This is a genomic window from Paraburkholderia ferrariae NBRC 106233 (assembly GCF_000685035.1).
Taxonomy (GTDB): domain Bacteria; phylum Pseudomonadota; class Gammaproteobacteria; order Burkholderiales; family Burkholderiaceae; genus Paraburkholderia; species Paraburkholderia ferrariae.
Genome location: NZ_BAYB01000002.1, coordinates 399,283 through 511,247, shown reverse-complemented (window position 1 = coordinate 511,247; position 111,965 = coordinate 399,283). Strand labels below are relative to the sequence as shown.

Here is a 111,965-nt window from a genome sequence, read left to right as displayed (position 1 = left end):
GACGTATCGAACAGGCTGATCGCGATCAGCAGCAGCGCGCCGCCCGCGATGAACGACGCCATGCCGAACCTGAGGCCGAGCGTGGGCGTGACGAGCGCGATCGCATACGGCGCGACCACGCTGACCGACGTCATCGCGTAGCTGATGCCGATGCCCGTTGCGCGCCCTTCCACGGGGAAACGGCGCGACTGGTAGAGCGGCATGATGCCGAACAGGCCGTTCGCGAACATGCCCATGCAGAACGCGCCCACGCCCAGCAGGAAGTGGCTTTGCACGAGCGTGTAGAGCACGGTAGACGGAATCACCACGCCGAGGAACATGCAGATCGTGCGGCGCTCGCCGAAGCACGCGGCCGAGTAGCCCGAAAGCGGCTTGCCGATCACCGAGCCCACCGAATACGCGATCACGAACGGGAAGATCTGGCTCGAATCCAGATGCTGCGTGGTCAGCAGGAAGGTCGGATACAGCACCTGCACGGCCCACAGCATGAAGTTGATCGCCGCCGAGAAAAGCCACGCCTGAAACACAGCCGGATTGAAGATAAAGGCCCCGCGCACGCTGCGGCGCTCGTGGCTCTGCTGCTCGCGCTCCCAGTCGGGCGACTCGCCCACGCTGCGGCGCAGGAACAGCGTGAGCAGCGCGGGCAGCACGCCGAGGAAGAACATCCAGCGCCAGCCCATCACCGGGAACAGGAAGTGGAACGCAAGCGCCGCGAGCAGATAGCCGAACTCGTAACCGGCCACCATGATGCCCGAGGCGAGCGGACGGATCTTTGCCGGCACGGTTTCCATCAGCAGCGCGACGGAAGCCGTCCACTCGCCGCCAAAGCCGATGCCGAACAGCACGCGCATCGCCATGAACGACGCATAGCTCCACGCGAGACCGCTCAAACCGGCCGCGCACGAGAACCACAGCACGGCGGCCATGAACACGACCTTGCGGCCAAAGCGGTCGGCCGCGAAACCCCAGCCGATGGTGCCCGCGACCTTCGCGAAGCCGGTGGCGGTCACGACGAAGGCCATCGCGGGCAGACCCACGCCGAATACCTTGCCCAGATGCGGGATCAGGAACAGCAGAACGGTGAAGTCGAAAGCGTCGAGCGCCCATCCCGCCGTGGCGGCGAAGACGATGCGCCAGTTCTCGCGCAACGCCTGTACGTGCGTGACAGCCAGCGCGGGCCGGCTCACTGCGAAATCGTTCATGCCGTGTCTCCTCGTTTCGTTATATGCGGTCGATGCGCGGGGCTCAGTCCGCCGTGCGCACGTCCCCGAAGTCGCGGGCGAGCTTGCGCGCCGCGTTCGCGAACATCAGGATGTCCACGCCCGTCGCCACGAATGTGCAGCCGAGTTCGAGGTAATGACGCGCGAGTGCCGGGTCGGACGTAAGCGTGCCCGCCGCCTTGCCCGACGCCACGATCGTGCGAATCGCACTGTCGATCGCCTGCTGGACTTCCGGGTGCGTGGCCTTGCCGCGATACCCCATCGAAGCGGCGAGGTCGGCCGGGCCGATGAACACGCCGTCCACGCCGTCCACCGCGCAGATCGCTTCGAGTTTGCTCAGCGCCGTGGTCGTTTCCGCCTGCACCATCAGACATATTTCGTCATCCGAAACATTGAGATAATCGGTGCGCAGACTCCAGCGCGACGCACGGCCCACGGCGCTGCCCACGCCGCGAATGCCGTGCGGCGGATAACGCACGGCGGCGACCAGCGCGCGCGCTTCGTCGGCGGTATCGACCATCGGCACGAGCAGATTGCGCGCGCCGATATCGAGCAGACGCTTGAGCAACGCGGGGTCGCCGTTGACCGGGCGCACCACCGGCTCGCCCGGGTATGGCGCCACCGCCTGCAACTGCGCGAGGATCGTGCGCAGGTCGTTGGGCGCGTGCTCGCTGTCGATCAGCAGCCAGTCGAATCCGGCGGTCGCGCTCACTTCGGCGAGATAGGGGTCGGCCATCGAGAGCCAGAAGCCCACTTGCTTCTTGTTCGCGGCCAGCGCGGCCTTGAAGGGATTAAGCGCCGAGGTCTGCTTGTCCATGAATGCGTGTCTCCGGTGAAGGGTCGCCGAATTGAATGGGTTCCACCTTCCCGAGGAGGAACAGATAGTTGACGATCGCAATCGCGATCAGCGCCGCCGAGAACAGCAGCGCGGGCACGAACGAGCCGGTCATGCCGACGATCGCGCCCGTGATGACCGGGCCCACCACGCCGCCGAGATTCGACACCGTGTTTTGCAGGCCCGCGACCATGGAAACGGCATTGGGCGGCGCGACGTCGCCGGGCAGCGCCCATACCTGCGAAGCGGCCACCGTGGTGCCCGACTTGGCGATGCACAGCAGCAGCACGGCCACCCACGCCGACTGCGCGAATGCCGCGAAGCCGATGCTCGACGCCATCACCAGACCGACCACGAGAAAGAGCTTGCGCGTGGCGGTGAGCGAGAGCTTGCCGCTCGCGAACACGCGGTCCGAGGCCCAGCCCGCGAAAATTTCCACGACGATGGAAGCCAGCAGCGGCAGCGAGGCCACCCAGCCCATTTGCAGCACGCTCATGCCGCGCGCCTTCATCAGATACGTGGGCAGCCACGTGATGAAGAAGTACGAGTTGTAGTTAATCATGAAGAAGCCGATGCACATCGCCCAGACGTTGCGATGCGCAAGCAGCTTGCGCCATGGCGGGCGCGCCGGACGCTGTGCGCGTTGCGCGCCCTTGTCGCTTTCGATGTATGCGAGTTCGGCGGCGCTCACGCGCGGATGCTGCGCGGGCGAGTCGGTGAAACTCACGAGCCAGACCGCGAACCACACCACGCCCAGCAGACCCGTGAGCACGAAGGTCATCTTCCAGTCGAACGCGGCCAGCATCCACGCGATCAGCGGCAACGCAATCGCGCCGCCGAGCTTCGAGCCGCTATCGAAAATGCCCGCCACGGTCGCGCGTTCCTTGCGCGGAAACCAGCGCGTGGCAATGCCCGCGTTGCTCGGATACGCACCCGCCTCGCCCACGCCCAACGCCACGCGCAAGGTCACGAGCGAGCGAAAGCCGCTGGCGAGGCCCGTCATCGCGGTCGCGATCGACCACCAGAGCACCGCGAAGCCGAGCACCTTTTTCTGGCCAAAGCGGTCGGCGAGCAAGCCCGCGGGCAATTGCAGCAGCGCATACGACCAGAAGAACGCCGACATGACGATGCCCATCCGGATCGCGTCGAGATGAAACTCCGACTGGATTTTCGGCGCGGCCGCCGAGAGCACCGTGCGATCGATGTAGTTGATCGCGATCGCGGCCCACATGAGCCCCGCAACCCACCAGCGCATGTTCGAGCGGCCCGGCCGCTGCGCAGATTGCAGCATCTGCTGTCTCCCTACCTGTTCTATTGATCTCAATGCAACGCGCGAGTGCTTCGCGCGTTCAGCTCACGATGCCCATGTGCCAGGGCACGAATTCGTTGTCGCCGAGTCCGAGCAGTTCGCTCTTGGTGCGCTCGCCCGACGCCGCGCGAATAATCAGATCGAAGATGTCCTGCCCCATCTCCTCGATGCTGCGCTCGCCGTCGATCACCCGACCGCAGTTGATGTCCATGTCCTCTTCGAGGCGCGTGAACATCGGCGTGTTGCTCGCGAGCTTGAGCGTCGGCGCCGGCTTCGAGCCGAACATCGAACCGCGTCCCGTCGTGAAGCAGATGAGGTTCGCGCCGCTCGCGATCTGGCCCGTCACCGCGACCGGATCGTAGCCCGGCGAATCCATGAACACGAAGCCCGCGCGGTCGATCGGCTCCGCGTATTCGTACACGGCTTGAAGCGGCGTGGTGCCGCCTTTCATCGCCGAACCGAGCGACTTTTCGAAGATGTTGGCAAGACCGCCCTGCTGGTTGCCCGGCCCGACCACGCCGTTGAACTGGCCGTTCTGGCCGCGCGTGTAACGCTCCCACCATGCGAGGCGGTCGAGCAGTTTCTGGCCGACTTCCGGCGAAACGGCGCGGCGCGTGAGCATGTATTCGACGCCGTGAATCTCGGGCGTTTCGGAGAGAATCGCGGTGCCGCCGTGCCGCACGAGCAGGTCCATCGCGGCGCCCAGCGCGGGGTTCGCGGTAATGCCCGAGAAGCCGTCCGAGCCGCCGCACTCGAGACCGATCTTCAGATGGCTGACCGGCACCGGCGTGCGCACGACGTCGTTCGCGGCGGGCAGCATCTCCTGCACGGCCCGGATGCCCGCTTCGATGGTGGCGCGCGTGCCGCCCGTTTCCTGCATGACGAGCGCGTGCACGGCCTTGCCCGTCCTGAGCCCTTGCGACTCCAGCAGATCGCCCACCTGGTTGCGCTCGCAACCAAGCCCGACGATCAGCACGCCGCCGAGGTTAGGATGGCGCGCATAGCCGGCGATGGTACGGCGGAGCACGTCGAAGTGTTCGCTCGGCGAGGACATGCCGCAGCCGCTCGTTTGCGCGAAGGCGACCACGCCGTCAACGTTGGGATAGCTGCGCAGGCGCTCGGGTGTGAAATAATCGGCGATGTGACGAATCACCGTGGCCGAGCAGTTCACCGAAGCCATGATGCCGATGAAGTTGCGCGTGGCCACGCGGCCGTCGGGGCGCACGATGCCCTGGAAGGTCGCGCGCTGCCCGGGCGCGACGTAATCCACGGGCTTCACGTCCAGGCCGAAGCCGGGATCGCGGTCGAAATCGACGAGCGTGATGTTGTGCGTGTGAACGTGGTCGCCGGGTTCGATGTCGCGCGCGGCCACGCCGATCACGGTGTCGTACTTGCGGATGGGCTCGCCCGCCGCAATACGGCGCGCCGCGACCTTGTGGCCCGCGGCGACCTGGGCGCGCAGGCGGACCGATTCGCCGTCGAGCGCGACTTGATGGCCGATCGTCAGCAGCTCGCGTGCGATCAGAACGTTGTCGTTCGGGTTGAGCCGGATGAGCGGCCCGTTGTAGTGCTGGCTGGACTGGAGCATTCGCCTGTCTCCGTGCGCAGAAGGGACAAGGCCGCTCCGATCACACTCATAATCTTGACGCCGCGCCCGGGAATACGCGGCTTTTTCGTTCCGGAATTAAGTTACCGGTTAATGTAACCGGTAACTTAATTCCAATGTAGTACAGTTTTGGGATAATTGCCAACACCTTTTTGCAGCAGGAAAACCCGCGCCCGTGACCAAAACCCCGACAGAAACCGCCCCGCCCGCCAGCCCCGCCGCGCGGCGCGCCCGCAAGAACACCGGCCGCGTCACGCTCAGCGATCTGGCCCGGCTGACCGGCGTCACCAAGGTCACGGTGTCGCGCGCGCTCAACAATCCCGAGCTGGTGTCGGTCGAAACGCTCGAACGCGTGCGCGAGGCGGTGCGGCAAACGGGTTACACGCCCGACCTGATCGCGGGATCGCTCGCGTCCAACCGCAGTCGTCTCGTCGTGGCCCTGATTCCGGCCATGGCGGGCAGCGTATTCCAGGAGACCGTGGCCGCACTCACGGCGGAACTCGCCGCCGGCGGTTATCAACTGCTGCTCGGTCAGAGCGGCTACGACGAATCGCGCGAAGAGGCGCTGCTCGACGCGATCATCGGGCGGCGGCCGGCCGGCATCGTGCTCACCGGCGTGATCCACTCGGAAGCCTCGCGGCAGAAGCTGCGCGCGGCCGGCATTCCCGTGGTGGAGACATGGGACATCACGCGCTCGCCGCTCGACATGCTGATCGGTTTCTCGCACGCGCGCGTGGGCGAAACGGCGGCCAACTATCTGCGCGAGCGCGGCGCGCGCCATCCGGCCATCGTCACGCCGGGCGACCGCCGCGCGAGGCTGCGCGCCGACGCCTTCATCGAAACCTTTGGCGGCAACGTGCCCGTGGCCGCCACGCCCTCGCCCGCGCATCTCGGCGACGGCCGCCGCGCGCTCGCCAAGCTGCTCGACGAGCATCCGCAGATCGACGCCATTTTCTGCGGCGCGGACATCATGGCGCTCGGCGTGCTAATGGAAGCGCACGCGCGCAAGCTCGACGTGCCGGGCCGCCTCAAGGTGATTGGCTACGGCGACCAGAATTTCGCGTGCGATACCGACCCGGCGCTCACGACCATTCGCATCGACGGCACCAGAATCGGCAAGCTCGCCGCTTCCATGCTGATCGAGAAGATCGAAACGGGCGCGTGCAAGCGCGCGAAAATCGACGTCGGTTTTACGCTGATCGAGCGCGGCTCGGCTTGATGGTTTGGAATCCGAAGAATATTCACGTTTCGCCCTCTTCGATTTTTTCGATTTCTTCCTGGGAAATTCCCTTTGTCTTCACACCGAGCCAGGCGTGCGCTGCAATTGGGCCAGCACCCTGTCTTTGGCGGCCGGCGGCAAAGCCGCATTTGCGACGATTACGGCGCGCTCACCCGATCTGAAAATAGTTCCGTCACAGTCCCTCCCTGGCTTCGAGGTCGGCCAGATAGGCCGCCATGACCTTGGGCAATTCGTCCATGTAGAGCATCATCCGCTCAGGTTCGACGATAAAGGCCACACGCATGACCCCGACCGCGACCGCGTGCAGCATCGCCGCGTGTCGCCCCCGGTCCACCGGCTCCGCCATCGGCAGACGGGCATCGACCATGCGCCTGAGCACCTGCGTGAACGTCGCCTCGTTTTCCAGCGAGCGCTTGTCCAGCAAGCGCCTGTCGTGCATGAGCGGGAAGAAGTCCGGATGCTTTTGTATGTAGTCGGCATAGGGCGCCACCAGATGATGGACGGCCTCCGACGCCGAAAACCGCTGCCAGGTCTCGCGCGGCAGGACCAGCACCTCGCTGTTGATTGCCGCAAGCGCCGCTTCGTGTCGCCGCACCAGCTCCAGCAGCAGGCTGTCCCGGTCCGGAAAGAAGTGATACAGCGAGCCGATCGACGTTTTCGCGCGCCGGGCCACACCGTGCATCGTGACACCGGCCAATCCCTCTTCCGCGACGATCGCGGCCGTCGTATCCAGGATCACCTCGACCCGGGCACGGCCTCTCGGCTGGCTGGGCTGACGGCCGTCCGTCTTCGCCTTCTGCATGTCAGGCGGCCCGCCTGCGTGCGACACCCCATGCACATCGTGGCTGGCCGCCTGCCCGTTGCCCGTCTTCGAGCCTGCATTGACCATCAAGGATTCCTTCCAGAACTAGACACATCGTTCTAATTTAATCAAAATAGACGCCTCCGTCTAGTAGCATCACCCATCGGTATGCAGACCTTTCCCGACCTCGTCGCCTGCGAGCACTGCGATAGCGTCTACCGGCGCCGTTCGCTGGCGCCCCATGAAACCGCCCACTGCGCGCGCTGCGGCGCGGTCCTGTACCGGGCCAGCCGGCTCGACATCGACCGCTGGCTCGCCCTGACGGCCGCCGCTGCGGTGGTGTTCGTGATCGCCAATGCCTGCCCGGTCATCCGCATCAGCTTTGGGGGGCAGCACAACGAAGCGACGCTCCTGCAATCCGTCTGCGCGCTTGCCCAGGGTCCCGCTGCACCGATCGCCGTGCCTGCCGCGCTGTCGATCGTGATCGTCCCGCTCCTGCAGATTGCACTGCTCGGCTGGGCGCTGGCCTTTGCGCGAGCGGGACGCAGGGCACCCGGCTTCGCTCCCGTCATGCAGCTGCTCCGCCTGCTGCGGCCCTGGAGCATGATCGAAGTCGGCATGCTCGGCATCCTGGTCGCCGTCATCAAGCTCTCGAGCCTCGTGCAGGTTGCGCCGGGCGCGGGGATCTGGGCAACCGCCGTCCTCATGGTGCTCATCACGCTGATCGCGAGCCGCGACATCCATCGGCTGTGGGACTGGACCGACCCGGATCGTCCGGCCGGGTACGCGGCATGACCGGCCCGGCCCGTGCACACCAGCTCGGCGTGATCGCCTGTCACGCCTGCGGTCTGGTCTCGAAACACCCGCCTGCGGCAGCGCAGGGAGGCTGCCGCCCCGCGTGCCCGCGTTGCGGCTCGGCGCTGCACACCCGCCGGCCCGACAGCCTCGCACGCGCCTGGGCCCTTCTGATCGCGAGCCTGATCTTCTACCTGCCCGCCAACCTGTTGCCCGTGATGTACACCAGCATCATCGGCAACGGCAGCGAGAACACGATCCTCAGCGGCGTCGTGGAGTTCTGGAAATCCGGCTCCTATGGCATCGCGCTCGTGATCTTCGTCGCGAGCGTCGCCGTGCCCTGCACGAAATTCCTTGCCCTCGGCACGCTGCTGGTGACCACCCAGCGACGCTGCCGCCAGGGTATGCGGCAGCGTGCGCGCCTGTACCGGCTGGTCGAACTGATCGGCTACTGGTCGATGCTCGACGTGCTGGTCGTGGCTTTTGTGGCGGCGCTCGTGAAGTTCGGCGCACTCGCCGACATCGAACCCCGCGCCGGCATCCTCTTCTTCGGCATGGTCGTGATCCTCACCATGCTGTCCGCCATGAACTTCGATCCCCGCCTGATCTGGGACGCCGACGAATCATGAATCCCGAATCCCGTCCTCCCGCCCCGCAACCGCACGAGCCGCCCGTAACCCGACGGCGCTGGACCGTATCGCTCGTCTGGCTCGTACCCATCGTCGCCGCGTTGATCGGGCTGTCGATGATCGTGCACACCTTGCTATCGGCGGGGCCGGAGATCACGATCACCTTCCGGACCGCCGAAGGTCTCGAAGCCGGCAAGACTTCGGTCAAGTACAAGGACGTCATCATCGGCACCGTGACGGCGGTTTCCCTCAGCGAGGACGGATCGCACGTGGTTGCCTCAGTTTCTCTGGTCAGGAGCGCACGCAACCTGCTTCACACCGATACGCGCTTCTGGGTGGTGCGCCCGCGCATCGGCATGGGCGGTATCTCCGGTATCGACACGCTGCTGTCCGGTGCATACATCGGCATGGATGCAGGCCAGTCGAAGAGGGGCCGCTCGGCATTCACCGGATTGGAAACGCCGCCGACCGTCATTAACGGCATGCCCGGTACGAGCTTCGTGATCCACGCCCGGGACCTGGGTTCGCTCAATATCGGTTCGCCCATCTACTACCGGCGCATCCAGGTCGGGGGCGTCGCCTCCTATGCACTCGATTCGGATGGCCGCAGCGTCAGCGTGCAGGTTTTCATCGACGCACCCTATGACCATTTCGTCACGACCGACACCCGCTTCTGGAACGCGAGCGGCGTCGACCTCTCGCTCGGTGCGGACGGATTGAAGGTCAAGACGCAGTCGGTCGCCACCATCGTCGCGGGCGGCATCGCGTTTGCAGCCCCCGACGACAGCCACGCGGCAGCGGCTCCGGCAGGAACCGCGTTCACGCTGGCGAAGGACGAGCAGACCGCCATGGCCCCGCCCGATGGGCCGTCAGAGCTCCTCCGGCTGCGGTTCCCCCAGGCACAGCGTGGCCTGCTGGTCGGTGCCCCCGTGGAGTTCTCCGGCATCGACCTGGGCCGGGTCATCTCGATCACACTCGACTACGATCCGGCCACCCGCCAGTTCCCGTCGATCGTTGACATCGAGATATATCCGCAGCGGCTCGGCCCCGTGCTGCAGAAGCTCCCGAAAATCGATGCGGCCGACGAACACAGCGAAGCGGCATTTCTGGCTGCCCTCGTCGCGCGCGGCCTGCGTGCGCAGGCCCGTTCCAGCAACCTGCTGACAGGACAGCTCTACATCTCGCTCGATTTCGTGCCGAACGCGCCGAAGGTCGCCTTCGACCCGAACGCGCAACCGCTCATGCTGCCCACGGCTCCTGGCAGCTTCGACAAAATGCAGGAGCAGGTCGCCACCATCCTGGACAAGATCAGCCGCATGCCGCTCGATTCGATCGGACAGCATCTCGACACGAGCCTTTCCGATCTGGACGGCACGCTCAAGCAGATCAACGCGCAGGTGCTGCCGGCCACGACCCAGACGCTGCAGCAGGCCCGGCAGACCTTCGGTGCCGCACAAGGCATGCTGGCCGACGACAGCCCGCTGCAGGAAAACCTCGGGCAGACGCTGCAGGAACTGCAGCGCACCGCGCGCTCGCTGCGCACGCTGACCGACCTGCTCGGCCGCCACCCCGAAGCGCTCCTGCGCGGCCAGAGCGCCGACCATCCGGCACCGGCTGCCCAGCGTACGCCCTCCGCTTCACAGGATCATTGATCATGCGTCTTCCTGCCCACATCACGACCGGACTGACGGCCGCCTCCCTGTGCCTGCTCGGTGCCTGCGCCTCGTCGCCCGTGCACTACTACACCCTGGTTCCGCCGGCTACGCACGAGGAAACGGTCCGCACACCTGCTCCGTTCGTGATCGATGTCCTGCCTGTTGGCATTCCCGCCGGGCTCGACCAGCAGCAGATGGTCGTACGCACCGACACCAGCAGCCTGCAGGTCCTGGACGATGAACGCTGGAATGCACCGCTCGGCGATGAACTACGCAGTGCGCTGTCCGCCGCGCTTTCCCGGCGGCTTGGCACCCAGGACGTTGCCGGTCTGCCCCGGCCGGCGAACCGGAAAGTGCTGGGTATTCGCGTGCAGATCCGGCAGTTTGATGCCAGACCGGCACGGGACGCACAACTGGTGGCCGATTGGAGCCTCGGCGCGACGCCTTCCGGCGGCAGCACCCGGGTGACCTGTCACACGCAACTGCAGGTCGCGGCACCGGGAAGCTATCCGGAACTGGTGCAGGCACAACAGCGCCTGGTCGGCGAGCTTGCGGACGAGATCGCCCGCGCGGCAAACGACGCCGGCATGCGCAGCCAGTATGGATGTCCGGATTGAAGGCCCGGGATTGAAGACCCGGATTGAAGGCCCGATATCGGCTGGCAGTCCGCTTCCCGCTTTTCGCGTAGAGAGCGCCAAGCGGCATGGCGCGTGGCCGGGCTGGTAGCCGGAGGGGCTTCTGAGGAGGAGAGCAGCCGGGAAGCCCCATCAGACAAGGCTTCCCAGCCGCGATGCGCTTAACGCGACATCATGTTCATGCTGACGTTGTGCATGACCCACAGCGTACCGACGATCACGATCAGCACCGTCATCACGGTGAAGCCGAACGCGGTCACGTTCCAGCGCTGGCCCGACGACGTGTTCATGTGCAGGAAGAACACGAGGTGGACCACGATCTGCACCGCGGCCAGCACGGCGAGGCCGAGCAGCGCGGTCTCACGCGGGAAGCCGCCATGCATGACGAGCCAGAACGAAGCGGCCGTGAGCACCACCGCCAGGATGAAACCGGCCAGGTAGCCGCCGAAGCTGCCATGGCTTTCTTCTTCGTGGATGGAATGAGCACTCATTTAGATCACGCTCGCAAGATAAACAAAGGAGAACACGCAGATCCAGACGATGTCCAGAAAGTGCCAGAAAAGGCTCAGGCACGTCAGGCGGCGGATTTCGCGCTCGCCCAGTTCCGGCGCCTTCGCCGTCTGAACCATCAGGACGATCATCCAGATCATGCCGAACGTCACGTGGATACCGTGGGTGGCCACCAGCGTGAAGAACGACGAGAGGAACGCGCTGCGCTGCGGGCCCGCGCCTTCTTCGATCAGGTGTGCGAATTCATGCAGTTCGAAGTAGAGGAACGACGCGCCCAGCAGGAACGTGACGGCCAGCCAGAACAGCACCTGACCGGTGCGCTTCTTGTGCGCGCCGATCATCGCGAAACCGTACGTGATGGACGACAGCAGCAGCACTGCCGTTTCCATGGCCACGCCGGGGATGTCGAACAGATCCTTGCCCGTCGGGCCGCCTGCAAACTGGTTCTGCATCACGGCGAACACTGCGAACAGCGAGCCGAACAGAATACAGTCGGTCATCAGGTACAGCCAGAAACCGAACACCGAGTGTGACGGCGGGTGATCGTGGTGATCGTGCTCCGCCAGTGCGGCCGCACTTGTCTTCGTCAACATCAGTTGGCCTCCAGTGCTTCTTGATCCATCTGGCCACGGCGCTTGCCTTCGAACGCCTTGACCAGTGCGCGGTTGCGCGCTTCTTCATCGGCCCGGACCTTGGCGGCCGGGATGTAATAGCCTTCGTTCTTCTGGAAGCTGTAGATAATCACGGTAGCGAGAATACCGATGAAGCCGCCGATCATCATCCACCAGATGTGCCAGATGCCTGCGAAGCCCGTCACCAGCGCGAAGAAGCCAACGAAGACCCCTGCGCTCGTGTTGGACGGCATGTGGATATCGGTGTACTTCGTGTTGACGACGTCCGGCGTTTCGCGGCCCGTCTCCTTCAGGTGCTGGAACTCGTCGAGCTCGCTCACGTGCGGGATCACGGCGAAGTTATACGACGGCGGCGGCGACGAAATCGCCCATTCCAGCGTACGGCCGCTGCCCCAGGCATCGCCCGTCAGGTCGCGGTTTTCCGGCAGGTTGCGGTCGCGGATCGAAACGTACAGTTGAGCGAACTGGTGCACGATGCCGATCAGCACGAGCACGGCGCCGAACCAGGCGATGATCATCCACGGATGCCATGCCGGGTTGTCGTAGTGGTTCAGACGGCGGGTAGCGCCCATGAAGCCGAGCACGTACAGCGGCGTGAAGGCGACGTAGAAGCCCGTAAGCCAGAACCAGAATGCGCGCTTGCCGAGCTTTTCGTTCAGCTTGAAGCCGAATGCCTTCGGGAACCAGAAGTTGAAGCCCGCCAGGTAGCCGAACAGCACGCCGCCGATGATCACGTTGTGGAAGTGCGCGATCAGGAACAGCGAGTTGTGCAGCACGAAGTCCGCACCCGGGATCGCCATCATCACGCCGGTCATGCCGCCGATGGTGAAGGTGACCATGAAGCCGATCGTCCAGAGCACCGGCGAGGTGAACTCGAGGCGGCCGCGGTAGATCGTGAACAGCCAGTTGAAGATCTTCACGCCCGTCGGGATCGCGATGATCATCGTCATGACGCCGAAGAACGCGTTGACGTCGGCGCCCGAACCCATCGTGAAGAAGTGGTGCAGCCACACGAGGAACGAGAGGACCGTGATCGCCAACGTTGCGTACACCATGGTCTTGTAGCCGAACAGCGGCTTCTTCGCGAAGGCTGCGACGACTTCCGAGAACACGCCGAACGCCGGCAGGATCAGGATGTACACCTCGGGGTGACCCCAGGCCCAGATCAGGTTCAGGTACAGCATGGCGTTGCCGCCGCCGTCGTTGGTGAAGAAGTGCGTGCCGACGTAGCGGTCGAGGCCGAGCAGCGCGAGCGTGACGGTCAGGATCGGGAACGCGGCCATGATCAGCACGTTCGTGCACAGCGCCGTCCACGTGAACACCGGCATCTTCATCAGCGTCATGCCGGGGGCACGCATCTTGATGATCGTGACGAAGAAGTTCACGCCGGTCAGCAGCGTACCCACGCCCGAGATCTGCAGTGCCCACAGGTAGTAGTCGACACCGACGCCCGGACTATAGGCAAGCTCCGAAAGCGGCGGATACGCGAGCCAGCCAGTCTGCGCGAACTCGCCGACGACGAGCGAGATCATCAGCAGAACCGCGCCGACCGTGGTCATCCAGAACGACAGCGAGTTGAGCATCGGGAACGCCACGTCGCGTGCGCCGATCTGCAGCGGCACGACGATGTTCATCAGGCCGACCATGAAGGCCATCGCCATGAAGAAGATCATGATCACGCCGTGCGCCGTGAAGATCTGGTCGTAGTGGTGCGGCGGCAGATAGCCCGGCGCGTTGTACGCCAGCGCGAGCTGGGTACGCATCATGATGGCGTCGGCGAAGCCGCGCACGAGCATGATGAGGGCGAGGACGATATACATCACGCCCAGACGCTTGTGGTCGACGCTCGTCAGCCACTCCGTCCAGAGATATTTCCACTTACCGAGGTAAGTAACGCCACCGAGCACGAACGCGCCGATGAGCGCCATGCCGATCATCGTGCCGAGAATAATCGGCTCGTGATACGGAACGGCATCGAGTGTAAGTTTTCCGAACATGCTTGGCTTACCCCTTGGTCACGCACGACGGGTCACTGAAATTCGTGACGTGGCCGTTGTTGTACTTCGCAATGATGTTGTTGAAGAGCTTCGGATCGACCGTCGAGAAGTACTGAACCGGTGCCTTCTCGGTCGGCTGTGCAACCGTTGCGTACTCATCCATCGAAAGCTGCGTCGAAGACGCCTTCACCTTCTGGACCCATGCGTCGAAATCCTGCTGGCTCGTGGCGATCGTGCGGAACTTCATGTCCGAGAAGCCCTTGCCGCTGAAGTTCGCCGAGAGGCCGGCGTAGTCGCCCGCCTGGTCCGCGATCAGGTGCACGCGCGTCTGCATGCCTGCCATCGCGTAGACCTGGGTGCCGAGCTGCGGGATGAAGAACGAGTTCATCACCGAATCCGACGTGATGCTGAAGTTCACGGGCGTCCCCACCGGCACGGCCAGCTGGTTCACCGAAGCAATGCCCAGATCCGGGTAGATGAAGAGCCACTTCCAGTCCAGCGCGACCACTTCGACGTTGATCGGCTTGACGCTCGATTCAAGCGGTTTGTAAGGGTCGAGCTCGTGCGTGGTTTTCCACGTGAGCACGCCGAGGAACAGAATGATCAGCGTGGGGATGGTCCAGACCACCACTTCGATGGCGGTCGAGTGCGACCACTTCGGTGCATAGGTGGCGCTGCGGTTCGACGCGCGATAGCGGTACGCGAACCAGAGCGTCAGCACGATCACGGGAATCACCACGATCAGCATCGCCCACGTCGAAGTCGCAATCAGCTCCTTCTCGGCCAGCCCGACGCTTCCCTTCGGGTCGAGGACTTCCAGATTGCTGCAACCGGAAAGACACGCGGCCAATCCGGCTCCAACGGGAAGCAATAACCTTTTCAAGGTTGTTCTTTTCATCACGTTTGCCTGAATTTCATTCATTGAGTGGTTCCGGGCACATTCCCTGACGTCCAGCAAAGGAAGCGCGCCCGCATCATACAGCCGCTTTGATCTTTGACAAGCAATGAATGTGGAAAATGATCTTTGCCGAAACGAAACTGAGACACTTTGTCGCACACGTTCGCCGCGTGCTGCCGCACTCGTGGCGAGCGTCTGCGCATCTGGCCCTGCTCCGTTTCGCCGCCAATCCCGCCGCGGCTTTTTTCGAAACGCCCTGCTATTCGAAACCTTTCTACACGGACGCGCGCGCCGCGCCGCATCTTGCGATACGGGACGGCGCGCGCGCCTGCGGTCAAACTTCAGTGATCATGTCGGCGAACGCTGCGCGTGGACATCCGCGCCGGTGCGCACCGCGTCTCCCGATGCGGCCTCGTCCGTCGGCTGCTTCGAGCGGCTGGCCTGCGCGACGAGATTCGCCGCCGACAATTCGATCGCGTCGGTGAAGGGCTTCGGATACAGGCCCATTCCCAGCACCAGCGCCGAGAGCGAAACGAAGACCAGCATCTCGCGCGCACCGATGTCGGCCAGCTTCGCCACGCTCTTGTTTGCCACTGCGCCGAAGATCACGCGCTTGTACATCCACAGGGTGTACGCAGCGCTCAGAATGACGGTCGTCGCGGCCAGCGCGCCGATCCAGAAGTTCACGCGGATGGCGCCCATGATGACCATGAACTCGCCCACGAAGCCCGAGGTGCCAGGCAGGCCCACGTTGGCCATGACGAACAGCATGAAGAAGGCGGCGTAGCGCGGCATGGTGTTGACCACGCCGCCGTAGGCGTCGATCGAACGCGTCTTCGTGCGGTCGAACAGCATGCCCGCGGCGAGCAGCATGCCGCCCGACACGAAGCCGTACGAGATCATCTGCACGATCGCGCCTTCGGTGCCGATCTGGTTGAAGAGGAAGAGGCCGAGCGTGACGAGGCCCATGTGAGCGACCGTCGAGTACGCGAGCATCTTGGTCATCTCGATCTGCGCCAGCGCGAGCAGGCTGCCCCACACCACGGCGACGAGCGAGAGCGCGATGATGACCGGCGCGAAGAAGTGCGCGGCGTCGGGCGTGACCGGCAGCGTGAAACGCAGGAAACCGTAGCCGCCCAGCTTGAGCATGGCGAGCATGACGGTGGCGCCCGTCGGCGCTTCGAGGTTCACGTCCGGCAGCCAGGTGTGCAGCGGCCACATCGGCACCTTCACCCCGAAGGCCGCGAAGAAGCCGATGAAGACGAGAATCTGCGGAACGAGGCCAAGCTGCAGGTTGTGCCAGGCGGCCATGTCGAAGGTGTGCGACTGGCTGTAGAGATACAGCATCGACACCAGCATCAGCAGCGAGCCGCCGAACGAGAAGAAGAAGAACTTCACGGCCGCGTGGATGCGGTGCGTATGGCCCCACACGCCGATCAGCAGGTACAGCGGGATCAGCGTGGCTTCGAAGAACACGAAGAACAGCATGCCGTCCGTCGCCGCGAAGGTCCCGACCATCAGCCCCGAGAGGATCAGGAACGCGCCGAAGAACTGGGCGACGCGCACGGTGATCGAATTCCACGAGGCAATCACGATCACGAGCGTGGTGAAGGCCGTCAGCACGACCAGCCACAGCGAAATGCCATCGATCCCGAGGCGCCATGCCACGCCGAAGTCGGGCAGCCAGTTGCGGAACACCACGAACTGCATGCCGGCGACGGTGTTGTCGAAACCGGCGATCAACGGCAGGGTCAGCAGCAGGCCCACGACGGCGCCGACGAGCGCGACCCAGCGCGCGCGCTGCGCACGGCCGGACCCCACGCGCAGTACGACCACGCCGAACAGGATCGGAATCCAGATCGCCAGACTCAAGAACGGGACGGATTGCATTTCACAAGACCTTAAAAACGCCTGGCGCACAGCGCCACATACGCGCCTCAAGGCGCGAAAGAATATTGAAAGATTGTCGCGGGATGAAATTCGAGCCGGGTCGCATGTAATCTATTTGTCAGCTTTTCGGCGAAGAACGACACACGCTCAAGGGTTAACAAGGGTAAACGGGATATAGGGGTTTTGCAGCGCAACAATACAGGACAGATTGAGACTTCTTTCAAGCCATTGTTTTTGTTTCATTTTTTTGATTCACCTCAAACGGCAAACAACCGCTTTCACAACCTTTTTGACCAAAAAACCGGGGCTCCGGGGGCGTTTCGGGCACCCTGGCGACTCGGGTGGCCATTTGCCGCGGCCCGAATAATACCTTACTTGTTTCTTTCGTTTAAATAACTTACCCGGTCGGATACGAGACCCGGATGGGTTTCGCGGCACCGGAATCCAACGAAAAAAGGCCCCGGCCGTGCGGGCCGGGGCCAAAACTCTCACTATGTGCCAGGGACTCCTGCTCTACGCACGCTGGCAATGTAGCCTCTTGCGTCCCCGGAATTAAGCACCGCGCACGCAAGAGTCCCTTCCGGACTTCGTCATATCCCCTCTCCCCAGTCGCCCGCCTCGATCCCAATAGAATTCTCAAATGAGAATCATTTGCATTTAAGAACGGAATGCCCCATCATGGAGCCCACGCCGGCGACTCCGGCACCCGACGACGCACCCACTCCGGCCGCGAGGAGGTCTCATGCATTACATCGCCCCGTTCAACCGCAACGACACACTGCTCGACGACTCGTTCGCCCAGCATCCGGACAGCGCCGAGCAGACGGTTCTGCGCGCGGTCCGCACCTGGCTGCGCCCGCACTGCGACGCCTACGGCAAGGAGGAAAGCTGGCGCGGCGTGCTGGCCGACGCCGGCCTCGCCATGGGCGGCATCGGCCATTTCGACCTGCTGATGGGCACGCTGTGCCGCGCCTCGTCGCGCCCGCTCGACACCCGCTGCCGCTGCGCCTCGGAGCTCGCCACCGACGAAGCCTCGCTCCTGCGCACGCTCGCGCTGCTGCAATCGACGCGCAGCGAAGCCGCCGTGCAACTGCTCAACGACTGGCTGCCCATGCCGAGCGTCTCGGGCATGCTCAAGTCGGCGCGCTGGTTCGCCATCGCGCTGCTCGACGCGGGGCTGCGTCTCAGTGAGCGGCCGCGCCGCGTGACTTATATGCACTGACGTGCGCTGAATGACGTGTATCGACCGGCTCGCCCCGTCGCGCCGGGGGTATGAGCAAATTACGAAAAACGATTTGGGCACGGCCTGTGCCGCCGTTAGCATGCGGGGTTTAGCCGCCCCCTGGCGCTCCCCCCTTCTGCCCGCCTCTGCCCGCTTCCGCATGTCTGCCTCCGCCTCGTCCCCTTCCGGCCCTCGCGCGCTGATCCGCTCGGCCGCCGATGTCTCGCAACTCGTCAACGCGGGCGCCGCGCGCGGCAGCAACGCGCGCATCGTCGTCGCAATTGCACTGGGCGGCGTGTTCCTCGACGCCTACGACCTGGGCGCGCTCGCCTTCGGCCTCAAGGACGTCGCCCGCGAATTCTCGCTGACCCCGGCCGGCACCGGCTTCGTGGCTTCGGCCATCACTTTCGGCGCAATCGTCGGCGCGTTCCTCGGCGGGTTTCTCACCGACCGCATCGGGCGCTATCGCGTGTTCATGGCCGACATGTTCTTCTTCGTCGTCGCCGCAATCGCTTGCGCGCTCGCGCCCAACGCGTGGGTGCTGGGCGGCGCGCGCTTCGTGATGGGACTCGGCGTGGGCATCGACCTGCCCGTGGCGATGGCGTTTCTCGCCGAGTTTTCGCGCCTTGCGGGCCGCGGCAACAAGGCCGCGCGCGTCGCCATGTGGTGTCCCGTGTGGTACGCGGCGATCAGCGTCTCGTACCTGCTCGTGCTCGCGCTCTTCGCCACGCTGCCCGCCTCGCACTCGCACCTGCTGTGGCGGCTCACGCTCGGCTTCGGCGCCGTTCCGGCGCTCGCCATCATCGCCGTGCGCAGCCGCTATATCAGCGAGTCGCCGATCTGGGCGGCGAACCAGGGCGACCTGGCCGGAGCGGCCCGCATCCTCAAGCGCTCGTACGGCATCGACGCCGAAGTTGCGCCCGGTGTGCCCGGCGTGCCCGGCGTGCCCGGCCAGGCGGCAGGGTCAGGCCGGCGCGCCGCCTCGCTCAGGAACTACGGCGCGCTGCTGCGCGGCGTCTACACGCGGCGCACGGTGCTCGCCACCGTGATCGGCGTGGCGTCGGCATTCGCCTATAACGCGGTGGCGTTCGGGCTACCCGTGATCCTCTCCAGCTTCCTCGCGCAGTCGATGCTCACCACCATCCTCGCCTCGCTCGTGCTGAACCTCGGCTTCGCCTTCGTCGGCGGATTGATCGCCGTGCGCACCGTGCCGCGCCTGGGGGCCTGGAAGCTGACCGTGTGGGGTTACGCGGTTCAGTTCGCGGCGCTCGTCGGGCTCGCGATCGTCGGCAAGCCTTCGGCGGCGGTGGAAGTCGTGATTGCCGTTGCCCTGCTCGCCGCCTTCCTGTTCGGCCAGGGCATCGGCCCCGGCTCGCACAGCATGAGCTTCGCTTCGCTCTCCTATCCGACCTCGCTGCGCGGCGTGGGCGTGGGCCTGAACCAGACGCTCATGCGCGCGAGCTCCACCGTCTCGCTGTTCCTGTTTCCCGTGCTCGCCGCCGCGCTGGGCACGCGGGTTTTCTGGATCATCGCCATCGCGCCGCTGTGCGGGCTCGCGGCGCTCCTCGCGGTGCGCTGGGAACCCTCGGGCTACGACGTCGATGCGGAGGATTTCGGCACGGTTGCGGCAACGGCCGCCAATGCCGTCGCGGCGCGGGACGTTGCCGCTGTTCAGTAGGGCTGCCACAGGATTATCTGCATTCCTGATCGATTGACGCGCTGCGTCGGCGGAGCTGCCCGTCTCCTCCGGCCTCAGCGCTTCCCTACCCGCTCCCTGACGAAGCGGCGCACCGCCCGCGCGATCACCGGGTATTGCTCGCCGGGTACGGCAAAGAGCACCAGCGCGCAGACCGCCAGCACGCCGCAGAACAGAAACGTGCCGCGATAGCCGAAAGCCTGCACCAGCAGGCCGGAAAGCACACCCGAAAGAATCGACCCCAGCCGCGCCGCATTGAAGAAAAGCGCCGTGGCACGGCCCGGCGACTCGGGCATGAGGTCCTGCACGTAGGTCATGCCGAGACACGACGTGACGGCCACCACGAACGCGTTGAGCATCTGCATGGGGATCAGCGCGTTCACGCCGGGCGCCGCCGACATCGCCACGAAATACACGGCGTGCACGATCGCGCAGGCGGCCAGCCAGCGCGGCTTGTTGAGCACGGAAGCGCGCGCGCCAAGCGCGAGCATCATGGGAATCTCCATGAGCGCGCCGAGGCCCAGCATGATCGATACGTCGAGCCGCGTGCCGTGCAGCCCGTGCACGATATAGAGCGGCAGCACGATCATCGTCGCATTCGCCGCGAGGCCGATCAGCGTGAGCGCCACGACGGCGCGCATGATGTCCTTCGACGACACCTCGGGCATCGGCACCCGCAGCTTCGACGCCGGGCGCGCACTGGCACGCCCGGGCATATGGCCCGGTTCGACCTCGGCCTGCGTGAGCGGCTGGCCCTCGTACTGTGCGTCCTCGTCCCGATCCGCCTCCCCCGCCATCGGGCGCGGCGCCAGATGCTGCGTGGCGTGCTCGTCGAGACGCGGCTCGCGCATGCGCCAGACAATCGTGGCGCACGCCGCAAAGCTCGCGGCCGCAAACAGGAAGAGGCCATAGAACCCGGCCGCCGCGAGCACGAGCGCGCCGACCGCCGGCCCGAACACCCACGCCGCAGAAAGAATCGTGCGCAAGGTTGCGCTCGCAAAGGTCCGCTCGGCGTGGTCGGCGGCGGGCAGCGCCGCGCGGCTGAACGAGAACACGAGCGAAAGCGCGCAGCCGCCCGCTCCGATGAACGCAATGCCGACCACGAGCAGCAGCCGGTAGTCGCGCACGATGCACAGGCACAGATAGCCGAGCGTGGCTGCGCACAGCGAGACGAGCAGCAGCAGCCGGTGCTTGCCGGTGGCATCGCTGAAGCGCCCGGCGGCCGTACTCGCAATCACGCCGCTCGTGGCGATGGCGGTCATGAAGATACCGAGCCTGAGGGGCGACATGCCGGCGCGTTCGACGCCGAAGAGCGAGAGATACGGGGCGGTGAAAGACATCGCCACGCCGAGCATGAGCGTGGCGCCGGCGAGCGGCAGAAAACCCGGGATACGCAGAAGACCGGCAAAGCGCGAGTAGTTGAGCACGGCGCGACTTGTAGTGACGGGGGTGGGCCGGCAACGCGCGCAGTGCCGCGTGAGGGCCGTATCGGAAGCGATTATCGGGTGGAACCGCGCGCTTGCGCAAGAAAGCCGGTCGGGCAGTCAGCATCCGGGCGGCGCGGATACTCGCGGGCACGCGCATCGATCATCATGCGTTGCGCATGGGAAACGAGGCGGCAGGTTTTCCACAGATTTTGTTGAGAGCCCTGTGGGTAACGCCTGGACAGCAGACTCAAGTTGTTGATGGAGAAGATTTTGTTCGGCGCTGTCATGTGCGGGGCAGCACGAGCCGGAAGGAGGTTAGTTGACGTTGCCTTGGCCCTGCGGCGCCACCGGAATTCCCTGGTAGAACCAATCAATTCCAGACTGTGGGATAAAAGAATTGTCCGATGAAGCAAACGCAGCGAGAACCCTTTATCCACAGTTTCAGTGGAGAGCCCTGTGGGCAAGTTCGGGACAGCGCCGCCAACCTCATGATCTGAAAAGAAATTCGCACCCGGCGCCGGATAACGCGCAGCGCGCCGGCACCGCGAAGCTTGTCCACAGATTTCTGGGATAAGCCTGTTGATAACCTGGCGGGAACGCCGCCAACTCCTTGAGCGGACGACAACTTTGCTGGCTGACCCGGCGCTGCCCGCGGCTGCTCGCCGCGGGTTTCCCATCGGCAACCCGCGGCCTCCACACCGTGCTCAGGCCAGATCGAGCGCGCCGGTGAGATCGCCCGGCGGCGTCTGTCCGCGCGCGATGAACGCGCGATCGCGAGCCGCCACCGCATCGAGCGGCGTCAACCCGTGAACGCGCGTGATGAAGCGCAGGATCGACGTGGTGTCGTACAGGGTGTGATCGACATAGCCCTTCTTCGCGAACGGCGCGATTACGAGCGCAGGCACGCGCGAGCCCGGGCCCCAGCGGTCGCCGATGGGCGGCGCGACCGGATCCCACCAGCCGCCGTTCTCGTCGTGCGTCATCACGATCACGGTGTTCGCCCATGCCGGACTGCGCTGCAGATGCTCGATCACCGCGGCCACGTGGCGGTCGCCCGATTCGACGTCCGCGTAGCCGGCGTGCATGTTGAGGTTGCCCTGCGGCTTGTAGAACGTCACGGCCGGGAGCCGGCCCGCATCGATGTCCGCGAGCAGGCGGTTGGTCGCCGGATCGTCGCCGAGCCCCGCGTCGCGCAGGTGGCGGGCGCGGGCCTCCGTGCCGGGCGCGAAGCTCGCAAAGTAATTGAACGGCTGATGGTGATACTGGAAATCGGGCACGGCGCCGGTGTCGCGATGGTCGAGCGCATATTGCCAGGCGCCGCTATACCAGGCCCAGTCGACGCCCTTCGCCGAAAGCCGGTCGCCGATCGTGGCGAAGGTCTGCGGCGGCAGCACGCGCGGATTGGCAGGGTCGGCGAGCGCCGGATTGCCGTCCTCGGAAGGGCGCACGCTGCTCGGCTGATACGGCGGCGCCATCGTGTTCACCGCGTAGCCGTCGGGCGTGAAGAGGCCGTCGCGCACGAACTTCGGCGGCCCGTCGAGCGCCGAGGCCGGGCTGTTCGGTGCCAGCTTCAGGCGCGTGCCGAGCGGATCGTCGCCCTCCACTACCGAAACGAGGTGCTTCGCGGGACCGTTCTGGATATCGGCGACATAAGGCGCCGCGCCCGAGATCAGGAAGATGTGGTTCAGCCAGGACCCGCCGAAGGCCGCCATGAAGAAGTTGTCGCACAGCGTGTACTGCTGGGCGAGTCCCCAGAGGCGCAGTGTCTGCGCGGAGTTTTCGTAGTAGCCCATCACGAGGCCGCCCGAATCGCCCCAGGCCGCGAACTGGTCGTTGCGGCCCGCGTTGATCTGCATCTGGTTCTGGTAGAAGCGGTGTACCAGATCGCGCGTGATGATTCCGTTCGGCAACGGCTGGCCCTGCGTGTCCACGATACGAAACGGCTGGTTCGGCAGCCCGGTGATCGCCTTTTCGCCGATCATGTAGCGCTTGCCGTCGCGTTCCTGCGCCTGCGGCACGAGCCCGCCCCAGATCTTCGGCAACTGCGCGAGCGGCGTCTTGCCGTCGCGGTCGAACTGCGTGTAGCGCTCGGCGCTCACGCTCGCAAGCGGCGTCTGCACGCCGGGGAAGCCGCCGTACAGATTGACGAAGCTGCGGTTCTCCGCATAGATCACGACGATATGGCGCACCTGGTCGCGCAGCGCCGCATCGGCGCGCGGGTCGGCACCGCCGCGCGGGGCGCCTGCTGCGTTCAGTTCGGAGGTCTGGCAGCCGCCGAGCGCGAGCCCCACACCCACCGCGGCAATGCCGGTGAGTACGCGGCGGCGCGCCGGGTCATCCGGGCCCGTGGACCCCGCCAGGTCGGACTGCGCATCGAGGGCGGCACCCTCGTTCGGGTTCTCGGGCTGCGTGTCGTTCTGCTTCATCGGGCCTCTCTCCTTCTTGTCTCGGGACGGATCGCTCGCGGCGCGCTACGGTTCACGAGAGAGGAGCATACCGTTTCCCCCCGCGCCAAGACAGGCCAGGCGCGAGGTGCCGGTATGAAATTTTCGGGGCGGATGGCTGGCGAACGCGTCAGCCAGTGGGCGTCGCGCGCCGCCGTCGCTCAGGGTTCGCGCGCCGCGGGCGGCACGGTGCCCGGCGCGCCGGACTGCGGCTGGGCCTGCGCGAGCGTCTGGGCCGGCCGCGCTTCCGGCACCGGCCCGTCGAGCGGCGGCCGCGGTACGGCCGGCAGACTCGCGCGTTCGCCGCGCGGCACCCCGGCTTCGTCGGTCCATTGCGGATCGGGAATCTCGCCGAAGACCTGGCGCAAACGCAAGCCCCACGTGTTATGGATCATCTCGAAGTAGTCGTTCGACTGGTCGAGCGAGGCGTAGCGCGTGACGCGCAGCGAATCGCGCTCGTACACGAGCAGGTCGAGCGGCAGCCCCACCGAAAGATTCGAGCGCAGCGTGGAATCCATCGAAATCAGCGCGCACTTCGCCGCCTCGTCGAGCGGCGTATGCGGGGTCAGCACGCGGTCGATGATCGGCTTGCCGTATTTGGACTCGCCAATCTGGAAGTACGGATTGACGCTGGACGTTTCGATGAAGTTGCCGGCCGCGTAGATCTGGAACAGCCGCATCGGCTGGCCACGCAACTGGCCGCCCAGGATAAAGCTGCAGTTGAATTCGATATTGAAATTCTTGAGCGCATCGGCATCGCGCCGATGCACTTCGCGCACCGCCTCGCCGACGATGCGCGCGGCTTCCACCATCGTCGGCGCATTCCAGAGCGTGGGCCGCGCCCCGTCCTGCGGCTCGGTCAGCACGTGCAGCGTGGCCTGCGTGATCGCGAGATTGCCGGCCACGAGCAGCACCAGCACGCGCTCGCCGGGATCCTCGAACACCGTCATCTTGCGCGACGTGCTGATGTGATCGACTCCCGCGTTCGTGCGCGTATCCGAGAGGAACACGAGCCCCTCCTGCACCGCCATCCCTACGCAATACGTCATGCGACTCCTCCGCCCCGCCTTGGCGCGCTTTCGTTTCCCATGCGAAACCTCACGCCATTATCGTCGTTCCGATGTTTTCCAATGTTAATTCGGGAAAACTATTGTTGCGACGCCTGCACGTTCACTTCCACGCTCACGTCCATGGTCTCGCCCATGCCGCCCACGCGGCGCCCGCGCACCGGCGCCGCCGCCTCGTAGTCGCGCCCCACCGCGATACGGCAGTATTTTTCGCTTGCGAAACAGGCGTGCGTGACATCCACGGTCACCCAGCCGTTGTCGATCCAGACGTCCACCCACGCATGGCTCGCCATCTCCGGCACGTCGCCCGGATCGATATAGCCGCTCACGTAGCGCGCCGGCACCCCGCGCGCCCGGCACAGCGCGAGCATCACATGCGCGTGGTCCTGACACACGCCGCGGCCCAGAGCAAACGCATCGGCGGCCGAGTGGGTCACGTCCGTCACGCCCGCTTCGTAGCGGATGCGCTCCGTCACGCGCGCCGCCGTGTCGAGCAGGCCGGCCGCGTCGTCGAGCGAGCGCAGGCTCTGCGCGAAGTCGGCCAGTGCCGCGTCGGCTTCGGTCAGCCGGGTCGGCGAGGTGAAATGTTGCATCGGTATCGGCCCTTCGCCCTCGGGCAGGCGGCCGTCCGGCAGCGGCACGGTTTCCACCTCGCCGCGCACGCGCAGGCGGATTTCCTTGTGCGGCCGCGTCAGCACGAGCGTCATCAGTGCATTGCCGTAGGCGTCGCGGCCTGCGTCGAGCTTGCCCGGCGCATCCACGAGCCACTGCGTGACGATCTGCGCGGGCGTGGTGAGCGGCGAAAGCCGCAGTTGCTGGATCGAGTAGTGCACCGGCGCTTCGTAGCGATAGACGGTGTCGTGGCGAATCGCGAGTTGCATGACGAAGAGTCCTCTGGATGCTGCGTGGATGGAACGGCCCGGCCCTGCGCATGCGCGCATAAACGCGCGCAAGGGCCGCTATCCGACCGGCATCATCAGGTAGGTGCGCGCGACCTGGTTGCCCAGTTCGTACACGCGCGCGAGGAACTGCGTGAGAAACGTGTGCACGCCAACCGAAAAGATCTGCCGCAGGTCCGCATAGAGCAGTTCGGCGCGCAGCTTGCCCGCGGTGCGCTCCACTTCGCGCGAGCTGTCCGTGCGCAGCATGGCGAGGTTCGCGCACACGCCGTCGATGGAAGCGAGCAGCGAGCGCGGCATCTGCTGGTTCAGGATCAGCAGTTCGACCACGCGCGCGGGCGTCACCACGTCGCGATACACCTTGCGATAGATTTCGAGCGCGGAGACGGAGCTCAGAATCGAAGTCCAGTAGTAAAAGTCTTCGAGTTGCCGCGCCGCCGAGCGCGAATCGGCCTGGTCCACTTCCACGAAGCGCACGTCGAGAATCCGCGCCGTGTTGTCCGCCCGTTCGAGGAAGGTGCCCAGTTGCGTGAAGAACAGCGCGTCGTCCTGCAGCGCCGTGCCGAGCGTCACGCCGCGCGAGAGATGCGAGCGGAACTTCACCCACTCGAACAGCGTTTCGGGGTGCGTAGCAAGTTCGTTGCCGCGCAGGCGCTCGGCGAACTGCAGCCACGACTCGTTGATGGTCTCCCACCATTCGGTCGTGAGCGTGCCGCGTACCGCACGCGCATTCTCGCGGGCCGCCTGCAGGCACGAATAGATGCTCGAAGGGTTGGTCGGATCGGCGACGAGAAAATGCAGCACGTTCGAGCTCGTTATCTCTTCGTGGCGCGCGTCGAAGGCGGGCTCGAGCTCGGAAATCCGCAGCACGGCGCGATGCGTGCGCGCCTCGCTGTCCGTGCTGCCCGGCAGAAGCAGCGCCCGCATATTGATGTCGAGCATGCGCGCGGTATTTTCGGCCCGCTCCATATAGCGGGCCATCCAGAACAGGTGATCGGCGGTGCGGCTCAGCATGGTCGCTCCTGTGCTTGTCGGGGTTGCGCGTGTGAAATCATTCGAGCACCCAGGTATCTTTGGTGCCGCCACCCTGCGATGAATTGACGACGAGCGAGCCCTCCTTCAGCGCGACGCGCGTGAGCCCTCCGGCCGCCATCTGGATCGTCTTGCCCGAGAGCACGAACGGGCGCAGATCGATATGGCGCGGCGCAATGCCCGCTTCGACGAAGGTGGGGCACGCGGAGAGCGACAGCGTGGGTTGCGAAATGTAGTTGGCGGGGCGCGCGACGAGCTGCTCGCGAAACGCCTCGATTTCCTCGCGCGTGGAGGCCGGCCCCACGAGCATGCCGTAGCCGCCCGCGCCATGCACCTCCTTCACCACGAGCTCCGGCAGATGCGCGAGCGTATAGGCGAGATCTTCCGGGCGCCGGCATTGCCATGTCGGCACGTTGTTGAGGATCGGCTTCTCGCCCAGGTAGAACGCGATCATGTCGGGCACGTAGGGGTAGATCGACTTGTCGTCGGCCACGCCCGTGCCCATTGCGTTCGCCAGCACCACGCGGCCCGCGCGGTACGCCGTGAGCAGACCCGGCACGCCGAGCGCGGAATCGCCGCGAAACGCGAGCGGGTCGAGGAAATCGTCGTCCACGCGCCGGTAGATCACGTCCACGCGGCGCGGCCCCTGGGTCGTGCGCATGAACACGTAGTTGTCGTCCACGAAGAGGTCCTTGCCCTCCACGAGTTCGACACCCATCTGCTGCGCGAGAAAGGTGTGCTCGAAATACGCCGAGTTGTACATGCCCGGCGTGAGCAGCACGACCACGGGATCGTCCACGCCATCGGGCGCCACCGAACGCAAGGTGTCGAGCAGCAGGTCCGGATAGTGCGCGACGGGCGCAACCTTGTGCTGGACGAAAAGCTCGGGAAAGAGCCGCATCATCATCTTGCGGTTTTCGAGCATGTACGAGACACCGGAGGGCACGCGCAGATTGTCTTCGAGCACGTAGAACGCACCGTCGCGTCCGTCGCGCACGATGTCGATCCCGGCGATGTGCGCATAGATCCCGAGCGGCAGATCGATGCCCTGCATCTCGGGCCGGTATTGCGCATTCGTATAGACCTGCTCCGGCGGAATCACGCCGGCCCGCACGATGTTGCGATCGTGATAGACGTCGTGGAGGAACAGGTTGAGCGCACGCACCCGCTGTCGCAAACCGGCTTCCAGCAGGCTCCACTCGTCGGCGGGAATGACGCGGGGTATCAGGTCGAACGGAATGAGCCGTTCGGTGCCCGACAGGTCGCCATTGACCGCGAACGTGATGCCGACCCGCCTGAACAGCAGGTCCGCCTCCGTGCGCTTGCGCGCCATCGTCTCGCCAGTCTGGCGGTCCAGCCAGCGCTGGAACCGCTCGTAATGAGGGCGCGCCGCGCCCTCCTCGCGCATTTCGTCATAGACTTGCATCGGCTTGTTCTCGCGCGTATAGGCAGCCGCGACTCACGTTTCGTCACATGAATTGCGACGTCGTGTTGCGGTCATGCCAGAAAAGCAAGTGATATGCCATCTCCGGCTACGAATTCTGCGCATGAATGGTGCAATGCCGATGACGATTATGCGCCCCGCCTGAGCGCTTCGGAACATTCGCGCGACGCCCGCCTCAATCTGGTGCAAACCGCACGCGGACGCTGCAATGCGCGGGCACGATGCATGCGCTCGCTTGCGATGGTGTGCCGGGGCCGCACCGCGAACAAGGTCTTGTCATGCACGAACGTAGCGCGACCGCTGCGACGCTGCGCAGCCGCTATGCACGGCGCGTAATCTGGTTCGCGCTGCTGTCGCTGGCGCTGGGTGCGTGCGCGGCTGCCGATCCGCCGATGCCTGCCGCCATCGATACGGGAAACGCTCGCGCCGCGCAGACCGCTATCGCCGTCGTGCAGCGGGACTGGCACACGGACGTGTGCCTGCGCACCCGCGATGCCGATGCCTGGACACTCGCACTCGCGCGCGGCTTCGACGGCGCGACTACGCTGTGCTTCGGCTTCGGCGAACGCCAGTACGTGGTCGAGCGCAAGCACGATCCGCTCACCATGCTCGGTGCGTTGCTGCCGAGCCGCGCGGCCATTCTGATGACCGTGCTGCGCGCAGCACCCGAAGTAGCGTTCGGTAAGGAAAACGTCATAGAAGCGCCGGTTTCGGATGCGGGCCTGAGTGGCCTGCAGCGTTTCCTGCGCGATTCGATCGAGACGGACAACGCGAACGGTCCGCTCCGACTCGCCGATGGTCCCTATCCCGGCAGTCTCTATTTCGCGGCAACCGGAACCTACGATGCGCTGCACACCTGCAATACGTGGACGGCGCGCGCGCTGCGCTCGGCGGGTCTCGCAAGCGTGGCGGACACCGTATTCGCGGGCCATTTGATGGGCGAAGCGCGCGCGGCCGCGGCACACGCACCCGATGCCCCTTAGCCGCCTGTATCTCGCTGCTTCATGGGACGAAGCGGGATCAGGCGGGACGAAGCAAATCGAATCTCGATGCGGGCGCACCCATCGGCGCGCAGCGCATCAACGAGTCGCCCCGGCGATCAACACGGCGTCGTGCAGGTCGTGCCCGGCGGCACGGTGGAGGACTGGGGCACCACCACCGTTTCTCGCTGAGGCGGGCTCGGATCGCTGCTGCTGAACGACAGGCAACCCGCCAGCGCGAGCGGCAAAACGAGGGTTATGAGTCTCAAGCATTGCATGACTTCTCTCCCGGATCGGCTGAAGCGGCCGCCACGCAAATTGCGTGACGGCATTACTTCGGGGGAGCAAGCCAGATGCCGCTCAGGTCAGACGAATCGCGCGCTACCGCGGCGCGCCATGCATTAACGTGACGGCGCGGCACGCTCGCCGTTGCCCGGCGAAGTCAGGCCCGTGCGCTCCTGCGCGCCCCACTTGCGGCGGCCCAGCAGGAAATGCAGCCAGCCCATCGCCGCGCCCGTATGGCGCATGAGCTGAAACGAGAACGGCTCGAAGACCGCAGCGAGAAACGCCATGCCGAAGCTCGAACTCGCGCTGTCGCCGCTCCACTTCCGGTATAGATGAACCGAATACAGATGGAATGCGAGGTCGATGACGATCTTGCCGACGATCACGCCCAGCACCGGCAGCACGATCGTGAAGCGCCCGTCGAACAGAAACCCGAGCAGCAATGCGAAGGCCGTGAGCCCGTAGATGGGCTGAACCGTATCGAACGCCTTGACCGGCAGCATCATGAGGCCCAGCTTGCCGTAGCGCCGGTTGCCGGTCATGTCGCGATACCAGTACTGCGTCTGCAGGAAGCCCGCGAACCAGCGGCGGCGCTGGCGCAGGAAGCTCGTGAGCGTGCCCGGCGCGTCGGTACGCGCGCGGGCCGCGCCGATCACGCGCACGTCCCAGCCGAGGCCCTCGCGCGCCGAGTAGCGGCGCAGGCGATGAATCAACTCATAGTCTTCCACGAGGCAGCGCGGATCGAAGCCGCCCACGGCCATCACCGCGTCGCGCCGGAAACACGCGAAGGCGCCCGAGACGAGCAGCAGGCTGTCTGCGCGCATCCACGCAAAGCGCGAGATGAAGTTGCGGATGTATTCGTAGGTCTGGAACCACTGGAAAAAGCGGCCGGAAAGCGACGTGTTGCACACGGGCGCGAGCAAGCCCGCCGCCGCCACGAGTGCGCGCTCGCCGCCGAATGCGCGAGCCATGGCCGCGCAGGCGTCCGCTTCGAGCAGCGTGTCGGCATCGACGGTCATCAGCGTGTCGGTATCGATGGCGAGGAGCGCCGCATTCAGCGCGCGCGCCTTGCCGCCGTGCGGCAGCTTCAGCCAGCGCAGCGTCGGGTATTGAGCGGAAGGTGCGCTCAGTTGCCCTTCGCCGGGGTCGGCCAGGCCGTAGCGTTCGACGAGCAGTGCCGCCGTGCCGTCGCTGGAGCCGTCGTCGGCAATCACGATCTGTTGCGGCGGCAGGCTTTGCGCGAACAGCGCATCGAGCGTGATGGGCAGCACGGCCGCCTCGTTGTGCGCGGCCACGATCACGCCGAGCGTAGGCAGCGGGGCATCGCCGGCCGCGGTGGCACTCACGGCGGCGACGGGCGGCCGGAGCAGCACGGCCGCCTTCCACGCCACGAAGAGCAGCAGCAGCGTGTCGTACACGACATAGGCAATGCCCGTTGACCACGCAACCACGCCCTGCAAAAAGAAGGCGCGTGCAAATAGCACAAACCAGAGCACCATGACACCAAGGTGGATCACGATGCTCGCGAGCGGCGTGGGCGGCGGCACGATGCGCGGCGAAGTGCGCGCAAGCGCCTGTTCAAGCGTGTTGTTCAAGGCGTTCTCTTCCCGTGCTTGCTGTGCTTCCTGTACTTCCCGCACTTACGGCATCATCCGGCGCAGCACCGAATGACGGTCGATCCATTGATGCTTGAGCGCGCCCGCCACATGCAGCACGAGCACGCCATAAAGCGCGTAACTGCAGGCGGTATGCAGCGCGCCGAACTGCGAGTGCAACTGTTCCTTGGTGGCCGGGTCGAGGTTCATGATGAAGCCGATGCGCGGCCACGGCACGAGCCCGAACAGATACATGGGATGCGAGGCGGCGGCAACCCAGGCCGAGTCGTGCAGCCAGCCGCTGAGCGGCATCGCGAAGATCAGCACATAGAGCGCGATATGGGCGGCATGGGCCGCGGCGCGCTCCCAGCCCGGGAACTCCGCGGGCAGCGGCGGCGGACGATGCGTGAGGCGCCACAGCACGCGCAGGATCGCAAGGCCAAGCACGGTAATGCCGATCGACTTGTGCGTGTCGATCACGAAGCGGATGCCGGTGTCGGAGAACGTGCCGTCGGGCAACAGCGCCGCGCTCAGACCCAGCGCGATATTCGCGAGGATCAGGAGCGCGATCAGCCAGTGCAGCAGCACGGCCACACGCGTGTACTTCTGCGTGGCGCCGGCTGCGCTGTCGAAACCGGATTCAGCGGACAGGGAGGTTTTCACGTGGGCTTGCCGAAACGGTTAAATGGACGGTTCAGAGAGTGATAACGGGCGGCACGGCATGTTTATTCCACGCCGCGCGTCAACAAGAACATCGACGAGCGCATTATGCGCCCTCGCAGTAGCGGCTGCAGAAGAACGCGGGGCCGCATCCGGCGCGCCCGCCTGCGCAAAAGGCGCGCCGGGCGGTCCTGCCCGCGCAGCGGAAATTAAATTACCCAATTCCCGCGACAGAGATATTTGCCATAAAGCGCAATAAAACCTGCCGGCCACCGAGCCTGCGATGCGCCACAATGCACGCGAGAAGATTATCAAAGGAGACACGGCTGTGATCCTTTATTCGATCGTGATGCCGGACGGCCTTGGCCGCGGCGGCTCGACGAAACCGGGCGACGGCCTGCATGCACGCTTTCCGCACTACGGCTACGGCGACGTGGTCGAGGCGCACCACCGGATGCTCGTGGAAGGACTCGGCATCGATCACCCGAGGCTCGTGCCCGGCACCTCGATGGGCGACGTGCAAACGTGGATGTGGGGCTTCGCGAACCTGCTCACGGCGCTGGCCGGCGCCCTCGTGATCGGCGTGTATCTCGCGCTGCACTTCGGCAAGGTTCGCAGCACGCGCACGGTTTAAACAAAGCGGCTGGAACTGCGCCACCCTGATGTCGCGCGGCATATCTTCAGTGATCCTGAATTTTCCGGAGGCACCGGCGTCCGGGGTCGAGGGACCGGGAAGCTGGCTGCGCGTGCCCCATTCACCTACCCTGTGGAATTGCCGCGCCAACCTCTCCCGCCCCCAAAGACAGCCCCGCCGCCACGCGTGACCGGTTTCCGATAGTGGCATGCCCCATTTTCGAGCCACCGCCACCGGTAGCCAATGCGCGGTGCATTTTCCATACGAATCAATCGATTGCAGAGATGTTGCGATGCACAAATTTCTCTTGACACGCCATTTTGGTGCGTTATGATTGAGTCAGATTGCTGCAACGCACAAACCCGCGAGACGGTGATCGATACGAAAGTTTTCTCATTTTCCAAACGGAACCGGACGAACCGGTTCCCCATCAGGAACGAAGACATGACTCTGCCGACTCCCGAACAATTCGCCGCCACCCAGAAAGCCGGTTTCGACGCCCTTTTCGGCCTCACGAACAAGGCATTCGAAGGCGCCATCAAGCTTGCAGAACTGAACCTGAAGACGGCCCGCGAAGCCTTCGCACAAGGCCAGGAACACGCCGAAGCCGCGCTCGGCGCCAAGGACCCGCAAGGCTTCTTCGCCCTGCAAGCCGGTTTCGCGCAGCCCGCCGCCGAAAAGGCGCTCGCCTACGGCCGCAGCGTGTACGACATCGTGTCGGCTGCTCAATCGGAATTCACGCGCGCCGCCGAAGCCCACGTGGCGCAGCAGCAAGAGGCCGTGCAAACGTTCGTCGAGAACGCTGCGAAGAACGCACCGGCCGGCTCGGAAAGCGCCGTCGCCGCGCTCAAGTCGGCCATCAACGCCGCGAACACGGCTTATGAAACGGTGAACAAGGCGGCCAAGCAGGCTGTCGATATCACCGAAAGCAACATCCAGGCAGCCACCAAGGCCGCTACGAAGGCAACGGCACAAGCCACGCGCGCTGCCAGGCAGGCTGTGTAAGCCACCAGGCTGTATGTAGCTGTAGCCAGCCGGCCGGCAATGCTTGCCGCCGGCTGTCGCCGGAATCGGGCCGGTCTCGCGCAAGCGGGACCGGCCCGTGTCGCTTTCTCCCCCGCTCTCGCCGCTTTCCCCGCCCGCATGCGCGCCGAATCTCAGTTCGCGCAGCTTCCCACGTCGAACATCGTCGCCAATGCACACGTTGATGTGAGCATGCGCGCGCCGTCATGGCCCACGCCAGGCACGACGTACATGGCCTGATTCAGGCCTTCGGGATGCCTGCCCTGCAGGTAGCGGAAAAATCCCTGCGCGCGCGCCATGCGCTGCGGTCCCTGCGCCTCGGCCTCGCAACTTTTGTCGAGCGCCGACTGTTGCGGGTCGGTATCGTTGCCGCCGATCAGATAAACGATGTGCCGCTTCACGTAGTCCGATTCGATCTGCTCGGGCGTGCGGTCCTGCATGAACGCGGGCCGCGCCTGCATACCGTACTTCCAGTCGTTGAAGCGGGGGCACTGCGAGGCGTCGAACGGCGCCGGCGCGCCGCTCGCGTCGGGACGCAGCGCATCGAAATAAGCGTAGGAGGAAGGATTGGCCACGAGATAGCGCACGTCGATGCCCGCGGCGCGCAAGGCGTCGCCCGCCCGCGACGCCTCGGCGTAACGCTGCACGAACTGGCCGCCGCCCGAGTGGCCCGCAAACACCACCGACTTCAGCGCCGGAAAAAGATGCCGGTCCGAAAGCCGTTCGACGATCGTGTCGAGCACGGCATAGGAGCTCACCGGCACCGCGCCCTCCGCGGGTTCGCCGCCCATCCACGCGTCGCCGCGCCAGCGCAGCAGGTCGGGCGGCGAGCCGAACGCGCCCGTATCGACGGTGGCGAGAAATTGCGGCGCGATCAGCAGCGTGGTTGCCGGATCGACACCCGCCGCGGCACGCGCGCGTTCGAGCGAGGCGTAATAGACGTCGGCGTTGCGCAGGCGCCCGTGCATCACGATGACGGCGCGCTTCACGCGCGGCTGCGGCACGGTCCAGTCCGCGCTGACGTAGAGCGGAAAGTCGGCGTGGCCCTGCGGCGTATCAACGGCCAAGCACGCGCCGGCAATCGTCTTGACGGCGTGCAGCGGCGGCGTGCCGGCGGACCACGCGAGCGCCGGCTGCGCGGCCAGTGCCGCGGCAAGCGCCAGGCAGCGCAAAAGCTTGAAACGCATCGGTGCCGCTCCTCGTGAAAGGACAACCTGAACGCTTAGGTCAACGCTTAGGTGAGCGTTTAGGTGAACGCTTTGATGCTGGCACGCCGCGCAAACCGCGCGGCGCGAAAGAGACCAACGGCGACGGCGGTCAGGATCCGAACATGCGGCTGACGGCGTGTTCGAGATGCTCGCGCATCGCCCGCGACGCCCGTTCGGGATCGCGCGAACGCACGGCTTCGAGCACTTCGAGGTGTTCCTGCTGAACGATGCGCTGCCGCTCGATCGACTTCACGAGCGAGAGGTTGCGCGAAAGATTCATGCTGAACACCATCTGCTCCTGGATGCCCGAGAGCGCGGTGATGAAGAACGGGTTCTTCGAAGCGCGGGCCACGGCGAGGTGAAAGGCGAAATCGTCTTTCGCGCCGATACCCGAAGTCTCGATGATGGTCTGCAGGTTGTCCCACTCGCGCTGGATGGCTTCGATGTCGGCGTCGTCGGCCTTTTGCGCCGCGAGCGCCGCCGCCCCCGCCTCCACCACCACGCGGTATTCGTAGCAGCGGCGGATGTCCGACAAGCTTTCGAGCGGCGCGAAGCGGCGCACGTCCGGGTCGGGGCGCCGCATCACCGTGGTGCCCGAGCCGTGGCGCGTGGCGATGATGCCGTCCGCGCGCAACTGGGCAAGCGCCTCGCGCACCGTCGGCCGCGAGGTGGCGAAGCGCTCCGCGAGCATGTGCTCGGTGGGCAGACGCTCCCCTTCCTTGTATTCGCCTTCGATGATGCGGTTGAGGATGTCGCTGTAAATCCGCGCCGGCATGTTCGGCGCTTTCTGCTCAGCCATGTTCGGACGTGCGTTCAGAGTTGTCAGGGGTGTCGCCAATTGTAAGTCATATGGCGTGCGGCTCGCCGGTTCGTGGCCGCGGCAACGAAAGCGCCAGCGCAAACGCAAACGCCGGCGCAAACGAACGGGAGCCGCGCGCGGCACTCAAAGCGCGCCGTCGAACTCCGGCTCGGGCAGTCCGCGCACGCCGGTCTCGAGCACGAACACGAGCCCGTCCCCCTCGCCCACCTCGGATGGGCAGATCGTCGTCACGAACAGCATGTCGAGCGCCGGGCCGCCGAATGCGCACATCGATGGCTTCGAAACCGGCACCGCCACCCGGCGGTCGAGCTTGCCTGCGGGCGTGAAGCGCAGCAGCAGCCCCGCGTCGTTCGCGCAGATCCAGTAGCAACCGTCGGCATCGACCGCTGCGCCATCCGGGCGCCCCGCATAGTCGTGCAGGTCGGCGAACACGCGGCGGTTCGTCGGCAGGCCTTCGTCGGTGTCGTAGTCGAATGCCCAGATCAGACGGCTCGAAGCGTGCGAGTCCGAGAGATACATCGTGCGGCCGTTTGGCGACCACGCGAGGCCATTCTGGGTGCACAGGCCCTCCACCGCCGGCGCCGACAAACCGCTGGCCGCCGTGTAGCGATAGAGCTTGCCCGCCGGATGCGGGGCGCTCGCGTCCTGCACCATCGTGCCGGCCCAGAAGCGGCCCTGACGATCGCAGCGGCCATCGTTGAAGCGCATGCGCGCCGCCTCGTGCGTCACGGTTGCGAGGCGGCGCGCGTCGAGCGTGCCTTGCGCAACGCTCGCAGCACCGTCCGCCGGCTCGTGCAGCGTAAGCGCGAAGAGACCCGTCTCCAGTGCGGCCAGCACCTTGCCGTCACGCGCAAAGGTGTAGCAGCCGATGCGCTCCGGCAGGCGCCACTCCGTGCGCCGCCCGGTGGCAAGCGCGTAGCGCACCAGCGTTTGCGCCGGAATGTCCTCCCAGTACAGCGCGTTTTCCTGCGCACGCCAGACCGGGCACTCGCCCACCGACGAACGCCGCCCCTCATGGGCCCGATGCGCCGCATGCGTCTCCAGCGGCCGCACCGGCACGCGCTCCGTTTCGATCGTCATCGTGTCGTCCCTGCCGCGCTCAACCGCGTTGCGTCTTCTGCCATTCGGCGAAGGCGGCCAGCGTCGCCTCGTTGGGCGGATAGGTGCCGGCCAGCGGCGCGCCGGCTTCGATGCGCGACGTGATGAAGCGCTCGAGTTCCTCCTGCTCCCACGCGGCCTGCGCCACCTCCTCGGCCAGATGCCGCGGCACGACCACCACGCCGTCGGCGTCGCCCACGATGATGTCGCCCGGGTAGACGGCCACGCCGCCGCAGCCGATCGGCACGTTCAGATCGACGGTGTGATGCTTCGTGAGATTGAGCGGCGCCGACGCACCCGCGCAGAAGATGGGCAGCCCGAGCGCCGCGATGGTCGCGCTGTCGCGCACCGGGCCGTCCGAGACCATGCCCGCCACGCCGCGCACCTTCAGCCGCGTGGCGAGGATCGAGCCGACCGAGGCCGCCGCCGGCTCGCCGCGGCAGTCCTGCACGAGCACGGCGCCGGGCGGCACCGTTTCGACGCCCTTGCGCTGCGGATGATCGGGGTTCTGGAAGGCGCTCAACTGGTCGAGGTCTTCGCGCGCCGGGATATTGCGCATCGTGAAGGCGGGGCCGACGAGATTCGGCGCGCCGGGCGCCGGCGCGACCAGCGGCTTCACGCCCTGGAGAAACACATTGCGCAAGCCGCGCTTGAAGAGCTGCGTGGTGAGCGTCGCGTTGGAGACGTGGCGCAGTTGTTCGAGCGCGGTTTCGCTGACGGAGGGGGTGGGTGAATTCATCGTGTCTCGTCCAGTATCGGGGGGGCGCGGATCGCGCGGTCGGGCGGCCTGCCGGGGTTTCATCGGACTGCATCGAGGCGGCGCGGCGTGTCCGCATTGTTGTAATACAACCGATGGAATGTCAACCAGCGGACGCATCTACGGACACCCCGGATACGCCCGATCCCTTGCCCGGCAACCCTTCGCGGCAGCGCGCCGCCTGTTGCCGAAGCCGCCTGGAAGCCCCAGAGCCCGCCGGCCGGCCCCGCGACCCAGGGCAAATCCCGACCGCAACAGATTTGCTTTACAACTTTCGCGCAAATAGAATGATGTCTTACATGACGGGGCTGACACGGCCGTTCACCCCATCGAGGTTTTACAAGCGACGCCAGGCACACAAACCATCCCGGCCCCCCGCCGTGGCAACCGCCGCTGCCCGGGGCCGACACAGGAGACACGCAGTGCAACGCAAGACTATCAAGGGGCTCCGGTGGTGGATCATCGGCCTCATCATGATCGGCACCATCTTCAACTACCTGGCGCGCAGCTCGCTCGCCGTGGCGGCCCCCACGCTCACGCAAACGCTCCACATGAGCACGCAGCAGTACTCCTACGTGGTGACGGCCTTCCAGGCCTGCTACGCGATTGCGCAGCCCATCGCCGGCTTCGTGCTCGACTCGGTGGGCGTGAAGATCGGTTTCGCCATCTTCGCGTTCGGCTGGGCCATCTCCAACATGCTGCACGGCCTCGCCACGAGCTGGCCGACCCTCGCGGTCTTTCGCGGCATGCTCGGCCTGAGCGAAGCCGCGATTTTCCCGGCGGGCATGAAGGCCATCAGCCAGTGGTTTCCCGCCAAAGAGCGCTCGGTCGCCACGGGCTGGCTCAACACCGGCACCTCGGTGGGCGCGATGCTCGCCCCGCCGCTCGTCGTGTGGTGCATTCTCAAGTACAACTGGCAGTTCGCGTTCGTGCTCACGGGCGGTGTGGCGCTGATCTGGGTGGGCCTGTGGCTCGTGTTCTTCAAGACGCCGGCCGAGCATCCGAAGCTCTCCGCCGAAGAGGCCGCCTACATCCGCGCGGGCCAGTCGGCCGCCCAACATTCGCCGGCCGGCAAGCCTTCGTGGAAGGAAGTGCTCAAGCAGCGCCGCTTCTGGGGCATCGGCATTCCGCGCATGCTCGCCGAACCGGCATGGCAGACTTTCGGCGCGTGGATTCCGCTCTACATGGTGACCGTGCGCCACATGAACCTGAAGGAGATCGCGCTCTTCGCGTGGATACCGTTCCTCGCCGCCGATCTCGGCTGCCTGGTCGGCGGCTACCTGGCGCCGCTCTTCATACGCTGGTTCGGCTGCTCGCTCATCACCTCGCGCAAGCTCGTCATCACGACCGGCGCGTGCCTGATGATCGGACCGGCCTGCGTGGGCCTCGTCGCGAGCCCGTATGCCGCCATCGCGCTCTTCTGCGTCGGCACCTTCGCTCACCAGACCATCTCGGGCGCGCTCTTCACGCTGGCCTCGGACATTTTCGGGCAACATGAGGTGGGCACGGCAACGGGCCTCTCGGGCATGTTCGGCTACCTGGGCGCCACGATCTTCTCGCTGATCGTCGGGGCGCTGGCCGGCACCATCGGCTACAACCCGCTGTTCGTCTGCCTGATGCTGTTCGACGTGGTCGGCGCCATCGTTGCATGGCGGCTGGTTTCCGATCAGCAAAAAGCGGATGCGGCCAGCGCCGCGCTGCAAAACGCGCAAAGCGTGAAGGCCTGAGTTTTCGGCCGGCGCCCTCCGGGGCGCCGGCTTTCGGCGTTTTATTGTGAGGTAATCCCACCGTGAAGAAAGTTGCATTGACCGGCGCGGCCGGCCAGCTCGGCACCGTGCTGCGGCGCGAACTCCTCGCGCGCGGCGTGAATCTGCGCTCCGCCGCCGGTTCGAAGCCGCTCGAACCGCTCGTGGAAGGCGAAGACGTCATGCACGGCGACCTGCGCGAGCGCGCAGTGGTCGACCGCCTGCTGGAAGGCGTGGACGTGCTGATCCACCTGGCCGGCACGAGCGTCGAGCGCCCGCTGCCCGAGATCATCGAGAACAACCTGCGCGGGCTGGTGGAGGTTTACGAGGGCGCGCGCCGCCATGGCGTGAAGCGCATCCTGTTCGCAAGCTCGAATCACGCGATCGGCATGTACCCGGTGGAAGAAAAGCTCACGCTCGACTGCGCGCTGCGCCCGGACGGCTTCTATGGACTCTCGAAAGCCTGGGGCGAGTCGCTCGCGCGGCTCTACTGGGACAAGCACGGCATCGAAACGGTGTGCGTACGTATCGGCAGTTGCCTCGACAAGCCCACCGAGTTCCGCCATCTGAGCACGTGGCTCGGCCACGACGACTTCTTCCAGCTCGTGGACCGCGTGATCGACGTGCCCGAGATCGGCTTCGCAGTGGTGTGGGGCGTGTCGAACAACACGCGCAGCTACTGGATCCAGAGCGGCGCCGAGAACGACGCCGAACGGCTCGGCTACCACCCGCAGCAGAATGCCGAGGACTATGCCGAAGCCATCCTCAAGCAGCCCAATCCGCTCGATGCCGTGGGGCAGCGCTACCAGGGCGGCGGGTTTGCCAGTATCGACTTCACGCCGCCCGAAGCGCGCGGCAAGCGCAGTGCTTGACCACCTGACCGCCTGACCGCCGCGGCGTCGGCTCACAAGCCGTCGCTTCGGTCTGCCAATGAACTGCCGCCCAACCCCGCGCTCCCCGGAGCGCGGGGTTGGGCTTTTTGCGCCGCGCGTGACTCAACGCACAGGCACTGCCCACTCGGGCCGCCGGCTCAGGCGCTCGAACAGTTCGAGCATCACCCCCTTCACCTTCTGCACCGGGTTGCTGACGAGCGCCGTATCGCGCCAGCAGAGCGAAAGGTCGCGCTTGAAAAGCCGGTGATCGACGTGCGCGAGCTTGAGCTTGTGTTCGTCGAGTTCCACGTGCGCGGCGGTCCACGGCAGGATCGTCACGCCCAGCCGCGCGAGCACCGCGGCAAAGAGCAGCGCCGTCGAACTGGCCTCGAACAGGATCTCGCACGATAGCCCGGCTTCGCGCAGCGCCCATTCGACGCGGCTGCGTATGGTGTTCGGCGCGCTCGGCAGAATCATCGGCATGCGCGCGAGCGCCGCGAGACTCACGGGCTCCTCGGGCAGTTCGAACTCCGGCCACGCGATCAGGTACAGCACCTCGGCAAGCAGCGGCTCGGCACGCACGCCGCGCGCCGGAACGGCGTCCGCCACCACCGCGAGATCCACCCGGCCGCTGCCGACCAGTTCGGCGAGATCGGCCGTGGGCGCCTCGATCAACTCCAGCACGATGCCCGGATAGCGGTCGCGTATCGTGCGCGCGAGCGGGATGGCGAGCACGCGCGACGTGCTCGACGGCAAGCCCACCGAGACCTTGCCCTGGGGCATCTCCGCGTCCTGCAGCAGCAGGTCGCGCGTGCGGTCGGCCTGACGCAGGAGATCCAGCGCATGACGATGCAGCGTCTGGCCGGCGGCCGTGGGCGCCACGCCCTGGGTGCTGCGTTCGAGCAGTTGCATGCCCAGCTCGCTTTCCAGATTGCGGATCTGCTGGCTCACCGCCGGCTGCGCGACGTGCAGCGCCTCGCTCGCGCGCGTCACGTTGCCGAATTCGACCACCTTCACGAAGTACCGCAGTTGCCGCAGATCCATCTCGCTCCCTGCTCCCGTCGCCATAAGAAAAAACGCTCACCCTAGAGGAATATCATATTTTTCGGCGATTGCGTCGCTCCCTATACTCGGCTGACAAAACAGATGTCCTGCTGCTTCCCTTCTCGCCCGGGCCATCACAACGAAAGGAGACAACGATGCAAAAAGCCATCGCCGCGGCGTCCGCCGGCGGCATCAAGGCGCGCCGCACGCCGCTCACGCGCGAGCAGATCGGCGGTTTCTGGGCCGTCTACCTCGGCTGGGTGCTGGACGGCGTGGATTCCGTGATCTACGCACTCGTGCTGGTGCCCGCGCTCACCGAACTCCTGCCCAATTCGGGCATTGCCGCCACGCCCGGCAACCTCGGCATGTACGGCTCGATCCTGTTCGCGCTCTTCCTGATCGGCTGGGGACTCTCGTTTATCTGGGGGCCGCTCGCCGACCGCTTCGGTCGCGTGCGCACGCTCGCCGCCAGCATCCTCATCTACTCCGTGTTCACGGGGGCCGCAGCGTTCGCGCACAACGTCTGGGAGCTCGCGGCATTCCGGCTCATCGCGGGCATCGGCGTGGGCGGCGAGTGGGCGCTTGCCGGCACCTATGTCGCGGAAAGCTGGCCCGAGGACCGCCGCAAGATGGGCGCGGGCTATCTGCAGACGGGCTACTACCTCGGCTTTTTCCTCGCCGCGTGGCTCAACTACACCATAGGCGCGACCTACGGCTGGCGCGCCATGTTTCTCTGCGGCCTCGCTCCTGCACTGCTCGCCATCTTCACCGTGCTCAAGGTGAAGGAGCCCGGACAATGGCGCAAGGCGGCCAACCGCACGACGAATGCAGCGGCTGACGCAAGAGCGGACGCAACAGCGGACGAAGCACCGGCAACAACTGCGTCCTCGCCGTTGCGCGTCATTTTCACGGGCGCGCTCCTGCGCCGCACCGTTACGAGCGCCGCGCTCGTGGGCGTTGCCATCGTCGGCCTGTGGGCTGGTTCGGTGTACGAAGCAAGTGCCGTCGTCACACTCGCCACGCGTGCCGGCATCGATCACATGGGCACAGTGCGGCTCGCCTCGATCGGCGCGGCCATCCTTTCGCTCGCGACCGTCGCGGGCTGTCTCGTCGCCCCCTGGCTCGCGGAGCGCATCGGCCGGCGCGCGGCGCTGGGCGTGTATTTCGCGGGCATGGCCGCTTCCATCGTCATCGCGTTCGGCTGGGCCTTCTATCTGCCGAACGGACTCGGCCTCTTCATGGCCTCGCTTGCCCTGCTGGGCTTCTTCGGCGGCAACTTCGCGATCTTCTCGCTCTGGCTGCCCGAGCAGTACCCCACCCGCGTGCGCGCCACCGCCTTCGCCTTCAACGCCTCCGTGGGCCGCTTTATCGGCGCGGGCGTCAACTTCCTGCTCGCGGCCGCGATCCACTGGCAAGGCTCGCTGGGCGTGCCCGTGGCGTGGACGGCCGCCGCGTTCGCCATCGGCATGCTGATCCTGCCGTTCGCCGTCGAAACCCGGCACGACACGCTGCCCGAATAGCGCCCACACTCACCACACTCACTATCCGCCTGGAGACACCGGATGCAATCGTTACAAGGAATCAAGGTCGTCGATCTGACGCGCGCGCTCTCGGGGCCGTTCTGCTCGATGGTGCTCGCCGATCTCGGCGCCGATGTCGTGAAGGTCGAAGCCGGCCCGCACGGCGACATGAGCCGCGCATGGGGGCCGTTCGACCGCGGCATCAGCACGTACTACCTCTCGTGCAACCGGAACAAGCGCGGCCTGTGCGTCGATCTGCGCGACCCGCGCGGACTCGACGCGGTGCGCACGCTGATCGACGGTGCCGATGTCGTGATCGAGAACTTCAAGCCGGGCACGATCGAGAACATGGGGCTCGGCTACGAAGCGCTCGCCGCGCGCAACCCGCGCCTCGTGATGGGCAGCATCAACGCCTTCGGCGATACCGGGCCGCTGGCCGACTGGCCGGGCTTCGACCAGATCGCACAAGGCTACTCGGGCATGATGAGCCTGACCGGCTTCGCCGATGGCGAGCCCACGCGCACCGGCACGGCCATCGGCGACCTGAGCGCCGGCATGTGGCTCGCCATGGCGATCCTTTCGGCACTCTACGAGCGCGAGCGCACGGGGCGCGGCCAGCACGTGAGCACCTCGCTGCTCGCGAGCCTCGTGGGCCTCCTGAGCGTGCACGGCCAGCGCTACCTGAGCCTCGGCGACGTGCCGCGGCGCACCGGCAACGCGCACTCGGTCATCGCGCCGTACGGCGTGTTCGAAACGGCAGACGGCCCGCTCAACATCGCGCCGATTACCGGCGACATGTGGCTGCGTCTGTGCCACGTGCTGGATCTGCCGCATTTGCCCGGCGACCCGCGTTTCTCGACGAACGAAACGCGCGTGGCGAATCGCGAAGCGCTGAAGGCCCTGCTCGAAACACGCCTGAAAACGCGCGGCAAACGCGAATGGACCGAACTATTCGTGAACGCGGGCCTGCCGGCCGGCCCCATTCATACGCTCGACGAAGTGTTCGCGGACGCGCAGGTAGCGCACTGCAAGCTCGTGGAGACCGTGGACCACGCGACGCTGGGTGCGCTGCGCCAGATCCCGACGCCGGTGTTCGGCGTAGCATCGCAAGGCGAACCGGCTGCACGCGAGGCAAGCCGCCACGCACCGCCGGCCTTGGGCGAGCATAGCCGCGACGTGCTGCGCGAAGCCGGTGTTGACGATACGAAACTCGACGCGCTGGTCGCTGCCGGCGTGGTCTATCAGGCGCCGGGCATGCCGGCGCATACCCTCGAAGCAGGAGTCGCGTGATGAAGGCGGTCGAACCGGTCAGCGTGAACGTCGAGTTGATCGACGAACGCATCGCAAGCGTGGTGTTTCGCAATCCCTCGCGGCGGCACGCGCTCAGCGCCGGGTTGCTCCATGCGCTGGATGCGCGTCTTGCCGCGCTCGCCGAACAGCGCGTGCCGGTGGTGATGCTGGGCAGCGGCGTTGGCGAAGACGTCTGGAGCGCGGGGCACGACCTGGGCGAACTGGCCGAAGACCGCGACCCGCTTGCGTGGGGCAAACCGCTCGAGCAAGCGTTGCGACGGGTGCGCAGCTATCCGGGCGTGGTGATTGCGATGGTGTCGGGCACGGTATGGGGCGGCGCGGTCGATCTGGCGATGAGCTGCGACCTGATCGTTGCCGATGCGAGCGCGCGCTTCACGATGACGCCCGCGAACATCGGCCTGCCGTACACGACGAGTGGCCTGCTGCGCCTCTTCAACAACCTGCCGATTCACGTACTGAAGGACATGTTCTTCTGCGCGCGTCCCCTGGATGCCGCGCAGGCCGAGCGCTTCGGCGTGATCAACCGGCTGGTGGAGCGCGAAGCGCTGCAGGCGAGCGCGCTGGAAATGGCACGCGGGATCGCCGCCAAGGCACCGCTCGCGATCCAGGCAGTGAAGGAGCAATTGCGCATTCTTGAAGATCTGCAACCGCTGCCCGTGGACGCCATGGAGCGCATTGCGGAACTGCGCCGCATAGCGTGCGAAAGCGCCGATATGCAGGAGGGGCTCGACGCCTTTGCGCAGCGCAGGGCGCCGCGCTTCGAGGGACGCTGATGCACTGCGCCACGCCCGTTCGCCACCGGCGATAAAATAGAAGGCCCGCCTACCCCGCGAGCCTTCGCCATGTCCGTCACCGGCTTCAGCCATTACAACCTCCGCGCGGACCGCGCTACCCTCGACACGCTACGCGACTTCTATGTGAACGTCGTGGGCCTGCGGGTCGGCAACCGGCCGCCGTTCAGAAGTTTCGGTTACTGGCTCTACGCCGGCGAAAAGGACATCCTGCATCTCTCGGAAGCCGCCCCTGAAGAAGAACGCAACGCGGCCGCGCGAAACACGTTCGACCACGTTGCTTTCTCGTGCACGGACTGGCCGGCGACGATCGAGCGCCTGCAAAACTTCGACATCCGGTTCGCCTGCGACGATGTGCCGATGACCGGCCAGCGGCAAATCTTCTTCTCCGATCCGGCCGGCAACGGCGTGGAACTCAACTTCGCGCGCGAATAAGCGAACAAGAAACGCGCAGGCCAGAATCACGGCTCGTGCCGCAGATACCCTTCCCGGCTCGGGTCGCGCATGCGATACGACACGATCAGCGAGACCGCGCACAGCGCCGTCACGTACCAATAGAACGTTTCCTCGCTGCCGATGGACTTGAACCACAGCGCGACGTACTCGGCTGACCCGCCGAAAATCGCATTCGCAACGGCATACGAGAGGCCCACGCCCATCGCGCGCACTTCCGGGGGAAACATCTCGGCCTTGATGAGCCCGCTAATCGAGGTATAGAAGCTGACGATGGCGAGCGCGATCGTGATCAGCACGCCGGCGGCGACGGGACTGGTCACGTCCTTCAACGCATGCATCAACGGCACCGTGCCGACGACCGCAAACGAGCCGAACAGAATCATCGACATGCGGCGGCCGATCTTGTCGGAGAGCGCGCCAAAGAGCGGTTGCATCAGCATGTACAGGAGCAGCGCCACGGTCATCACGTTGCTGGCGGTCTTCGCATGCATCCCGACGGTGTTGACCAGATACTTCTGCATGTAAGTCGTGAACGTGTAGAAGATCAACGAGCCGCCCGCCGTGAAGCCCATCACGGTCAGGAAGGCGCCCTTGTGCTGCCACACGCCGCGGATCGTTCCCGCGTTCTTCTTGTGGCGCGACTCGCTCGTCGAAGTCTCGTCGAGCGACTTGCGCAGATACAGCGAGACGAGCGCCGCCGCGGCGCCCACCACGAACGGAATGCGCCAGCCCCAGGCCTTGAGCTCTTCGGTCGAGAGCGCCTGTTGCAGGATGACCAGCACGAGCAGCGCGCAAAGCTGGCCGCCAATCAACGTCACGTACTGGAACGACGCGAAGAAGCCGCGCCGCCCCTTGAGGGCGACCTCGCTCATGTAGGTCGCGCTCGTGCCGTACTCGCCGCCCACCGACAAGCCCTGGAACAGACGCGCGATCAAGAGGACCAGCGGCGCCAGCGCGCCGATCTGCGCGTAAGTGGGAAGCACGGCGATCACGAGCGAGCCGGCGCACATCATCAGCACGGACACCATCATCGCGGTGCGCCGGCCGTGCCGGTCGGCGATGCGGCCAAACAGCCAGCCGCCGATCGGCCGCATCAGGAAACCCGCCGCGAACACGCCGGCCGTGTTCAGCAACTGGGTGGTCGTGTTTCCGTTCGGAAAAAACGCGGGGGCGAAATACAGCGCGCAGAACGAATAGACGTAGAAGTCGAACCACTCGACGAGGTTGCCCGACGAGGCGCCGACAATGGCAAGCACACGCCGCCGCGTGTCGTGCGCGGAGGATACGACCGGATCGGCCTGGGTTTCCATGAAGAAAAATTCCTTTGCAATGCTCTTGAGACAGGGCGGTAGCCGCAGGGTCGCCCGCAGCGACGCGGGAGAGCGGCTGCGGGCCGCGGCTCATTTTAATGACATTGTAAGGATTGAGGATACTGATTTGTAAGAATATGAAAGCTTCGACGTCCGCCCCTGTCGATACGCCCGTGCAGCTCCGTCATGGAAGCAAGCGCGTCGCGCTCAGTGGGACGACACATAAACCGCATCGGCAAACGCCTCCGGCATGGCGAAGCCCTCGCGCACGCGCTTCGCTTCCGCCGCGGGCGTCAAGCCGAACAGGCGCTTGAACTCCCTGCTGAACTGCGAAGGGCTCGTATAGCCCACGGCGTAGCTTGCCGCCTCCGCGGTCAGATCCTGCCGCACCATCAGCAAACGAGCCTGATGCAGACGCGTCGACTTGACGTACTGCATGGGCGAGACCTGCGTGATCGCCTTGAAGTGGCTGTGAAAGCTCGGCACGCTCATGCCCGCTGCCTCGGCCAGTTGCGGCACGTCCAGCGGCTGCGTGTAGCCCGCGTGGATCAGGCGCAGCGACCGCCCGATCTTGCCGAACTGCCCCCGCATTGCCAGCGCCTCCCGCATCGATTCCCCCTGGGCGCCGGTGAAGACGCGGAAGTACAGTTCGCGCAGCAGGCCAGGTCCCAACACGGCGGCTTCGAGCGGACGATGCAGCGCTTCGAGAAAGCGCAGCACCGACCCCTGCATCGCGTCGTCCATCGGCGTGGACATCATGCTCTGCGGCGCCTCCGCACCCGGCGCTGCCCCTTCGCCGTCGATCTGTGCCGCCAGTTCGGCGGCGAGCGCAAAATCGAGGTGCAGATACAGGGCGAGTAGCGGGCGCTCCGGTGTGGCATCGGTTTCCATACTGAACGGAACCGGCACGGACACAGCCAGATAGTGATCCTCGTCGTATAGATAGCGCTGGTCGCCGAAGTAGCCTCGCTTGCGGCCCTGACAAACGATCACGATGCCGGGGTCGTACAGCACCGGGGTGCGCGACAACGCCCGGTTCGAGCGCAGGATGCGCACGCTCGGCAGCGACGTCAGGTTATAGCCCTCCTCGGGCGCCAGCGCGCGCAGCAGGGCCACCATGCGTTTCCTGCTGCGAGAGGACAGATTCGAACGGCGAGAGGCGACGCGTTTCGTGCTCATAGTTTTAGGCAATAAATACAGCGAAATTCGGCTGATGGCACCTCATTCACGAGACTAGTATGCATGCTTCAATCGACATTCGGGAGAAGTTTCCATGGCATCCAGCAAGATTCTGCTTATTACGGGCGTGAGCAGCGGCTTTGGCCGCGCGCTCGCGCAAGAGGCGCTGGCGGACGGTCACACGGTGGTCGGGACCGTGAGGAGTACGCAGGCAAAGCGCGATTTCGAGTCCCTGTCTGCCACGGCGGCCTTTGCACGTGTGCTGGACGTGACCGACTTCGAAGCCATCGAGGGCGCTGTGGCGGAGATCGAGGCCAGCGTGGGGCCTGTCGACGTCCTGGTCAACAACGCCGGTTATGGTCACGAAGGCATCATGGAAGAATCGCCTCTGGCGCAGATGCGTCAGCAGTTCGACGTGAATGTCTTTGGCGCGGTCGCCATGATGAAGGCCGTGCTGCCCTTCATGCGCGAGCGCCGGCGCGGCCACATTCTGAACATCACGTCGATGGGCGGCTACATCACGATGCCTGGCATTGCCTACTACTGCGGGAGCAAGTTCGCGCTGGAAGGCATTTCCGAGGCGCTCGGAAAAGAGGTCGCACCATTCGGTATTGCCGTGACCGCCGTGGCGCCGGGCTCGTTCCGCACCGACTGGGCAGGCCGCTCGATGACGCGCACGCCCCGTTCAATTTCGGACTACGACGCGATATTCAACCCCATTCGCCAGGCGCGCGAGGAAAAGAGCGGCAAGCAATTGGGAGACCCCAGGAAAGCCGCGCGGGCAATGCTCGCTGCAATCGCTGCGGAGCGCCCGCCGGTCCATCTCCTGCTCGGCAGCGATGCACTGGGTCTGGTGCGCGACAAGTTGTCGGCGTTGCAGGAAGAGATTCGCACGTGGGAGCCGGTTACGATTTCGACCGACCACTGAGCCGGGATGGCCGTGGCGCCTCGCCAGCCGAAAAAATCAAAAAAAACGGCGGCACCTCAAGGCGCCGCCGTCAAACTTTCCACTGGAGTGGACACCAGGCCATCAGAAGCGGTGAATGATGCCCACCGCGCCCGCCACCTGGCTGCGTGACGACGAAGGCGCGCTGTTCTGGCCGTCGCCGATATCGGCCGTCGCATTGATGATGTCGCCCGCGCCGTTCGTGCCCAGCGTCTGGCCGCCCGCGCGCTGATACGCCTCGACGAAGTAGATGCCGGTGCGCTTGGACAACGTCACGTACTGCGAAAGATTGTACTGCTGATACGAAGCCGCACTCGTGACGCCATTGGCCTTCGCCGCACGCGTATAGCTGTAGCCCGCCGCGAGGTCCAGCGTAGTGAGCGGTTTGTAGTGCAGCACGACGCCGCCCGTATTCCAGATCGCCGTGTCGAGGAACTTCGAACCCGCCCCCGCCACGTACTGCACGTTCGAATACGAAGCCGAGATATCCCACTGGGAATTGAACGTATAGCCGCCCGTCACCGCGAAGCGCTGCTGTGCCGCCGCGGTCTGATAGCCGTTCGTGATGCCCGAGACGCCGGGCTCGCCGTTGCTCGACGCGGTGGAATTCGCGCCCCACGCACCGCCGCCGTTCGTCGAGTTGTTCAGGCGCTCGAAGCCCACGGCAAGCCCCACGGGACCGTGGATGTAGTTCGCTGCGAGGCTCCACGACTGGCCCGCGCCCGTGCTGCCCGCCACACCGCCCAGCGCATACATGCCGCTGAAGGTGAAGCCCGCGAGGTTCGGCGAGGTATAGATGAGCGCGTTGTTGATGCGATAGATCGTGTCCATCGAATCGAGGTCGCCCGGGTGCGCGCCATAGGCGCCGGTAAGCCAGGTGGTGGGGCTGTACGGCGCGAGCAGCGAGTAGTACGGGGCGTACTGGCGGCCCGCGGTGAGCGAGCCGTAGTTCTGGTTCGCAAGACCCACATAGGCCCCGCGGCTGAACATCAGACCCGAGGTCGATTCGGCGCCGGTGGACGAGTTATAGCCCTCCTCCAGCTGGAAGATTGCGCGCGTGCCGCCGCCCAGATCTTCGCTGCCCTTGAAGCCGAAGCGCGAGCCGGCCCACACGCCCTGCACCATCTTCACCGACGACGCGCCGCCCGAAGTCTTGCCGAGCGACGTGCCGCTGCTCTGATAGCCAATGCCCGTATCGACGATGCCATACAGCGTGACACTGCTCTGGGCTTGCGCGCCCAGTGCGACGAGACCCAGCGTTGATGCCAATAGTGTTTTCTTCATCTGTACTCCTGAATTTAGTCTTTATGGTTTAACTACGCTTTTTTCTACTACGCTCGAACCTGGCTCCTCCAACCTGTGTGAAGCGCAGTTCCCCCGCGCCTCACACCTTCATACCGGATACGCCTGCCTAGTGAATCTCGGGCTCGCCGCCGGTGCTCGCGCATGCGCCGCCGGCACCGTCGCGCTGGAGGAAATCGAAATCGCAGCCCTTGTCGGCCTGCATCACGTGCATCTGATGCATCGCACCGTAGCCGCGCGTAAAGCGCGGCTCGGGCGCGACCCATGCGGCCTTGCGGCGCGCCAGTTCTTCGTCGGAGATCAGCACGTTCAGGCGGCGCTCCGGCACGTTGAGCTCGATCATGTCGCCGTCCTGAACGAGCGCGAGCGGGCCGCCGATGAACGACTCCGGCGCAACGTGCAGCACGCATGCGCCATAGCTCGTGCCGCTCATGCGCGCGTCCGAGATGCGGAGCATGTCGCGCACGCCCTTCTTGAGAATCTTCTGCGGAATCGGCAATTGCCCCCACTCGGGCATGCCGGGCGCGCCGATGGGGCCCGCGTGCTGCAGCACGATCACGCAGTTTTCATCGACGTCGAGTTCTTCGCTGTCGATGCGCGCGGCCATGTCGTTGTAGTCCTTGAACACCACGGCCCGGCCCGTATGCACGTGCAGATGCGCTTCGGCGGCGCCGGGCTTGATGACCGCGCCGTCCGGCGCGAGGTTGCCGCGCAGCACGGCAAGCCCCGTGTCCGGCATCACCGGGTTGCGGCGGCGGCGGATCACGTCGTCGTTGAAGATCTGCGCCTCGGCGATGTTCTCGCCCAGCGTCTTGCCGTTCACGGTGCGCTGCGTGCCGTCGATCCGCTCGCCCAGCTCCTTGAGCATCGCCATCAGGCCGCCGGCATAGTAGAAGTCCTCCATGAGGTACTTGCCGGTCGGGCGAACGTTCGCGAGCACCGGCGTGTGGCGCGCGATCTCGTCGTATTGCGCGAGCGTGAGATCGACGCCGGCGCGGCGCGCGAGCGCAATCATGTGGACGATCGCATTGGTCGAGCCCGAGAGCGCGAGGCAGGTCGTCACCGCGTTATCGACCGACTTGCGCGTGAGGATGTCCGAGGGCTTCAGGTCTTCCCACACCATATCGACGATGCGCATGCCCGTCTTCGCCGCATACTGCGCGTGGCGCGAATCCGGTGCGGGAATCGAGGCGAAGCCCGGCAGCGTGAAGCCCAGCGCTTCGGCCGCGCTCGTCATGGTCGATGCCGTGCCCATGGTCATGCAGTGGCCCGGCGAGCGGGCAATGCCGCCTTCCACGCCCTTCCAGTCCTGTTCCGTGATCTTGCCCGCGCGCAGGTCGGCCCAGTACTTCCACGTGTCCGAGCCGGAGCCGAGCGTCACGCCGTTCCAGTTGCCGTTGAGCATCGGGCCCGCGGGCAGGAAGATCGCCGGCAGGTCCACGGAGATCGCGCCCATCAGCAGCGCCGGCGTGGTCTTGTCGCAGCCGCCCATCAGCACCACGCCATCCGCGGGATACGAGCGCAGCGTCTCCTCCACTTCCATCGCGAGGAAGTTGCGGTAGAGCATGGTGGTGGGCTTCTGGAACGGCTCGGAGAGCGTCTGCACCGGCAGCTCGATGGGAAAGCCGCCGGCCTGCCAGATGCCGCGCTTGACCTCTTCCACGCGCTGCTTGAAGTGCGTATGGCAGGGGTTGATCTCGCTCCACGTATTGAGGATCGCGATCACCGGCTTGCCCGCGTACTCCTCGCGGCTATAGCCCATCTGCGCGGTCCGCGAACGGTGGCCGAACGAACGCAGGTCGTTCACGCCATACCAGCGGTGGCTGCGCAGTTCTTCAGGGGTCTTACGCTTGTTGCTCATGTTGCCTTGCTCCAGGGTCTGCCAGCTATGTCCTGTTGGGGGTGGCCGCCGTTGCCGGTCAGCGCTGCTCCTTCACGCGCGACACGAGCTGTGTCGGGCTCACGAACTGCAGCGCCACCAGCACCCACGCAAGCGTGATCGCCATATAGATCATCGCCATGGCGTCGATCGACTGCGGCGCGCGAACGCCGGTCGAAAACACCGCGTAGTACAGCGCGACGACGAGCGTCTGCGTGTCGGGTCCGGCGGTAAAGAAAGTGAGTTCGAACATGCCGATCGTGCGCACCAGCACGAGCAGCCCCGCCGCCAGCATGCCCGGCACGAGGAGGGGCAGCAGGACGTAGCGGAAATAGCGCAGCGTGTTGGCGCCGAAAATGCGCGCGGCGGATTCGAGGTTGGGGTCGATCTGCTCGATGAACGGCGTCATCACGAGAATCACGAACGGCAGCGCGGGCACGAGGTTCGCGAGAATCACGCCGGGGAGCGTGCCCGCCAGGCCGAAGCGGTACATCGCGGTCGCCATCGGAATGCCGTAGGTGACGGGCGGCACCATCAGCGGCAGCAGAAACACGAGCATGGCCATGCGCTTGCCCGGAAACTGCGCGCGGGCGAGCGCATAGGCTGCGGGCACGCCGAGCGCGATGGAGAGCAGCACGACGGCGCCCACCACTTCGAAAGTCACCCACAGCACGCTGGAAAGCTGGAAGTCGCGCCATGCCTGCGCATACCAGTGCAGCGTGAAGCCCTGCGGCAGCGGCGTGCCGAACCAGCGCGTGGCGATGGAGTTCACGCCCACCGTCGCGATCAGCAGCAGCACGTTGACGAGAAAAAACACCATGCCGCCCCAGACAACGCCCTTCCACAGCAAGCCTGGCAGGCGCGCGGGCGGCCTGGCCGCGACCGCGGCCGCGGCAGGAGCGGCCTTCTCCGGATGCTCGTCCGAAGCCGGTGCGCCGGCGTGAAGTCCGGCCGCGTTGCGTTGATGCGCGGTCATCAGCCTTTCCCTCCGCTCACCGGGCCCGCATAGAAAGAGCGCTTGAGGCCCAGCATGGCCGCCACCACCACGAGTTGCACGAAGCCCATGACGATCGCAATGGTCGAGGCCAGCGAGTAGTCGTAGCTCTCGAACGCAGCCTCCGCGGCCGCGATCGAAATGACGCGCGTGGGGCCTGCGGGCGCGCCCAGCAGCACCGCCGATGGAAACACGGAATACGCCTGCACGAACGAGAGGCACGCGGCCATCGTGAGGCCGGGCGCGAGAAGCGGCAGGTAGATCTGCCGGAACTGCTGCCACGGTCCCGCGCCGAGCGTGGCAGCGGCGCGCGCGAGCGTCGGGTCGATGCCGGTCACATACGAAAGCGTGAGCAGGAACGCGAACGGAAAACCCGAAACGATCAGCGAGATCAGCACGCCCCAGTAGTTATGCGTGAGGCGCACCTCTTCGTTCGTGTAGAGATGCAGCGCGTGGAGCGCCTGCGGGAACCAGCCGTTCGGGCCGAAATAGCTCAGCATGCCGTCCGCGATCAGCACCGTGCCGAGCGTGACGGGAATCACGAGCAGCGTCGTCACGAGCTTCTGGTACGGCGAGTTGCGGCGCAGCGCGAACGCCACCGGCAGCGAGAGCCCCACGTTGATGACGGTCGCGGGCACGGCCAGCTTCAGCGTGACGAACACCGTGGGCCACAGCGAGAGGTCCGTGAAGAACTGCACGTAGTTGGCCAGCATGCCGCCGCCGTTCATCGGCTTGAACGAGAGCACGAGGCCGTAGGCGAACGGATAGAGGAACAGCGCGACGATGCACCCGAGCGCGGGGGCAACGAGCCAGCCGCGCGTGTCGTGCGGCATTTTCTTCGCGGGCGTGGAAGCGAGCGTGCTCATGCTGCGCGCTCCGCATAGGCCAGTACGCGCGACGGCGCGACGCGCAGCGTGGCGCGCTCGCCCGCCTCGAATTCGCCGGCCACGCGCGCCCACAGCTTGCCGAACGGCGCGTTGGCGAGCAGCAGCGAATCGCGGCCGCCGTATTCGACCAGTTCCACTTCCACGTCAAAGGCATTCGCGTCCCCGGGCGTGGCGCGCTCGAAGTCCTCGGGCCGCATCGCCACGGACATCCCGCTGGCATCCACGTCGCCCATCGCCACACCGGTCAGCGTGACGCCGGCCGAGGTCAGAGCAATATGATCGCCGCGCTCGCCCGCCGTCGAAAACGGCAGCACGTTGCGATAGCCCATGAAGCGCGCCACGTGCAGATTCGCGGGCCGCCCGTAGATCTCCTTCGGCGTGGCCACCTGCTGCACCACGCCCTCTTTCATCACGACGATGCGGTCCGCCATCGAAAGCGCTTCGTCCTGGTCGTGCGTCACGTAGATCGTCGCGCGTTCGAGCTGGCCATGGATGCGGCGGATTTCGGCACGCATCTCGATGCGCAGCTTCGTGTCGAGGTTGGAAAGCGGTTCGTCCATCAGCACGAGCGGCGGCTCGATCACGATGGCGCGCGCAATCGCCACGCGCTGCTGCTGGCCGCCCGAGAGCTGGCCCGGCAGCTTGTTTTCGTGACCGGCGAGCTGCACGAGCTGCAAGGCCTCGCGCACGCGGCGCATCGCCTCGTCGCGCGGCATGCCGCGCATCTTGAGCCCGAAGCCCACGTTCTCCAGCACGCTCATGTGCGGAAAGAGCGCGTAGTTCTGGAACACCATGCCGAAGCCGCGCTTCTCCGGCGGCAGCACGTCGATGCGCGTTTCGTCGAGCCAGATGCTGCCGCTCGTGAGCGGCTGCAGACCCGCGATGCAGTTGAGTGCCGTCGATTTGCCGCAGCCCGACGGCCCGAGCAGGGCGATGAATTCGCCGCGGCGTATGTCGAGATCGAGGCCCGAAAGCGCGGCGAGCTGCGCCCCGCCAGCGTTCGCGAAACTTCGGCACACCGAATCCAGACGCAAACGATCGAAAGAATGCTTCATGGCATGTTCCTGACCTGCATGGGCACACGTAGGGGCGAGGCGAGGCGTGGTGGGCGGCGCCCTCCGCGCCTCGCGGCGTCGTTACATTACTGGGACTTGGCCGCACCCACTTCGCGGTCCCACTTCTGGAAGGCGGCCACCATCGCCTGCGCGGAAAGCGGCACGACGTGCGGGTACGCCGCCAGCCACTTCGCGTACTCGGGGCGGCCGTACTTCGCGATCACGTCCTGGCTTTCCTTCGGCGCCATGTTCAGCGTGACGCCGGCCACGGCCGGACCCGGATAGAAGTAACCGTCGTCATAGGTCATGGCCTGCTGCTGCGGCTCGAGCATGAAGTTCATGAGCTTGAGCAGCACGGCGAGTTTCTCTTTGGAAACTCCCTTGGGAATGACCATGTACTGGGCGTCGTTCACCCACGTCATGTTGTCGAAGGCCTGCACCTTGAAGTCGGCGGGCACGATGCCGAGCGCACGCGGATTGATGTCCCAGCCCGTCACGGTCACGGTCATGTCGCGCGAGCCTTCGCCCAGTTCCTTCATCACCGCCGAGGTGCCGCCCGGGTAATACGGCACGCAGGCGTTGAGTTCCTTGAGGAATGCCCAGGTCTTGTCCCAGCCGTTGACCGGGTCCTGCGGATTCTTGTCGCCGAGCAGATAGGGCAGCCCCATCAGGAAGGTGCGGCCCGGGCCCGAATTGGCGGGGCGCGCATAGATCAGCTTGCCCGGATTCGCCTTGCACCAGGCGAGCAGTTGCTCGGGCGTATGCGGCGGGTTCGGCACCCTGGCCGGGTTGTATTCGATGAGCGGGCCGGCCGGCATGTAAGCCACTTCGAGGCCATAGCCCTGTGCGAGCTCCTGCATCTTGCGCGGGCCCGGCGCGTAGTGATCGAGCACGCCCGGCAGCGCCGCCGAGTTGTCAGGCAGCAGCTTGACCCACAGGTTCTGTTCGATGCCGGCCGCCAGCGCGTCGGTGCCGGTCAGCACGAGGTCGATGTCGGCGCGGCCGGCGGCCTGCATCGCCTTGATCTTGCCCGGCAGTTGCGGCGCGGGCGCATTGGTGTAGGTGATGTTGGAGACGAGGTTCGGATATTTGGCCTTGAACGCCTCGAAGGCCTTCTGGGTCAGTTGCAGATTGCCGGCCACGTCCACTATGTTCAGGGATACCGGATCGGCGTGCGCCGCGCTCATGCCGAGCGTCGCCGCGGCCGCCACACACAGGGCCAGAAGCCTGGCCGACAAGCGTCCTTCGAACATCGCATCTCCTCACGTCTTGTTTATGGAATGTGCTCTTGGCGGCCCACCCGTTTTGGCTCTTTCAGGCCTGCGGCACAGGATGCCGAACCACATGGCAAGTTGTCAAGCAACGTAAAGCCTAATCCCGGATGCCTGCCGGCGCTTCGTTGGCGCCGGTCCGGCAAGCGGGCTGACGGCCCTGGCCGCCAGCCCGTCACGGCAACTAGCCGCGCATCAGTTCCCCGTCGCGCAAGCGCCACAGCCCGAGTGGATTGCCGTCCTGCACGGCCGGCGGCAGCAGTTCCGCCGGCAGATCCTGATAGCAGACCGGGCGCAGGAAGCGCTCGATCGCCATCGCGCCCACCGAAGTCGTGCGCGCATCCGACGTGGCCGGGAACGGCCCGCCATGGACCATCGCGTACGAGACCTCGACGCCCGTGGGGAACCCGTTCGCGAGAATGCGGCCCGCCTTGCGCTCCAGCACCGGCAAGAGGCGCCGGGCGAGCGCGTAGTCGCCGCTGTCGATCTGCAGCGTTGCCGTCAACTGCCCTTCCAGATGCCCGGCCACGCGCAGCAGTTCCGCTTCGTCGCGGCACGCCACCACGAGCGACACCGGTCCGAAGATCTCCTCGGCCAGCGCGTGCTGGGCAAGAAACTGCGCAGCCGTGGTCTTGAACAACATCGGCTGGGCGGCGCAGTGCGGGTCTGACTGCGGGCCAGGCTGTGTACCCTCCGCTACGCGCTCCACGCCCGGCTGCTGCACGCGTGCGTCCACCGCCTTGCGGTAGCTCGCCGCGATGCCTGCCGTCAGCATGGTCTGCGCGGTCTTCTGCGCGAGCGCCGTAGCGGCATCGCTCACGAAGCGGTCGAGGTCCGGGCCGTCGAAGCCGAGCACGAGACCCGGGTTCGTGCAGAACTGCCCCACGCCCAGCGTGAGCGACTCGACGAAACCCTTCGCGAGTGCCTCGCCGCGCGCGGCCAGCGCCGCGGGCAGCACGAACATCGGATTAATGCTGCTCATCTCAGCATAGACGGGAATCGGCTCCGGACGCTGCGAGGCGATCCGCACGAGCGCGAGACCGCCGCCGCGCGAGCCCGTGAAGCCCACCGCCTTGATGGCCGGATGCGCGACGAGCGCTTCACCGATCGCGTTGCCGCCGCCGAAGACGAGCGAGAACACGCCGCCGGGCAGGCCCACGTCCGCCACGGCCTGCTGGATCGCGCGGCCCACCAGTTCGGACGTGCCGAGGTGCGCCGGGTGCGCCTTCACGACCACCGGGCAACCGGCGGCAAGCGCCGAAGCGGTGTCGCCGCCCGCCACCGAAAACGCCAGCGGAAAATTGCTCGCGCCGAACACGGCCACGGGGCCGAGCCCGATGCGCTGCGCGCGCAGATCGGAGCGCGGCAAAGGCTTGCGCTCGGGCAGCGCCGAATCGAGCACGGCGCCGCACCAGCGGCCGTCGCGCACCAGCGAGGCGAACAGGCGCAACTGGCCGACCGTGCGGCCACGCTCGCCTTCGAGGCGCGCCTTGGGCAGCGCGGATTCGAGATGCGCGCGCTCGATCAGCGCGTCGCCGATGGCGAGAATGCGCTCGGCAATCGCTTCCAGCAAACGCGCGCGCGTTTCGAGCGGCGCGGTGCGGAAGGGGTCGAACGCGTCTGCGGCCAGCGTGCAGGCGCGCTCGACGTCGGCCGTGCCGCCCAAGCCAAAGGCCGGTTCGATCTCCTGGCCGAGCGCGGGCGCGAAGGCCCGCATTTCGCCCTGGCTGCCGCGCACGGCGTCCGCGCCCAGCAGCATGGTTCCGGATATCTGCATGTTCGCTCCGTGTGTTCCTTTACCGGCAACCTGCGCTCACGCGCAGGCCCTCTGCGCGAGCGAGTTCTCGAACGCGAGGAGTGCCTTCGCGGCCTGCTCGATGGCCGGCAGTTCCGCTTCCGGCGAGCCGCTCAGGAGCGGCAGGATCGGGCCCATGTTGCCGATGCCCGACAGCGTGACGGCGTCGTGCAGCACGCGGATCAGCGAAATGTCGTCGCGCAGCGTTTCGAGCGGCAAGAAGCGGTCGTAGAGGCGCTGCGCCTCTTCCGCGCGGCCCGCCTTCGCCGCGGCGAGGAGCGCCGTCACGGCGTGCGGCGCGATGCAGCCCGAGCCCGTGGTCCACGAGGCGAGGCCGAAGTCGCACACATGCACGAGCGCCGGGCGCTCGCCCATGCCCGAGACGACCTTCGAAGCCGGCACGCGCTCCAGCAGGCGGCGCAGGTAGGGATCGTCGGCCGGGTCTTCGCGCACGATGGCGTACTTCACCGCAATCAGCGTGCCGCTGTCGACGAGGCGCGCGAGCGTGTCCGCGTCCACGTAGTCTTCGCTCTTGATATAGAGCGTGAGCGGAATGCCGGCGGTGTCCGAAATGCGCTTGAGGCCGGCTTCCACGCCGGCCGGCGTGGTGAAGCCCGCCAGCGGCAGGACCATCGCCGTCTGGTACGAGGTCTGCGCGAGAATGCGCGCCTGGTCGAGCATCTTGCCGAAGTCCGGGCCGATGGCCGGGATCACGCGGGTCTGCTCGCCCGTGAGGCCGGCGAGCATGTCAAGCAACTCGCGATATTCGCTGACCGCGACGTGATAGAGATTGGCATTGCCGCCGTAAAGCAGCGTGCGGATGCCGCCCGCCTCCATGTGACGGATCAGCCGGCGGTTTTCTTCGACGTCGAGCGTCAGGTCGGGGCGGCGTGCCAGCGGGGGTACGGCCATCACCGTCGAGGCGAATTCGCTCTCGACAATCGGGGACACGTTCATGAGGCCTCGTGCGGGATAGAGGGTTGTCAATAGTCCGCACAGTAGCACCCACCCCCATTGTTGTCAAACAACTTTGATATTTGTTAGGGTTTGTCTGGTACTGTCCCCTCTCCCGCCCCGCGCGCTTACCCCACGCGATAGACACGCCCCGTCTGCACGCCTTCCACGCTGCGCCGGTACGCGAGCGCCACGCGGGCGGCCGGCACGCTCTCGAAGCCGGGGAAGTAGCTCGCGAACACGTCCCACGACTCGGTCAGCACGGTTGGACTGACAACATTGATGCGGCGCCCCGGCAGTTCCGTGGCGGCGGCACGCACGAACCCTTCGAGCGCGGCATTGACGGTGGTGGCGTTCACGCCCTGGGCGATGGGCTCCTCGCCCACGATGCCGCTCGTGAGCGTGATCGAGCCGCCTTCGTTCAGATAGTGCTGGCCGATCAGGGCGAGCCGCACCTGCCCCAGCAGCTTGTCCTGCAGGCCGATATCGAACTGCTCGGCGCTCATCTGCGAAAGCGGCCCGAAGAACAGATGGCCCGTGGCGGAGACGATCGCATCGACCCGCCCGACCTGCTCGAACAGCGCGCGCACGCTGGCGTCGCTCGTGATGTCCACCCGGTGCTCGCCCGAGGAGCGGCCCACGCTCAGCACGGTATGCCCGGCGGCGCTCAGGTTTTCGACAATGGCTCGGCCCACGGTGCCGGCGCCGCCTACGACGAGGATCTTCATGAACTGCACTCCATTCAAAGGAAATCGGAACCCTCACTATCGGGCCAACATCAAAAGGAATAAATAGCCGATAATTTTTCTCACTTCTAACCAGGAGTTAGTAATCGTGGATCGACTGCGCAGTATCGAGGTCTTCGTGGCGGCCGTGGATAGCGGCAGCTTCAGCGCCGCGGCCCGGCAGCTCGACCTGAGCCCCGTGATGGTCGGCAAATACGTCGGCCAACTCGAACGGCACCTGGGCGCCCAGCTTCTTCAGCGCAACACGCGCACGCAGAGCCTGACCGACGCGGGACGGCGCTTCTACGACGAAAGCCGCAAGGTGCTGGAGCAACTGGCGCAGGCCGAGGCCTCCGTCGAGCGGCTGCGCGAAGCGCCGCGCGGGCGCCTGCGCATCACGGCGGCCACCACCCTGGGCGCGTGCGTGGTCGCGCCGCTCGCGGCGGAGTTTCAGTTGCTGTGGCCGAACGTGCGCATCAAACTGGATCTCAGCAACAGCGTGGTCGATCTGATCGACGAGGGATTCGACGTGGCCGTGCGGGTCGGCGAACTGGCGCCGGATCTCGATCTGGTCGCACGGCCAGCGGGGCTTTACCGCATGGCGATCTGCGCGGCGCCCGCCTACCTCGCGCAACACGGCGTACCGCGCTCGCTCGACGATCTCGCGGCCCACCGCTGTCTCGGGCATAGGGTCTGGAACCGGCGCAACGGCTGGCGCCTGGCGGGAGAGAGCCGGTGGCCCGACGAAACGAGCTTCGTGTGCAACGACGGACTCGCGCTCAAGCAGGCCGCGATACGCGGTGCGGGGCTGCTCCTGCAGCCGTACATTCTGGTGGCAGACGCACTCGCGGCGGGATCGCTGGTGAGCGTGCTGGACGAAGTGGCGCCGGCGGCACGGCCGGTGCATGTGCTGTACCGGCAGGATTGGCAGCCGCTGCCGAAGATCCGGCATTTCGTGGAGTTCCTGGCCGAACGGGCGCCGGGGTGGCTGACGTGACGCGGTTGGAGACCGGCGCCGCGCGTTACTGGTCGCCGCCCATGGCGTCCCCGGTCTTCAGGCGCCCCGCTTCCACCCACCCTTCGAAATCCGCTCCCGTTTTGCCGTTGATATACATCACCTGATACCAGTTCTTATACGGCTTGTAGACCGTCACCGAATCGCCGGGCACGATGAAGACACGCTTCGTGATGCACTGCGAATCGGGCGCGGAGTGAAAATAGGCGCGGCCCTGGCCAATCACGGTAGCGGAAAGCGGCGGCCTGAAGTTATCGTCGGGGCCGCCGGTTGCCTCGCCGAGCTTGCGGCAATCCACCGGGCCTTCCGCGTGGGCATGCGCGGCGACAACGCCCGCACCCACAACAAGACCGAGAACGACGAGCCGCTTCGCGCTATTTTTTCGTGCTTTCATGATTCCGCTTTTTTCGCCTGATTTCACACACCTGATTTCACATACCCGATCGCCCATACCCGATTGCACACACCTCTTGCCGGACGAGAATCATGTCATCCCTGTCGCTTTAGCCGTTCATTGAATGCGCCGCCAGCAACCGCCGATGCCGCGCTTCCGTTTCCTCGTCGGCGGGAAACATGCACTCCAGACGCAGCTCCTGCGCTGCCACGTTCTGCGGCGTCCCCACGGTCGTAACCATCGAGAAGTAGCGCAGCACGACGCCGTCACGGACGAAGCCCATCGGTATCATCGGCATACCGGGCGCAGCACCCGGCCCGCGATGGGTCTTCCAGTCGCGCGGCACGCCGGGATACGCGAGCAGTTGGTCGAGCAGATGCTGCGTGCCGCCGTCCACCACCTGCCCCACCGCTTCGCGATGCACCCGTTGCAGCAGGCTGCGCGCAACGCTCTCCCAGTCGTCCACGAACGGGCGCATCCCCTGCGGATCGAACATCAGATGCAGCACGTTGCGCGGTCCCGTGCGCGCCGCCATGTCGATAAAGCAGTTGAAAAAACGCGGGGCCGAGTCGTTGGCCATGAGGACGTTCCAGTGCCGGTCCATCGCCATCGCCGGAAACGGCTCATGCTGGCGCAGCACCCGCTCCACCGCGCGCACCACGCTGCTCATCTCCTGCGCGTTCCATGCCGCTTCCGAATACACCGGCGCGTAGCCTGCGGCGAGCAACAGCGCGTTGCGTTCGCGCAGCGGCACGTCGAGCGTTTGCGCGAGGATCAGCAGCGTTTCGCGGCCGGGCACGCTGCGCCCGCTTTCGATAAAACTGATCTGCCGCTGCGAAATGCCGGCCTCGAACGACAGACCGAGCTGACTCACGCCACGCACGTCCCGCCAATAGCGCAGCAGGTTGCCCAGTTCGCCCTGCGCCTTGGGATCGGGACGGGTGGCATTCATCGGATTGCCCTCTCAAAGGTTGAACGGAGCGGACTCAGGCGGCTTGCGCGCGCCAGACGTGCGCCTCGAAAACGGCTTCGAGCGGCGGCTGGGTCACGCTGGCCGTGTAATTCGTGATGGTCGATGCCGCCACGACCCCGACGACCTCGAGGATCTGCTCCGCGCTAAAGCCCGCTTCCAGAAAGCGCTGCTGGTCCGGGCCGGCAAGACGGCCGCGCTTTTCGATCAGCGTGCGCGCGAGCCGCGAGAGCGCGGCGAGTCCCGCATCGGCCGGCAGCGCGCCGTGGCGGATCGCATCGATATCGGCAGGGTCCACCCCCTCCTTGAGCGCGAGCGCGGTGTGAAAGGCAACGGGCCATTCGCTCGCGTTCGTGACGGCGTTGGTGAGCAGCAAGGTCTGGATCTGGCGCTCGTTCAGGCTGCCCGAATGCACGCGCTGGAAGAGGCCGATGAACCCGCCGATCAGCACGGGCGAGGCGGCCATCGCACCCGCGATGTTCGGGATCAGGCCAAAGACCTGCTGCAGTTGCTCGAGCACGGGCTTCGACTGGGCCGGCGCGGTTTCGATCGTATAGACGGGAAAGTTGGACATGATAGCTCCCTGGCAGTGAGCGCCACCCGGATGGCGACGCGACAGGCCAAGAGTAGGGGCCGGCCGGAATCAGGCCAATTACATGGCATGTAATCGCCGCGCGGCCAATGCGCGGGCGCGGCGCCCCCCCCGCGCTGTGAGAGGGTTGTAAGCTAATGGCTAGTTTCACCTGGTAAATTCGTGTCAAGACGTTCGAGCCAGGACGTCATTCCCCATCGAACGCTTCGGCGCGCGGCCGCGCGAAGCGATGCAACCAGGAGAACTCTTTCATGACCGAAGCGAGCGCGCCCCGTCCGTTTGCCTATGTGCTGGCCGTGCCGGACATCGATCGCAGCGCCGCCTATTTCCACGACGCGCTGGGCTTTGCCGTCGAATGGAGCGACGGCGACGACTGGCGTCTCGTCACGCGCGGCAGCGTGCGCGTGATGCTCGGGAACTGCCCCGACGCGATGCCGGCCGAGCAGACCGGCGACCACAACTATTTCGGCTACATGGAGGTGGACGATATCGACAGCCTCTACCGCGAGTTCGCGCAGCATGGCGCCATCGTGCTCGAAGCGCCCAGGGACCTGCCGTACGGCATGCGCGAAATGACGCTCGCGACGCCCGACGGCCACCGCTTCGTCATGGGACAGCGCGCGCAGACCCACGCCACATAATCTTTTGCCCCACGCCAATCGCAGCGCCGGTAGCCGTTGGTATCGATTACACTCGCAGGCGTCACGGAGGGTCACGGATGGCATCACTAAGTATTTCCTCCTCCGCCTTATTTTCATCTTGTTTACAGGGTCTTTCGGTCAACGAACGAGCGGCCCTGCGGGGTTCCCCGACCTATCCGATCTGATAGCTATGCAGACCAGATCAGACAGCTAGAGTGCTGACAAGGCTGCAAAGAACATAAGACTTGACTTGCACCGCGGGGGGCACGCATGAAACTCATCGACCAGGAAATCGCGCATATTTCGCGCATCATGATTCCGTCGCTGCAAACCGCCAGCGGCGTTCCGATCCTGACCGCCGACTACTGGCACCGGCGCCTCTCGGCGCTGATGGACGGCGCCCAGCTTTCGCACATCCAATTCCGCACGATCGATGCCTTGATGGATCAGATCGAGCGCATTCAGGCCGACACCGCTTTCAACGAGGAGCGCTCGGCCGCCTGAATGCCTCCGGCGCGCGCTGACTCGCGCACCGGACCTGCCGGTTCCGCCGGCCCCGCCGGTCCCATTTCCCGCCATGTCACCCGAGCATGGATCGGCCCGCCTGCAGCTTGCACGCGGGCCTTCTTTTTTGCTGATTGCCTCCAGGTTCCCCCTTCCGTCCGGCGACCGGCAACGATCGCTTCAGGCCCCGTAGAGAATTGCTGTAGAATTCACGAAAGAAATGGAACCGGTTCCATCAGCCAGAGCAGTGCCTGGGCGATGTCGCCGGCTCCGTTCTGCCACGGGCCGGAACCGGCAGGACTCACCGTTCGCGGCCACGCCAGAATCAGGCGGCGCCGAATTGATCCAGAATCCAGAACATGTCCGAATCTCCACTGACCTCCCGGCGGGGCTTTCTGCGTACGGCCGTCGCGCTCGTGCCTGCGGGCGCGCTCGCGGGCTGCCATAACGGCGCCCCGGGCGCGGCGGCGCCTGCCCAGCCGGCTTCGGCTTCGGCGCCGCGCGCCGAATACAAGCCCCGCTTCTTCGACGCCCGCGAATGGGCCTTCGTGCAAGCGGCGGTAGACCGCCTGATTCCGGCCGACGCCGAAGGCCCCGGCGCGCGGGAAGCGGGTGTGCCGGAATTCATCGACCGGCAGATGGACACGCCCTGGGCGCACGGCGCGCTGTGGTACATGCAGGGGCCGTTCATGCAGGGCGTGCCCGAACTCGGCTACCAGTTGAAGCTCGTGCCGCGCGATCTGTACCGGCTCGGCATTGCCTCGGTCAACGCGCATTGCGAGAAAGCGCACGGCCGTGCGTTCGACGCGCTCGACGCCACCACGCGCGACAGCGTGCTCGCCGACCTCGAAAAAGGTGCGATCGAACTCGCCGACGTGCCCGCCAACGTCTTCTTCGCCCAGTTGCTTCAGAACACGCGCGAAGGCTACTTCTGCGACCCGATCCACGGCGGCAACCGCGACATGGCGGCCTGGACGATGATCGGCTTCCCGGGCGCGCGTGCGGACTTCATGGACTTCGTCAACCAGAACGGCCAGCCCTACCCGTACGGCCCCGTCTCCATCAACGGGGAGCGCACCGGATGAGCGTGAAGAAACCGCACGTCGATGCCGTGATCGTCGGCTTCGGCTGGACCGGCGCCATCCTCGCGAAAGAGCTGACCGAAGCGGGCCTCAAGGTGGTGGCGCTCGAGCGCGGCGAGTACCGCGACACCTATCCCGACGGTGCCTACCCGAACACGATCGACGAACTCACGTACAGCATTCGCAAGAAGCTCTTTCTCGATCTCTCGAAGACCACCGTCTCGATCCGCCACGGCGCGAACGACACGGCGCTGCCCTACCGCCAGCTCGCCGCCTTCCTGCCTGGCGAGGGCGTGGGCGGCGCGGGCCTGCACTGGTCGGGCGTGCACTTTCGCATCACGCCGGAAGAACTGCGCCTGCGCAGCCACTACGAAGAGCGCTACGGCAAGAAGTTCATTCCCGAAGGCATGACCATTCAGGACTACGGCGTAAGTTACGACGAGCTCGAACCGCACTTCGACTTCGCGGAAAAGGTGTTCGGCACCTCGGGCCAGGCCTACAAGGTGGACGGCCATGTAGTGGGCGACGGCAACGTATTCGAAGCGCCGCGCAGCGACAATTTCCCGTTGCCCGCGCAACTGAATACGTATTCGGCGCAACGCTTCTACGACGCGGCGCAGTCCGTCGGCCTGCATCCGTACCGGCTGCCTTCGGCGAATACGTCGGGGCCGTACACGAACCCGTATGGCGTGCAGATGGGGCCGTGCAACTTCTGCGGCTACTGCAGCGGCTACGCGTGCTACATGTACTCGAAGGCCTCGCCGAACCTGAACATCCTGCCCGCGCTCAGGCAGGAACCGCATTTCGAGCTGCGCGCGAAGTGCCACGTGCTGCGCGTCGAACTCGACGACACGAAAAAGCGCGCCACGGGCGTGACCTACGTCGATCCCGCAGGCCAGGAGGTATTCCAGCCCGCGGACCTCGTGATCGTTTCGGCGTTCCAGTATCACAACGTCCATCTGCTGCTGCTTTCGGGCATCGGCAAGCCCTACGACCCGGTTTCGGGCGAAGGCGTGGTGGGCCGCAACTTCGCCTATCAGAACCTTTCGACCATCACGGCGTTCTTCGACAAGGACACGTGGACGAACCCGTTCATCGGCGCAGGCGGCAACGGCGTGGCCGTGGACGACTTCAACGCGGACAACTTCGATCACGGGCCGCTCGGCTTCGTGGGCGGTTCTCCGCTGTGGGTGAACCAGGCAGGCGTGAAGCCCATCAGCGGCATTGCCGTGCCGCCGGGCACGCCCAACTGGGGCAGCGCGTGGAAGAAGGCCGTGAAGGACCACTACGCGCACACGATTTCGATGGATGCGCACGGCAGCAATATGTCGTACCGCGACGTGTTCCTCGACCTCGACCCCACCTACCGCGACTCGTACGGGCAACCGCTGCTGCGCATGACCTTCGACTGGAAGGACAACGACATCAAGATGGCGCAGTACGTGACGGGCCAGATGAAAAAGATCGCCGAAGCCATGGGGCCGCAGGCCATCAACGTCTATACGCGCGAGTTCGGCGCGCATTTCGACTCGCGCCGCTATCAGACCACGCACCTCGTGGGCGGTGCGATCATGGGCACCGACCCGGGAACGAGTGTGCTCAACCGCTATCTGCAAAGCTGGGACGTGCACAACGTATTCGTGATCGGCGCTTCGGCGTTTCCGCAGGGCATCGGCTACAACCCGACCGGCCTCGTGGCCGCGCTGGCCTACTGGTCCGCGAAAGCAATTCGCGGCCAGTATCTGAAGAACCCCGGCCCGTTGGTGAGCGTGTGAAGCGCCGCATGAAGCCGCCCCATTCCCTCTCGCGCCCCCAGCTCGCCACGCCTGTGCGCCGCGCTTCGTTCGCCCGCCGCGTGACGGCGTTCGCCGTGGCCGCTTTCGCGGCACTGGGGCTCTGCCAAACAGCCCAGGCCGCCGATGCCACGCTCGTCGCGCACGGCGACTATCTCGCGCGCGCCGGCGACTGCATCGCCTGCCACACGGCCAAAGGCGGCAAACCGTTCGCCGGCGGCCTGAAGTTCGATACGCCCATCGGCGCGATCTACTCGACCAACATCACGCCCGAGCGCGACACCGGCATCGGCGCCTGGACCTACGACGACTTCGCGCGCGCGGTGCGCGAGGGCGTGCGCCCGAACGGCGACACGCTCTACCCCGCAATGCCCTACCCTTCGTACGCACGCCTGAGCGACGACGACATGCGCGCGCTCTACGCGTACTTCATGCACGGTGTGGCGCCGGTGCGCCAGGACAATCGCGCGGAGGACATCGTGTGGCCGCTCTCCATGCGCTGGCCGCTCGGCATCTGGCGGCATCTGTTCGCGCCCGGGGTAACGCCGTTCGACGGCACGCGCTACAACGACGCCATCATCGCGCGCGGCGCGTATCTGGTGCAGGGGCTCGGCCACTGCGGCGCGTGCCACACGCCGCGTGCGCGCACGATGCAGGAACTCGCGCTCACCGACCTCGACGGCGACGACTTCCTCGCAGGCGGCGCGCCGATCGACGGCTGGGTGCCGTCGAGCCTGCGCGGCAATCTGCGCACCGGCATCGGCATGTGGAGCGAAGACGATCTCGTACAGTTCCTCAAGACGGGGCGCACGCTGCAAAGCGCCGCGTTCGGCGGCATGACCGACGTGGTCCAGCACAGCATGCAGCACATGACCGACGCCGACCTCATGGCCATCGCGCGCTATCTGAAGACGCTGCCGTCCAACGATCCGCACGAAACGCCCTACGCCTACGACGATACCGCCGCCCGCGCCCTGCGCAGCGGCAACGCAAGCGCGCGCGGCGCGGCCGTCTATCGGGACAACTGCATGGCCTGCCACCGCAGCGACGGCCACGGCTACACGCGCGTGTTCCCGGCGCTGGGCGGCAACCCGGTCGTGCAGGGCAAGGACCCGACCTCGCTGATCCACGTGCTGCTCACGGGCGACACGCTGCAAGGCACGGCCGCCGCGCCCTCGGCATTCACGATGCCGCCGTTCGGCTGGCGCCTCTCCGACGAAGAAGTCGCCGATGTCGCGACCTTCGTGCGCACGAGCTGGGGCAACGCCGGCGCGCCAGTGAGCGCCGCCGACGTCGCGAAGATCCGCACGGCCGTCACCGTGACGGCGCCCCCGCTGCCGCCAGGCGCATCGCTCGCGCGCTAAGCCCGCTTTTCTCTCATCTTCGTGCTGCTTAGCGACAGCCTCGCTCCTCGCGAGGCGGCCGGCGAGAACACGCATCGCTCAAAGCGCGCGGCATCGGGCCTGAAGTTCCGACCCCGCACTCAAACCCAAAGGCCGCAAAAAAGCCGGGAATAGATCGCAGAGTGCGGATGTATACGCGTATGTAGCCCAACGACATGACGCACAAACCCGCAGCGCCTTGTCCATTCAACCTCACTGGAGCTTGCCATGCGTACCCGCCGATCGATTTCCGCCGCCCTTCTCGCTCTTGCCTGCGTGGGCTTCGCCTCCGCCGCCTCGGCGCAGGGCCTGACGCGCGCCGAAGTTCGCCAGCAACTGATCGAAGCCGAAGCCAACGGCTCGCAGTTCGTTACCGACGCGTCCTATCCCGACGTCAGCCCCGTCTATCAGCAGCAAGTCGCGCAGATGAAGCAGCAAAACGAGAGCTATGGGGCCACTGCCTCGGGATCGTCGGCTTCGGGCGGCCCCGCGGCCCTGCCTGTACACCCCGCAGCGCCGCAAGCCTGCGTCGGTCCGGCTGACTTCTGCATGCCTTACTTCGGCAGTTGAATGCCCCGCTATTTTGAAGGACAAAATCGCTGGATTATATTCAGTAATGCGAATCAAAAGACGGCGTATGGCTATGCCGGCAACGCCGGATGTGTTCCAGTAAAGCCAAAGCCATCCGGCTCATCGCCGTGCATGCCAGCCACCGTAAACACGGCTACCGACTCGCGCAGTCCGCTCGCCCCGCCCGCGAGCGTCTGCGCGGCGGCGGCCACCTGCTCGACGAGCGACGCATTGCGCTGGGTCGCTTCATCCATATTGGCCACTGCGCGATTGACCTGCTCGATGTCGCTCTTCTGAGCCGCTGTAGCAAGCGCGATCTTGCCCATGATGCCGGTCAGTTCGTGCACCGACTGCACAAGCTGTGCAATGCTGGCACCGGCATCGGCCACGAGCCGAGAGCCCGCCTCCACGTGCCCCGCCGAATCGCCCACCAGAGTCTTGACTTCCTTCGCGGCGTCCGCGGTGCGCTGGGCCAGCGTGCGCACCTCGCTCGCCACCACCGCGAAGCCGCGGCCCTGCGTTCCGGCACGGGCCGCCTCCACCGCGGCGTTGAGCGCCAGGATATTGGTCTGGAACGCGATGCCCTCGATCACGCCGATGATCTCGGCCACGCGCGTCGAGCTGCCCGCGATGTCCTCCATCGTGGAGACCACGCGCCCCACCACCTGGCCGCCTTGCGCAGCGGCATCGGACGCGGCACGGGCCACGCTGCTCGCGTGCGTCGCATCGTCGGAGTTCTGCGCGACGGCGCCTGTCAATTCGGCCATGCTCGCGGCCGCCTGTTGCAGCGAAGCGGCCTGCTCTTCGGTACGCTGCGAAAGATCCATATTGCCGGCGGCAATCTCGCCCGCGCGCACGGCGATCGATTCCGCCGAGGTCTTGATCTGCGCAACCATCGACATCAGTTGCCGGCGCATCGATTCGAGCGAAGCCATCAAACTGCTGTCGTCGCCCGGGCGCAGTCTGACGGCCAGCGCCAGATTGCCGCCCGCGATCTCGCCGGCCAGGCGCTGCGCCTCGCCGGGGTCGGCGCCGAGCTGGCGCAGGATGCTGCGCGTGATGACAACGGCCGCCGCAATCCCCACGCACAGCGCGGCAATCACGGCAGCCACGGTCAACGCGGCAAGGCGCGACCAGGTGCGCGCCGCCGCATCCGCCGCGTCTCGCGCACGCCCCTGTTCGAGCGCCACCAGTTGGTCGAGCGTGGAAAGCCATGCCACCTGCTTGGGCCGCACTTCGTTCACCAGGATCTTGACGGCGGCATCCTGATCGTTGGCGAGCGCCCAGTTCATCGCTTCCTTCTCCACGAGCGGCAAGGTCTCGGCCTCCTCCTGGCGCAACGCGGCGTAGAGGCGCCGCTCCTCGTCGGTGGTGAGCAGCGAGGCATCGAAGAGACGCCCGAGCTCGCGGTAGTTCTCCGCATAGACGGCTTCCTGCGCCTTGATGGTCGCCTGTTCGGCGCTCACCTCGCTGTCGTTGGTCATCAGCGCCATGTTGCGGATCGCGATGGAAATGCCGCTCACGGCGTCCCGCAGATTGGTCGCGCGCATCGTTTCGGCGTCGTGAACCAGCACGATTTCGTCGAGCCTGGCGCGGATGGCCGTCATGCCGGCCATGCCGACCACGGAAAGAGCAACGAGCATGGCCAGCACTATGCCGAAGCCTGATGCGAGCCGGGTGGTAACGCGAGTTTGAGCCATGATGATCACGAGAGTGGCCTCGGCGGTACGGCGACGCCCGCCAGAGTCATTGAACGGCAGCTATCCGCCCCGGCGATTACGCGCGCGAGTTCGGGCACGCCCCGCGAGGCATATAAGGGAAAACGCAGGAAATACCGTGGATCAGGCGTGCGGCCCGGTGCGGGCGGCAAGCGGCGCGGCAGATAGCGCGATGAACGGCACAGCGTGCGCGGCTCGCCTCGCGCGCACGACGGTTCTGGTGGTCTTCGGTATCGCGTACGGCCTGCTGGCTGCGCCGGTTCTCATCATTGCCCCGAGGTCGAAGGCGGCATGTCGTCTGGCGACGCCGCGCTCATGGTTGTGCGGGCTATGCTAGAGCAGGTCCGGCAGTGAAAACTACTGTATTTTTCAGGTTTTTAGTCGTTAAATCGGCGTCGCCCTCTTTTGCAGGACTCGCTTCAATTCGCCGCCGCGACGCCGAAACGCGCGCCAGGCACGCGGCGCCGGCGTACGAGCCATGCAATCGCAGCCCGGTCGAGCGCCGTGCACATCACGAGATAGAGCGCTGCCACGAAGAGAAAAATGGGCATGGGGTAGACCATGAGCCAGTTGTTCACCTGCGTAGCGACGAACGACAACTCGCCCACGCCCACGATATAGGCCAGCGACGTGTCCTTCACGAGCGACACCCACTGATTGACGAACGACGGCGCCATGATGCGCACGGCCTGCGGCAAGACTACATAGCGCAGGGCCGCGAAGCGCGTGAGGCCGAGCGAAAGGCCCGCCTGCCACTGTGCCTCCCCTACCGCCACGATACCCGCATGAACCGAATGCGCTAGGTAAGCGCCGCCGATCAGAGAGAGCGCGCAAACCACCGAGAGGAGCCCCGGCACATCGACGTGAAAGAGGACCGGCAGGAGGAAGTAGGTCCAGAAAATCAGCATCAGCACGGGAATCGCGCGAAAGAAGCCGATCACGACGAGAAGCGCGACGCGCGTCACGCGCCCCGCCATGGCCAACGCGATACCGAGCACGAGCCCGAGTACCGCCGAGGCCACAGCCGAGGTGGCGGCCAGCACGAGCGTCAGCGCAGCGCCACCAAGTGGCCCTTGCGGAAACGCACCGACGAGCAGATACGGTAAATTCGCCACGAACACGTTCCAGGGCATCATCGCCGCGCTCCCGCCACGCCCGCGCGCGCATGCAGCCAGCCTTGCAGCACGGCCTCGATCAAGGCGATGGTGCCGACGTAAAGCACGGTGGCAATGCCGAACGAGGCGAAGGTCTGGAAAGTTTCGGTTTCCACCTGGCGAGAAGCATAGGATAACTCAGCAAGTCCGATAGCCATGGCCAGCGAAGAGTTCTTGACGAGGTTCATGTACTGCCCGAACAACGGCGGCAGGGCAATCCGCACCGCCTGTGGCAAGACGATGTAGCGAAAGCTCTGCCACGGTGTCAGCCCGAGTGCGGCGGCAGCGTCGCGCTGGCCCACCCGCACGCCCGCAATGCCGGCCTCGAACTCGCCCGCGATGAAGGCGGACGTGTAGCACGTCAGCCCAAGCCATGCGGCCACGAACTCGAACGAGGGCCAGCGCAGCGAGCCGAACGGCGTCGACAACGCATGCGGCGTGTTCAGCCATTGCATCAGCGCATCGGGCAGCAGCGTAGCCGCGCCGAAGTACCAGAACAATAACTGCACGAGCAAAGGCGTGTTGCGGAATGCGGTGACCCAGGCGTTGCCCGCCGCGCGCAATGCGCGCACCCTCCCCTGACGGGCCAGCGCGAGCACGATGCCGCCCAGCGTTGCGGCAAACCCCGCGCAGAGCGAGACGCCCACGGTCACGCCGAATCCCTGCCAAAGCCACAGCAGATAGCGTGGCGCAAGCGGAAAAATGGACAATGCGTGGATCATGCTCGCAGCGCGCAGTACGAAGAAAGAACCGGCATCAGACCTTGTCGCCGATCTTGAAGAGGCGCGGCAGCGGTGTCTTCGTATTCGGACCGAACCAGCGGTTGTAGATCGTGGCCGCCGTGCCGTTCGCTTCGAGTCCGCGCAGCGTGTCGTTCACGAACGCCACCAGCCGCGGCTCGCCCTTGGGAATCCCCACGCCCATGTAGTCGTTCGTGATGGCGAAAGGCGGGATCTCGTAGTTCTGCTTGTCCGGAACGTTGGCGAGCAGGCCCACGAGCTTCGGGCCGTCCTGCGTGATCGCCTGCACGTTGCCCGCGCGCAGCGCGGCGAACGCGAACGGCGTATCGTCATAGGCCACGAGCGTAGCCTGCGGGAACTTCTCGCGCACCGCAATTTCGTTCGTGGTGCCCTTGTCCACGCCAATGCGCAGGCTGTTGATCTGGTCCGGCGACTTCAGCACGCCCTTCTTCGCCAGAAACTGCTGGCCCGACGAGAAGTAAGGAATGCTGAAATCGACCTGCTTCGCGCGCTCGTCGGTGATCGTGAAGTTCGCGAGCACCAGATCGACCTTGTGCGAAAGCAGGAAGGGAATGCGGTTGGCGGGGTTCGTGGGCTGCAGTTCCAGCTTCACGCCCAGTTTGTCGGCCAGCGCCTGGGCGTAGTCCACGTCGAGCCCGACAATGTGATTGTTCGCCGGATCGACGAAACCGAACGGCGGATTGCTGTCGAAGGTGGCCACACGCAGCACGCCGGCCTTCTTGATGTCGTCGAGGCGGTCGGCGTGTGCGAGCGTGGAGAACGTGGCCGTTAGTACAACGAGCCAGGCAGCGAGCGTACGGATCTTCATTGTGTGGTTTGTGCAGTCGGTGTGGTTAAGGGAGCCCGGCACCGCGGTTGCCGGGGAAACCGCTAGAAGGCCGAGTATAGGAAGCCTCGGCGCGGCGCTCCAATAACGGATTCGCACAAACTTATCGGCGCAGCAGATTTATCGGCTTGCGACGCACGCGCCACAAGCCCGCCGGTTCATTGATCGACCGGAATCCACGCAGCCGTTGCCGCGTCGCTCGACCGGAACGCCGGGAATTTCGCGCCGAGGTCCGCAATCGTGCGGATGTCGTTCTTCACGAGGTCGTCGCGCGTCACGAGCGTCGGCTTCACGACGATATGATGATCGAGCGGCTGCCCCGCCACTTCGAGCGCGGCGGCACGCACCGAGACGGCGCCCACCACGGCCGGGTTGGTTGCCGCCGTGGCCACCCACGCGCTGTTCGGCGCGCGTATGGCTTCGATATCGGCCGTCGAGATATCGGCGCTGTAGATGCGCAGCTTGCCGCCGAGATTCGCTTCGTCGGCTGCGAGGTTGGCGCCGCGCGCGAACTCGTCGTACGGCGCGATCACCACGCGAATGTCGGGATGCGCGCGGTAGGCCGCGGCAGCCTGATTGGCCACGGACTGCGCAATCGGATTGTCCACCGTGCCCCAGCGCGCCTTCTCCTGCACGCCCGGATGATCGTGCTTGAACGACTGCCACACGGCATCCCGCCGGTCGAGCGGCGCGAAGCCCGCCACGTACACGTAGCCCGCCGAAAACGCGGCGCCGTTGTCCTTCACCGCCTGCCCGAGGAGCAGCGTGGCGAGGTCCCGATCGCTCTGCTCGATCTGCGGCACCTTCGGGTTCGCGAGATCGACGTCGAACGCCACGACCTTGATGCCCTTGTCCAGCGCCTGCTGCACCACGTCCTTCAACGACTCGGGCAAGCCGTGATTGACGATGATCGCCGCCACGCCCAGATTGATTGCCTGCTGGATCTGGTCGCGCTCTTCGGCCGCGTCCTGGCGGCCTTCGTAGATGCGCAGGTCGATCCCCAGTGCCTTCGCCTGCTTCTGCGCCCCCGCCTCGTAAGCCTGGAAGAAGTCGCCTTCCGAAAGATAATTGACGAGCGCGATCTTCACGCCGCCCTTGTTGAACGGCGCGGGCGCACCTTGCAGCGAAACTGCGTGCGCCGCCGGCATGCCGAACACGGCAGCCGCCGCCAGCGCGAATGCCCCCAGCGCGAGGCGTGTGCCACCTCGCTTCATCCTCTGAGCCGATATCTTCATGGGTCTCCCGTAAGGTTGTCGCGTGCCTAGTTCCAGGCGTGACGCGCCGGCTTGACGCCGTTGAGGTAGTAGTTGCCGACGAGGTGGTATTTCCAGCGCACCGGATCGTGCAGCGTGTGCGTGCGCGCGTTGCGCCAGTGGCGGTCGAGGTTGTGCGCGGCCAGCGTCGATTGCGTGCCCGCGAGTTCGAACAGTTTTTCGCCGGCCAGCAGCGCGGCTTCGGTCGTGAGCACCTTCGCCTCGCCTACGGCAACCGAGGCACGTGCGACGTCGTCTTCCGTTGTGGCGCCCTTCGCGGCAATCTCGTCGAGCACGCGCGCCGCCCGCTCGAGCAGCGCTTCCGCCGCATGCAGTTGAATGTGCAGATGGCCGATTTCGCGCACGGTCAGCGGATCTTCGCTCGCGCGCTCGACGCCGCTGTCCACCCACGGACGCGAACGCGTGCGCACGAACGCCAGCGTGTCTTCGATCGCCGCGCGCGCAATGCCCGCGTCGATGGCGGCCTGGATGATCTGCGAGACGGGACCGTTCAGCGTCGGCAATTCGGAGACGCGATGCGCGGGCAGCACGAGCGAAGCCGGTACGCGCACGTTAGCGAGCGTCACCGTTCCGCTTGCCGTGGTGCGCTGGCCGAAGCCCGACCAGTCGTCCACCACTGCCAGCCCCTCGGTGCCCTGCGGAATATAGGCCAGCCAGCCGCGGCGATCTTCGTCGAGACCCAGCACCGGGACGAAATGCGCAAACAGCGCCCCGGTCGAATAGAACTTGGTGCCGTCCACCACGTAGTGATCGCCGTCACGACGCACGCGCGTCTTCAGATCCAGCACATGTTTCGTGCCCTTTTCTGAAAAGCCGTTGCCAAAGCGCTTGCCCGCCAGAACCTGCGCAAAGAGGTAGCGCTTTTGCTCCTCGGTGCCGGTCAGCGCGATCACATCGACAAGACCGAAGTGATTCTGCGGCAATTGCCCGAGCGACGGGTCGGCGGCGGCAATCAGCTTGACGACCTCGGTGAGCGTGACGAACGAAACCCCCGCGCCGCCATAAGCCTTCGGCACCGTGATGCCCCACAGCCCCGACTGCGAGAACCATTCGATTTCCTCGTGCGGCAGCCGCCGCTCGCTGTCGCGCGCCGCGGCGCCTTCGGCCAGCCGTGCAGCCAGCGCCTGCGCAACGGCAATCGCCTCGTCGTCCGTTGCGATCACCCGCACGGCTTCCGAGGCGCCCCCGCCGTCGGGCGTTTCGATGCTTTCCAGTATCTCTGCCATGTCTTCTCTCCAGCCCGGTTAAATTCAGGTTTCCTTACTTTTCAATGACGACGGATGCGGCCTCCTGCACGCTCACACTCGCCCGTCCGCCCGGCGCCCCACGCTGAACGTGAACGCCAGCGCTACGACCAGCAGCGCGCCTTTGATGAAGTCCTGCAGGTAGTACGGCGCATTGAGCATCGTCAGCCCGTTGAGCAGCACGCCCACGAATACGGCGCCTATCACCGTGCCCGGCACGTTCGGGCGCTTCGCGCCCCACACCGCGTAGCCCACCAGCGCCGCCGCCACCGCGTCCAGCAGCAGCGAATGCCCCGCGCTCACATCGCCGCGCCCCACGCGCGCTGCAATCAGCAGACCGCCCAGCGAAGCGATGGCGCCCGAAGCCACATAAGCCGCAATCCGGTAGCGCGCGGCCGGTGCGCCCGCCAGGCGCGCCGCCGTTTCGTTGCCGCCGATGGCGTAGATCACGCGCCCCCAGCGCGTGGCGGCCATCACGATGGAAACCAGCACGGTCACCGCCAGCAGCACGAGCACCGGGGCGGGAATCACATCGAGCAGGCGCGCGCGGCCAAAGGCGAGAAAAGCGTCGGGAAACGTACCGTCCGCCTCGGTGCCGTCCGGCAGGATCGTGCCGGTGGCCAGCGAGCGGCCGCCCGTGGGAATCAGTTGCAGACCCGCGAGCAGGAACAGCGTGCCGAGCGTCGCGAGCTGGTCGGGCACGTGAAGGCGTGTAATCAGCACACCGTTGAAGAGCCCCGCCGCGATTCCCAGTGCGAGGCAAGCCGCCACGGCGCCCCACGCACCGCCGTGCCAGACCACCAGCACGTAGCTCGCCGCCATCTGCGCGGAGGCAGCGATGCTGCCCACCGAGAGATCGAACCCGCCGGCCGCCAGCGTGATGGTCACGCCGATCCCGAGCAGCGCAACAATGGATACGGCCTGCAGGATGCTGAACAGGTTGGCCACGTTGAGGAACGCCGGCTCGCGCACGGCGAATACCACGATCAGCGCGGCGAGGACGAATAGCAGACCGCCGCGTTCGAGCAGCGCGAGCAGGCTGTCGCGGCGTCGCGCAACGAAACCGCGTGCCGGAGTGTCTTCGGGCGTGAGCGTGGTGGAGGCGGATCGCATCATGCAGTGGCGGAAAAGGACGGCGCCGCGTGGGCAGCTTCAAGGGAGCCGCGATCGAAATGCACGATGCGGTCGGCAACTTCATGGGCTTCTTCCAGATCGCTCACGAAAACAAGCGTGGCGCGACCGGCCGCTTCGCGGCGCAGCGTGGCTGCGATATCGGCGCGCGCGCCGGCATCCACGCCCTGGAAAGGCTCGTCGAGCAGCAGCACGCGAGCGGGCTCGGCATGCCAGCGCGCGAGCAGCACCTTCTGCTGGTTGCCGCCGGAAAGCCGGGTGAGCCGGTCGTTCGGGCCCTCGCAGCGAATGCCGAACCGCTCGATGGCCGCGTGCGCGGCAGCCGCTTCGCGCCCGCGCGGCAACAGCGCAGTGCGCCCCCAGCGCGCCAGAAATGGGAAGCTGATCGTGCCGGCAATCGAGGCAAACGGCACGGACTCGGGAAAGAGCGAGCTGCGCCAGCGGTCCTCGCCGGCGAAGAACACGCCGGCGCGAATGGCCTCGCCCGGCCCGCGCGGCTGCCACGGGTAGCCGTAGAGAGACATCGCGCCTGCAGCGGCACGCTCCGCGCCGAAGATCACGCGTGCGAGCCGCGACTTTCCGGCCCCCACGGGGCCGGCGATCGCCACGATCTCGCCCTCGTCGATGTCGAGATCGAACGCCTCGCTGTGCGCAGTGAGGCGCAACCCGCGCAGACTCAGCGCGGCTCTCGAGCGTGTCTCCGATGCTGGCTTGCGTACTGCATGCGCCGCCGCGAGGGGCCGGCCGATCATCTTCTCCAGCGCCGCATCGAAATCGACAGGCGCATCCTCTTCCGCCACGATGCGGCCGTCGCGCACCACCGTCACCCGCGTGGCGAGTCTGCGCAAATCGGCCAGCCGGTGCGAAACGAGCAGCACGGCCACGCCCTCCGCACGCAGGGCATCGACGAGTTCATAGAGCCGCCCGGCCTCGGCCGCGGAGAGACTGGCGGTGGGCTCGTCGAGGATCAGCAGGCGGGGCCGCGTCGCCAGGGCGCGCGCGATGGCCACGCGCTGCTGCCCCGCGAGCGAAAGCGAACCGAGCGGCGCGTCGAGATCGGCATCGAGGCCCACGCGCCCAGCCAGCGCGCGTGCCCGGGTGCGCCGCGCCGCGCGCGGCGTCCACCACGGCGCGCCCTCGCCGCATAGCTGCTCCAGCAGCAGATTGTCCGCAATGGAAAGGGTCGGCACGACGGCATCGGCCACCGACTGATGCACCGTCGCCACGCCCAGCCGCCTCGCGGCCTGGGGCGTGCCGGGCGCGTAGGGAGCACCCGCCAGGGTCATCGTGCCTTCGTCGTGAGCGTGCACGCCGCTCACGATCTTCACGAAGGTGGATTTGCCCGCGCCGTTCGCGCCCATCAGCGCCACGACCTCGCCCGCGCGAATCGAAAAATCGAGCCGCGACAGGGCAACGGTAGCGCCGAAGCGCTTCGTGATCGCATGAGCAGTGAGGATCGGAGCGGACATCTCGGGCGTCGCGAACAGAGGATGGATGCGGAACTAACGATACCTGGTGCCCCTCATCCTACCGAGGCATGCACGCAGTCCCAACAAAGCGATGCTCATATTCATGCGAGCACATTTGCTAAGGAAAGCGACACATCGGCTCCGCAATCGCATTGCATTCGATGTCTTCGCGACGCCCCATCTATCCAAATCGGCACGGCCGATATCGATCTGCGAATCCATTGTTGGAGCGGGACAAAGCGCCTTTGTATAATCATGGATCGACCCACGCGGCCCGTGCGCCGCGCTTGCCCCCTCGTCCCGCCTCCAGGAAGACAGCATGACGTCACACCAGACCGACATCGAGTTATCCACCGGCACCGACTATGAAACCCTGGCCGTGCACGTGGCCACGCTTGCCGGCATCGCCGAAGCTGCGAAGCAAGACGCGGCGGCACTCGTGCGCAGCCGCACGCGCGTGTACAGCCATGGCAACGCCGGGCAAGCGAGCGACGACGCCCAGATCCAGCAGGTGGTGGGCGAAATTGCCGCCTGGGCCTATGCCGCACAGGCGGTAACGCTGCAGGCTGCCGAGGCCGCCCAGCGCGCCTACGAGGCGCGCATTATCGGCAACTGGGCCATCAACGGCACCGAACCGCCTTTCGTCTGGCGGATCGGCAACGGGCCGGCCTCCGGGACCAGGTGACTACCGTGAGCAAGCCCATTCGTTTCAATGCCTTCGAGATGAACTGCGTCGGCCACCAGTCCCCCGGACTGTGGACCCATCCGCGCGACCGTTCGTGGCAATACAAAGACCTCGCCTACTGGACCGATCTCGCGAAAATCCTTGAACAAGGCGTGTTCGATGCGATCTTCATTGCCGACGTCATCGGCTATTACGACGTCTATAAAGACAGCAACTACCACGCGCTCCATCAGGCCGCGCAGATTCCCGTGAACGATCCGCTCCAGCTTGCCGCGCCCATCGCGATGGTGACGCAGCATCTGGGCATCGGCATCACGGCCTCGACGAGTTTCGAGCATCCGTACACCTTCGCACGGCGCCTCTCGACAGCCGATCATCACACGCAGGGGCGGCTCGCCTGGAACGTGGTGACTTCGTATCTGGAAAGCGGTGCGAAGAACGTGGGACAAGGCGGGCTGGCCGATCACAACAACCGCTACGAGGTTGCCACGGAGTATGTCGAGGTGCTGTACAAGCTGTTCGAAGGCAGTTGGGAAGACGGCGCCGTGGTGCGCGACCGCGAAAAGCGCGTGTTCACGCGCCCGGAGAAGGTTCACGAGATCGGCCATCATGGAAAATATTTCGAAGTGCCAGGTTATCACCTGTGCGAACCGTCTCCGCAGCGCACGCCGGTGCTGTTCCAGGCCGGCGCATCAGGCCCCGGCAAAACGTTCGCCGCACAGCATGCGGAATGCGTGTTCGTTGCCGCGCCCACGCAAACGCTCCTGCGCGACTACGTGGCCGAGGTGCGCCGCCAGGCCACGCTGGCCGGGCGCGATGCGAGCAAGCTGCTGATCTACAACCTCGCGACCGTGATCGTCGACGAAACCGACGCGAAAGCCGAGGCGAAGTTCGAAGAGTACAAGCAGCACGTCTCTTACGACGGCTCGCTCGTGTTCATGTCGGGCTGGACCGGCATCGACTTCGGGCAGTACCTGCCCACCGATACGGTCAAGCGCGTGCAGACCAACGCGATCGTGTCCGCCGTCGAACACCTCTCGGGCGGCGACAAGGCGTGGACCATCGAAGAACTCGCGCGATGGGGCGGCATAGGGGGGCTCGGGCCGGTGTTCGTCGGCTCCCCATCGACGGTGGCCGATATCCTGCAGCAATGGGTGGAGGCGACCGACGTAGACGGCTTCAACCTCGCCTATGCGCTTGCGCACGAAACGTTCGAGGACGTGGTGCGGCTGCTCGTGCCGGAGCTTCAGCGGCGCGGCGCCTATGCGCGCGAATATGCGCCGGGCACCTTGCGGGAGAAACTCTTCGGCGCTTCCGCAAGACTACCGGAAGATCATCCGGCGGCGCGCTTTCGCGACATCGAACGTGTCAAGCGAGAGGAAGCCGCGGCGCGCGCGGAAGGACTGGCCGTGTCGCCCTGATTACCCGAAACCGCGTGCGATAAAAGATAGAAGAGAAGAAAGTCTCCCGGCCCCCCGGGAGACTTTCGTTCCGGTCAGGTTCAGGCAATGCCCGGCACGGAGGCTTCGAGCACATTCACACGCTTGGGCAAAAGGCCGAGATCGAAGAACGTATCGGCAATCTTCTGCTGCTCTCCAAGGATTGCGTGCGTAATGGGCCCCGTGCCGAACTGCGTGCGGTCGATGGCGGTGCTCACCACATTCGCCGGCAAACCCCAGAGCGCGGCAAGCTCGGCTGAAAGCGCCGCGCGGTTCTGACTCCCCCACACGTCGATCTTGCCCAGTTCTTCGATCAGAATCCGGATCACGTCCGGGTTCTTGCGCGCGTAGTCGAGCGACGAGAAGTAATAAGCGCGATTGCCGACCACACCGGTCGCGTCGGCCAGCTTGCGCGCGCCGAGCGCCCCTTCCGCCGCCGCATAGAACGGGTCCCAGATCGCCCACGCATCCACCGAAGCGTTTTCGAAGGCCGCACGCGCATCCGCTGGCGAGAGGAACATCAGATTCACGTCGGTATAGCGCAGGCCATGCTGGCGCAGCAGTTCCACGAGGAAGTAGTGAACGTTGCTGCCCTTGTTGAGCGCGATACGTTTTCCCTTCAGGTCCTCGACCTTGTGCACGGACGACTGGCGCGGCACGAGCACGGCCTCCGACTGCGGACGCTGGACAGTGGCAGCCACATAGGCAAGCGGCGCGCCCGCAGCCTGCGCGAAGATCGGCGGCGCCTCGCCCACGTCGCCGAAATCGATCGAGCCGACGTTGAGCGCTTCGAGCTGAACCGGCCCCGCCGTGAACTCGGTCCAACTGACCTTGACGCCGAGCGGAGCGAGACGCTGTTCGAGCGTGCCGCGGCCTTTGAGCAGGCTGAGATAGCCCTTCTGGTTGCCGATGCGCAACGCGCGCTCAGGCGCGGCGGCAAAGGCGCCCGTGCCTGCCAGGGTCGAAGCCAGGGCGCCGAGCGAGATCTTCAGGAAATTACGGCGTGTTTTCATGAGCGGGAATTCGATTTTTATCGTTAGCAGTACGACTGGATTAACGGCGCGCGAGCATCGCCAGCGCGCGGCGCGTAGCAAGCTCGGACTCATAGCCCGACAGCACGCCATCGAGCCGGCGTGTAACGGCTGGAGTCGCGACTTCGCGTGCGGGCGGCACCGTTACGGGCAACGACACCGCAGGCGTCGCGCACGATTCGGTCAGGCAGTAGCCCGGCAGCTTGCGCGAATTGAGGCAGGTACGCAGCACGCCCCGATCGACGAGTTCCGAGAGCGCATGCGCCACGGCATCGTGCTCGACCCGGTGAATGCGCGTGAGATTCGCGCTCGTATAAACGCGCCCGCGGCGCATGTTCGCCAGCAATCTTGTGGAGAGTGGAATCATGATGATGACCTGTCGTGTCCAGGCGACGATTGCGAAACAGGAAACGGCCGCGCGGATCGCGCGGCGCGACGAAAGAAGTGACGGCGCAGAACAGCCGGCAATGCATGGCTGCTCACGGGCACCCGCCCCTCGCTTACCGCGATGCGGGCGCCGCGTGCGGTGGCAAGCACCGCTGCATCGTCGGCAAAAGGATGCTCGGGCGCATCGGTCGCCCGCCACGCATACTGCCTGAGCAGCGCGCCGTAACCGTCGATCACGAAGCCGCCGCACTTCTGGCGATAGGCTTCGCGACGCAGCCGATAGGCGCGCGGCAGATCGAACCACGGCAGCGCCGGCAAGTCGTGATGCACGAGGTGGTAATTGTTATTGAGGAACAGCAGGCGCATGAGCGGGCCGGCCTCGTTGATGGCGATGCGCGCTTTCGGGTGCGCGGCCGCACGATGCTCGTAGAGCGAGCGGACCATCGCGAGCCCCAGCGCCGGCCAGGTCACGGCAACGAGGTAATACCACCATGGCATACCCGCATAACGCTGAATGCACGCAAGCAGCAGCACCACAGCAGCCACGTGCGCAAGCCACATCGGCACCTGGCGCCACTCGCCGCCGCGCAGCGCCCGCAACGATCCGGCAAGCATGGCCGCAACGCTCGTGGGCGGCCCGATCACGATGCGGCCGATAAAACTCTTGCGCGCGTACCACAAGGTGCGCCGCCAGGCCGGCAGCTCGGCCCACTGCCGAGGCAACACATAGTTCGTTTCCGGATCGACGCCGGGCACGGTAAGGTCTTCGTCGCGATGGTGCTCGAGGTGGCTCTCGCGATACAGCGTATAGGGATACCAGACGGAGAGCGGCGGCCAGCCGAGCAGCTTGTTGAGCCACACGTGGCGCGTGGGATGGCCGTGCAGCAGTTCATGCTGCATCGACATGTGCCACGCGCACAGCGCGATGAGGAGCGGCGTGGCGAGCGCAAGCGCAAGGTGCCCTGTGCCTGCGAGCCAGAGCACGGTAATCCACCCGCCGTACACCGCGGCGATCACGAGCCACGTTGGCCACTCCGTGCGCGCGGCAAACCGCTCGCCTAGCGAGGCGATTTCACGCGCGTGGTCAACGTCGAAGCATTCAGCCATGTTCCGGGTGGTGGCACAAAAGGACAACAAAAGAACAAAAAAAGCTACATAGCAACGAGAAAGCGAACAACGGGAAAGCGCCTTGGGCACCCACCATAACCAAAACACGCCCCCCGGCCAAACAACGGATTTGCATTTGCTTATCGCACTGCCGCCGCGCGACGCCGTGGGGATATGCCGGGCCGCACTGCCATTCGGCCCGCTTTCGCCTGTGCGTACAATGCCCCCATGAACCCGTGGATCGCCGCCCTGCCGATGTACAACGTCACGCCCCGCCATGCGGCGCTGTGGCGCGCCCTGCTGCACAATGCGCTTACTACGTTCGCACACACCGCCGGCAGCAAAACAAACGCAACGATCCTCGACACGCCACCCGCCGACCTCATGCCGCTCTGGCGCCGCAGCGACCTGCTGCTCTCGCAGACCTGCGGGTTTCCGTACCGCATGCTCCGACTCGCGGACACGGTCCATCTGATCTCCACCCCGATGTTCGACGCAGAGGGCTGCGAAGGCGCGCACTATCGCAGCGCGATCGTAGTGTCCGCCGCGGCGTGGGCGCGCGGTGCCACGCACCTCGCCGCCTGCCGCGGCCTGCGCGCGGCTGCGAATAGCGAGGATTCGCACAGCGGCATGAACGCCTTGCGCCATGCCGTTGCCCCGCATGCGCAGAACGGCCGCTTCTTCGCTTCGGTCTCGTGGACCGGCTCGCACTTCGAGTCGCTGCGCGCGCTCGCCACGGGTGCGGCCGACCTCGCTGCCATCGACTGCGTCACGCTCGCGCTGCTGCGCGACGCGGGCTGCGGCCTGCTTGCCGGCGTCAAGACGCTTGCCATGACGGCACCGGCGCCGGGGCTGCCGCTCATCGCCTCGCGCACGCTCGGCGAACGCGAGGCTGCGCTGCTGCGCGACGCACTGGACGCGGCTGCCGCAGCCGATATCGAACGCTCGCGCACGCTTCGCCTGCGTGGCTTCGCGCGCCTTATGCCTGACGATTACGAAGCCATTGCAACGATGGCAAACGCTGCAGCATCGCTCGGCTACCCCACGCTGAAATGATCTTTCGGACACCCATCCGAAACGGCCTGGGCCACGCTATAATCGCCACCGCAAAATAAACAATGACCTCGGTTGGGTCAGGTCAACAACCGCTCCGGACTGAAGAGCCGAATCCGATGGATCATCACAAGCAAGCCTTTCTCGACGCGCACGAAGCCTGGATGAAGGCGGGCGAGAAGTTGAACCGCGAGGTTCAGGCGCTGATCTTCGATACGTTGGGCGACGAGCAGATCAAGGCATTGATCCGCGAGCACAACGCTGCCCACCGGATCTACATGGCCGCGCTCGAGCAATACAACACGGCGCTGCGCCAACGCTGAATTCCCCCTCTCCTGCTGTTTACCCTGGCGATCGGCCATATCGTCATACTTAAAACTCCTAACATTATTCGACCGATCGGTTTGTCTTTGCGGAAGAAAGCGAAGGCATCTGTCTGCGGACAAGCTCGCGATCATTTTTACCTGGCGTTTTCACGGGCACCATCGGCACGGGCAGCAGAGATCGGCATGGCCGCAATTAGTCTGATGAATTAGCCCCCACATGCGTCAATCCAAGGCTTCAAAAAATCCCTTGACTTTCTATCTACTGGTAGATAAAGTTCGATCCATGGAAACGAAGCAGGCAAGCAGAGATCGGCAACAGACTGCGAACCTCAGCGCGCGAGCCATTTTTTATAGCCTTAAATCTATCTAGTAGTAGATTTACGAAGGCAATTCAAGGGCGATAAGCCCATTTTTTGAAGCCCCTTATCTATCACTGAGTAGATAGATAAGGAAAGCCACCCAGTCACCCACCCAAGGAGCTTCACCATGTCGATCGAACAAGTTCTCTACCGCGCCCATGCCCGTGCTACCGGCGGCCGTGACGGCCGCGCCGTGGTCCCCGAAAGCGGACTCGACGTCAAGCTGACCACTCCGCGCGAACTGGGCGGTGCCGGCGGCGCGGGCGCCAATCCGGAACAACTGTTTGCCGCAGGCTACAGCGCCTGCTTTCTCGGCGCGATGAAGTTCGTCGCCGCCCGCGAGAAGATCGCGATCCCCGCCGACGTGGCAATCGAAGGCAGTGTGGGCATCGGCGCGATCCCGAACGGTTTCGGCATCGAAGTCGAACTGAAGATCTCGCTGCCCGGCATGCCGCGCGAGGCGGCCCAGGCGCTCGTCGAGAAGGCCCACGTTGTCTGCCCGTATTCGAATGCGACGCGCGGCAACATCGACGTCACGCTTACGATTGTTTAACACTCCGAATCATCTGAAAACTCATCTGCTCATCAAGGAGCCAATCATGAAGTCGCTCAAGCCGCTGACCCTCGCTGTCCTGTTTGCCGCCCATGCCGCATTCGCCACGGCGGCCACACCCGCGGCATATGCCGCGCCCGACAAGGTAACGTCCGCGTTCCTCAACGTGTTGAACAGCAGCACGGGTCCCGCCCTCAACACGCTGCCGCCCGCCAAGGCGCGCCAGGTGCTCGTGGATGCGCAAAACAGCGTGAAGGTGGACCTCTCGGGCATCGACGTCTCGAACCGCACCATCGAGCAGGACGGCATGAGCGTGCCGGTCACGATCGTCCGCCCGCAAGGCGCGAGCGGCACGCTGCCCGTGTTCATGTTCTTCCACGGCGGCGGCTGGATTCTGGGCGACTTCCCCACCCACGAGCGCCTTGTGCGCGACCTTGTCGTGCAATCGGGTGCAGTGGCGGTGTTCGTGAACTACACGCCCTCGCCCGAAGCCCGTTACCCGGTGGCCATCAATCAGGCCTATGCGGCAACGAAGTGGGTCGCGCAGCATGGCAACGAGATCGGCGTGGACGGCAGCCGGCTCGCCGTGGTGGGCAACAGCGTGGGCGGCAACATGGCGGCTGTCGTGAGCCTCATGGCGAAGGACAAGCAGGGTCCGGCCATCCGCTTCCAGGGGCTGATGTGGCCCGTCACGAACGCGAACTTCGATGATGGCTCGTATCGCACTTATGCGAACGGCCACTTCCTCACGCGCGACACGATGAAGTGGTTCTGGGACGCCTACACGAAGGATCCCGCGCAGCGCAACCAGATCTACGCTTCGCCGCTGCGCGCTTCGGAAGAGGAGTTGAAGGGCCTGCCGCCCGCACTGATCCAGGTGGCCGGATCCGACGTGCTGCGCGACGAAGGCGAGGCCTACGGCCGCAAGCTGGATGCGGCCGGCAACGAAGTCACGACCGTCCGCTACGACGGCACGATCCACGATTTCGGCCTGCTCAACGCACTTGCCGACGACGCCCCGACGAAGGCCGCCACCAGGCAGTTGGCCGACCAGTTGAAGGCACGCCTGCAGTAAGCGTCCGAAGGGACCGGCCCGCAAGCGGCCGGTCCCGCCTTGTTAATTATTTCGTAGTCCGATATTTAAACGATCCCCGGAGCCACGCCCATGCAATCCCGTACCCTTCTCTCGTTGCTCGTTCCCGGCACGGACCTTTCCGCCGTCGCGCTCGTTGTCGCTACCGCGGTGCTGTCCGCGCCCGCCTTCGCAAGCGGCTACGGGCCTGCGTCTTCGTACAATCCGGCGGTGGGGGCGCCCGCGTCGCAGCGCGGCGTGAGCGCCCTGACCGTGCAGGCCGAAGAACGCGCGGCCGATACCGCGCGCACCGCAAATGAGACGCGCCTTGCAGCCCGCGGCAACAGCGCGGGCGGCGCGTCGCCAGCGGCTTACTGAAACGGCTTGAGCGACGGATCGGTCACGGGCTGCGCCGGCATGTTGAGCATGTCAGGCAGCATCGCCAGCTTGGGCATGCCGCCGTAGTCGGCCCAGCGGCCGCCCGAGCCGCGGTAAATGATGGTGGGCGTGCCCTGAAAGCCCAGGTCCTGGAAGAGTTTGGCGTTGCCGTCGAGCTTGGCCTGGGCGGTGGCGGGCACCGTTGCAAGCGGGGCGATCCCGCCGGACTCGTCCTTCTCGTTGTAGCCGAGTTCGAGCTTCTTCAGGAGCGCTGCGCTATCGGACGCCTGCAGCAGTGCGGCCGCCTTGCCCGCCGAGTCGGGCTTCAAAAACGCCAGCGGAATCCAGTGCACCTGGAGGCCCGCGGCCTCATAGGGTTGCAGCGCCTTCCACACGAAGTGGCAGTAAATGCAGTTGGGGTCCATGAAGACGTAGATGGTCGCCTTGACGTCCTTGCCCTGCGCGCCTTCGACGATGGCCGGCGCGTTCTGGAACTGGGTCGCGGCCGTTGCCGGCAGCCACACCGGTTCGGGGTTGTCCGCTGCGTGGCTCGACGCCGAAAACGCCATCACACCTGCCGCAATCAGGGCACCTGCTATCTTCTTCATGCTTCACCTTGAAATCTTTCGATACCTGCGCGAGCGCCAGTCCGCTCGCGTGGCAGACCGTTGTTCACGCCCTGGGCTGCCGGGCGGAGCACGCCGCCGCGGCCCGGCAAAAAACGGATTATCCTACGAAGCGCCTATGGGCGGCGGCATGACACGAAAATGGCAAAATGGACAGGCGACGCTGCGATCCACGACGCGATCCGTATCCTCGTGCAGCCGCACGCCCCGGAACGCCGCCTCCGGCGGCACCCCAACCCACCCGGAACGCAACGCCAATGGCCCAGCGCCCATTCCAGATCGTCCGATGCCATGCGAGCGGCGTGCAAGCCGTGGCGGCCGATACGCGCCATACGTTCGCGCGGCACACGCACGATCAGTTCGGGATCGGCGTGATCGTGCGCGGTGCGCAGAAGTCCGCCAGCGGGCGCGGCATGGTGGAAGCCGGCCCCGGCCACACGATCACGGTCAATCCCGGCGAGGTGCATGACGGCATGCCCATCGGCGACGCGGGCCGCGCCTGGCGCATGCTCTATTTCGACCCCTGGGTGGTTGCCGACGCGATGCTCGATGTGAGCGAGGGGCGCACGCACCGCTATGAATTCACGCGCCCAGTCATGCACCAGCCCCAGTTCGCGCAGCATTTTCTCGCGCTGTATTCGGCCATGACCGCCGCTGAGGCCGGACATGCGGACACCTTGCGCGAAGCATTGCTGCTGACGTTGCTGGCCGGAGCCGCACCCAGCGACGCGTCCATCGAAACGCGCGTCCCGGTTCCCGCAGGCATCGCCCGCGCACGCAGCCGCATCGACGACGACCCCACTGCACCGCTCACCCTCGCCGAACTCGCGCAGGACTGCGGACTGAGCCGGTTCCAGCTCATCCGCGCCTTTTCGCGAGCCACGGGCCTCACGCCGCATGCCTACCTGATGCAGCGGCGCATCCTGGGCGCGCGCCGTCTCATCGCGCAAGGCGTGCCGCTCGCGCAGGCGGCTGCGGCAAGCGGCTTTGCCGACCAAAGCCACATGACGCGCCTCTTCGTGCGCAACTACGGCATCTCGCCCAGCCTGTACGCCAGCGCCTGCGCCGCTTGAATGCAACTGAGCGCAACCGGGCGCACCCGGGCGCACCTGAGCGCAGCGGCTGCAATTTCGTTCAAGACGCAACGCCCGCCCTCCGCGATCCTGCCGCTTCCCGCAACGAGAAAGCGATGCACGGACCATGTCGAAACGAGCGCAGGGGTACCTTTATTTGACGCTGGCGATGATCACCGTCGGCAGCACCGTGGTGGCAAGCCGGATCGTCGCATCCGGCCTGCCGCCCTTCACGGCAACGGCACTGCGCTTTGCGATTGCGCTGCCGCTGTTCCTTGTCCTGATGCGTATGACGCGCACGTCCTGGCCCATTCTCGCGCCGAAGGACTGGGCGCTGCTGTTCGTGCAGGCCGGCGCGGGCAGCGTCGGATACACGACGCTGCTGATCTCGGGGCTGCGCTACACATCGGCCACCGATGCCGGCGTCATCATCGGTACGCTGCCCGTGGTGTCCGCGACGTTCGCCATCGCCGTGCTGCGAGAACGCCCACGGCCCGCCGTCGTGCTCGCCATTGCGCTTGCGGCGGGCGGAGTGCTCGCCATCGTTGCGCGCTCGCATGCCGGCAGCACGCATTCGCTTATCGGAAACACGCTGATTTTCGGGGCGGTGATCTGCGAAAGCCTCTTCATCCTGCTCAACAAACGCCTGCACACACCCGTCGCGCCGCTGGCGCTCTCGACCCTCATGACCGCGTTCGGACTCGCCGTGGCCGCCACGGCGGCCTGCTTCGAAATGCCGTGGGCGCACCCGGCTTCGAGCCGCGCGGTAGCGGCCATTGCCTACTATGCCCTCGTGCCCACTGTGGGCGGATTCGTGCTCTGGTACGCCGGTGCGGCGAAGGTAAGCGGCGCGGAAGCCGCGTTGTTCACGGCGGTGGCGCCGGTCACTGCGGTCGTGCTCGCGGCGTTGCTGCTGGGGGAGCCCGTTGGCCCTGGCCAGATAATCGGCATCGGCTGCGTTCTACTCGCGGTGCTCAGTCTCGGTGCGTCCGGGCGGAAAGCGCAGAAGCGCGTTGAAAGCTGATCCCTGCCGGAATCGCGGATGAGGAGCGCGCCGCCGCGTCATGTCCCTTGCGGGGATGACTGCAGCGGCACGGCGTTTCCGGTCAGGCGAAATTGCACCGGATCGGAACGAAACGGCGCAAAGGGGCAACGCGGCGTGATGAGGTTGCCCCGCTTATTGCGCCAGATAGTCGTACACCACTTCACCGAGCCCAAGCGTGAGGTCGGCCATCAGGTGACGCGCCTCCACGATCTCCAGCACCGGCAGATCGGCAACGGGCGCGAGCGCGTGCGGCGCAAGTTCCAGCGAAGCCGGCCCCGTCCACGCGCCCTTCATCGTGATGTCTTCGAGGTAGTAGCGCACGAGTTCGCACACGCGCGCCGAGCCGTCCACGTGAGGAATGATCTTCAGCAGAAAATTCGGACCCGCAAGACGCCTGGCCTGATCGACGATATCGAGCTCCTTGTGCTTGTAGCCCATCGTGCCCGTGGCCACGCGCACGGGACCATAGTCGAGCGTGCCGAGCAGCGTGTCGATATGCGTTTCCAGTGTGGGATTCGCGAGCTTCTTCGGAAAGCCCCACAGTTCGCGGCCACCTGCAATCGGCGGATGATCGTTCAGATACATCGCGAGCGTGTAGCCGCCTTTCTGCCCGTTGTATTCCACCGGGATCACCTGGCCGCTTTCGGTGTAGTCGCCGAAACCCGTGGAGTCGGGCATGCGGATGAATTCGTAATGCACAAAAGGATCGGTGACCTTGAGCGGCGCCGGCACCACTTCGCGCAGCCGGTCGATGTCGGTGCGGTAGGTGATGATCAGGAATTCGCGGTTGACGAAGCGGTACGGTCCCATCGGGAACGCCGGGCTTGTCAACGGCATTGCAAACGCTTTCGATCTAACTTCATTCGCATCCATCCGTATTCCCCTTTGCCTTAGCCGTGTACAGCGAGGTTTTAACGCCTGCCGCGCGGGGGCCGCCCGCGCGCAGTCCTGTGTTGACTGTACCTCACCGATAAAGTTGCACGCTCCGGGCGCGTACAGAACGCTTCGCCGGCGTGCGGTTTCTCATCGGAAACATCGCGCGACCGGCAGATGGCAAAGCGGCGCCCATACGAACACCGACATGTCACGCGTTTTTTTGCCTTATTTCCGCTTGATTTCCAGAATCTTGCTCTGCACCGATTCGGCGAATAACGTCGCGATGCGCCGGATATGCCGGTGGGTGGGGAACACGGCGCAGAAGTCCGACACGTCCGAGCGGTACTGATCGAGCACGGGCGCGAGACACCCGGCCTCGATGTCCTTTTTCACGAATTCCTCAAAAAGCAGTGCAATGCCGAGCCCTTCGATCGCCGCCTGGCGCACCGGATTGAACGTGCTGGCGAGAAAACGTCCATACACCTGGACGTCGCTGTGCCCCTCCGGGCCGTTCAGATCCCAGATGTCGGGTCCCGTATTGCGCGAGACCAGCAGGCAGTCGTGCTGCCCAAGTTCGTCGAGGCTCGCGGGTACGCCGCGCGCCGCCAGATACTTCGGCGCGGCGACGAGCCGCCTGCGCGACGAGGTAAGCACCCGGCGCGTAGCGTTGTCGGCAAGCATCGAGCCGGGGCGCAGTGCCACGTCCACGCCGCTCGCCATGAGGTCGAGATACGCGTTGTCCACCACGAACTCCAGACTGACGCCCGGATAGCTTTCGAGAAATTCCGTGACCCAGGAAATCGGAAAAATTTCGAAGAAGTCGGCGGTCAGAGCGACGCGCAACGGGCCGATCGGCTCGGGATAAGTGTCGGCCGCGGCCTGCCCCGCCAGCACGAGCGCCTCGATATTGCGCACGCTCTGTTCGTAGAACGCCTGCCCGACTGTCGTGAGCGTCAGTTTCCTCGTAGTCCGAAGTATCAGCTTGCTCCTGAGCTCGCTTTCGAGTTGCTGCACGTGCCGGCTTACCGTGTTGGCCGGCATCCCCAGACGCCGCGCGGCTTCGGCAAAGCTGCCGGCCTTGACTACCTCGACGAACATGTAGATTTCGTTCAGATCGAGCATGCATTCCTCTTGATTTTGGATGAGACCCCGCCATTCAGCCCGGCTAGTGGTATTCCGGACGGCGGTCTAAGCTGTTTCCGAAAGAGCTTGATTAGACCACTTTTCACGGGCATTCGTGATTCCCGGCGATTGCACCGCGCCCTGGCCTGCCTCTCGAACGCCCGCTCTCATCCGCAGGATCTGGCATGACACTCTCCATGAGGCGCGGGGACGGCATCGCTCGTCCCCGCATCCACCGAAGCCGCCCCGCAACCCACCCTGCCCCGCCATGGCCAACCTGCCGGAGAACGCCGGGTGACCGTCGAGTCTGAACAACTCCGTGCGCTCGCGGACACCCTGAGCGGCGACGCCGCCGATATCATCCGGCTCGCCGCCGTCGAGCTCGACCTGCTGCGCAAGCGCCTCGCCGAGGCGCAGATGGGCAACGCGGACTGCGAGCGACTCGACTGGCTCAGCCAGCAGGCGCACGACCAGCACTGCGACCCCACGCACCGCACGTATTTCACGCTGCCGCGTATTCTGGCCGCGAAGGATGGCGCGCGCGCCATGACGTTGCGCGACGCAATCGACCTCGTGCGCAGGCAGTCCGATCAAGACTGGTTGCCGGAGCCGAGCTTCCCATGAAAGGCACCCCCACCCTGCCGGCGCGGCCGGCTTTCCCTTTCCCGCTATGGGCGGACCGGGTCGGCGCCGAGATTACACTGTTCGCCTGCGACGAACACGAACTGCTGCTGCGCTGGGTCGAGCCCGGCCGCTGCCACTACGGCGAGCAGCGCTGGCTGCTCATTTCCGCCAAGCATAGCGGCTGCTGCATCCTCTCCGGGCTGCCCATCCGGCGCGGCGACCTGGTGTTCCGGCCGGCCGGACGACCCATGCCGGCCAATGCCGACAAGATGATGCTGCGCGCCCAGCTCGAACTGACCCTGAGCGGCGAGACCGCGGTCGCCTCATAGCGCCGCGAACGATGCAGCGCTCGCCGTTTCGGAAAGGAATCTATCCAGACAGGACATTCCGTGGCATGCTCCGGGTTCGATAATTAATCTGCATTCCTTATCGTTTATCTGAAAAAATGAATTGCTGGCGGTGCGCCGGGCCGCATCGAACGCTCGATGAACATGACATGACGCTCCCCCCCGACTGGACCGAACTCGTACCGAAGCTGGAAGCGCATCCCGACGATTACCGCGTGACGAAACACCGCTGGGGTGCGTTTCACGGCATGCCGCTAGACGCGTTCCTGCGCGAACGCGGCGTGACCCGGGTCGTGCTGACCGGCGTCGCTACGAGCATGGGCGTGGAGTCCACGGCACGCAACGCGCACGAGCGCGAACACGAGCGCGGCTATAACGTCGCGCTCGTTGTGGATGCGATGACCGATCTGGATATCGAGGCGCATCGCTACAGCGTGGAGAAGATTTTCTCGCTGCTGGGCGAAACGACTACGACTGCGGAGGTACTGGCACGGCTGGACGGGGACCCCGCTCGCTAGCGCAGAGCGTCCGCAGAGCGCCCGCGGGGTGTCCGCGGGGTGTCCGTAAAACGCCGCCGCGCTCAGATCATGCGTTCGACTTCGTCGCGCGTGGGGATGGACGGCTGGGCACCGGCGCGCGTCACCGAAATCGCGGCCGCGCGTTGCGCGAGGCCGATGGCGGCGTCGAGCGGCTGACGCGCGGCCAGTTGCGCGGCGAACACGCCGATGAAGGTGTCGCCCGCCGCCGTCGTATCCACGGCCTGCACTTCGGGCGCGGCGAAGTGTGCGCCCTCGCCCCCTTCGCGCAGCAGATACGCCCCCTGCGCGCCCAATGTGACGATCACATTGCAGGCGCCCGCGCGTTGCAGTTCCATCGCGGCGCGCCGCGCGCCGCTTTCGGATTCCACCGGCAGGCCCGCGAGAATCGCGGCTTCCACTTCGTTCGGCACGAGATAATCGATCAGCGGCATCCACTCGGCCGGCAGCGGCTCGGTGGCCGGCGCCGGATTCAGCACGGTGGTCTTGCCGAGGCGCCGCGCAAGCGCGAGCGTCGCATGCACGGCGTCCCACGGCGATTCGAGCTGGCACACCACCACGTCGGCCGAGCGCAGCATCGCCTCGTGGCGCCGCACGCCTTCAGGCGTCAGCGCGCCGTTGCTGCCCGCCACCACCACGATCGTGTTTTGCCCTTCGTCGGAGACCGTGATCAAGGCGACGCCGGTCGGCTGCGAATCGGTCACCTCGATGCCGGTGCAGTCGATGCCTTCGGCTTCGAGGTCGCGCCGGCGCTGCTCGCCGTTGGCGTCGCCGCCCACGCAGCCCACCATCGCCACCTGCGCGCCGATGCGCGCCGCCGCCACGGCCTGGTTCGCGCCCTTGCCGCCGGCGACCTGCGAAAACTCGTGGCCGCTGATGGTTTCGCCGGGACGCGGCAGATGCGGCGAGCGCGCGACGAGATCGGTGTTGATGCTGCCGACCACAACGACCTTGCCCGCGGCTTTCGCCGCCGCGCTTACCGGCTTGCCTTCCGGTTTGCTTTCCGGCCTGGTTTCTTTAGACACAATGATTCTCCTGTCGAACCGAAGCGCGCGGCAACGCGCTCACTCCGGCTCCATGCAATGCGGGCCGAAGCCCTCGCGCCTCATGCCGCCATTATGCGGCCCGGCGGCGGCTCCGATAGGTATCCAGCACCACCGCGATCACGATCACGGCACCGGTGATAATGCGCTTGGTCGGCTCGGTCGCGCCGATCTGCGCGAGGCCGGCGGCCAGCACCGAAATGATCAGTACACCGAAGAAGGTGCTCGTAACCGAACCGCGGCCACCCATCAGGCTCGTGCCGCCGATCACCACCGCGGCGATCACCTGCAGTTCGATACCGTCGCCCGCGTTCGGATCGGCCGCTTCGAGCCGCGAAATCTGGAACAGCGCCGCGAGTCCCGAGAGCAGCCCCATCAGCGCGAACACGGCAACCTTGTAAGGACGCGTGTTGACACCCGCAAGGCGCACCGCTTCTTCGTTCGTGCCGATGCCGATGAGATAGCGGCCGAACACCGTACGCGTGAGCACCCACTGTGCCAGGATCATCACGGCAATGGCAATCAGAAAGGCCGGCGAAATGCCGAACGCGATGGGGTTGGAGAGGAAATCGAGCGAATCGCCGATATAGGCGGTACGCGAATTCGTGAGTTGATACGCGAGCCCGCGCGCGGCTTCGAGCACGCCCAGCGACACGATGAACGACGGAATGCGCCACGCCACGGTAATCGCGCCGGTAATGCAGCCCGTGAGCATCGCGCCCGCCATGCCCAGCAGCGCGGACGGGATAGCCGGCCAGTGCCACTGCAGGGCGGCCACGCTCGTGATCGCCGCGCCAAGCGCGAGCACCGAGCCGACCGAGAGGTCGATCCCGGCGATGATCAGCACGAAGGTCATGCCCACCGACATCACCACCAGATCGGGAATCTGGTTCGCGATCGTGCTGAACGTGTCGTAGGTGAGGAAGTGCGAGCTGAGGATCGAGAACAGAACGATCATCCCGCCCAGCGCTCCTATGAGGCCGAGATAGCTCGAAAAGGCGCTGCGGACGCGCGCCGGCTTCGCCTGTTCAGGCGGTTCTTTCTGCGCGGTCGGCAGGCTGGTCTGTGCTGTCATGCTTGAATGCTCCATCAATGTCTCGTCGGGTGCCGCTGCGCATCAGGCGAGCGCTTGCGTCGCGGTTTGCGACGCAGCCTCGTTCGCGGCCTCGCCGGCATAGCCGGCGAAAGCCGCCGCCAGCAGCGAATCCTGGGTCCAGTGGCCGCGCTCGAAAATGCCGGTGAGGCGTCCGGCCGACATCACGCCAATCCGGTCGCAGATCGCCATCAGTTCCCGCAGGTCGCTCGACACCACCACGAGCGCCCGGCCCTCGCGCGCCAGCGCGCCGAGCAGCGTATAGATGTCGAAGCGCGCGCCCACGTCGATACCGCGCGTGGGTTCATCGAACAGCAGCACCGTGCAGTCGCGCGCGAGCCAGCGCCCGATCACGACCTTCTGCTGGTTGCCGCCGGAGAGTTGCGCCACGGTTTGCGCAGGGCCCGAAGTGCGAATGCGCATGGCGTCGATCATCTTCTGCGCGAGCGCGGCTTCGCTCGCGCCGTCGATCACGCCGCGCTTCGAGACGGCAGCGAGATTGCCGAGCGACACGTTGGCTGCGATCGGCTGCGGCAGCAGCAACCCCTCGCCCTTACGGTCCTCGGTGATGAGGGCAATGCCCTCTTTCACCGCGTCCACGGGCGAAGCCACCTGGATCGGCGCGAGCGCGGCCCCGCCATGCGCAATCGAGACCGTGCCCGCATCGGCACGATCGGCGCCGAAGATGAGGCGCAGCAGTTCGGTGCGTCCAGCGCCGATCAGCCCGCTGATGCCGAAAATCTCGCCCGCCTTGACCTCGAACGAGACGTCGCGCACGGCATGGCCGCGCGACATGTGCTCGACCTTGAGCGCCACGCCGCCAATGCGCCGCTCGCCCAGATCGATGTCCTCGCCCACGTCGCGCCCCACCATCAGCGTGACGAGGCGCTCGCTCGTAAGCTCGCGCATCGGGCCGGCGTGCACCAGCTTGCCGTCGCGCAGCACCGCCGCGCGTTCGGCAATGCGCTGAAGTTCTTCGAGCCGGTGCGAGATGTAGACCATCGCCACGCCGCGCGCCTTCAGTTGCGCGATCTGCGCGAACAGCAGATCGACCTCGCGCGCGGTCAGCATGGCCGTGGGCTCGTCCAGGATCAGCACGCGGCAGTCGCCGATCAGGTTGCGCGCGATCTCGACCATCTGCTGATGGCCGATGCCGAGTTCGCCCACCAGCGTATCGGGATCCATCGCGTCGAGTCCGACCTGCGCCATCGCGCGGCGCGCGTCCTCGCGCAGCGTCGCGCGGTCGATGCGTCCCATACGGCCGGACAAGCCGCGGCGCGGCAGGCGGTTCAGAAACAGGTTCTCGGCAATCGTCAGCGTGGGCAGCAGGTTCAACTCCTGCATCACCATGCGCACGCCAAGTGCTTCGGCCTCCGAACGGCTTGCGGGCGCATACGGCGCGCCGCCGAGCGTCATCGCGCCCTCGGTCGGCACCACGAGGCCGCCGACGATCTTCGAAAGCGTGCTCTTGCCCGCGCCGTTTTCGCCCGTGAGCGCGAGCACTTCGCCCGCGTGCAGTTGCAGCGAAATACCGCCGAGCACCGGCGCGGCATAGGTCTTGCCGACGCCCTGCACGCTCAGCACAGGCGCGGCATCGTGATCAGGCTGGAATGGAGTGGACATCGCTTGACGGCTGCGAATGAAATGCGGTGTGGCCAGACAGGATCCGGGCGGCGGCCCTGGTGGCGCCTCGCGCCGGGGCGCGGGAATACGCTCGTGTGCGTACTTGCGTGTGCCTGAGCGTACTTGCGCGCCCGGATCCGGAGGGACTTACTTCGTCACGAGATCGACCGGCGTTTCGACCACGCCAGCCAGATCGGACTGCTTCTTGTGCTCCGAGATCGCCTTGAGCGCCGTGTCGATGCCGAACACGGCCTGCTTCGCCGCGTACTGGTCGGCGGTGGCGAGCACGCGGCCGTCCTTGAGCATCGGCTTGATCGCGTCGATGTCGTCGTAGCCGACCACGTACACCTTGCCTTGCTTGCCAGCGGCGCGCACGGCCGAAACGGCGCCGATCGCCATGTTGTCGTTGCCGGCCAGCAGCGCCTTGATGTTCGGATACTCGTTGAGCATCGCCGAAGCCACGGCATTGCCCTTGTCGATTTCCCATTCGCCCGACTGCACCGAGTCGATCTTCGCGCCCACCTTCTGCATGGCCGCCTTGAAGCCGGCCGTGCGCTGCTGCGCGTTGGTGGTGGTCGAAACGCCTTCGATGATGCCCACCTCGTCGCCGGCCTTCAGCTTCTGCGCGAGGTAGTCGCCCACCTTCTCGGCGCCCTTGGCGTTGTCCGGACCGACGAACGGCACGTTCAGGTCTTTCGACTTGAGCACGTCCGGATCGAGCCGGTTGTCGATGTTCACCACGATGATGCCGGCGTCCACCGCCTTCTTCACCACCGGTACGAGCGCCTTCGAATCGGCCGGCGCCAGCACGATCGCATCGACCTTCGAGACGATCATCTGCTCGACGATCTGGATCTGCGCGGCGGTGTCGGTCTCGTTCTTGATGCCGTTGGTCACCAGATCGAACTTGCTGCTGTTATGCGCCTGGTAGTCCTTCGCGCCGTTTTCCATCGTCAGGAAGAACTCGTTGGCGAGCGACTTCATCACCAGCGCGACCCTGGGCTTGTGGGGCGTCTGCGCGAAAGCGGGCGCCGCCGGCAGCATCGTGCCGGCCAGGAACGTTGCGGTTGCCACTGCCGTAGCCACAATAGCGCGGCGGCGTGCGGGTTTGAATGCTCGATTCATGGATGTCTCCGTGGTCGCCCGTCCGTTCTCTACCCAGGGGGTAGCCGGCGAGTCGTGTGATGGGTTCTGGTCGCGGGCCCTGGCCGCGCCGCAAGCCAGACCAGGCTGAAAAGCGTGCGGCGGCAACGGCATGAGCCCGACCCCGATTGAATCCTATCCCCGCGGATCGGGTTATGCTATGCCAAATTTCAAAACTTGCCGTTACAAAAATGGAACACATCGACTGGGACGATCTGCGGCTGCTGGTGGCCATCGCCCGCGAAGGCACGATGCGCGCGGCGGCGCTCGCCTGCGACCTGAGCCCGCCCACGTTGTCGCGCCGCCTCACCGACCTGGAACGGCGCCTCGGCGAACCCCTGATCGACCGCGTGCCCTCAGGGTGTACCCCTACGGCGTTCGGCGCGAAAGTGCTGGCGTGGGCCGAGCAGATGGAGGACCTCGCGCACCGCATCGCCCGCGCGGCGGACGCGACCGGCCACGGCGGCCCGCGCGGCACGGTGCGGATCAACGCGTCCGAGTGGCCGTCGTACATGCTGATGAAGCTGATCGGCTCGTTCCAGGACCGGCTGCCCGGTCTCGCCATCGAGGTGCTCACGTCGCGGCGACCCTACAGCCTCGCCCGGCGCGAAGCCGACATCGCGCTCTGGACCGAATGCCCGGACGAAGGCGACCTGTTCGTGCGGCGCATCGGCCGGATCCGCTTCGGCCTCTATGCGTCGCGCGACTATTACCTGCGGCACAAGCAGGCGATCGCGCGCAAGGAGTGGGAGAAGCTCTCGCTCGTCGGGCTCGACGACCGGCAGGCGGACCACCGGGTCACCCAGTGGCTGCGGGACCTGCCCGGCGCGAGCGCGCCCGCGCTGCGCAACAGTTCGGGGATGGGCGTGCTGCAGGGCGTGCTGGGCGGCTCGGGGCTCGGCGTGCTCGCGCAGCTTGCGGGCAGCACGACGAGCGAACTCGTGTGCGTGGAGAAGCACATCAAGACGCTCGACCAGGACGTGTGGCTCGTGCAGCACCCCGCGCTGCGCGACAGCGAGCGCATGCGCACGGTGGCGAACCTGCTGGTGGAGATCTTCCGGTAGCCGGGCGGTGGCAGGGTCGCCTGTGTGCGGGTCGGGCGGCTCCGGTTGTGAGGCTCCGGTTGTGAGGCTCCGGTTGTGCTGCTCCGTTTTTGCCGCTCAGTGCACGCCGATATGCGGCTGCAACGCCCACAGCCAGCAGCACACCGCGACGGCACCGCCATCCGGCGACCCCACCGCGCGTGCACCCAGATAGCTCGCACGGCCCGCGCGCGGCGTCATCGTCGCCGTGGCCAGCGCGCCTTGTTCCGCCGCGAGCACCGCCGCCGCCCACGCCTCGGCCACCGGCTGACCCGCGCCCAGCGACTGCTCGAAGGTCTCCATGGCCGGCACCAGCGCATCCAGCATCGTGCGGTCGCCGGGCTTCGCGCCGCCCAGTTCGCTCACCGCTTCGACCGCCTCGCGAAACGCAGCAGCCCAGTCGGGCACAGCCGGCTGCTTCGCAACGGCCAGGCGGCGCGAGGCGCGCAAGAGCGCCGTGGCATAGAACGGCCCGGAACTGCCCGCAATCGCCTTGCGCAATGCGCCGCCCAGCGCGGCAAGCGACGCCGCCGGTGCGGCCAGCGCCGCATCGGGCACGCTCAGCAACGCGTGGGCCGCGCGCGTCATGCTCGTTCCCAGATCGCCGTCGCCCGCCAGCGTGTCGAGCTCGGTGAGCCTGCGCTCATTGGCAATCAACGCTTCGGCCACGGCGCGCAGTGCCGGCTTCACGGCAGCCAGCCAATGCGGGTCGCTCTCGCCCGCGAGCGGCGGCGTCGCTTCGTGCCCGGCAGCGGGCGCATCGATCCGGATCGCGTGACTCACCCGCCCGCCGCGCGGCCACGACAGCGCTTCGGTGGCGGCGTCCAGCAGCGCGAGCCTTTCGTCGTCCACGCGCAGCACCGAAATCGAGCAACCCGGCATGTCGAGCGCGGAGAGGAACGTGCCCGACCATGCGCGCGCGATCGCGATGCCTCGTCGCGCGAGACCCTCGTAGGCCGCACGCAGCACGATATCGAGTTCCATCTGCGGCGTGGCGCCAAGGCCGTTGACGAGCAGCGCCACACGCTGGCCGCTTTCGAGTGCGAGGTCTTCGACGATATTCGTCAGCAGGGTCTCGGCCAGCGCATCCGCGGGCAGCGGCAGGGTACGCTCGACGCCCTTCTCGCCATGGATGCCGAGGCCGAGTTCGATTTCGTCGCCGGCGAGTTGGAAGCCCGCTTTCTCCATGCCCGGCAGCGTGCAGCCGTTCAGCGCCACGCCCATGGTGCCGAGCCCGGCCGCCGCCTCGCGCGCGAGCGCCGCCACGCGTGCGAGCGGCAACCCGCGTGCCGCGGCCGCGGCCGCGATCTTGTGCACGAGCACGGTCCCGGCAATGCCGCGCCGATGCGTGCGCGCCGTCGTGAGGCGCAGCGAAACGTCGTCGGCCACGATCACGATCTCCACGGGGATGCCCTCGGCGCGCGCGAGTTCGGCGGCAAGGCCGAAGTTGAGCCGGTCGCCCGTGTAGTTCTTCACGATCAGCACCGCACCCGCGGCGCCCGCCGTCGCCCGAATGGCCGCGAGCACGGCATCGGTGGAGGGCGACGTGAAGACCTCGCCGCACACCGCCGCGCTCAACATGCCGGCGCCCACATAACCGCCGTGGGCGGGTTCATGGCCGCTGCCGCCGCCGGAGATGAGCGCCACCGCACGGGCCGACTTTTCCGGCAGGTCCCGGCGGACCAGCACATTCTCTTCGCCGAGGATCGCGAGATGCGGCGCTTGCCGCGCGATCCCTTCGAGCATCTCGCGCACGACATGCGCGGGTTGGTTGACGAGTTTCTTCATGACCACCTTCCATTAAAGGGCGTGACGAACGAAGCGCAAGGCCCTAACGATACAGCACATGGCACATGTCCCCATTGACACGTTTATTGGCCCAGGTACCATGAATGCGCACGGTTGAAGTGCGCCGATCCCAAACGCCTCGCAAACGCCTCGTTGAGGCAACAACGAACCGGCGCGCATCGAACCGGCATTCCGGCAAGCAGTCCGTCGCCTTTAGGCTTTGACCCAGCGCTTTGTCCCAGCGCGCCTGAGATCATGAAATTTCGTGGCCCCTTGATACAGTACGATCGAGGACATGGCGGCTTTCTCGCCATGCGCAGCGCGATTGCTTCAGGGCCGTGCAAGTTGGCGAGACCCTGCGGTTATTTCTCGATCGACACCGTCCTCTCCATTCGCTCCGTGCGCCGCCACAACTCGGTCACGACGTGCGAATTCATTGCTGTTCGCAAGGACGAAATCGCGTCCTTGCTCCCCAAGCCTTAGCCCCCTCCTCTCTCTTTAGCGATTCACGTCGCGCCTCGTCGTACCGCGCAATGCTGGGCGCCGCCCAGCGCGCGGTGGACCGTTCTCGTCCGTCCCGCTTGCGCCAGTGTGCGCGCCGGATCGGCGGGAGCGGCAATTCGTACGCCTCGTTCGTTCAGACGAACGCCGGGCGCGGGGACGCGCATGCCGTCCCCCACCACTCCATAGGGGAGCAGAATGAAACTTCACGCCCGACTCCACAACGCCCTTGCAGGCTCGCTCGCCATCTCGATGATCGCGGCCGCCTCGCAGGCCGCCTTCGCTGAGGACAACCAGGTCAACGTCTATAACTGGTCCGACTACATTGCGCACGACACGATACCCACCTTCGAAAAGGAGACCGGCATCAAGGTGCGCTACGACAGTTACGACAGCGACGACACCTTGCAGGCCAAGCTGCTCTCGGGCAGTTCGGGCTACGACGTGGTCGTGCCTTCGTCCGCCTATATGGCGCGGCAGATCGAAGCGGGCGTGTACCGCAAGCTCGACAAATCGCAATTGCCGAACCTCGCGAACCTCGACCCGCACCTCATGAAGATGGTGAGCGACGCCGACCCGGGCAATCAATATGGCGTGCCCTGGGCCTGGGGCACGGACGGCATTGCGTACAACACGCAGGAAGTGGAAAAAGCGCTCGGCACCGCCGCGCCGCTCAATTCGTGGGCGCTGGTCTTCGATCCGGCGAACCTCGCGAAGCTCAAGGGCTGCGGCGTGTCGTTCCTCGATTCCGCGTCCGATGTCTTCCCGGCCGTGCTGCAATACATGCACAAGAACCCGAACAGCACGAACCCCGCCGACTACACCGCCGCGTACGAAGTCCTGAAGCAGGTTCGTCCCTACATTACCCAGTTCAATTCCTCGGGCTATATCAACGATCTGGCGAACAACGATGTGTGCGTGGCCGTGGCCTACTCGGGCGACGCGGGCATTGCGCGCCGGCGCGCGGTGGAGGCCAAACGCAGCTATCAGGTTCAGTACGTGAACCCGCAGGAAGGCGGACTGTTGTGGTTCGACATGATGGCCATTCCGAAAGACGCCCCGCATCCGGAAGCGGCGCTCAAATGGATCAACTTCATCGAAGATCCGAAAACGAGCGCGGCCATTACCAACGAAGTGTTCTATCCCACGGCGAACCGGGCTTCGCTCCCGCTCGTGCAACCGGAGATCGCGAAGGACCCCATCACGTTCCCGTCGGCGGAGGTGCTCGACAAGATGACTGTCATGCGCCCGCAACCGCCGGCGATCATGCGTCTGCAGAATCGTTTGTGGGCGCAACTGAAGTCGGGTACCTGATCGGCTGACCGTCCCCTGATCCGGCCGTGCCACGTGACCCAGCGTGCACGACCGGCCCTAACGAGCCACGATGCTGTTCGTCGTGGCTCGTTCCTGATGCTTTGAAACGATACGGGAGCGATGTGAAGTGCATCTTCCCGGGAAGCGGCATTTCCCGTCTCATCATTCCTTGCCAGCCTGACTTGATCTGCATACCGAACGATTTGGCTGCGGGCATGACCTGCGGAATCGCAGTGAAGCCGGCTTCGGACTTCGAGGGTGGAATTCGACGAGCTTTCCGTGTGGCGCCAACCCGCGCTCGAATCGGCGCCACGGGTTCACACCGGCTTCACCGGCACGCCATAAGCATTGACGATCCGCACGTCCTGCTCGGCCGCCGGGAACAACTCCCATTCGATACCGTTCACATCGACGCTGCTCGAATAGCCCTCAGCCGCGTCGTCCTCGAAGCCGACATGCCTTAACTGGCCAGCCCGCTCGGGCTTTTCGCCGATCGAGAAGTTCAGCAGATCGGTGCGCCACATCGCGTACTGCCCCGGCACGACAACGGAAGGCGGCTGTCCGAGCCGCTCGCTGTAATCGGCAATCGATTCGCCGAGATCGGCAACGGCCAGTGCAATGTGAAAGCGCTTCATGAGGGAGCTCCGTGAGGGTTGTTGGCGTGATTCGCGTCGTTCGCGGAATTCGATTCAACCGCGCCTCATCGTAGCCGGGGCATCGCACTGCAACCAGTTCAGCAACTATGCTGGTATGGAAACTACTCGTTGCACGTTTTCATTCGGCCAACACCCGCCGCGTAACGATACGCCTCGCGGAATCCAGATGCGCGACCGTGAGCGAGCGAGCCGCGCGCGCGTTGCGTTCGATAGAGGCGTGCAGAATCGCTTCGTGCTCCACCTGAAACGAGGGCGTGTCGTCGAGCAGCGTGTGCTGCAGGCGCTCGTAGCGCTCGACCTGCGCGCGCAGTTCCTTGATGGCCTTCAGTTGACGCTCGTTGCCGCAGTGCGCATAGAGCAGTTCATGAAATTCGCGGTTGAGCTCACCCTGCCGCGCCTTGCTGTTCGCACTGCCTAGCAGGCGATGCACGAGTTCCGCGCGCGCCAGCGTTTCCTCTTCCATCCGCTTGACGCTGCGATAAATCGCGTCGCCTTCCAGCAGGACGCGCAGATCGTAGATCTCGTTGACGTCGGCCTCGCTCAGCATCCGCACTATCGCGCCGCGGTTTCTGAAAATCTCCACGAGACCTTCCCGTTCCAGTTGCTGGATGGCCTCGCGCATGGGAATGCGACTGACGCCGAACTGGCCGGCCAGATCCCGCTCGACCAGCCGCTCGCCGGGTTCGAATTGACCGCTGGCGATCATCTCCCGCAGGGAGGCCACGACGCCATCGGCGGTATTGACGGTTGAGTCCAATTCTTTGCTCTCGCCTGCCGTTTTCATGTTGGAATAATGGTATACCATTTTAGAGGCTTGTGCCAGAATGACTCCCAGCGTCCCGCTTGACGGACGCGGTGCGGACTCCCTCTCTACGAACCCAAGGATTGCGCGATGGCACACGGAGAACATCGATACAACGTCACGGTCCGGTGGACCGGCAACCTGGGAGCCGGCACGTCCGGATACCGCGAATATGGTCGCGACCATGTGATCCAGGCCGTCGCCAAACCCGAGATTGCGGGCTCCGCCGACGCCGCGTTCCGCGGGGACGCCACCCGCTGGAACCCCGAAGACCTCTTTCTGGGCGCCCTTTCCGCGTGCCATCAACTCTGGTATTTGCACCTGTGCGCGGATGCCGGCGTCCACGTTCTCGCGTATCGCGACGAGGCGCACGGCACGATGCTCGACAGTCCGGGCCCCGGCCGATTCACCGAAGTCGTCCTGCGTCCTCGCGTTGTCATTCGCAAGGGCGACGACCAGGCACTGGCAGCGAAGCTGCATCATGCGGCGCATGAGCAGTGCTATATCGCGAACTCGGTGAATTTTCCGGTCCGGTGTGAACCGGTGATCGAGTTTGCGGATTCTTGATGCCATAGCGCGCAAACGCATTGGCCAGCCACGCAATGCCTTTCCTCCGATTACAAATCCCCCATTCGCGTGCAGCGCGCGTCTACGATTGCATTGGCCATCGCAGTGGCCCGCCATCATTCAAACGGCCGCAACGGACCGGATCGCTCATTTCTACGGGGGTTTTATATGTCGATCAGCGCGCTAAACTACTCGAACTCCACCTGGTCACTCTGGGCGGCAAACCAGGCCGCCTCTTCGCAGAGCACGAGCGGCACTACGTCGTCGAGCGACACCCTGCTCTCCGGCCTCGATTCGTCGAGCACGTCGGGCTCCTCCAGCACCAACCCGCTTGCCGCCGCCATCGCCGCAGCCCTCGCCTCGCTCGGGCTGACTTCGGACAGCAGCACGTCCACGGCCACGTCGAGCACCGACACGTCGTCGAACTCCAGCAGCACTACGTCGAGCACGTCCAGCAATTCCACCGCCTCCAGCGACTCCGTGGCGGCTGCGCTTCAGCAATTCCTCGGCGCGCTGTTCCAGGCAGCCGCCCAGCAGAGCAATGGATCGTCCGCGAACGCAGACAGCAGCGACAGCAGCAGCGCCGTCACGTCCGCCGGCGCAACCTCCGGCACGACGAGTGCGAGCAGCAGCACTTCCACTTCGTCGTCCAGCGATACGGCCGCCGCGATGCCGCCGCCCCCGCCGCCGCAATCGTCCTCGTCGGGCGGTTATGGCAACGACCTGGCATCGGCCATCGAGAATATCGCGCAGTCGCTCAGTTCGACATCCAGCAGCACGTCGTCCGATTCGGGCACCGCAGACAGTTCGTCCTCCAGCGCTTCGGGCAGCAGCTCGGACAGCACGCTGACTTCGGACTTCCAGAACCTGTTGTCCGCCATGGGCGACGCTTCGAGCAGTTCGTCCAGCGGTTCGACGAGCAGCGCGAGCCTTCAGCAATTCCTCACGACGCTGGCCGGCAACCTGCGGCAGCAGAGCGCCTCGGGCGCGAGCGGCCTCTTCGTGCAAACGTCCGCCTGAGCGGACGGTTTGCCTCGATCACTCGTGGTGTGTTCGACGCGCCGGCCTGCGAAAGCCGGCGTTTTTTCGTTCAGCCGCGCGTGGCCGGAATGGCGATCCGCACCTGCAGTCCGCCCTCGGGATGATTGCCCACAACGCAGCGGCCACCGATGTCGCGCGCGAGCCGCGCGACGATGGCGAGCCCGAGACCGCAGTGGCCGTCGCCGCCCCGCGCGGCATTGAGCCGGACGAACGGCCGCATGGCGGCCGCAATGCGATCGGGTTCGATGCCGGGGCCATGATCGCGCACGCAAATCGTCCAGACGTCGTTGTCCAATGACGTTGCGATCGCAACCGGTGCAGCGCCGTATTCGAGCGAGTTTTCGACGAGATTCGTCACGAGCCGGTCCAGCGTAGTCCGCGGCAGCGTGAACTGCGGCCCGGCCCGCAAATCGAGGGCGAACAGCGGACTCCGCCCGCGTTCGAGGTCGCCTTCGATGTCGTCGGCGTTGCCGAACTGGCCTTTCAGGAAGGCATCGACCTCGACCTGTTTGCCGCTATCGGGTTCGTGGCGCGCGAACTCCAGAAACTGCTGGACGATGTGCGTGAGCGAATCGACCTCATGCAGCATGCCCTCACGCTCGCTCGCTTCGGTCATCATGCTCGCCCGCAGCTTGAGCCGCGTGAGCGGCGTCTTCAGGTCGTGCGCGACGCCGGTCAGCATCACCACCTGATCGTCGTCCGCCTCGTTGACCCGGCGCATCATGTCGTTGAACGTCGCGCTGAGCTCGCGCAGTTCGCGCGGCCCTGCCGCGTCCACCGGCGCAATACGCTCCCCGGTGCCGAACCGGCGCGCCGCCTGCACGACGCTCGCAAGCGGCCGCTGGATCTGCCACGCGGCAAGGAACGAGAGGATCAGCGCTGCCGCCAGCATCGAGAACGCTTCGATCGCGAAACGCGGCGGCGGCGGCATGTCGATCGGCAAGACCACCCAGGTCGCGCTCTCCGGAAAGCGTACCCAGAGCTGCGGCGGGCGCGTGTCGTCCATGGCGATCTCCGTGCCGGGCGGCAGCTTCGCGGACAGCGCGCGAGCCAGATCGACGAAAGGCCCGTGCCGCGGCGGATGCAGATGCAAACCCGGCGGCAGATTCCACGCGGCAACGCGGCGCACCTGCAATACGGCGCTCAGGTCGTCGGCGGACTGCGGCCCGAGCGGCTGGCCGATGCGCACCTCCGGCGGCATGCCGGCCTCTTCCGGATGCGCTTCGTTGGCCACACGCAATGCGAGCAGCATGCCGCGCGCAAAGCCGTCCATATCGTGGTGCGGCCGCTGCCACGCAAGCACCAGCAGCCAGCCGAGCTGGATGGCGAGCAGCACGGCCGTGGACATCAGCGCCATGCGCCCGAACAGCGTATTGAGCGGGCTTCTCACGGAGCCGGCGTGGTGCGCGGCTCGCCCGCGGTATCGGCGAAATGCGCGGGATCGGGCACGAAGATATAGCCCTTGCCGCGCACGGTCTGAATGTAGAGCGGATTCGAAGGATCGGCCTCGATCACCCGGCGCAGCCGCCAGATCGGCACGTCGAGACTGCGCTCGCGAAAAGCCCGCTCCTCGCGATGCACGATGTCGTGAATCAGCGTGCGCGAAAGCACCTTGTAGGGATGCGTGGCAAACACCTTGAGGAGAGCGAACTCGCTTTCGCGCAGCACGATCTGCGAATCGCCTTGCGACAGCCTGCGCATCGTGAAGTCGAGTTCGAACGGCCCGAAGCCATAGCGCCTGCGTGCCTCCGGCATGGTCGCCGTCGAGGGCCCGCGCCGCCGCAGGATGTTCTGGATCCGTACCAGCAGTTCATGCGGATCGAATGGCTTGGGCAGGTAGTCGTCCGCGCCCAGCGTCAAGCCCCGTATGCGGTCGGACACGCTGCCGCGGGCCGTCACGAAGATGACCGGAATATCGTCGCCGCTTGCGCGCAACGCGGCAATCGCTTCGAGGCCGTCGGTCTCCGGCATCATGATGTCGAGCACCACGATGGACGGACGTTCGCGCTCGAGCCGGCGCTGCAGATGCTTGCCGTCGTGCAGTACCGCCGCGTCGAAGTGGTGCGAGCGCAGAAAGCGGCTGAGAAAATCGCGCACGACCGGGTCGTCGTCGACGATAAGGACGCTGGGATTCATGCGGGAATTCTAAGGCAGCGCCCTCGCGCCCAGTGCGCAAACGTTGGCTCCGGATTCTTACCGTATCTTTCCTGAGGGCGCGGCCCGCCGATCAGTTCCGCAGCGCCATGACGACGTACTGGAAGTCGTCCCGCCCCGGCGCACAAATCAATGCGCCGAGGTGGGTCGTGCTGAACTGCACGTGCAGCCGATCCGTCTTGAGCGTAGTGGCCACGTCGAGCAGATAGCGGATATTGAAGCTGAGTTCGACACGCTTGCCGCTGTAGTCGATCTCCATGGCCTCGACGGACTCTTCGTTTTCGGTATTGCTCGCGCAAATGGTCAGCCGGCCTCCATCGGCAATGCAGCGTATGGCCCGAAACCGTTCGTAGGTCAGGATGACCGCGCGTTGCAGGCACGCCAGCAGGGCCTGCCTGTCCACCGAAAACGCCGCTTCGAAGCGGGTCGGCACGACGCGCCGATAATCCGGGTATCGTCCCTCGATGAGCTTGCAGGTAAAGGCAATATTCGCGAACGCGAACTTCGCGTACCGCGTCGAAATCTCGATCTTCACCGGCGATGCGTCGTCGGGCAGCAACCGGATGAGTTCGAGCGCGGCCTTGCGCGGCACGATCATCTCGCCGGGGGTCGTCTCTCCTGCGAGCGAAATGCTTGCCGTGGCGAGACGATGGCCGTCAATGGCCACCGCAGTAAGACGGGGCCCGGTGGTCAGCAGCGCGCCATTGAGGAAATAGCGCACGTCGTTGTCGCCCATCGCGAAGTGGATGCTGTACAACAGGCTTTTCAGGTCACCCGCATTGACCGAGACCTGGCGGACGTTGTCCTCGTCGAAGCGCGTCAGCGGATAGTCTTCGAGATTCGCCAGTTGCAACTGGATACGGCTCGATTGCGAGCGCACCAGCAGGTGTTTGTCGCTCACCGCGAGCGAAAGCTCGGTGTCCGGCATGGCGCGCACCACGTCGAGCAGCTTGCGCGCGTTCACCAGCACTTCCGGGCTTGCGCCGTTGGCCTCGATCGCCTCGCTCGCCACGAGTTCGAGATCGAGATCCGTGCTTCGAAAGCGGATGCCGTCGCCGCCGGTCGAAATCAGCACGTTCGCCAGCACCGGCAGCGTATGCCGCCGCTCCACAATGCCGCACACCACCTGCAAGGGACGAAGAAGCTCATCCCGCCGGGCCTTCAGGATATCGATAATCAACGGGCGCTCCTTTTACGGGACTCGGCCGGGGCAGCGTTGCCGGCGGCGCATCGACCTGTCCCAATGCGGTTTTTCTGGTTCGATTGACAATCTCTATGTGCGAGGTACGTCGACACAGTCGATTCTTTCAATTTGCAGTCCTTATCGACTGGATTGAAACGCGTGTCTTTATCGCCTGCGCATACAGGATTGCGTCTGGCTTTCAATACTGCGGTTACTGAGGCCCGTGCGGATTCTGCGGAACGGCAATGCCGATCGGGCCATGTAGCTGGCTCAGACAATAAACGCGAATAAACTTCACGTCAACTGACAAGCGACACTTGTCTTTCAAGAGTGACTTCGCTAAACTGGCGTCATATTCATTAAAATGCGGCGCGCAATGGCCTCTCACCAGCCTTCCGCTACCCGGCCGCGCGATATTCCCTGCTCATGCGAAACACGAACGAAGTCGAACATCCTGGCGTAGCCGTGCGCCAGCAATGCCTGGAACGCTTCAATCTCTCAGTGACCGAGGGGGCGCAGGTATTGGGCGTCAGCCGCCAGGCGCTGACCAACCTGCTCGGCGGCAAGGCGGCTATCTCTGCGGAAATGGCGCTGCGCCTCGACAAGGCCTTTGGCGGCGGCGCGGAAACGTGGCTGCAGCGCCAGGTGCTCTACGATCTGGCGAAGGCGCGGCTGCGCCTGGAAGAACTCGATGTCGTCCGCCTCGTGCCCGCTGCGCAGTCGGCACTCTTCTGAGTCGCCGGTCCGGCACGCCCAAATGGCTCGGACAATTAACGCAACCGCTACCCGAAAACGCGCGTCCATACGGCCCGGACACGCCGCGCGCGGTCTTCCAGCAGATACGAAGCCGCCAGTGCAAAGAGACCCGAGACGATACCCGTGGTGACATGCTCGATCACGGGAATACGGTAGCGGCTCGTATGCGAATAGGCATCGCCCACCGTCGTCAGGCACGCGACAACCAGCGCATTGCCATAACGGTTGCCGTAGAGCTTCGCGGCCGGCGTAAAGGTGAGGAGTACTGCAAGAAGCCCGGTGAACAGGCCGGTGCGCAACGCAATCGACCAGTGCATGAGGCTCATGACGTTGCCCCAGCTTCCCGGCATGCAGGTCATGCAGGCGCTGGTGGGTTGCCAGAATCGCTGGACGAACAGCCTCAAGCGGCGCTTCCACTCATTGGACATGAAGCACCCCCCGGCAGCGCGCGAAGAAGGGCGCCTGCGTGAAGCTGCGCGATTCCACCACCGTGCCAAACACGCTTGACGTCTCTCCATAGCCCATGACGACGCACCTCGTTAGAAGCCCATAACATATGCGCAACTGCCGCCCGTCGCGACGGGCGCATGTCGCGGCGGAATCGAAAACGAACCGCTTGAGCATACCGCGGGTGCGCCGCCGGCACAGCCCTTCCCGTGGCCGCCCAGGCGAGAAGCGTATCGAGCAGAAACCCGCTCGCGGCCGCTATCCGGACATTAACACCGCGCGGGGAACGACGGTATTGCGTTTCCGTCCCTTCCGGTATTTGGCCCCCATTCACTCTCCACGATCCGCCATCGGCCCTTTAGCGGTGCTCCATGCGCCTCGCTGGGGCAAACCGGCAGGTGCAATCGCCGCATCGGAACCAGGGAAACGTTTGCGACTACCCGCAAGGCTTGCAGGCCCGAAGCTTGCATCGCGACATACCGAAACCAACGCGATGATCCACCCCATGTCCAATCCTCAAGCTATCGTAGACCTCACCCATGAAGTCAAGCGGCTCGCTACCAACAAGATCAGCGATATCAATGACATCAATCGGGAAACCACCTTTCTCGCCCTCAACGCGCTTATCGAAGCGGCACGCGCAGGCAATGCGGGAAAAGGCTTTGCAGTCGTTGCCAACCAGGTCAAGCATGTTTCCAGACGGATCGGCGAGATCACCGCGGACCTGAACAAGGACCTGGCCGGATCGCTGACCACGCTCACGCAGCTCGGCGACAGCATGATCGAACGGCTGCACTCGCACGATGGGCAGCGCTGCGCCGACCTCGCACTGAACATGATCGACGTGATCGACCGCAACCTCTACGAACGATCGTGCGACGTTCGCTGGTGGGCCACGGACTCGGCCGTCGTGGCGTGCCTCGCGAATCGCGACGCCGCCGCGGCGGAGCACGCGTGCGAACGGCTCTCGGTAATCCTCGACAGCTACACGGTCTATCGTGACCTGTGGGTGGTGGACGAGCATGGCGTGGTCGTTGCGAACGGACGTCCGGCGCTCTATCCGGTGCAAGGCAAGAACGTGGCCGAGGCCGAATGGTTCAAGGCCGCCATGAAAACCCGGTCCGGTGCGGACTACGTGGCCCGCGACGTCGAGCAGCTTGCCCTGTTGCGCGACGCTCAGGTGGCCACCTATTCGACGGCGATTCGCGAAGCGGGGCTCGCCCATGGCCGCGTGCTGGGTGCACTCGTGATCTTCTTCGACTGGGCGCCGCAAGCCAGCGCGGTTGTGAAAGGCGTGCGCCTGAGCGACGAGGAATGGGCGCGCACGCGCTGCATGATTCTCGACGCGTCGTTTCGTGTGATCGCCTCCTCGGACGACAAAGGCATCCTCAACGATCGCTTCGTACTGCAAACTGAAGGCAAAAAAGCAGGCTTCTACCGCGCAGCGAACGGAAGCACGGTTTCGTTCGCTGCCACGCCAGGTTACGAGACGTATCGCGGATTAGGCTGGTACGGGGTGATTTGCCAGCAGCCGGCTCCTGCTGCCGCCCGCTAAGCCGCCAGCGAGGTATTACCGCCACTCGCCATTCGGCAGACTGCCGCGATAAGGCGTATCGCGGCAGTCCCCCCAGAGGTCGCGCCAGTACCCAGGGCGAAGGTGTCGGTAATGGCCGGGTGCGGACTCATGATGTAGCCGTAGTCTCCGCCTTCATAGGCCATCGCTCAGGCCGACATGAGCGAGAGCGTCACGGCCATGGTTGCACAGGCAATCCGGTAGCGCGCATTCACGATGATTTCCGTCTCGAGTTCGTTGGCGGCGCAGTCCGTGCGCGGGCGCCCTGGAACAGGAAGATCGAGCATCGGGAACGCGTCGCTCAGGGCCTGCAGTGAACCCCTATCTACAGGGACTTGACGGCCTCGTAGACGCACGCAAAAAACTCGTTCGCGTAATCCGGATTGAGCCACCGCACGATAAGCGCGAGGCGCAGCGAAGGTTCGATCCACATGAACGAGCTACCCGCGCCCACGCCGAAATAGCTCGACGCCGGCACGCCCGGAAACATCTTCCGCGCCGTGTTGAGCCACACGAGATAGCCGTAGTACGGCGCAATCGCGCAAGGCGCGCGCATGCGCGCGATCCATTCGCGGGACAGCACGCGGCGGCCGGCGGCCATGCCGTCGTCCAGCAGCATCTGGGCGATCTTCAACTGGTCGTTCGCGCTGATCGACATGCCGCCGCCCCAATGTGTGCCGCCGGGCACCGACTGCACGCGTCGCCCGCCGATCTCCACCCACGCGTGGTCGTAGCCCACCCAGCGCCAGTTCTCGCTCGCACCGCAAGGGCGCGCGATCGCTTCGCGAAACACGTCCGGCAACGGCGCGCCGAACAGATGCAGCAACGCGAGCGATAGCTGATTGATCCGCACGTCGTTGTATTCCCAGTAGGTGCCGGGCGCCTGCAAGGGCCGAAGATCGCCCTTTTTGCCGTTGGGCGGTTCGCCGAACGTCACCGCGCGGTAGTGGTCCGCCTGGTCGGACAGGCCGAAACAAACGCCCTGCCACTCGCTCGTCTGCTGCAGCAACTGGGCCCACGTCACCTGCGCGTTGTGTGGATCGTCGAAGCCGATACCGGG

At 65.6% G+C, this 111,965-nt stretch carries 107 protein-coding genes and 1 pseudogene (2 of these 108 only partly in view); 42 read left to right on the top strand and 66 right to left on the bottom strand.

Annotated features, from left to right (window positions below):
• The 4 genes in view from BFE01S_RS02630 to BFE01S_RS02615 are tightly spaced (at most 58 nt apart) and all read right to left on the bottom strand, a layout consistent with a single transcriptional unit that may run on beyond the window.
• A protein-coding gene (locus BFE01S_RS02630; RefSeq protein ID WP_028224260.1) for an MFS transporter crosses the window boundary here: on the bottom strand, nt 1–1,202 show its 5' portion. It extends 106 nt beyond the left edge of the window; 1,202 of the gene's 1,308 nt are visible here — the first part of the coding sequence; it begins with the start codon at nt 1,200–1,202; the stop codon falls past the left edge of the window.
• A 43-nt stretch (nt 1,203–1,245) separates the two neighbouring features.
• Nucleotides 1,246–2,037 (bottom strand): 4-hydroxy-2-oxoheptanedioate aldolase, encoded by a 792-nt coding sequence (hpaI, locus tag BFE01S_RS02625; RefSeq protein WP_028224259.1) that lies wholly within the window; start codon nt 2,035–2,037, stop codon nt 1,246–1,248.
• Nucleotides 2,012–3,346, bottom strand: coding sequence for an MFS transporter (locus BFE01S_RS02620; protein ID WP_028224258.1), 1,335 nt, complete (start codon nt 3,344–3,346; stop codon nt 2,012–2,014). The genes hpaI and BFE01S_RS02620 overlap by 26 nt, the downstream gene beginning before the upstream one ends.
• Before the next feature lie 58 nt (nt 3,347–3,404).
• A complete protein-coding gene (locus BFE01S_RS02615; protein ID WP_028224257.1) occupies nt 3,405–4,952 on the bottom strand; it encodes a UxaA family hydrolase in 1,548 nt (515 codons plus the stop codon).
• A 193-nt stretch (nt 4,953–5,145) separates the two neighbouring features.
• On the opposite strand from BFE01S_RS02615, the gene BFE01S_RS02610 reads away from it, so the two are divergent.
• A complete protein-coding gene (locus BFE01S_RS02610; protein WP_028224256.1) occupies nt 5,146–6,189 on the top strand; it encodes a LacI family DNA-binding transcriptional regulator in 1,044 nt (347 codons plus the stop codon).
• Nucleotides 6,190–6,382: 193 nt separating this feature from the next.
• Here the strand turns inward: BFE01S_RS02610 and BFE01S_RS02605 are convergent, their stop codons facing one another.
• On the bottom strand, nt 6,383–7,099 hold the full coding sequence (locus BFE01S_RS02605) for a TetR/AcrR family transcriptional regulator (protein ID WP_052420769.1): 717 nt from the start codon (nt 7,097–7,099) through the stop codon (nt 6,383–6,385).
• A gap of 81 nt (nt 7,100–7,180) precedes the next feature.
• Between BFE01S_RS02605 and BFE01S_RS02600 the strand changes: the two genes are divergently transcribed.
• From BFE01S_RS02600 to BFE01S_RS02585, 4 genes are read left to right on the top strand one after another with little or no spacing between them, the layout of a single operon-like run.
• On the top strand, nt 7,181–7,807 hold the full coding sequence (locus tag BFE01S_RS02600) for a paraquat-inducible protein A (protein ID WP_028224254.1): 627 nt from the start codon (nt 7,181–7,183) through the stop codon (nt 7,805–7,807).
• Nucleotides 7,804–8,436 carry a paraquat-inducible protein A gene (locus BFE01S_RS02595; RefSeq protein ID WP_028224253.1) on the top strand — a complete coding sequence of 211 codons (633 nt, stop codon included), beginning with the start codon at nt 7,804–7,806 and terminating at the stop codon, nt 8,434–8,436. Before BFE01S_RS02600 ends, BFE01S_RS02595 begins: the two co-directional genes overlap by 4 nt.
• Nucleotides 8,433–10,088, top strand: coding sequence for a PqiB family protein (locus tag BFE01S_RS02590; protein ID WP_028224252.1), 1,656 nt, complete (start codon nt 8,433–8,435; stop codon nt 10,086–10,088). Before BFE01S_RS02595 ends, BFE01S_RS02590 begins: the two co-directional genes overlap by 4 nt.
• Before the next feature lie 2 nt (nt 10,089–10,090).
• Nucleotides 10,091–10,708: a PqiC family protein gene (locus BFE01S_RS02585; protein ID WP_028224251.1), complete on the top strand. Its 618-nt coding sequence runs from the start codon at nt 10,091–10,093 to the stop codon at nt 10,706–10,708.
• A gap of 179 nt (nt 10,709–10,887) precedes the next feature.
• Here the strand turns inward: BFE01S_RS02585 and cyoD are convergent, their stop codons facing one another.
• The 5 genes from cyoD to BFE01S_RS37115 all read right to left on the bottom strand — a co-directional run bounded on the left by cyoD (nt 10,888) and on the right by BFE01S_RS37115 (nt 16,653).
• The gene (cyoD, locus tag BFE01S_RS02580) at nt 10,888–11,217 is read right to left on the bottom strand and encodes a cytochrome o ubiquinol oxidase subunit IV (RefSeq protein WP_028224250.1); all 330 of its coding nucleotides are present in this window, start codon (nt 11,215–11,217) and stop codon (nt 10,888–10,890) included.
• Complete coding sequence (gene cyoC / locus BFE01S_RS02575) at nt 11,218–11,829, bottom strand: cytochrome o ubiquinol oxidase subunit III (protein ID WP_028224249.1); 612 nt, start codon at nt 11,827–11,829, stop codon at nt 11,218–11,220.
• On the bottom strand, nt 11,829–13,865 hold the full coding sequence (gene cyoB / locus BFE01S_RS02570; protein WP_028224248.1) for a cytochrome o ubiquinol oxidase subunit I: 2,037 nt from the start codon (nt 13,863–13,865) through the stop codon (nt 11,829–11,831). Before cyoB ends, cyoC begins: the two co-directional genes overlap by 1 nt.
• A 7-nt stretch (nt 13,866–13,872) precedes the next feature.
• Nucleotides 13,873–14,763, bottom strand: coding sequence for a ubiquinol oxidase subunit II (gene cyoA, locus BFE01S_RS02565; protein ID WP_042337099.1), 891 nt, complete (start codon nt 14,761–14,763; stop codon nt 13,873–13,875).
• 348 nt (nt 14,764–15,111) lie between these two features.
• Complete coding sequence (locus tag BFE01S_RS37115; protein ID WP_042336991.1) at nt 15,112–16,653, bottom strand: complex I subunit 4 family protein; 1,542 nt, start codon at nt 16,651–16,653, stop codon at nt 15,112–15,114.
• 742 nt (nt 16,654–17,395) lie between these two features.
• On the opposite strand from BFE01S_RS37115, the gene BFE01S_RS02555 reads away from it, so the two are divergent.
• On the top strand, nt 17,396–17,875 hold the full coding sequence (locus tag BFE01S_RS02555; protein WP_028224246.1) for a hypothetical protein: 480 nt from the start codon (nt 17,396–17,398) through the stop codon (nt 17,873–17,875).
• Between the two features lie 160 nt (nt 17,876–18,035).
• Nucleotides 18,036–19,553 carry an MFS transporter gene (locus tag BFE01S_RS37110; protein WP_042336989.1) on the top strand — a complete coding sequence of 506 codons (1,518 nt, stop codon included), beginning with the start codon at nt 18,036–18,038 and terminating at the stop codon, nt 19,551–19,553.
• 74 nt (nt 19,554–19,627) lie between these two features.
• On the opposite strand, the gene BFE01S_RS37105 is transcribed toward BFE01S_RS37110, so the two are convergent.
• The 7 genes from BFE01S_RS37105 to BFE01S_RS02520 all read right to left on the bottom strand — a co-directional run bounded on the left by BFE01S_RS37105 (nt 19,628) and on the right by BFE01S_RS02520 (nt 27,866).
• Nucleotides 19,628–20,998 carry a sugar efflux transporter gene (locus BFE01S_RS37105; protein ID WP_042336987.1) on the bottom strand — a complete coding sequence of 457 codons (1,371 nt, stop codon included), beginning with the start codon at nt 20,996–20,998 and terminating at the stop codon, nt 19,628–19,630.
• Between the two features lie 71 nt (nt 20,999–21,069).
• Nucleotides 21,070–21,285, bottom strand: coding sequence for a hypothetical protein (locus BFE01S_RS43860; protein WP_156966876.1), 216 nt, complete (start codon nt 21,283–21,285; stop codon nt 21,070–21,072).
• 417 nt (nt 21,286–21,702) lie between these two features.
• Nucleotides 21,703–23,424: an acid phosphatase gene (locus tag BFE01S_RS02540; RefSeq protein ID WP_084169466.1), complete on the bottom strand. Its 1,722-nt coding sequence runs from the start codon at nt 23,422–23,424 to the stop codon at nt 21,703–21,705.
• Nucleotides 23,425–23,603: 179 nt separating this feature from the next.
• Nucleotides 23,604–24,491, bottom strand: coding sequence for a proteasome-type protease (locus tag BFE01S_RS02535; protein ID WP_028224244.1), 888 nt, complete (start codon nt 24,489–24,491; stop codon nt 23,604–23,606).
• A 98-nt stretch (nt 24,492–24,589) separates the two neighbouring features.
• On the bottom strand, nt 24,590–25,390 hold the full coding sequence (locus tag BFE01S_RS02530; RefSeq protein WP_028224243.1) for a transglutaminase family protein: 801 nt from the start codon (nt 25,388–25,390) through the stop codon (nt 24,590–24,592).
• Between the two features lie 78 nt (nt 25,391–25,468).
• Nucleotides 25,469–26,422, bottom strand: coding sequence for an alpha-E domain-containing protein (locus BFE01S_RS02525; RefSeq protein WP_028224242.1), 954 nt, complete (start codon nt 26,420–26,422; stop codon nt 25,469–25,471).
• Nucleotides 26,423–26,459: 37 nt separating this feature from the next.
• A complete protein-coding gene (locus BFE01S_RS02520) occupies nt 26,460–27,866 on the bottom strand; it encodes a circularly permuted type 2 ATP-grasp protein (protein ID WP_028224241.1) in 1,407 nt (468 codons plus the stop codon).
• A gap of 296 nt (nt 27,867–28,162) precedes the next feature.
• Between BFE01S_RS02520 and BFE01S_RS37100 the strand changes: the two genes are divergently transcribed.
• Entirely contained in the window at nt 28,163–28,867 is a 705-nt protein-coding gene (locus BFE01S_RS37100) for a DUF2459 domain-containing protein (RefSeq protein ID WP_042337097.1), read from the top strand.
• A gap of 398 nt (nt 28,868–29,265) precedes the next feature.
• Here BFE01S_RS37100 and BFE01S_RS02510 read toward each other — a convergent pair whose 3' ends face one another.
• Both BFE01S_RS02510 and BFE01S_RS02505 read right to left on the bottom strand, forming a co-directional pair.
• On the bottom strand, nt 29,266–30,744 hold the full coding sequence (locus BFE01S_RS02510) for a glycosyltransferase (protein ID WP_028224240.1): 1,479 nt from the start codon (nt 30,742–30,744) through the stop codon (nt 29,266–29,268).
• A 45-nt stretch (nt 30,745–30,789) separates the two neighbouring features.
• Nucleotides 30,790–31,407: a cytochrome b gene (locus tag BFE01S_RS02505; RefSeq protein WP_245621009.1), complete on the bottom strand. Its 618-nt coding sequence runs from the start codon at nt 31,405–31,407 to the stop codon at nt 30,790–30,792.
• Between the two features lie 325 nt (nt 31,408–31,732).
• Here BFE01S_RS02505 and BFE01S_RS46465 point away from each other — a divergent pair, with 325 nt between their 5' ends.
• Both BFE01S_RS46465 and BFE01S_RS02495 read left to right on the top strand, forming a co-directional pair.
• Complete coding sequence (locus BFE01S_RS46465) at nt 31,733–32,038, top strand: alpha/beta hydrolase family protein (protein WP_407668173.1); 306 nt, start codon at nt 31,733–31,735, stop codon at nt 32,036–32,038.
• A 444-nt stretch (nt 32,039–32,482) separates the two neighbouring features.
• On the top strand, nt 32,483–33,043 hold the full coding sequence (locus tag BFE01S_RS02495) for a phasin family protein (protein ID WP_028224237.1): 561 nt from the start codon (nt 32,483–32,485) through the stop codon (nt 33,041–33,043).
• A 152-nt stretch (nt 33,044–33,195) separates the two neighbouring features.
• On the opposite strand, the gene BFE01S_RS02490 is transcribed toward BFE01S_RS02495, so the two are convergent.
• The 4 genes from BFE01S_RS02490 to BFE01S_RS02475 form a co-directional block, all read right to left on the bottom strand.
• Nucleotides 33,196–34,248: a hypothetical protein gene (locus tag BFE01S_RS02490; protein WP_028224236.1), complete on the bottom strand. Its 1,053-nt coding sequence runs from the start codon at nt 34,246–34,248 to the stop codon at nt 33,196–33,198.
• 130 nt (nt 34,249–34,378) lie between these two features.
• Nucleotides 34,379–35,068 carry a FadR/GntR family transcriptional regulator gene (locus BFE01S_RS02485; protein WP_028224235.1) on the bottom strand — a complete coding sequence of 230 codons (690 nt, stop codon included), beginning with the start codon at nt 35,066–35,068 and terminating at the stop codon, nt 34,379–34,381.
• Nucleotides 35,069–35,212: 144 nt separating this feature from the next.
• Nucleotides 35,213–36,169 carry an SMP-30/gluconolactonase/LRE family protein gene (locus tag BFE01S_RS02480; RefSeq protein WP_084169464.1) on the bottom strand — a complete coding sequence of 319 codons (957 nt, stop codon included), beginning with the start codon at nt 36,167–36,169 and terminating at the stop codon, nt 35,213–35,215.
• A gap of 19 nt (nt 36,170–36,188) precedes the next feature.
• A complete protein-coding gene (locus BFE01S_RS02475) occupies nt 36,189–36,926 on the bottom strand; it encodes a ribonuclease activity regulator RraA (protein ID WP_028224233.1) in 738 nt (245 codons plus the stop codon).
• A gap of 440 nt (nt 36,927–37,366) precedes the next feature.
• Between BFE01S_RS02475 and BFE01S_RS02470 the strand changes: the two genes are divergently transcribed.
• Entirely contained in the window at nt 37,367–38,671 is a 1,305-nt protein-coding gene (locus BFE01S_RS02470) for an MFS transporter (RefSeq protein ID WP_028224232.1), read from the top strand.
• 62 nt (nt 38,672–38,733) lie between these two features.
• A complete protein-coding gene (locus tag BFE01S_RS02465; protein WP_028224231.1) occupies nt 38,734–39,561 on the top strand; it encodes an NAD-dependent epimerase/dehydratase family protein in 828 nt (275 codons plus the stop codon).
• Between the two features lie 123 nt (nt 39,562–39,684).
• Here BFE01S_RS02465 and BFE01S_RS02460 read toward each other — a convergent pair whose 3' ends face one another.
• Nucleotides 39,685–40,605 carry a LysR substrate-binding domain-containing protein gene (locus tag BFE01S_RS02460; protein ID WP_028224230.1) on the bottom strand — a complete coding sequence of 307 codons (921 nt, stop codon included), beginning with the start codon at nt 40,603–40,605 and terminating at the stop codon, nt 39,685–39,687.
• Between the two features lie 155 nt (nt 40,606–40,760).
• Here BFE01S_RS02460 and BFE01S_RS02455 point away from each other — a divergent pair, with 155 nt between their 5' ends.
• The 4 genes from BFE01S_RS02455 (at nt 40,761) to BFE01S_RS02440 (ending at nt 44,662) form a co-directional block, all read left to right on the top strand.
• Complete coding sequence (locus tag BFE01S_RS02455; RefSeq protein WP_028224229.1) at nt 40,761–42,125, top strand: MFS transporter; 1,365 nt, start codon at nt 40,761–40,763, stop codon at nt 42,123–42,125.
• Nucleotides 42,126–42,167: 42 nt separating this feature from the next.
• Nucleotides 42,168–43,415, top strand: a complete 1,248-nt coding sequence (locus BFE01S_RS02450; protein WP_028224228.1) for a CaiB/BaiF CoA transferase family protein — start codon at nt 42,168–42,170, stop codon at nt 43,413–43,415.
• Nucleotides 43,415–44,209, top strand: a complete 795-nt coding sequence (gene scpB / locus BFE01S_RS02445; RefSeq protein ID WP_042336984.1) for a methylmalonyl-CoA decarboxylase — start codon at nt 43,415–43,417, stop codon at nt 44,207–44,209. Before BFE01S_RS02450 ends, scpB begins: the two co-directional genes overlap by 1 nt.
• Nucleotides 44,210–44,278: 69 nt before the next feature.
• Nucleotides 44,279–44,662, top strand: coding sequence for a VOC family protein (locus BFE01S_RS02440; RefSeq protein WP_028224226.1), 384 nt, complete (start codon nt 44,279–44,281; stop codon nt 44,660–44,662).
• 26 nt (nt 44,663–44,688) lie between these two features.
• Here BFE01S_RS02440 and BFE01S_RS02435 read toward each other — a convergent pair whose 3' ends face one another.
• Complete coding sequence (locus BFE01S_RS02435; RefSeq protein ID WP_028224225.1) at nt 44,689–45,993, bottom strand: MFS family transporter; 1,305 nt, start codon at nt 45,991–45,993, stop codon at nt 44,689–44,691.
• A gap of 207 nt (nt 45,994–46,200) precedes the next feature.
• Nucleotides 46,201–47,172: an AraC family transcriptional regulator gene (locus BFE01S_RS02430; protein WP_028224224.1), complete on the bottom strand. Its 972-nt coding sequence runs from the start codon at nt 47,170–47,172 to the stop codon at nt 46,201–46,203.
• Nucleotides 47,173–47,266: 94 nt separating this feature from the next.
• Here BFE01S_RS02430 and BFE01S_RS02425 point away from each other — a divergent pair, with 94 nt between their 5' ends.
• The gene (locus tag BFE01S_RS02425) at nt 47,267–48,100 is read left to right on the top strand and encodes an oxidoreductase (RefSeq protein ID WP_028224223.1); all 834 of its coding nucleotides are present in this window, start codon (nt 47,267–47,269) and stop codon (nt 48,098–48,100) included.
• Between the two features lie 102 nt (nt 48,101–48,202).
• Here the strand turns inward: BFE01S_RS02425 and BFE01S_RS02420 are convergent, their stop codons facing one another.
• The 9 genes from BFE01S_RS02420 to BFE01S_RS02380 all read right to left on the bottom strand — a co-directional run bounded on the left by BFE01S_RS02420 (nt 48,203) and on the right by BFE01S_RS02380 (nt 58,983).
• Entirely contained in the window at nt 48,203–49,402 is a 1,200-nt protein-coding gene (locus BFE01S_RS02420; RefSeq protein WP_028224222.1) for a porin, read from the bottom strand.
• Nucleotides 49,403–49,529: 127 nt separating this feature from the next.
• Nucleotides 49,530–51,281 carry an L-arabinonate dehydratase gene (gene araD, locus BFE01S_RS02415; RefSeq protein WP_028224221.1) on the bottom strand — a complete coding sequence of 584 codons (1,752 nt, stop codon included), beginning with the start codon at nt 51,279–51,281 and terminating at the stop codon, nt 49,530–49,532.
• A 58-nt stretch (nt 51,282–51,339) separates the two neighbouring features.
• Nucleotides 51,340–52,275, bottom strand: coding sequence for an ABC transporter permease (locus tag BFE01S_RS02410; RefSeq protein ID WP_028224220.1), 936 nt, complete (start codon nt 52,273–52,275; stop codon nt 51,340–51,342).
• Nucleotides 52,275–53,159, bottom strand: a complete 885-nt coding sequence (locus BFE01S_RS02405; protein WP_028224219.1) for an ABC transporter permease — start codon at nt 53,157–53,159, stop codon at nt 52,275–52,277. The genes BFE01S_RS02410 and BFE01S_RS02405 overlap by 1 nt, the downstream gene beginning before the upstream one ends.
• Nucleotides 53,156–54,235, bottom strand: coding sequence for an ABC transporter ATP-binding protein (locus tag BFE01S_RS02400; RefSeq protein ID WP_028224218.1), 1,080 nt, complete (start codon nt 54,233–54,235; stop codon nt 53,156–53,158). Before BFE01S_RS02400 ends, BFE01S_RS02405 begins: the two co-directional genes overlap by 4 nt.
• An 86-nt stretch (nt 54,236–54,321) precedes the next feature.
• Complete coding sequence (locus tag BFE01S_RS02395) at nt 54,322–55,488, bottom strand: ABC transporter substrate-binding protein (protein ID WP_028224217.1); 1,167 nt, start codon at nt 55,486–55,488, stop codon at nt 54,322–54,324.
• Nucleotides 55,489–55,690: 202 nt separating this feature from the next.
• Nucleotides 55,691–57,283: an aldehyde dehydrogenase (NADP(+)) gene (locus tag BFE01S_RS02390; protein ID WP_028224216.1), complete on the bottom strand. Its 1,593-nt coding sequence runs from the start codon at nt 57,281–57,283 to the stop codon at nt 55,691–55,693.
• Between the two features lie 36 nt (nt 57,284–57,319).
• Complete coding sequence (locus BFE01S_RS02385; protein WP_028224215.1) at nt 57,320–58,258, bottom strand: dihydrodipicolinate synthase family protein; 939 nt, start codon at nt 58,256–58,258, stop codon at nt 57,320–57,322.
• 125 nt (nt 58,259–58,383) lie between these two features.
• Complete coding sequence (locus BFE01S_RS02380) at nt 58,384–58,983, bottom strand: short chain dehydrogenase (protein WP_028224214.1); 600 nt, start codon at nt 58,981–58,983, stop codon at nt 58,384–58,386.
• A 106-nt stretch (nt 58,984–59,089) separates the two neighbouring features.
• On the opposite strand from BFE01S_RS02380, the gene BFE01S_RS02375 reads away from it, so the two are divergent.
• Nucleotides 59,090–59,977 (top strand): LysR family transcriptional regulator, encoded by an 888-nt coding sequence (locus BFE01S_RS02375; RefSeq protein ID WP_028224213.1) that lies wholly within the window; start codon nt 59,090–59,092, stop codon nt 59,975–59,977.
• A 25-nt stretch (nt 59,978–60,002) separates the two neighbouring features.
• On the opposite strand, the gene BFE01S_RS02370 is transcribed toward BFE01S_RS02375, so the two are convergent.
• The 3 genes from BFE01S_RS02370 to BFE01S_RS02360 all read right to left on the bottom strand — a co-directional run bounded on the left by BFE01S_RS02370 (nt 60,003) and on the right by BFE01S_RS02360 (nt 61,933).
• On the bottom strand, nt 60,003–60,389 hold the full coding sequence (locus BFE01S_RS02370) for an SH3 domain-containing protein (RefSeq protein ID WP_028224212.1): 387 nt from the start codon (nt 60,387–60,389) through the stop codon (nt 60,003–60,005).
• A gap of 109 nt (nt 60,390–60,498) precedes the next feature.
• A complete protein-coding gene (locus BFE01S_RS02365; protein WP_028224211.1) occupies nt 60,499–61,341 on the bottom strand; it encodes a helix-turn-helix transcriptional regulator in 843 nt (280 codons plus the stop codon).
• Nucleotides 61,342–61,375: 34 nt separating this feature from the next.
• Complete coding sequence (locus BFE01S_RS02360) at nt 61,376–61,933, bottom strand: carboxymuconolactone decarboxylase family protein (protein ID WP_028224210.1); 558 nt, start codon at nt 61,931–61,933, stop codon at nt 61,376–61,378.
• A gap of 269 nt (nt 61,934–62,202) precedes the next feature.
• On the opposite strand from BFE01S_RS02360, the gene BFE01S_RS02355 reads away from it, so the two are divergent.
• The 6 genes from BFE01S_RS02355 (at nt 62,203) to BFE01S_RS02330 (ending at nt 67,923) form a co-directional block, all read left to right on the top strand.
• Nucleotides 62,203–62,592 carry a VOC family protein gene (locus tag BFE01S_RS02355; protein ID WP_028224209.1) on the top strand — a complete coding sequence of 130 codons (390 nt, stop codon included), beginning with the start codon at nt 62,203–62,205 and terminating at the stop codon, nt 62,590–62,592.
• A 270-nt stretch (nt 62,593–62,862) separates the two neighbouring features.
• On the top strand, nt 62,863–63,096 hold the full coding sequence (locus BFE01S_RS02350) for a hypothetical protein (protein ID WP_028224208.1): 234 nt from the start codon (nt 62,863–62,865) through the stop codon (nt 63,094–63,096).
• Between the two features lie 359 nt (nt 63,097–63,455).
• A complete protein-coding gene (locus BFE01S_RS02345; RefSeq protein WP_028224207.1) occupies nt 63,456–64,181 on the top strand; it encodes a gluconate 2-dehydrogenase subunit 3 family protein in 726 nt (241 codons plus the stop codon).
• The gene (locus BFE01S_RS02340; RefSeq protein ID WP_028224206.1) at nt 64,178–65,953 is read left to right on the top strand and encodes a GMC family oxidoreductase; all 1,776 of its coding nucleotides are present in this window, start codon (nt 64,178–64,180) and stop codon (nt 65,951–65,953) included. Before BFE01S_RS02345 ends, BFE01S_RS02340 begins: the two co-directional genes overlap by 4 nt.
• An 8-nt stretch (nt 65,954–65,961) precedes the next feature.
• Complete coding sequence (locus BFE01S_RS02335) at nt 65,962–67,335, top strand: c-type cytochrome (protein ID WP_084169491.1); 1,374 nt, start codon at nt 65,962–65,964, stop codon at nt 67,333–67,335.
• A gap of 246 nt (nt 67,336–67,581) precedes the next feature.
• Complete coding sequence (locus BFE01S_RS02330; protein ID WP_028224204.1) at nt 67,582–67,923, top strand: DUF4148 domain-containing protein; 342 nt, start codon at nt 67,582–67,584, stop codon at nt 67,921–67,923.
• 71 nt (nt 67,924–67,994) lie between these two features.
• Here BFE01S_RS02330 and BFE01S_RS37095 read toward each other — a convergent pair whose 3' ends face one another.
• The 8 genes from BFE01S_RS37095 to BFE01S_RS02290 all read right to left on the bottom strand — a co-directional run bounded on the left by BFE01S_RS37095 (nt 67,995) and on the right by BFE01S_RS02290 (nt 77,500).
• Nucleotides 67,995–69,623, bottom strand: a complete 1,629-nt coding sequence (locus BFE01S_RS37095; protein ID WP_156966875.1) for a methyl-accepting chemotaxis protein — start codon at nt 69,621–69,623, stop codon at nt 67,995–67,997.
• A 437-nt stretch (nt 69,624–70,060) separates the two neighbouring features.
• Nucleotides 70,061–70,774, bottom strand: a complete 714-nt coding sequence (locus BFE01S_RS02320; RefSeq protein ID WP_028224203.1) for an amino acid ABC transporter permease — start codon at nt 70,772–70,774, stop codon at nt 70,061–70,063.
• Nucleotides 70,774–71,499 carry an amino acid ABC transporter permease gene (locus BFE01S_RS37090; RefSeq protein ID WP_169742587.1) on the bottom strand — a complete coding sequence of 242 codons (726 nt, stop codon included), beginning with the start codon at nt 71,497–71,499 and terminating at the stop codon, nt 70,774–70,776. The genes BFE01S_RS02320 and BFE01S_RS37090 overlap by 1 nt, the downstream gene beginning before the upstream one ends.
• A 52-nt stretch (nt 71,500–71,551) precedes the next feature.
• Entirely contained in the window at nt 71,552–72,364 is an 813-nt protein-coding gene (locus BFE01S_RS02310) for an ABC transporter substrate-binding protein (RefSeq protein WP_028224202.1), read from the bottom strand.
• A gap of 176 nt (nt 72,365–72,540) precedes the next feature.
• Nucleotides 72,541–73,617, bottom strand: a complete 1,077-nt coding sequence (locus BFE01S_RS02305; protein WP_042336982.1) for a substrate-binding domain-containing protein — start codon at nt 73,615–73,617, stop codon at nt 72,541–72,543.
• 26 nt (nt 73,618–73,643) lie between these two features.
• Complete coding sequence (locus BFE01S_RS02300; protein WP_028224200.1) at nt 73,644–74,882, bottom strand: SfnB family sulfur acquisition oxidoreductase; 1,239 nt, start codon at nt 74,880–74,882, stop codon at nt 73,644–73,646.
• 72 nt (nt 74,883–74,954) lie between these two features.
• Nucleotides 74,955–76,016, bottom strand: coding sequence for an ABC transporter permease (locus BFE01S_RS02295; RefSeq protein WP_407668172.1), 1,062 nt, complete (start codon nt 76,014–76,016; stop codon nt 74,955–74,957).
• Nucleotides 76,013–77,500, bottom strand: a complete 1,488-nt coding sequence (locus BFE01S_RS02290; RefSeq protein WP_028224198.1) for a sugar ABC transporter ATP-binding protein — start codon at nt 77,498–77,500, stop codon at nt 76,013–76,015. Before BFE01S_RS02290 ends, BFE01S_RS02295 begins: the two co-directional genes overlap by 4 nt.
• 382 nt (nt 77,501–77,882) lie before the next feature.
• Here BFE01S_RS02290 and BFE01S_RS02285 point away from each other — a divergent pair.
• Nucleotides 77,883–78,185 (top strand): annotated as a pseudogene (locus tag BFE01S_RS02285) (hypothetical protein); the annotation flags it as partial.
• Between the two features lie 5 nt (nt 78,186–78,190).
• Entirely contained in the window at nt 78,191–79,606 is a 1,416-nt protein-coding gene (locus BFE01S_RS02280; RefSeq protein ID WP_028224196.1) for an LLM class flavin-dependent oxidoreductase, read from the top strand.
• Nucleotides 79,607–79,686: 80 nt separating this feature from the next.
• Here the strand turns inward: BFE01S_RS02280 and BFE01S_RS02275 are convergent, their stop codons facing one another.
• The 3 genes from BFE01S_RS02275 to BFE01S_RS37085 are packed head-to-tail and all read right to left on the bottom strand — an operon-like array spanning nt 79,687 to nt 82,149.
• Nucleotides 79,687–80,637, bottom strand: coding sequence for an aliphatic sulfonate ABC transporter substrate-binding protein (locus BFE01S_RS02275; RefSeq protein WP_028224195.1), 951 nt, complete (start codon nt 80,635–80,637; stop codon nt 79,687–79,689).
• Between the two features lie 40 nt (nt 80,638–80,677).
• On the bottom strand, nt 80,678–81,022 hold the full coding sequence (locus BFE01S_RS02270) for a hypothetical protein (protein WP_028224194.1): 345 nt from the start codon (nt 81,020–81,022) through the stop codon (nt 80,678–80,680).
• Nucleotides 81,019–82,149, bottom strand: coding sequence for a fatty acid desaturase (locus BFE01S_RS37085; protein ID WP_084169458.1), 1,131 nt, complete (start codon nt 82,147–82,149; stop codon nt 81,019–81,021). The genes BFE01S_RS02270 and BFE01S_RS37085 overlap by 4 nt, the downstream gene beginning before the upstream one ends.
• Nucleotides 82,150–82,377: 228 nt before the next feature.
• Here BFE01S_RS37085 and BFE01S_RS02260 point away from each other — a divergent pair, with 228 nt between their 5' ends.
• The 5 genes from BFE01S_RS02260 to BFE01S_RS02240 all read left to right on the top strand — a co-directional run bounded on the left by BFE01S_RS02260 (nt 82,378) and on the right by BFE01S_RS02240 (nt 85,890).
• Nucleotides 82,378–83,205 carry a phosphate/phosphite/phosphonate ABC transporter substrate-binding protein gene (locus tag BFE01S_RS02260; RefSeq protein ID WP_028224193.1) on the top strand — a complete coding sequence of 276 codons (828 nt, stop codon included), beginning with the start codon at nt 82,378–82,380 and terminating at the stop codon, nt 83,203–83,205.
• Nucleotides 83,206–83,321: 116 nt separating this feature from the next.
• Nucleotides 83,322–83,525: a hypothetical protein gene (locus tag BFE01S_RS02255; protein ID WP_028224192.1), complete on the top strand. Its 204-nt coding sequence runs from the start codon at nt 83,322–83,324 to the stop codon at nt 83,523–83,525.
• Between the two features lie 489 nt (nt 83,526–84,014).
• Nucleotides 84,015–84,440, top strand: coding sequence for an organic hydroperoxide resistance protein (locus BFE01S_RS02250; protein WP_028224191.1), 426 nt, complete (start codon nt 84,015–84,017; stop codon nt 84,438–84,440).
• Between the two features lie 46 nt (nt 84,441–84,486).
• Nucleotides 84,487–85,515, top strand: a complete 1,029-nt coding sequence (locus BFE01S_RS02245) for an alpha/beta hydrolase (protein WP_028224190.1) — start codon at nt 84,487–84,489, stop codon at nt 85,513–85,515.
• 90 nt (nt 85,516–85,605) lie between these two features.
• Nucleotides 85,606–85,890: a hypothetical protein gene (locus tag BFE01S_RS02240; RefSeq protein ID WP_042336980.1), complete on the top strand. Its 285-nt coding sequence runs from the start codon at nt 85,606–85,608 to the stop codon at nt 85,888–85,890.
• On the opposite strand, the gene BFE01S_RS37080 is transcribed toward BFE01S_RS02240, so the two are convergent.
• Entirely contained in the window at nt 85,884–86,498 is a 615-nt protein-coding gene (locus BFE01S_RS37080) for a thioredoxin fold domain-containing protein (RefSeq protein ID WP_084169456.1), read from the bottom strand. The two genes, BFE01S_RS02240 and BFE01S_RS37080, sit on opposite strands and share 7 nt — an antisense overlap.
• A 275-nt stretch (nt 86,499–86,773) precedes the next feature.
• Between BFE01S_RS37080 and BFE01S_RS02230 the strand changes: the two genes are divergently transcribed.
• Entirely contained in the window at nt 86,774–87,589 is an 816-nt protein-coding gene (locus BFE01S_RS02230) for an AraC family transcriptional regulator (protein WP_028224188.1), read from the top strand.
• Nucleotides 87,590–87,716: 127 nt separating this feature from the next.
• Nucleotides 87,717–88,613, top strand: coding sequence for a DMT family transporter (locus BFE01S_RS02225; RefSeq protein WP_028224187.1), 897 nt, complete (start codon nt 87,717–87,719; stop codon nt 88,611–88,613).
• Between the two features lie 153 nt (nt 88,614–88,766).
• On the opposite strand, the gene BFE01S_RS02220 is transcribed toward BFE01S_RS02225, so the two are convergent.
• Nucleotides 88,767–89,507, bottom strand: a complete 741-nt coding sequence (locus BFE01S_RS02220) for an acetoacetate decarboxylase (protein ID WP_028224186.1) — start codon at nt 89,505–89,507, stop codon at nt 88,767–88,769.
• Between the two features lie 228 nt (nt 89,508–89,735).
• Nucleotides 89,736–90,632 (bottom strand): LysR family transcriptional regulator, encoded by an 897-nt coding sequence (locus tag BFE01S_RS02215; protein ID WP_028224185.1) that lies wholly within the window; start codon nt 90,630–90,632, stop codon nt 89,736–89,738.
• A 294-nt stretch (nt 90,633–90,926) separates the two neighbouring features.
• On the opposite strand from BFE01S_RS02215, the gene BFE01S_RS02210 reads away from it, so the two are divergent.
• The 3 genes from BFE01S_RS02210 (at nt 90,927) to BFE01S_RS37070 (ending at nt 92,121) form a co-directional block, all read left to right on the top strand.
• Nucleotides 90,927–91,256: a hypothetical protein gene (locus BFE01S_RS02210; protein WP_028224184.1), complete on the top strand. Its 330-nt coding sequence runs from the start codon at nt 90,927–90,929 to the stop codon at nt 91,254–91,256.
• Nucleotides 91,253–91,585 (top strand): DUF3331 domain-containing protein, encoded by a 333-nt coding sequence (locus BFE01S_RS37075; protein ID WP_084169454.1) that lies wholly within the window; start codon nt 91,253–91,255, stop codon nt 91,583–91,585. Before BFE01S_RS02210 ends, BFE01S_RS37075 begins: the two co-directional genes overlap by 4 nt.
• 167 nt (nt 91,586–91,752) lie before the next feature.
• Nucleotides 91,753–92,121, top strand: coding sequence for an isochorismatase family protein (locus BFE01S_RS37070; RefSeq protein WP_052420764.1), 369 nt, complete (start codon nt 91,753–91,755; stop codon nt 92,119–92,121).
• A 62-nt stretch (nt 92,122–92,183) separates the two neighbouring features.
• On the opposite strand, the gene rbsK is transcribed toward BFE01S_RS37070, so the two are convergent.
• The 4 genes from rbsK to BFE01S_RS02180 all read right to left on the bottom strand — a co-directional run bounded on the left by rbsK (nt 92,184) and on the right by BFE01S_RS02180 (nt 97,023).
• A complete protein-coding gene (rbsK, locus tag BFE01S_RS02195) occupies nt 92,184–93,083 on the bottom strand; it encodes a ribokinase (protein WP_028224183.1) in 900 nt (299 codons plus the stop codon).
• 172 nt (nt 93,084–93,255) lie between these two features.
• Nucleotides 93,256–94,257 carry an ABC transporter permease gene (locus tag BFE01S_RS02190; RefSeq protein ID WP_028224182.1) on the bottom strand — a complete coding sequence of 334 codons (1,002 nt, stop codon included), beginning with the start codon at nt 94,255–94,257 and terminating at the stop codon, nt 93,256–93,258.
• Between the two features lie 42 nt (nt 94,258–94,299).
• Nucleotides 94,300–95,898 carry a sugar ABC transporter ATP-binding protein gene (locus tag BFE01S_RS02185; RefSeq protein ID WP_028224181.1) on the bottom strand — a complete coding sequence of 533 codons (1,599 nt, stop codon included), beginning with the start codon at nt 95,896–95,898 and terminating at the stop codon, nt 94,300–94,302.
• Nucleotides 95,899–96,045: 147 nt separating this feature from the next.
• Nucleotides 96,046–97,023, bottom strand: coding sequence for a sugar ABC transporter substrate-binding protein (locus tag BFE01S_RS02180; protein ID WP_028224180.1), 978 nt, complete (start codon nt 97,021–97,023; stop codon nt 96,046–96,048).
• A 209-nt stretch (nt 97,024–97,232) separates the two neighbouring features.
• On the opposite strand from BFE01S_RS02180, the gene BFE01S_RS02175 reads away from it, so the two are divergent.
• Nucleotides 97,233–98,105, top strand: a complete 873-nt coding sequence (locus BFE01S_RS02175) for a LysR family transcriptional regulator (RefSeq protein WP_028224179.1) — start codon at nt 97,233–97,235, stop codon at nt 98,103–98,105.
• Between the two features lie 96 nt (nt 98,106–98,201).
• On the opposite strand, the gene BFE01S_RS02170 is transcribed toward BFE01S_RS02175, so the two are convergent.
• Complete coding sequence (locus tag BFE01S_RS02170; protein ID WP_028224178.1) at nt 98,202–99,911, bottom strand: dihydroxyacetone kinase family protein; 1,710 nt, start codon at nt 99,909–99,911, stop codon at nt 98,202–98,204.
• 699 nt (nt 99,912–100,610) lie between these two features.
• On the opposite strand from BFE01S_RS02170, the gene BFE01S_RS02160 reads away from it, so the two are divergent.
• A complete protein-coding gene (locus BFE01S_RS02160; RefSeq protein WP_028224177.1) occupies nt 100,611–101,726 on the top strand; it encodes a polyamine ABC transporter substrate-binding protein in 1,116 nt (371 codons plus the stop codon).
• Nucleotides 101,727–102,043: 317 nt separating this feature from the next.
• Here the strand turns inward: BFE01S_RS02160 and BFE01S_RS02155 are convergent, their stop codons facing one another.
• Together BFE01S_RS02155 and BFE01S_RS02150 are read right to left on the bottom strand one after the other, a co-directional pair.
• Nucleotides 102,044–102,361, bottom strand: coding sequence for a VOC family protein (locus tag BFE01S_RS02155; protein ID WP_028224176.1), 318 nt, complete (start codon nt 102,359–102,361; stop codon nt 102,044–102,046).
• Nucleotides 102,362–102,500: 139 nt separating this feature from the next.
• Nucleotides 102,501–103,370, bottom strand: coding sequence for a GntR family transcriptional regulator (locus tag BFE01S_RS02150; RefSeq protein ID WP_245621008.1), 870 nt, complete (start codon nt 103,368–103,370; stop codon nt 102,501–102,503).
• Between BFE01S_RS02150 and BFE01S_RS02145 the strand changes: the two genes are divergently transcribed.
• Nucleotides 103,275–103,751, top strand: a complete 477-nt coding sequence (locus BFE01S_RS02145; RefSeq protein ID WP_028224174.1) for an OsmC family protein — start codon at nt 103,275–103,277, stop codon at nt 103,749–103,751. The genes BFE01S_RS02150 and BFE01S_RS02145 overlap by 96 nt on opposite strands.
• A 188-nt stretch (nt 103,752–103,939) precedes the next feature.
• Here the strand turns inward: BFE01S_RS02145 and BFE01S_RS02140 are convergent, their stop codons facing one another.
• A complete protein-coding gene (locus BFE01S_RS02140) occupies nt 103,940–104,215 on the bottom strand; it encodes a hypothetical protein (protein WP_028224173.1) in 276 nt (91 codons plus the stop codon).
• Between the two features lie 16 nt (nt 104,216–104,231).
• On the opposite strand from BFE01S_RS02140, the gene BFE01S_RS43850 reads away from it, so the two are divergent.
• Nucleotides 104,232–104,771, top strand: coding sequence for a hypothetical protein (locus BFE01S_RS43850; protein ID WP_156966873.1), 540 nt, complete (start codon nt 104,232–104,234; stop codon nt 104,769–104,771).
• Nucleotides 104,772–104,841: 70 nt separating this feature from the next.
• On the opposite strand, the gene BFE01S_RS02120 is transcribed toward BFE01S_RS43850, so the two are convergent.
• The 3 genes from BFE01S_RS02120 to dnaN all read right to left on the bottom strand — a co-directional run bounded on the left by BFE01S_RS02120 (nt 104,842) and on the right by dnaN (nt 108,126).
• Nucleotides 104,842–106,182 (bottom strand): ATP-binding protein, encoded by a 1,341-nt coding sequence (locus BFE01S_RS02120; protein ID WP_028224172.1) that lies wholly within the window; start codon nt 106,180–106,182, stop codon nt 104,842–104,844.
• Nucleotides 106,179–106,928 carry a response regulator gene (locus BFE01S_RS02115; RefSeq protein WP_028224171.1) on the bottom strand — a complete coding sequence of 250 codons (750 nt, stop codon included), beginning with the start codon at nt 106,926–106,928 and terminating at the stop codon, nt 106,179–106,181. Before BFE01S_RS02115 ends, BFE01S_RS02120 begins: the two co-directional genes overlap by 4 nt.
• A gap of 91 nt (nt 106,929–107,019) precedes the next feature.
• Nucleotides 107,020–108,126, bottom strand: coding sequence for a DNA polymerase III subunit beta (dnaN, locus tag BFE01S_RS02110; protein WP_052420763.1), 1,107 nt, complete (start codon nt 108,124–108,126; stop codon nt 107,020–107,022).
• A 429-nt stretch (nt 108,127–108,555) separates the two neighbouring features.
• Here dnaN and BFE01S_RS02105 point away from each other — a divergent pair, with 429 nt between their 5' ends.
• Nucleotides 108,556–108,864 (top strand): HigA family addiction module antitoxin, encoded by a 309-nt coding sequence (locus BFE01S_RS02105; protein ID WP_028224169.1) that lies wholly within the window; start codon nt 108,556–108,558, stop codon nt 108,862–108,864.
• A 47-nt stretch (nt 108,865–108,911) separates the two neighbouring features.
• Here BFE01S_RS02105 and BFE01S_RS02100 read toward each other — a convergent pair whose 3' ends face one another.
• The gene (locus BFE01S_RS02100; protein WP_028224168.1) at nt 108,912–109,313 is read right to left on the bottom strand and encodes a hypothetical protein; all 402 of its coding nucleotides are present in this window, start codon (nt 109,311–109,313) and stop codon (nt 108,912–108,914) included.
• Between the two features lie 524 nt (nt 109,314–109,837).
• Between BFE01S_RS02100 and BFE01S_RS02095 the strand changes: the two genes are divergently transcribed.
• A complete protein-coding gene (locus tag BFE01S_RS02095; RefSeq protein ID WP_028224167.1) occupies nt 109,838–110,887 on the top strand; it encodes a methyl-accepting chemotaxis protein in 1,050 nt (349 codons plus the stop codon).
• 167 nt (nt 110,888–111,054) lie between these two features.
• Here BFE01S_RS02095 and BFE01S_RS43845 read toward each other — a convergent pair whose 3' ends face one another.
• Nucleotides 111,055–111,192 (bottom strand): hypothetical protein, encoded by a 138-nt coding sequence (locus tag BFE01S_RS43845; protein ID WP_156966872.1) that lies wholly within the window; start codon nt 111,190–111,192, stop codon nt 111,055–111,057.
• Between the two features lie 38 nt (nt 111,193–111,230).
• Nucleotides 111,231–111,965, bottom strand: the 3' portion of a protein-coding gene (locus tag BFE01S_RS02085; RefSeq protein ID WP_028224166.1) for a serine hydrolase domain-containing protein. The gene runs 315 nt beyond the window's last position; the window shows 735 of its 1,050 coding nt (coding positions 316–1,050); its start codon lies beyond the right edge, outside the window — the gene reads right to left on this strand; it ends in the stop codon at nt 111,231–111,233.

What these genes read in the sequence shown, in the direction of transcription:
- BFE01S_RS37115 (WP_042336991.1), bottom strand. Translation starts at nt 16,653, where the DNA reads ATGCAATCCGTCCCGTTCTTGAGTCTGGCGATCTGGATTCCGATCCTG.
- BFE01S_RS02585 (WP_028224251.1), top strand. Translation starts at nt 10,091, where the DNA reads ATGCGTCTTCCTGCCCACATCACGACCGGACTGACGGCCGCCTCCCTG.
- BFE01S_RS02270 (WP_028224194.1), bottom strand. Translation starts at nt 81,022, where the DNA reads ATGATTCCACTCTCCACAAGATTGCTGGCGAACATGCGCCGCGGGCGC.
- scpB (WP_042336984.1), top strand. Translation starts at nt 43,415, where the DNA reads ATGAAGGCGGTCGAACCGGTCAGCGTGAACGTCGAGTTGATCGACGAA.
- BFE01S_RS02530 (WP_028224243.1), bottom strand. Translation starts at nt 25,390, where the DNA reads ATGCAACTCGCGATTCGCCACGACACCGTCTATCGCTACGAAGCGCCG.
- BFE01S_RS37075 (WP_084169454.1), top strand. Translation starts at nt 91,253, where the DNA reads ATGAAAGGCACCCCCACCCTGCCGGCGCGGCCGGCTTTCCCTTTCCCG.
- BFE01S_RS02095 (WP_028224167.1), top strand. Translation starts at nt 109,838, where the DNA reads ATGTCCAATCCTCAAGCTATCGTAGACCTCACCCATGAAGTCAAGCGG.
- BFE01S_RS02175 (WP_028224179.1), top strand. Translation starts at nt 97,233, where the DNA reads ATGGAACACATCGACTGGGACGATCTGCGGCTGCTGGTGGCCATCGCC.
- BFE01S_RS02370 (WP_028224212.1), bottom strand. Translation starts at nt 60,389, where the DNA reads ATGAAAGCACGAAAAAATAGCGCGAAGCGGCTCGTCGTTCTCGGTCTT.
- cyoD (WP_028224250.1), bottom strand. Translation starts at nt 11,217, where the DNA reads ATGAGTGCTCATTCCATCCACGAAGAAGAAAGCCATGGCAGCTTCGGC.
- BFE01S_RS02495 (WP_028224237.1), top strand. Translation starts at nt 32,483, where the DNA reads ATGACTCTGCCGACTCCCGAACAATTCGCCGCCACCCAGAAAGCCGGT.
- BFE01S_RS02595 (WP_028224253.1), top strand. Translation starts at nt 7,804, where the DNA reads ATGACCGGCCCGGCCCGTGCACACCAGCTCGGCGTGATCGCCTGTCAC.
- hpaI (WP_028224259.1), bottom strand. Translation starts at nt 2,037, where the DNA reads ATGGACAAGCAGACCTCGGCGCTTAATCCCTTCAAGGCCGCGCTGGCC.
- BFE01S_RS02115 (WP_028224171.1), bottom strand. Translation starts at nt 106,928, where the DNA reads ATGAATCCCAGCGTCCTTATCGTCGACGACGACCCGGTCGTGCGCGAT.
- BFE01S_RS02525 (WP_028224242.1), bottom strand. Translation starts at nt 26,422, where the DNA reads ATGCTGAGCCGCACCGCCGATCACCTGTTCTGGATGGCCCGCTATATG.
- BFE01S_RS37070 (WP_052420764.1), top strand. Translation starts at nt 91,753, where the DNA reads ATGACGCTCCCCCCCGACTGGACCGAACTCGTACCGAAGCTGGAAGCG.
- BFE01S_RS02605 (WP_052420769.1), bottom strand. Translation starts at nt 7,099, where the DNA reads ATGGTCAATGCAGGCTCGAAGACGGGCAACGGGCAGGCGGCCAGCCAC.
- BFE01S_RS02380 (WP_028224214.1), bottom strand. Translation starts at nt 58,983, where the DNA reads ATGAAGATCCTCGTCGTAGGCGGCGCCGGCACCGTGGGCCGAGCCATT.
- BFE01S_RS43860 (WP_156966876.1), bottom strand. Translation starts at nt 21,285, where the DNA reads ATGACAGCGCCGAACAAAATCTTCTCCATCAACAACTTGAGTCTGCTG.
- BFE01S_RS02260 (WP_028224193.1), top strand. Translation starts at nt 82,378, where the DNA reads ATGAACCCGTGGATCGCCGCCCTGCCGATGTACAACGTCACGCCCCGC.
- BFE01S_RS02420 (WP_028224222.1), bottom strand. Translation starts at nt 49,402, where the DNA reads ATGAAGAAAACACTATTGGCATCAACGCTGGGTCTCGTCGCACTGGGC.
- BFE01S_RS02295 (WP_407668172.1), bottom strand. Translation starts at nt 76,016, where the DNA reads ATGATGCGATCCGCCTCCACCACGCTCACGCCCGAAGACACTCCGGCA.
- BFE01S_RS02455 (WP_028224229.1), top strand. Translation starts at nt 40,761, where the DNA reads ATGCAAAAAGCCATCGCCGCGGCGTCCGCCGGCGGCATCAAGGCGCGC.
- BFE01S_RS02475 (WP_028224233.1), bottom strand. Translation starts at nt 36,926, where the DNA reads ATGAATTCACCCACCCCCTCCGTCAGCGAAACCGCGCTCGAACAACTG.
- BFE01S_RS02185 (WP_028224181.1), bottom strand. Translation starts at nt 95,898, where the DNA reads ATGTCCACTCCATTCCAGCCTGATCACGATGCCGCGCCTGTGCTGAGC.
- BFE01S_RS43845 (WP_156966872.1), bottom strand. Translation starts at nt 111,192, where the DNA reads ATGCTCGATCTTCCTGTTCCAGGGCGCCCGCGCACGGACTGCGCCGCC.
- BFE01S_RS02350 (WP_028224208.1), top strand. Translation starts at nt 62,863, where the DNA reads ATGAAACTCATCGACCAGGAAATCGCGCATATTTCGCGCATCATGATT.
- BFE01S_RS02615 (WP_028224257.1), bottom strand. Translation starts at nt 4,952, where the DNA reads ATGCTCCAGTCCAGCCAGCACTACAACGGGCCGCTCATCCGGCTCAAC.
- BFE01S_RS02225 (WP_028224187.1), top strand. Translation starts at nt 87,717, where the DNA reads ATGTCGAAACGAGCGCAGGGGTACCTTTATTTGACGCTGGCGATGATC.
- BFE01S_RS37080 (WP_084169456.1), bottom strand. Translation starts at nt 86,498, where the DNA reads ATGAAGAAGATAGCAGGTGCCCTGATTGCGGCAGGTGTGATGGCGTTT.
- BFE01S_RS02275 (WP_028224195.1), bottom strand. Translation starts at nt 80,637, where the DNA reads ATGAAAACACGCCGTAATTTCCTGAAGATCTCGCTCGGCGCCCTGGCT.
- BFE01S_RS02310 (WP_028224202.1), bottom strand. Translation starts at nt 72,364, where the DNA reads ATGAAGATCCGTACGCTCGCTGCCTGGCTCGTTGTACTAACGGCCACG.
- cyoC (WP_028224249.1), bottom strand. Translation starts at nt 11,829, where the DNA reads ATGTTGACGAAGACAAGTGCGGCCGCACTGGCGGAGCACGATCACCAC.
- BFE01S_RS02490 (WP_028224236.1), bottom strand. Translation starts at nt 34,248, where the DNA reads ATGCGTTTCAAGCTTTTGCGCTGCCTGGCGCTTGCCGCGGCACTGGCC.
- BFE01S_RS02385 (WP_028224215.1), bottom strand. Translation starts at nt 58,258, where the DNA reads ATGAACGTGTCCCCGATTGTCGAGAGCGAATTCGCCTCGACGGTGATG.
- BFE01S_RS02230 (WP_028224188.1), top strand. Translation starts at nt 86,774, where the DNA reads ATGGCCCAGCGCCCATTCCAGATCGTCCGATGCCATGCGAGCGGCGTG.
- BFE01S_RS02355 (WP_028224209.1), top strand. Translation starts at nt 62,203, where the DNA reads ATGACCGAAGCGAGCGCGCCCCGTCCGTTTGCCTATGTGCTGGCCGTG.
- BFE01S_RS02485 (WP_028224235.1), bottom strand. Translation starts at nt 35,068, where the DNA reads ATGGCTGAGCAGAAAGCGCCGAACATGCCGGCGCGGATTTACAGCGAC.
- BFE01S_RS02250 (WP_028224191.1), top strand. Translation starts at nt 84,015, where the DNA reads ATGTCGATCGAACAAGTTCTCTACCGCGCCCATGCCCGTGCTACCGGC.
- BFE01S_RS02305 (WP_042336982.1), bottom strand. Translation starts at nt 73,617, where the DNA reads ATGAAGATATCGGCTCAGAGGATGAAGCGAGGTGGCACACGCCTCGCG.
- BFE01S_RS02405 (WP_028224219.1), bottom strand. Translation starts at nt 53,159, where the DNA reads ATGAGCACGCTCGCTTCCACGCCCGCGAAGAAAATGCCGCACGACACG.
- BFE01S_RS02365 (WP_028224211.1), bottom strand. Translation starts at nt 61,341, where the DNA reads ATGAATGCCACCCGTCCCGATCCCAAGGCGCAGGGCGAACTGGGCAAC.
- cyoB (WP_028224248.1), bottom strand. Translation starts at nt 13,865, where the DNA reads ATGTTCGGAAAACTTACACTCGATGCCGTTCCGTATCACGAGCCGATT.
- BFE01S_RS02345 (WP_028224207.1), top strand. Translation starts at nt 63,456, where the DNA reads ATGTCCGAATCTCCACTGACCTCCCGGCGGGGCTTTCTGCGTACGGCC.
- BFE01S_RS02180 (WP_028224180.1), bottom strand. Translation starts at nt 97,023, where the DNA reads ATGAATCGAGCATTCAAACCCGCACGCCGCCGCGCTATTGTGGCTACG.
- BFE01S_RS37100 (WP_042337097.1), top strand. Translation starts at nt 28,163, where the DNA reads ATGCACGAACGTAGCGCGACCGCTGCGACGCTGCGCAGCCGCTATGCA.
- BFE01S_RS02460 (WP_028224230.1), bottom strand. Translation starts at nt 40,605, where the DNA reads ATGGATCTGCGGCAACTGCGGTACTTCGTGAAGGTGGTCGAATTCGGC.
- BFE01S_RS02170 (WP_028224178.1), bottom strand. Translation starts at nt 99,911, where the DNA reads ATGAAGAAACTCGTCAACCAACCCGCGCATGTCGTGCGCGAGATGCTC.
- BFE01S_RS02390 (WP_028224216.1), bottom strand. Translation starts at nt 57,283, where the DNA reads ATGCAGATATCCGGAACCATGCTGCTGGGCGCGGACGCCGTGCGCGGC.
- BFE01S_RS02520 (WP_028224241.1), bottom strand. Translation starts at nt 27,866, where the DNA reads ATGCAAGTCTATGACGAAATGCGCGAGGAGGGCGCGGCGCGCCCTCAT.
- BFE01S_RS02480 (WP_084169464.1), bottom strand. Translation starts at nt 36,169, where the DNA reads ATGACGATCGAAACGGAGCGCGTGCCGGTGCGGCCGCTGGAGACGCAT.
- BFE01S_RS02290 (WP_028224198.1), bottom strand. Translation starts at nt 77,500, where the DNA reads ATGTCCGCTCCGATCCTCACTGCTCATGCGATCACGAAGCGCTTCGGC.
- BFE01S_RS02440 (WP_028224226.1), top strand. Translation starts at nt 44,279, where the DNA reads ATGTCCGTCACCGGCTTCAGCCATTACAACCTCCGCGCGGACCGCGCT.
- BFE01S_RS37085 (WP_084169458.1), bottom strand. Translation starts at nt 82,149, where the DNA reads ATGGCTGAATGCTTCGACGTTGACCACGCGCGTGAAATCGCCTCGCTA.
- BFE01S_RS02300 (WP_028224200.1), bottom strand. Translation starts at nt 74,882, where the DNA reads ATGGCAGAGATACTGGAAAGCATCGAAACGCCCGACGGCGGGGGCGCC.
- BFE01S_RS02215 (WP_028224185.1), bottom strand. Translation starts at nt 90,632, where the DNA reads ATGCTCGATCTGAACGAAATCTACATGTTCGTCGAGGTAGTCAAGGCC.
- BFE01S_RS02240 (WP_042336980.1), top strand. Translation starts at nt 85,606, where the DNA reads ATGCAATCCCGTACCCTTCTCTCGTTGCTCGTTCCCGGCACGGACCTT.
- BFE01S_RS02435 (WP_028224225.1), bottom strand. Translation starts at nt 45,993, where the DNA reads ATGGAAACCCAGGCCGATCCGGTCGTATCCTCCGCGCACGACACGCGG.
- BFE01S_RS02245 (WP_028224190.1), top strand. Translation starts at nt 84,487, where the DNA reads ATGAAGTCGCTCAAGCCGCTGACCCTCGCTGTCCTGTTTGCCGCCCAT.
- BFE01S_RS02255 (WP_028224192.1), top strand. Translation starts at nt 83,322, where the DNA reads ATGGATCATCACAAGCAAGCCTTTCTCGACGCGCACGAAGCCTGGATG.
- BFE01S_RS02220 (WP_028224186.1), bottom strand. Translation starts at nt 89,507, where the DNA reads ATGGATGCGAATGAAGTTAGATCGAAAGCGTTTGCAATGCCGTTGACA.
- BFE01S_RS02190 (WP_028224182.1), bottom strand. Translation starts at nt 94,257, where the DNA reads ATGACAGCACAGACCAGCCTGCCGACCGCGCAGAAAGAACCGCCTGAA.
- BFE01S_RS02335 (WP_084169491.1), top strand. Translation starts at nt 65,962, where the DNA reads ATGAAGCCGCCCCATTCCCTCTCGCGCCCCCAGCTCGCCACGCCTGTG.
- BFE01S_RS02430 (WP_028224224.1), bottom strand. Translation starts at nt 47,172, where the DNA reads ATGAGCACGAAACGCGTCGCCTCTCGCCGTTCGAATCTGTCCTCTCGC.
- BFE01S_RS37095 (WP_156966875.1), bottom strand. Translation starts at nt 69,623, where the DNA reads ATGGCTCAAACTCGCGTTACCACCCGGCTCGCATCAGGCTTCGGCATA.
- BFE01S_RS02320 (WP_028224203.1), bottom strand. Translation starts at nt 70,774, where the DNA reads ATGCCCTGGAACGTGTTCGTGGCGAATTTACCGTATCTGCTCGTCGGT.
- BFE01S_RS02540 (WP_084169466.1), bottom strand. Translation starts at nt 23,424, where the DNA reads ATGAAGCAGAACGACACGCAGCCCGAGAACCCGAACGAGGGTGCCGCC.
- BFE01S_RS02395 (WP_028224217.1), bottom strand. Translation starts at nt 55,488, where the DNA reads ATGTTCGAAGGACGCTTGTCGGCCAGGCTTCTGGCCCTGTGTGTGGCG.
- BFE01S_RS37110 (WP_042336989.1), top strand. Translation starts at nt 18,036, where the DNA reads ATGTCTGCCTCCGCCTCGTCCCCTTCCGGCCCTCGCGCGCTGATCCGC.
- BFE01S_RS02160 (WP_028224177.1), top strand. Translation starts at nt 100,611, where the DNA reads ATGAAACTTCACGCCCGACTCCACAACGCCCTTGCAGGCTCGCTCGCC.
- BFE01S_RS02330 (WP_028224204.1), top strand. Translation starts at nt 67,582, where the DNA reads ATGCGTACCCGCCGATCGATTTCCGCCGCCCTTCTCGCTCTTGCCTGC.
- BFE01S_RS02590 (WP_028224252.1), top strand. Translation starts at nt 8,433, where the DNA reads ATGAATCCCGAATCCCGTCCTCCCGCCCCGCAACCGCACGAGCCGCCC.
- BFE01S_RS02340 (WP_028224206.1), top strand. Translation starts at nt 64,178, where the DNA reads ATGAGCGTGAAGAAACCGCACGTCGATGCCGTGATCGTCGGCTTCGGC.
- BFE01S_RS02105 (WP_028224169.1), top strand. Translation starts at nt 108,556, where the DNA reads ATGCGAAACACGAACGAAGTCGAACATCCTGGCGTAGCCGTGCGCCAG.
- BFE01S_RS02400 (WP_028224218.1), bottom strand. Translation starts at nt 54,235, where the DNA reads ATGAAGCATTCTTTCGATCGTTTGCGTCTGGATTCGGTGTGCCGAAGT.
- BFE01S_RS02155 (WP_028224176.1), bottom strand. Translation starts at nt 102,361, where the DNA reads ATGAAGCGCTTTCACATTGCACTGGCCGTTGCCGATCTCGGCGAATCG.
- BFE01S_RS02150 (WP_245621008.1), bottom strand. Translation starts at nt 103,370, where the DNA reads ATGGTCGCGACCATATTCGCGGTATCCGGACGTGCCGGCTCCCAGGTT.
- BFE01S_RS02555 (WP_028224246.1), top strand. Translation starts at nt 17,396, where the DNA reads ATGCATTACATCGCCCCGTTCAACCGCAACGACACACTGCTCGACGAC.
- BFE01S_RS02100 (WP_028224168.1), bottom strand. Translation starts at nt 109,313, where the DNA reads ATGTCCAATGAGTGGAAGCGCCGCTTGAGGCTGTTCGTCCAGCGATTC.
- BFE01S_RS02600 (WP_028224254.1), top strand. Translation starts at nt 7,181, where the DNA reads ATGCAGACCTTTCCCGACCTCGTCGCCTGCGAGCACTGCGATAGCGTC.
- BFE01S_RS02620 (WP_028224258.1), bottom strand. Translation starts at nt 3,346, where the DNA reads ATGCTGCAATCTGCGCAGCGGCCGGGCCGCTCGAACATGCGCTGGTGG.
- BFE01S_RS02425 (WP_028224223.1), top strand. Translation starts at nt 47,267, where the DNA reads ATGGCATCCAGCAAGATTCTGCTTATTACGGGCGTGAGCAGCGGCTTT.
- BFE01S_RS02535 (WP_028224244.1), bottom strand. Translation starts at nt 24,491, where the DNA reads ATGACGTATTGCGTAGGGATGGCGGTGCAGGAGGGGCTCGTGTTCCTC.
- BFE01S_RS02360 (WP_028224210.1), bottom strand. Translation starts at nt 61,933, where the DNA reads ATGTCCAACTTTCCCGTCTATACGATCGAAACCGCGCCGGCCCAGTCG.
- BFE01S_RS02450 (WP_028224228.1), top strand. Translation starts at nt 42,168, where the DNA reads ATGCAATCGTTACAAGGAATCAAGGTCGTCGATCTGACGCGCGCGCTC.
- BFE01S_RS02410 (WP_028224220.1), bottom strand. Translation starts at nt 52,275, where the DNA reads ATGACCGCGCATCAACGCAACGCGGCCGGACTTCACGCCGGCGCACCG.
- cyoA (WP_042337099.1), bottom strand. Translation starts at nt 14,763, where the DNA reads ATGAAAAGAACAACCTTGAAAAGGTTATTGCTTCCCGTTGGAGCCGGA.
- araD (WP_028224221.1), bottom strand. Translation starts at nt 51,281, where the DNA reads ATGAGCAACAAGCGTAAGACCCCTGAAGAACTGCGCAGCCACCGCTGG.
- BFE01S_RS02145 (WP_028224174.1), top strand. Translation starts at nt 103,275, where the DNA reads ATGGCACACGGAGAACATCGATACAACGTCACGGTCCGGTGGACCGGC.